Here is a 115,343-nt window from a genome sequence, read left to right on the forward strand (position 1 = left end):
CCAAGATCCATGAAGCCTTCCTGAAGTTCGCCGTTTGCCTCATCTGTTGGAGTGCTCTCAAGCGATCTGTTCAGCCTTTTTGAAACCGTCTCTTAAGGAGTGTGCGCCGCGTCTTCGAGTTCCTCGGCCAGCACCTCACCCAGCCGCCGCACCAGGTTCTCGCGGGCGCGACTGGTGTGGAGGTCGGTGAGTTCCGCGGCGCGTTGCGCGTCGCCTGCGGCAATAGCCTCGGCAATTGCCGCGTGTTCGTCCCAGATGGATTTGCGTTGAGCCGACGATTGCAGCACGGCGCCCATCACCCGGCGCAGATGAACCCAGTGGAGATGCGCTGTTTCGGCAATCAGCGGATTGCCCGATGCAAGGTAGATGGCGGAATGAAAAGCCCAGTCTGTGTCGATCATGGCCTTGATGTCGTCACCTTTGGACGCGCGGCGGCCTTGCGTGATCAGCGCTTTGTCGAGTTTCGCGCCGCGCTGCGCCGCAAGACTCGCGGCGAGGGAATCCAGCGCGCCGCGGATTTCGTAGAGATGCGCGATCCAGGTGGGGTCGAGCGGGGTGACAAGAAGTCCGCGCCCCGGTGCGTCCTGCACGAGTCCGTCCTTCTTGAGCAGACGCAGCGCCTGCAGGACGGGTGACCGGGAGACCGCGAGCTGGTCGGCAATCTCTTCCTGCGTGATGCGGGTTCCCGGTGCAAGCGATCCCTCGCTGATGGCGTCGAGCAGCACTTTATAGACTTCATCGACATAGTCGGTACGTGCCTGAAGCTTCAGAAGTTTGGCGGCCATGATGGCTCTCGGTAAGTTTGGATACTGAGTTCAACAGGTTACAGGCTGGCGCCGGACAGCGTCAAACTGATTGACCGGATAGCGTGAAACGGAGGGTACCAAGCGTTTACCTGTAGAGACAGTGCGGTATTCTGAATCGTATCTTTGTATACAGAGTTCGGAGTTCAGAATCTAGAGATTGAAGACAAGCGAGCTGGACGGCAACCCGGCTTGGCACGATGGATAAACCCAGCAGAGGATCCCGATGAACATCAAGTCAGACAAAGCAGAAGGTCAGAAGAGCGCCGGTGGCGGCGTGGTGCAGAAGAAGCTGGTGCCGTTTGGCGGTTACTACACCAACAAGGTTCCGGGCCACGATCCGGAATTGACCGAGACCGGCCCCGGTACGCCCATGGGTGAATACATGCGGGCGTTCTGGCATCCCGTCTGCATGTCGATCGAACTTACCGATACCCCGCGTTTCCTGAAGATCCTGTGCGAAGAACTGGTCGCGTTTCGCGACGGCAGCGGCCGCGTGGGTGTGCTGCATGCGCATTGCGTGCATCGGGGGGCATCGCTGGAATATGGTGCGATCCAGGAGCACGGTATCAAGTGCTGCTATCACGGCATGGTCTTCGACGTGGACGGCACCTGCCTTCACGTGCCGTTTCCGAAGGGCGAAGAAAAGGAAGCCGAGAAATACGCGTGCTCGATCCAGCAGGGCGCGTACAAGGCCATCGAACGCAACGGCCTGGTGTTTGCGTACATGGGGCCGCCCGACAAGGAACCGCCGTTCCCGCAATGGGAGGGCGACTTTACCGTTGCGCCCGGCGATGAACTCGTGGCCTATAGCAACTTCCAGCATTGCAACTGGCTGCAAGTGCAGGACAACGCCGCGGACAACTACCATCCAACCGCGCTTCACGCTGGCAAGAACGTCGTGAACGGCAAGTATCAGGGCACGACGTTCGACGAAGTGGGCGCCAAGTCCATGGAGGTCGCACCCGACATGCATTTCGTGCCGGTGCAGCAGGGCCGCAGCCTGGCTTGCGCGGGAGCACGTCGGGTCGATAAAGACAGGCTGTTCGTGCGCGTCCAGCATCAGGTCCTGCCCAACCTCAGCTTGCATGCGTACACATCCGAAGACGGGTCGCAGAAGAAGTTGTTCAGCCGCTTCCACATCATCCGCTGGACGGTTCCTGTCGACGATGAAAACAGCAAGATGATCGGCTGGCGCGTGATGGGGCCGGGTATTGATACGCGTGGCATCTGCGATAAATCGCTGGTCGGCTACGAGACGATCGACTTCCTTGAAGGGCAGGTGGCCATGCGCCGTCCCGAGCGCTTCGGCAAATACAAGCTGGAGGACTTGCCGCCCATCCCGCCGAACCACCGTGAGCGGGAGAACTACAAGGACGCTCAATACGCGCCCGGCGATTACGAAGCCATCATCAGCCAGCGGCCGATCGCCGTGCACGCGATCGAGAATCCGACGAAGTTCGACGCGGGCCTGTTCATGTTCCGCAAGATGTTGCGGGATGCGGTGCGGGGGACGAACCCGGCGGCGTCGGCGGATAACTTCGCGGAATGGTTCCGGGCTAATGCGGGCGCACCGAATAGCTATTGCTCGGGCAATGTGTTCGATATCCCGGAAGGCGAGACTGTCGAACAGGAGGTGGCGAATCGCCGCAACGTGACGAAGCGCATTGTCGCGATCCTGACGGAAAGCGAGACGCTGAAGGGCGAAGAGCGCGCCGCATTCGTGCGTGAAAAATTCGATGCGCTCGAGGCTTCGGTCAAGCAGGGTTGAGCGGACATTTGAAGGGAAGGTAACGCGCGAGTCGCGCGTTACCCGGTTCGACTATGCAAGGAAATGCAATGGCAAGTTCAGACAATGCGGCGGACGATCGCACGCTCGAGTTGATGGTGCGCCAGATCCGCTTCGAAGGCAGGGGCATCCATTCCTACGAGCTCGTCGACCCGTCAGGTGATTTGTTGCCTGCGTTCACTGCAGGCGCACACATCGATGTCCATTTGAACGACGGTTTGATCCGTCAGTACTCGCTCAGCAATTCGCCGAATGAACGGCATCGCTATGTGATCGCGGTACTGCGTGACGAAACGGGCAGGGGCGGCTCGAAAGCGCTGCACGACAGATTGCGCGTGCAGGACAAGGTGCGCATCAGCCGTCCACGCAATAACTTCGAACTCGTGGCCGATGCCGGCAAAGTCATTCTGTTGGCCGGCGGTATTGGCGTGACGCCGTTGAAATCGATGGCCCACCAGCTTGAAGAAACAGGCGTCGACTATGAGATGCACTACTGCGCCAAGGATGAAAGCTGCACGGCCTTCGCGGCGGAGCTTGCGCCAATGCACGCCAGCGGCAGGCTGCAATTTCACTTCGACAACGGCGATCCTTCGAAGGGGCTGGATTTAAAGCGCTTGTTAAGCGAGACCACGCCGGGTGTGCATGTCTATTACTGCGGTCCCGGCGGATTCATGAAAGCGTGCGCTGCGGCGACCGGGCACTGGAGCGCCGGCACGGTTCACTTTGAACATTTCAAGGCGCCGGAGCGGGCAGTGAGCGAAACAGTCGCGGCGGCCGTGGGCGAGTTCATCGTGAAGATTGCCAGCACCGGGCAGCAGATACCGGTGTCATGCGACCAGAGCATCGCCGACGCGTTGGAGGAGGCCGGCGTGGCGATTGAAACCTCGTGCCGGGCTGGATTGTGCGGCACTTGCAAGGTGCGGTATTTATCGGGCGAAGTCGAACACAACGACTGCATTCTCGGCGACGACGAGAAGCAGGAGTACCTGACCGCTTGTGTGTCGCGTGCGTCAAGCCGGGAACTGGTGCTGGATCTTTAGAGCGGAGGCAGTGATGCTTCAGCAGTGGTCTTATGCAAAGGGGCTGTTAAAGCGGCTTCACGTCCTCGCTGCTGAAGCGCCTCAACCTCATGTACTCGGCGATTCGGGCTGGTCGTCAAGGGAGACATTGCCTCATAAGCGCCTCGCGTGTGGGCAAACGGACGGGCCGCCACTTGGCCGCGCGCTCATGCGCGACCCGCACACGGCATAGAATAAAAATCCAAGGTATCGGCTATTTCTTTGATTTCGTTCTACCGGTTCGCGAAATAAGTGAAATATTTGGGAAATTATTTCCATGTCGTCACCTTAAAATTAGCGCTCCACCAACATTTAAATAACGATGAGCGCTGACCTGCATTACTTCGATTACGCGGCCACCACTCCTGCGGATCCGCGTGTCATCACTTCAATGGTCAACTGCCTGGGAATAGACGGGGTGTTCGGCAATCCGGCATCCAACTCGCACGCGGCAGGTATCCGGGCACGAGGTCTGGTAGAAAAAGCGCGTGAGCAAGTTGCAATGCTGATCGGCGCGCGCGCGGACGAGATCATATGGACTTCCGGGGCAACGGAGTCGAACAACCTCGCGTTGAAGGGATTCGCTGAAGCAAGCGGGGCGTTGCCGCATATTGTCACTAGCCGGATCGAACACAAGGCCATCCTGGACACGGCCGCCAGCCTCGAACGGCGTGGATTGTCTGTGACTTATGTCGAGCCCGATCAAAACGGTGTCATCACTGCCGCTGCGGTTAGCGCGGCACTAAGGCCAGGCACGGGCATGGTCTCGCTCATGCTGGTCAACAACGAAATCGGAACGGTCACCGACATCGCGGCGATCGCGCCCGTCGTTCATGCCGCGGGTGCGTTGTTGCATGTGGACGCGGCTCAAGCGCTCGGCAAGACGCCGATCGACGTCAAGGCTTTGGGTATCGATTTCATGTCGATGTCTGCCCACAAGGTCTACGGGCCGAAGGGCATCGGAGCGCTGTACGTCGCTCGTGAAGCAGCTAAGCGGCTTGCACCGCAGATGCACGGGGGAGGGCATGAGGGTGGTTTGCGGTCAGGGACCCTTGCTACCCATCAGATCGTGGGCATGGGTACGGCTTGCGCAATCGCCATGGCTGAAATGGAGGCCGACACCGCGAGAATTACCGCGCTCAGCAAACGGCTGCTCGATGGTGTCCTGTCGATCGACGGCGCCGAGAAAAATGTGCATGACGGCTTGCACATTCCGCATACGCTTAGCTTGCGAATTGACCGCGCGGGTTTTTTCCCCTTCATGCTCGCCGCGGATCTTGCCATCTCTTCCACGTCTGCTTGCAGTTCGGCCTCCAGCGCGGTGTCGCATGTATTGAGTGCAATTGGACTTGATGAGCATGCCGCGGCCCGGACGATACGTGTAAGCCTCGGACGCTTTACCACCGAGCAGGACGTGGATCGAGCCATTGCCTGCATTCGGCAGGTAGTGGATCAATGTCTCGTGGTGCAGTAAGGCCCGTATTGTCGAAGCGTAAAGGCGTCAGTGTATTTGCGGCCGGCCAAGTGCCCTTTTGACTTGTGCGCGAGTTGGCACGGACGCCTTTTCGGTGCTTTTTTAAAGGCTCCGCTCCAATCAATTACGGGTGAGGTGCGAGAAGCGCTTTTAGCTTTGTCACGGCACTGTCCGGTGTTGTGAGGACCGGTCGGCCGGAGCTGGTTTGCGCAGCAGGCGCCGCACTGGTCATCGAAAATTGCGCGAAGCAAATAACGTCGCAATCCGCTGCTTTGGCAGATGCCTCGGCAATCAGTCTATCGTGTGTTTCTGCGTCGCCCCGTTGCAATGCTGTCCAGGCTTCCGGCACACAAAAACTGTGCAGCTCTATGGCCTTTGAAGCCTGTCGAGCTGACTCTTCGAATTCTGCGGTGATCGGAGCGATTGAAGGAGCGAAGGTCGCAATCAACGCGATCTTCGAACCGACGGTGAGCGCTTGGGAAATCATCGCCTCGTTCGGCTTAAGGACCGGCACGGACACCTCGGCACGTGCCGCTTCAATGGCCGGCCCAAACGCCGAACACGTAAACAGGACACCGTCCGCACCAGAATCGACCGCGTAGCGAGTCAGCGCCGAGAATCGCGCCGTCAGCGCAGCGATGTAGCCGTTGGCGGCCCGGAGATCTGCCGTGAGGGAATCTTCCAGGATGTTGAAAACAGTCGCGTGAGGCCAGAGTCGCTTAAAGCTTTCGGCAACCGGCGCGATGGCGAGCGGTGTCGCGTGAATCAACGAAATCCGTGACGGTTTTGTCATAGGGAAAGCTCCTCATAATCTGTATTTCATGGAACTATAGTACATTAAGGATGTTCCTGGTCTCCGGGCAGCTACACGATGTAGACCAAACCCACAAAATGCTGAGACTCGCACCTGATCCCGATCTTGTGGTAATTAACAGTGAACATTGAATTGTTCTGCCATGAAAAACGAGACAACTAGCGCGCTGGCTGACCAGGTGGCCGCAAAAATCATTGATATCGCGCGGACTCGCGCGCTGCCCGCGGGAGAGCATCTGCGCGAAGAAGCACTTGCGGCCGAACTTGGGCTATCCCGGACGCCTGTCCGGCGAGGGCTCGCGCTGCTTGAACAACATGGCATCGTAGTAAAAGAGCCGAATCGCGGGATTTTCCTTGCGATCGACGCGCATGGGATCGACATCAGCAAACTGCCTTTCGGTGTCGATCCTTTGGAGGACTTTTATTTGCGCGTCTCGGACGACTGTCTGAATGGCGACATCCCGGAAGAGTTTTCTGAAGCCGCGCTGCTACGCAAGTACGACATGCCGCGCGGCCAATTGCTCAAGGTTCTCTCTCGCCTCTCCAATGAGGGGATGATTGCGCGAAAGCCGGGTCAGGGATGGCGCATCAATCCCTTTCTGCATAACACGGAAGCGCATATACAAAGCTACCGCTTCCGGATGGCTATCGAACCTGCCGCGCTTATGGAGCCTGGCTTCCGGATCGATAAAGCGGCGTTCGCCAAGGCGCGCAAGATTCAGCAGGAAATGTTGGAAGGTGACATTTTCAAATTGTCCCGATCCATGCTTTTTAAAAACGGCTCGGAATTCCATGAGACCTTGGTACGTTGCTCGGGGAACCGATTTTTTATTGAGGCGATCGAGCGACAAAATCAGCTGCGCCGGTTCATGGAGTACAAGGCAGCGACTGACCGGCCGCGGCTGATCCGGCAGTGTCAGGAACACCTGGAGCTTCTTGACATGATCGAGAGCGGAGCACGGGAACATGCGGCCGCGTTTTTGCGGCGGCATCTCGACATTGTCAGCAAGATCAAAAGTCGTGCGGAAGCGAAAGAGGAACAAGAGGCGAGCCTCCGCCTCCAGCCTGAAGCGCACCTGTAAGCCAGGTCGCCAAACCAGCGTGCACGCGGCAGCGTCTCCATTGTGGTCAAGCATTCCGCGTTGCTACGGGTCCGCTTCGCCGATCAATATCTTCGAATTTTCGCACCCCGGCGCCACGCTCAAGCGACGGTCGCCGTGCACTACGGGACCGCTTTACTTCACTCATCGTTGCGGGTTAACGAGACTGACATTCTGTAAATTTGTCGCTTACATTGTACTTTGTTTCATATAAATACATTTTGTCGATAAACTTGATCAACGCATACTGAAAACATTTCAGTACGTATGCGGCCATTGACCCGTCGCGAGTTTTTCTAAAACCCGTATCCAAGATTGTACTTATGTGCAACAACATACAAAAGAGACGAGCGTACGACCAGGCTACAAGAAAAGCGGTAACGACACGGACAGGAGACGCGACGATGAAGAGGTTAATGGTTACGGTAGTTGCAGGGATGGGGTGCGGGATCGCCCCGAGCGTATTCGCGCAAAGCAGTGTGACGCTATACGGGATTGTGGATGTTGGTGTCAGCTATGCGAGCAATGTCGGCGGCCACGCTCAAGCTCAGGAGCAGAGCGGGATCTTCAACGGCAATCGTTTTGGCTTCAAAGGACAAGAGGATCTCGGCGGTGGTTTAAGTGCAGTGTTCCAACTCGAAGATGGTTTCAGCGCGAACAACGGCACGTTCGGGCAGGGGACAACCGGATCCACCGGATCCACTGCTGCAGCGGCCGTCACAAGGCTCTTTGGGCGTCAGGCCTGGGTAGGTATCAAGTCTGCGTGGGCAACCGTGACGTTGGGCCGGCAGTACGATTTCATGTATGACCTGGCGCCGATCGCCGCATCGAACTATGCGACGTCGTACATGCATCGTCCCGGGACCGCCAACGCTCTCCTCGGCAACGACGGCAGCACAACCGACCTCGACCGGATTGGCGGTGCGCGCGTGGATAACTCGGTCAAGGTCAGCAGCGCGCCGCTCGGTGGTTTCTCGTTGGGTGGGATCTACGGTTTCGGCGGGCAAGCGGGCGCCTTTTCAAACGGAGGCACTCAGGGCGCCGGCGCCAAATACGCACAGGGCAACCTGCAGGTTGCTGCCGCCTGGACCAACCTCAAGGAAGCCGATGCGTCGAGCAGCTATCGGGTCTACGGTGGCGGAGCACGTTATCAGCTTGGCCCGGTTCGATTGTCAGGGCTGTACACGAACGCCGAATGGACGGCGACCGGAGACCGCGTTGATACGGTCGAGTTCGGTGCGCAATACCTCATTACCCCGGCTTTTTCACTCGCTGCTTCGTACTACTACTCGAAGCCCAACAACGAGGCAAAGAACGTCATTTTGAAAGGCACCCGGAATCAGGTTGGCGTGGTTGCGGACTATGCCTTTTCCAAAGCGACCGATGTCTACCTGGCTTGCGACTATCAACGCGCAAAGCACGGGTACGCGGCTCAGATCTACAGCCTTTCGCCAACAGATGCGACAACCAATCACCAAAGTGTGATTGCCCTCGGCGTACAGCACTTTTTCTAAGCTGCTTGCCCCTCGGGCAACCTGATCAAGCCAAGAGAAATGCAAGGAGACGACATGAAATCGGAGATTCACCAAAGGACAATGAGGAAGGTATCTCGCCGCCTCATTCCGTTCATGATATTGATGTTTCTGATCAATTTTCTGGATCGGGTGAACATCAGCTTTGCGGCTCTGGAGATGAACAAGGACCTGGGTCTGAGCCCGAGCGTGTACGGGTTTGCGGCGGGGATTCTTTTTGTTGGCTACGTTGCATTCGAGATTCCGAGCAACCTGATTCTTCAGAAGGTGGGTGCACGCGTCTGGCTCGCGCGGATCATGATCACGTGGGGCATCCTGGCAACCCTGATGGCCTTCGTGTTCAATTCATGGGCGCTCTTTTCGCTGCGAGCGTTGATCGGAGTGGCTGAAGCTGGTTTCTTTCCCGGATTGTTGTTTTATATGATGCGCTGGTTTCCTGCCGAGGAACGCGGGAAAGCGATTACGGTATTCATGCTCGGGAATCCGATCTCCGTCGTTTTAGGCGGCCCGCTTTCGGTCACGATCCTGCACTTTGCCCATCATCTTGGTGGTTTCGCCGGGTGGCAGTGGCTGTTCATCATCGAAGGGATTCCGGCGATCATTATCGGTATTGTCACGTTGTTCTGGTTGACCGAACAACCTCAGGACGCAAAGTGGCTCAAGGCAGATGAGCGAGACTGGCTGATCGAAAAGATCGGCGAGGAAACGCGGGCGAAAGAGGGTAAGAAAGGCAGCCCGGTTCGCGTCGCGGACGTGTTCACTCACGGTCCCACGCTTGCGTTCGCGTTCTCCAAGTTCTGCGTCCTGCTTGCGTTCTTCGGCATCACGTTGTGGCTGCCGCAGATCGTTAAAAGCCTGGGATCATTGAGCACGGTCGAAGCCGGTGCCGCGTCTGCCGTTCCTTATATTTTCTCCGCGCTGGCAAGCATTGCTATCGGTCGACACTCCGACAAAACCGGGGAGCGAAAGTGGCACATTGCGTTGCCCGCCTTCCTGGGTGCCGCGGGATTCGTGGTTGCCGCAGTCGCGGGCAACCCGTGGCTTGCCATGGCCGGGCTTTGCGTTACCGCGACAGGCCTTTGGGTATCCAACACCGTGTTCTGGACATTGCCTGCCGCGATGCTCTCAGGTTCAACGGCTGCAGCGGGTCTTGCTTTCATCAATACGATCGGAAATCTTGGCGGGTTCGTCGGTCCTTATATGACCGGCTGGATTCGCGAGGCGACTCATTCATATGTCTGGGCGCTGGCCGCGCTTGGGGGTTGGCTTGCATTGAGCGGCGTGGTCATCCTTATCGTTGGACGTCAAAAGCCAGGTAGCGGATTGCAGAACAGACGAACAGGCGGGACACCGGCACTTGCAAAGAGTCCGAGCGTGTCGAAGCGCCTGGTCCTGCTCAGCTCGTAAGCACGGGTATAGAGGTGACCGCTTCGCTTCCGCGCGTCAAACGCGCAGTCTGCACAGTATTTCGGAATGTTTCCGATGTAACGCCAAATTTTTCTGGAGACTCAAATGCGTATATTGGTTTTGCCGTGTGACGGCATAGGTCCGGAGATCACCGCGGCCTCAATGGCAGCGCTGCAGGCGGCCGACAAGAAGTTCAGCCTCGGTCTGAGTTTCGATTACGACGAAGTGGGGTTTGTCAGTCTCGAGAAGTACGGCACTACGCTTCGCGAAGAGGTGCTGGAGAAAGCAAAGACCTACGACGGCATCATTCTTGGTACGCAATCTCACGCCGATTACCCCGTTCCCGAAAAGGGTGGCCGTAATGTCTCGGCCGGCTTTCGCATTGGCCTGGATCTTTATGCGAATGTCCGGCCGGCTCGAACCCGTCCGTTCCTGACGTCGAGCATGCGCGAAGGCAAGACAATGGACCTGGTCATCATGCGCGAGGCAACCGAAGGGTTCTATCCGGATCGAAACATGACCAAAGGCTGGGGAGAAATGATGCCCAGCCCGGACATGGCGCTCTCGGTGCGCAAGATCACACGTCACTGCAGTGAGCGCATTGCGCGCCGCGCGTTCGAGCTGGCGATGAAACGCAACAAGAAAGTCACGGCGATACATAAAGTGAACAGCTTTCACATGACGGACGGATTGTTCCTCGAATGTGTTCGCGCGGTGGCAAAAGACTTCCCGGAAGTACAGCTCGATGACCTCCTGGTCGACGCATCGACCGCTCATCTGGTACGTACTCCAGAGCGGTTTGACGTGCTGGTTGCGACCAACTTCTACGGCGACATTATCAGCGACCTGGCAAGCGAACTCTCGGGCAGCCTTGGCCTGGCCGGCTCCATGATGGCAAGCGACACGCACTGCTGTGCTCAAGCTCAACACGGCTCGGCCCCCGACATTGCAGGCACCGGCAACGCGAATCCAGTGTCCATGATCCTGTCAGTCGCGATGCTGATTCAGTGGATGGGCGAGCATCACGGCAAGCCGGCGTTTGTGGAGGCTGGCAAAGCTATGGATTTCGCGGTCGACAAGGTTCTCGAGAATCCCGAAACGCGCACCCCTGATCTTGGCGGCAAGTTTGGTTGCAAGGCGTTTGGCGACGAAGTGGCGAAGGTTATCGCCGGCTGAAAATAAAGTGCGGGCGCCGTCCTCATGTGCGCCCGCAAGAACAATCAAAAATAGGGCTGCCCCTTCGGGGAAGCAGGCTCAGGAGACGTGTCATGGTCAATCGACGGCAATTGCTGGTCGCTTCCGGTGCGGCACTCGGCGCAACATCGCTAATGGGTTTCCAGAAAGTCATGGGCAAAGAACTGGGGTACATGTCCCCCATTGGTTTCAAGGTGCCGGCGAATGTCGTCGATTCCCATTGCCACATCTTCGATCCAGTGGCGTTTCCCTATTCATCCAGGCGACGATACACCCCGCCGTCGGCTACGGTTGAGGACCTGAGACGTTTCCATGCAGCGATTCATGTGCGGTGCACCGTCTGTGTACAACCAAGTGTCTATGGCACTGACAATGCGTGCCTTCTCGACGCGCTCAAGCAGTTGGGTCCTGACGCGCGTGGCGTGGCCGTTATCGATAAACGGTTTTCCGGCCAGCAGATTGACGACCTGATGGGCGGCGGCGTGGTCGGCGTCCGGATCAATCTCGAAGTAGGTAAGGACCGCAACTTCGACAGCGCCATTACGCGGCTTGAAGAGACCGTGCGGACCCTGGGTGGCCGCAACCTCATCATCCAGATCTACGCCGCTTTGCCGATCATTGACGAACTCGCACCGCGCATTCAGGTGCAGCCTCACCCTGTCATCATCGACCACTTCGGATTGGCGAAGGGCGCGGATGGACCTGAACAGGATGGCATGTCTTCGCTCCTTGGCTTGATGCAATCTCGGAAGGTCTTCGTGAAATTGTCGGGTCCGTATCAGATCTCGCTACTCGGGCCTGGCTACGCTGATACTGTCGTTATTGGCCGGACCCTGGTGGACAGCGCACCCGATCAGGTCATCTGGGGCAGCGACTGGCCGCATACCGGTGGTAGCGAAAGGCCCGCGAACGCGAAACCGACGGACATCGAGGCGTTCAGAGCCGAAGACGAAGGGCGTAACTTCACGCTGGTTAAAGAGTGGGCACCGGATAGCGGACTTCGTGACAAGCTTCTTGCCGATAACGGGACGAAGCTCTTTGGTTTCGCTGCGGGATAACATTGGTGCCGATGCCGCGCGCGGTTTCCATTGTACGAGGCCGGTCGGCAAACGAAAGCCATGCGGTCCGTACCCGAACGACAAGCTGCTCATATGCAGCCGCTCGTCCTCGGGCTGCGAGTGGGGCAAGTCTCGCTGGAGGGTTACGTCGAAGGCAATGTCAGCGAGATTGACTTCCTCGAGCCGATTGCTCAAGGCCTAAGCGGTCATGCCACTTGCGTAGAGCCCTCCAACCAACAGCGCCCATGGTTGAGCCGCTATGCAGTCGAGAGGAATGCGATGCTGTTCAAGCACTTTTAACCGCATTCCAGTGGGAGTAGCCGGCGCCAATCGCGCCGAACTGTGCCCTTTGCGCTGAGAAGTGTCAAGTTTTGTGACGGCGTGAATTCAACTGATCGGGCTGGCGAGTCCGCATTGCCGCATGCGGTGCGGGGCCACAGGATTCCGTTCGTGTCGCCGTGCACCGCGTGACTCGGTTTTCACGACAATACTCGACATTTCATCACCTATCTGTACACCGGGGTTGCGGGCCAATCAGTAGCATCTGGTCACCTCAACGTCACAGGCATGCTTGTGACATGCCGCCCTTGAATGGCGCGGCACTCACCGCTTACAACCCAGATGAAACCTCTAAGAATCCTGCATAGTGAGTCGTCTACCGGGTGGGGAGGGCAGGAACATCGCACTCTCAAGGAGATGGTCGAGTTGCGCTCTCGCGGTCATATTGTTGAACTCGTCTGCCCCGGCAACGCTCGCCTGGGCGCACGCGCCACTGATGAGGGGTTAGCCGTGCATCACGCGCGCATGCGAGGCGGTTTCGACGTGCGTTCGATGGTCAAGATCAAAGCGCTGTTGCAAAAGCGAAAATTCGATGTACTGAATACACACAGCGGTCATGACAGCATCGTGGCCGGCACTGCGGCGCGTCTCGCCCGTGTGCCCCTGGTTGTTCGTACACGCCACCTTGCGTTGCCGGTCAGCTCGCTCGCCACCTACACAATGATCCCTCACCGGGTGATAGCGGTAAGCCAGTACGTGCGGCGGTATCTGATTTCGATGGGCGTAGCTGAAGGACGAATCGAGACCATCTACGATGGCGTGCCCAGGCCCGAGTGTCACCACCCGTCTAACCTGCGCGCCGAATTGGGAATCGACTCGCGGGCGATCGTCGTCGCGATGGTCGCTATCGTCCGCGACAAGAAGGGGCACGAAGACCTGATCGAAGCTGTCAGGCCGATGCTGGCGGCGCGTTCCAACCTGCATGTAGTCATGGCCGGCGACGGACCGTGGTTTCAGAAAATCCACGACCTGGTCGCGAGTTATGAGCTTGCCGATCGAATCCACTTGCTGGGCTTTCGGACCGATATCACGAACGTGCTGCGCGGCTGCGATTTTTTCGTGCTGCCTACTCACCAGGAGGCCCTGGGACAATCGTTTATCGAGGCGATGGCTTGCGGACTACCGGTCATCGGTACTGACGTTGATGGCGTGCCGGAACTGATAACGCACGACGTGAACGGGCTCTTGGTTCCGGCTCACGATCCCTGCTCGTTGCGAAACGCCATAAGGCGTCTGACGGACGACGCCGGGTTACGCGCGCGACTTGGCCGCGCCGGGCGTCATCTGACAGATTTTCGCTTCACTATCGACCAGATGGCCGACCAGACCGTGGCGTTTTATCGTCGCGGCATCGAGGAACGGCGGTCGCACGCCTGAATCAACAAGCCATTTAAAGCACTCGAAGTGCATGAGCGGCCTGGAGTGTCGAGAGCGTTTGGCGGCGCAAGAAATCCGCTCGCTGCGAGTAAGTGCATGATCTTCAGAGCCCAAGCTATGAGCAAGCCCCAAAGTCCGTTTTCCATGCAGTTGCGCTTAACCGGGTCAGAGTTGCTGCACGCGCTAGAACTATCAGCACCCGACGCCTTCAAAGTCTCGCATGAATAAAACTGGGAATCTATTCGCCGGGACCGCAGGCAGTTAACTGCTCTTGCGAGCGTTGGAACCAAGGAAAACTGCAGCGCTGACCGAAGTCCGCCAGCGATCTCCATAGCCACGAAGTTGGAAGCTTAGAGGTCAAGATGCCAGGATGGATCAAAAAATGAAATTTAGAAAACGAAACAGTCTGGTCGATGCAATCCAGTGGTTCAAGCCAGGTGACCATCCCGCGGTCGAACTGCACGACGGACAGTGGCGTGTTTCGACACCGGAAGGATGGCGGACAGTTGTACCGGGTGACTGGATCGTGACAAACGACGACGAAAAGCCGTTCCCCATGAACAATTGGATTTTCACCAATCTCTACGAACCCGTCAACGAAGCGGACTGATCGCTCACGTCGTTCGACTACTCCGGCTACGTAGTTTTTCCGCGACCTCAATCGCGATTCGCACAAAGTTGGCCGCGGCTACCGTAGGTTCACGTGACACTGCTACTGCAACGGTACATGGCGGCATGTCTCTGATAACGGGGAAAGCTACGCCAGGCCGAGCATAGAATTGAGCGGTGGAATACGCCGTGATGCTAATGCCCCGGCCCGAAGCGACTGTCTGCAACTCGCTTTCCACGGTCGCTGCTTCATGGACAACAGGGGCGGCGCGTCCCCCGCGATACTCATCTCCTGTCCAATAATTGCGCCATACGCCGCTGCCAGGCGCAGCAACAATAGGGTCGTCCAGCAAATCATAAATGCTGACGGATTCAGCGCTTGCGAGCCTGTGACTGGCCGGGAGGCAAGCCACGCAGGCCTCTTCGATCAGCGTTTCGCAAACAAGCCCTTCCACGCCGACCGGTGGCCGCAGGACAGACACCTCCATGCTGCTAATGATGCCGGCCTCGGGTGCGGAAAAATCGAACTCCTTTACGATCACGTTGACATCCGGGTATCGCTGACCGAACGCCCGCAGAATTTGCGGCATCAGGTCGACGCCTGCACCAATAAGGAATCCTACTTTTAGCGTTCCCCTGATCCCCCGAGCATAATCACGCGCGTGTTCGGCGAGATGCGACACGCGCTCCAGGATCTCCCGCGCGTCCTTCAGGAGTTCCTGGCCGGCCTCAGTCAGTGCCACGGACCTGGTCGTTCGATCAAACAATTGAACGCCCAGCGTGCTTTCAAACTGCCGGATAGTTTGCGAAAGCGCGGGTTGCGATATGAAAAGCCGTTGGGATGACCGGACGAAATTCAGTTCTTCAGCGATTACAACAAACGCCTGAAGCTGCCGGACGTCAATGCCCCGAGTGTTCACGCATCTCCCCCGAACTGGATCAAAGTGGTCGGACTGTTGCACCGATAGTGACACGATATATAAGCACGATCAATATATCGGTTTTTATTTCGTCTTTATATCTTCCCGTTGTCACCGCCTAGGATTGAAGCACTCGAGCTCGACCGAGTCTTGACACTTATAGGAGACAACATGAACCACTTGAATTCGTTGGCCGATCTGGAAGTGCCGGCAGCGCCCGTAGCCCAGCAACCCGCGGCAGAAAAAATCACGCTGGTCAAAGCGCGAGGCTCGCTCGTCTGGGACGACGCCGGCCGCGAATATATCGACTGCACAGCGCAGGCCTGGTCGAACAATCTGGGTGCAAACGATCCGCGTGTTGTCGAAGCGGCAGTCGCGCAACTACGCGAGATGACGCATATTCGCCCTAATTTCGAGTCGATCCCGCACAAGAATCTCGTCGCCAAATTGCGCGAGATTTCGGTGGGCTCGCTCAATCGGACGGGCTTCGCGCTGCACGGAAGCCTGGCTGGCGAAATGGCGATGAAACTGGCGTTCAAGAACCGCCCGCACGCGCAGAACCTCGTCGTGCTTCAGGATGGTTATCACGGGCGTTCGCTGGCCACACTAGGAGCGAGCTGGCCGCATCCAAACAATCCGTTCCTCGCGATTCAGCCGCGCTTCACCCGCGTGCCGCACCCGTATCCGTACCGGGCGCGCATGGGCATGGACCCTGAGGCCGAGTCGCAACTGTGTCTGGGTTTGCTCGAAGACACGATCGTCAAGGGCGTGGATGGCCCGGTCGCAGCCGTCATGATGGAGCCGATCCAGGGCAATGGCGGTCACATCGAATTCCCGCGCTCTTACTATAAAGGCGTGCGTGAAATCTGTGATCGCCACGGCGTGCTGTTGATTTTCGACGAAGTCCAGACTGGATTCGGCCGCATGGGCACGATGTGGGCGGCGCAATACTATGACGTGACGCCGGACATTATCGTATTCGGCAAAGGCGTTGGTGGCGGCTTTCCGCTCGCCGGGATCCTTGCCGATGATCGCCTGAAATGGTTCGACGAAGGCGAGGAAGCATTGACCTTTGGCCACTTCCCGGTTTCCCTCGCAGCGGCATGTGCGACTATCGATGCGATCCGCGACGACAAGCTCTGCGAAAAGGCGAAGGACTCCGGCGAGTACGTAACCGAGCGGCTGCTCGAGATGCAGACGCGCAGAAAGCTGATCGGCGATGTCCGATGCCCGGGCTTGATGGCCTCTATTGAACTCGTGACAGATCGGGTCACCAAGGCCCCCGCACGGCACGCGTCCCAGGAAGTCTATCGACGAGGCGTGGAGCTTGGCGTCCTGTTCGGCGAAAGTCGCTATGCGGGCCTTGGCAACCTCATCAAGGTCAAGCCGCCGCTTGATATTGAACGGCCGCTGCTCGCTCGTGCGCTGGACGTCCTGGACGAAGTGCTGGGCGCTATCGAGGAGGAAGGAAAATGAACTCGACCGTCAAGTCGATAGGGGCGGCGGTGGAGCCATCGCTAGCCGATTCCGAGAATAGCCGTGACGACGCAGATCTGGCGGCACTCGGATATAAGCAGAAGCTGCATCGCACGATGGGTCCGTTTACCTCATTCGCACTCGCTTTCTCGATGGTCTCGATCAACACGGGTGTGGTGACGCTGTTTTCCGATCCGTTCACACGGGTCGGTGGTGTTGGCATCTTGTTGTGGCTGCTGGTGATCCCTCTCGTTTTCTGCATCGTGCTGGTGTATTCGCATCTCGCGGGCCGGATTCCATTGACGGGCTATGCGTATCAGTGGTCCAGCAGGCTTGCCGGGAATCACTTCGGCTGGTTCACCGGCTGGGTCGCGTTCGTGTCTTTCCTCGCGGGGACAGCGGCGACCGCCGCGGCGATCGGCAGCGTGTTTGCGCCGGAGATCTGGGCGCATCCAACCCAGGGGCAGATCCAGGGCTTGAGCATTGCGGCGACGCTCGTGGTCGGCTTGCTGAACATCTTCGGTATCAAGCTGGCAACCCGGATCAACGACATTGGCGCAAGCATCGAACTTGTCGGCACCGTCGTCCTGGCTATAGTCCTTTTCGCGGGGGTATTCTTTTTCTTCGGGCATACGCAGGGATTGCACATTCTCGTATCGGCAGACCCCACCAGCAAGCAGCCGATTCACTTCGCCACCGTGGCGCTCGCCACCTTGCTGCCCGTATCCGTGCTGCTGGGCTGGGAGGGCGCGGCGGACCTGGCTGAGGAGACGAAGGATCCCCGCAGAACCGCACCCCGCGCAATGATTCGTGCCGTGGTTGTATCGAGTGTGCTCGGGTTCGTTGTCTTCGCGTTGCTGGGGATTGCGATTCCCGGTTCGGTGCCAGACCTGCTTGCTCAGCCTGAAAATCCGGTCATTCAGATCGTACGGCTGCAACTCGGGCGCGTCGCGGGCAGCCTGATGGTCGCCGTTGCGTTCGCCTCCATTCTTGCGTGCCTGATTGCGAACATGGCGGTGGCAACGCGCATGACGTTTGCTTTGTCCCGTGACCGGATGCTCCCTGCGTCATCCTTCCTGTCGTCGATCAACCCGCGCTTTGGGACGCCAGTCGGCGCCATCGTTTTGATCACGGTCATTTCGGTTGCGTTGAATCTGGCCAGTGGCGGCTTTGTGACCGCCATCTATTCAATGGTCGGCCTGACTTACTACCTGACCTATCTGCTCACGCTTGTCGCCGCGTATTACGCTTACAAGAATGGGCGCATGCCGTCCGCACCCATGGGTGTGTTCGATTTAGGACGATGGCTTGTCCCGATGATCGTGATCGGCGCGATCTGGGCCGTGTTTGTCATCGTCACGCTGACGCTGCCCGATGAGAATCACAGCGCCGCTGTTACAACGGTCATCACGATCGCGGTCGGTGTGATCTGGTGGCTGGTTTCGCTGCGTGGGAGGCTTAACGCGGGCAAGGCCGGACCGAGCCACAGTCTTTAAAACGCCGTGCGCGGGTTTATCCCGCGGCGCATCCGGCCGTGTGCTTGAGGAGCATAGATCCGATGCGGTACTGTCAACATATGGATTGTTGGACGACCGCGCCATGGACGTTCGTCTACGAGATCCCGAACGCCATTAAAGGGGGGAGCGACATGGCAAAATTTGAAGAGCTCGGATGGTTGAACCAGCCCGAAACTTTTGAAATTCGTGGCAACGAGTTGTATGTTCGAACCGATGGCCAGACTGACTTCTGGCGCGAGACGTTCTATTCGTTCTGGCGCGACAGCGGGCATTTTGCTTATCAAACAGTGGAGGGCGATTTCACCGCGGAGGTCACGGTCCATGGCTGCTATGAGACCCTGTACGACCAGGCCGGCCTGATGGCGCGCCTTGGCGAGACACACTGGGTCAAGGCGGGTATCGAATACTCAGACGGACAGAGTTACTTCTCGGTGGTTGTCACCAATGACACGTCGGACTGGTCCTTGTCGAGAATCCCCGCTTTCCCTTCGGGACTGCGTCTGCGTCTGACGCGTCATGGTGAAGCAATCCGTGTTCAATATTTCGATGTCGAAAGTCAGTTGTGGCAGATAGTACGTCTCGCGTATTTACCTCGTTCGGCGGCCATCGATGTTGGAGTAATGTGCTGTTCGCCGGAGCGGGAAGGGTTCGAGGTGGTTTTTAGCGATTTCACAGTTGGACCCGCGATCGAGCGGCAACTGCATGATTGACAGGATCACTTAGCTTCTGAAGCTATCGTGTAGAAACATTGCCCACGAATTTTGCGCGGGGGCGTAAGAGGAACGCCTGTGTGCGCTGCTCCAGAATATGCGCCACCCAGCCGGCGGTTCGACTGAGAATCCAGATGGCGGTCGCGGAACCGTCCGGCATGCCGAGTGCACGCGACAGTGTCACCATGGCAATAGCTATGCCTGGATGGGCCTTCAGTCCCGCGCGCGCATTCTGCAGGAATTCGAGTGTGTTGCGTGTCCCCGCTCCCAGTTTGGGCAATGTGGCGACGAGCTCCAGGATCACGTCCGCGCGCGGATCGCCATCGGGATACATGGGATGGTTGAAGCCGAACAGACTGGCGCCGTATTCCTGCACGAGCGGAATACGCTGCGCAAGATCCTTCGCGGTGGTGGATTGCAGCAGCGCGGTCTCCACTTTCTGCGTAGCGGTCCCGGTCGAAAAACCGACGTGGGAGCCGATCGCTGCCGCCACGCAGTTGAACAGATCCGCATTCGTCGAAGCGGCGATACGCGCGGCGAAGGTGGCGGGGGCAAGCTCGTTGTCGGCGAGCACGATCATTGCACCGTTCAGCGCGCGCAGCGCTTCCGGTGACGGCTCCACCCGGCTGGCCCGCAAGATGAACGCGGCGAGCCCTTCCAGCGGACGCCGCACGGCGAACCGTCCCTTCGTTTGCAAACACCCGAGGCATCCGGCCATGGTCTGGATCAGCAGTCGCGCTGCTGTGACTGTCGTGCCGTCCGATATCTCGGCCGCGCCGCGTTCGCGCATGCCGAGCGCCAGGGCAACCATGCCGAGCAGGTTGCCAATGTCATTGCTTCGCAGTCCGTCAGGATACGACTGCAACAGGCGTTGCACATCTTGCGGAGTGTCGATACCGGACCACGAGGCGAAGTTGTCCTGCCACGTGCCCGTGAACAGCAATTGCGCGACCGATTCGAACGCCACGCCGGCACGCGCCATGTCTACCGCCGAACGATTTCGATAGATGGGGCCACCCGCGGTGATTTGCGTGATGGCCGAGGTGACGACCGGCGCGCCCCAGTGCATGGTGGATTCAGCCGTGGCCGACTGTGGCGGACGGCCGCGCTTGCGACTGCGCACCCGCTCCACGTCCGCGCGAAAATAGAGACTCCTGCGGCCATCCGGGTGAGGCGATGTCTTGATGAAGCCGCGGCTCACATAGGCGTACAGCGTGCCCTGCTTGATGTTGAGAATTTCAAGCACTTCGCTGCGTGTCATCAGGTCTTTCTGCATGGGCACTTGCCGTTGTCATCCAAAAATCAATAAATGATTGTACCGCCAGCATGCGGTGTTTCCTTACGTCCAGATGCTCACCCAAGCCCCAAAAAATTATCATATTGATTTGAATTATCAATCTTGAGAAATAGCTAACGCTACTTTACTGTTCGAGTGCGGGCTGACTCAGGCGGATGCGCAAGACGAAGGCCCAATCCAATCAAGGCGCAGGGAGACAAATATGCAGGATCTGAGGCGTGAATTCGAGCGGCGGGACGCGATCTTCGTGGACCGGACAGGTACCCAGGCTCGCGAGAACCGGTACTGGGAGCCGGTGGTCGTCACGCGTGAGGAGATTGATGCGGAGGTGGCGCGGCTTGCTGCATTGCCTGCGCCGGGCGACGGCCGCCGTCAGTCACTGATCGTTCATCCGGCAGCGCGTGACGGTTCACCGGGCCTCGCGCCCGGCATTCAGGTCATGCTGCAGGTACTGTTGCCCGGAGAGTCCACGGCGCCCATGCGTCACAACGCCACTGAGGTCAACTTCTGCATTCGTGGCAGCGGCAAGACGGTGGTGGCGGGGAGGACGGTTCAGTTCAAACAGTATGACGTATGGAATCATCCTTCGTACGTGATCTATTCGCACCACAACGACAGCAACGAAATTCAGGTGCGCCTGACCTATTCGAACATCGTGTTGCTGCAGCACATGGAGATCTATGTGCCGGACTACGAACCACTGCTCGTCGTCGACCGGGGCGAACCTGCACCGCAGCATGTGACCGATCCGAAGCGCACGAACCCGTATGGAATGTTCCCGATCGGCGATGACGGTGGCTTGCTGATGCCGTACGAAACGCTGATCAATCCGACAGCCGTGCAGTCGAACCCGCTTCATTTCCCGTGGGCGCAAGTCAAAGCCGAGCTCGACAAACTGGAAGCGCTTGGCAGCGACTATGTCGGCCGGCGCCTGTACATGATGTACAACCCGGTCACCGGCCGCACCAACGGCATCACGCCGAACTTCTTCGCGACCATGACGATCCGCCCGCCGAAGATCATCGACCGTCCGCATCGTCATGTGTCGGCCGCGATCAACTACTACTTCTCCGGGAGTGGCTACAGCATGGTGGCGGGTAACCGTTACGAATGGAAAGCGGGTGACCTGATGCTGTCGGCGCCGGGCTGGGCCGTGCATAACCATGCTTCGTACGACGACTATGTATACGAACTCACTATCCAGGACCAGCCGCTGAACATCTACATGGAATCGTTGCTGTGGCAGGAGAGCCTGAAGGAACCGGCGGCGCTGCTGGGAACGGAAAGCGGTTTCAGGACCAATCGTGAAAAGGCTATGGTGTAAAGGTAATGAACGATATGACACAAGCTCTCAAGGGTTCCATTACGCCGGTCATTACGCCGTTCAAGAACGGCGACGTCGACTATGAGACCTACGCACGATTGGTGGAATGGCAGATCGGCAACGGTGGCCACGGCGTGCTGGTGAACGGCACGACGGCAGAGCCAAGCACACTCTCGGTGAAGGAACGTAACCGTCTTGTCGACGTGGCGATCGAGGTGACGAACGGGCGTGTGCCGGTAGTGGCCGCGACGGGATCGCAGTCGCATGCCGAGACCATCGAGCTTACCGTGCACGCGGACAAGGCGGGTGCCGACGCGCTGCTGATCGTCACGCCGTACTACATCCGGCCGCCCCAGCGGGGTCTGGTCGAGTACTACGCCGATCTGGGAAGCCGCACCCGGAGACCGTTGATGATCTATCACATTCCCGGACGCGCCGGAGTCAACGCGGATCTTGCTACGGTCAAGGCGATCCGGGAGCGCGTGCCGCATCTGGTCGGCATGAAGCATGCTGTGAACGACATTGGGTTTGTCACACAGATGATCGATGCCTTCGGTGCGGACTGGCGCGTGTTCGTCGGACTCGAGGAACTGAGTTTCCCGATGCTCGCGGTCGGCGCCTGCGGTTTGATGAATGCGGTTGGCAATCTTGCACCGCGCAAAGTGGCGGACCTCTATGAGGCGGCGCAAAAGGGCGACATGGCGCAGGCGCGCAAGCTGCATTTCGAGTTATTCGAACTCAACCAGTCAGTGTTCTTCGACACTAATCCGATCCCGATCAAATACATGATGAAACGCATGGGGCTGATTGCGAACAACGAGCATCGTTTGCCGATGGTGCCGGCTACGCCCGAACTGGAGCAGCGGCTGGATTGGGTACTCGCGCGTGCCGGGCTGGTCGAGCGATAGAGCGGGCTTTCATTAATCGCGAGTACGCAATGACATCGGCAATTCAGGCGGTGCCGCACTGGACGGAATAACGGAGATGGGAGACCTGACAATCATGAACCACGCCATACCGCGCCTGGAGATGGACGAGCTTCGCGAGGACCTCGCGCGGTATCTCGGGCCGCGCGTCAAACGCCTCGGGTATCTGGGCGAGTTGTTCAAGTGTGCGGGCAATGCTCCCGACGTGATTCTCACCTTCATGCATTTCACCGACGCGCTAAAGGAGGCGTTACCCGACCGCCTGACGGAACTCGGTGCGCTGACTGTGGCCAGCTACATGGAGAACCGGTATGAGCGACATCAGCATGAACGGCTTAGCGAAAAGCTGGGGTTCCCGCGCGAATGGATCGCCGATGTGATCCGCCTCGAGCCGGAGTCGGCTACCACGCTCAGTGACCTTGAGAAAGCGGCGCAGACATACGCGCTCAAGGCGTTGCGAACGCGCGGACTGGATGTGGCGAAAGAATTCGCCGGGCTTGCCGAAGAGCTGCCGGCATCGGAAGCCATGGCCTTCGTGATGTTGATCGGCCGGTACGTCACACATGCGATGGTCGTCAACACGCTAGGGTTGAAACCACCCGTACCGTCAATCTTCGAATGAGTCGATCATGGCCGAACCCATCTGGATTTCCGAAAAGAACGTTGTCGAACTGATGAACCTGCCCGAGGCGATCGAGGCCCTTGAAAAGGGTCTGGCGCTCGAGGCGAACGGCGAAACCCAAAACATGGTGAAGACGCATGTTGCGTGGGACCACAACAACCTGCATGCAATCGGCGCCGCGTACCCCGGCGAGGGTTTCGTCGGAACAAAGACATGGGCGCATACCTCGGGCGGTGCTTGCCCGTTGCTGATCCTGTTCGACGCGCAGACCGGGCAGCTGGTTGCCATCATCGAGGCATTCGCGCTCGGACAGATGCGCACGGGTGGCATATCGGGCGTGGCGACGAAATGGCTGGCGCCGGAGAAAGCCGACGTACTCGCACTGATCGGCACCGGCAAGCAGGCGCTCGCGCAGCTTGCTGCCGTGCATGCAGTACGTCCGCTAAGGCAGGTCAGGGTATTCAGTCCGCGCGCGGAGAGCCGTCGCGCATTCATTGAGAAGGCGGGCGAACGCTTCGATATCGATCTGGTGGAATCAACGTCGGTTGAGCATGCGCTTGAGGGCGTACCAATGATCACCACGGTGACGCGTGCGACACAGGCATTTGTTCATGCGGCGGACGTGGCGCCGGGTGCTCATATCAACGCGGTGGGCGCTATCACGGGTGAGCGCGAGGAACTGGCGCAAGATGTGTTCGCGCGTTGCTCGCGTGCCGTTGTCGACGATCCTGCTGCGGCGCAACGTCTTTCGTCGGAGTTTATCCAGGCGTTCGGGACAGGCAATCGTAGTGGCCATGACTGGTCCAGGGTCTCGTCGCTAAGCAAGGTGATCGCGAGCGGGCGAAGAAGGGAGGCAGGCGATGACATCACTGTGTTCAAGGCGATGGGGATGGGTGTGTCGGATCTCGCGCTAGGCATTGAGCTGTATCGCCGGGCCACCGCGCGAGGCATGGGCCAGATGATCCCGCAACCGCAACGCAGCATGCCGCGCCTGACACGCTAACCTGCGGCCAGGTCATTTAGGTCATTCGAGTCATTTGATTCAGCGGGCCGCGAAAGAGCCTGCATTCAACTCAGCACGGCAATCGACAAGACCGTGCACGACCATCGGTTTCTGCCAGAGGAAAAAATGAAACCAGGAGACAAGGTCATCAACGTATCTCAACTCGTCGATGACACGCGATTCACCCGCCTGCAGTTTCTTGTAGTTGCGCTGTGCGCGCTCGTTGGTTTGCTTGACGGCGCAGACACGCAATCCATTGGCGTGGCGGCGCCGTTCATTGCCGGTTCGCTGGCGTTGAAAATCAGCAGTTTCGGACCGGTCTTCGCGGCGTCGCAACTTGGCGCCGCGATCGGCGCGCTGACCTTCGGCCCGCTTGCCGACCGCGTGGGCCGCAAGCTCGTGCTGGTCCTCGCCGTGGTGGTATTCGCGGTATTCACGCTCGCGACGATCTCGGTCAGTTCGCTTCCCGCGCTTATTGCCGTGCGGTTTTTCGCGGGCCTTGGACTGGGCGGAGCCACGCCCTGTTTCCTGACGCTGACTTCCGACTATTCGCCGCGCAAGCAGCGCGGCACGATCGCGACGATCATCTGGTCGGCGTACCCGTTGGGTGCCGCACTGGGCAGCTTCATGAACGCGTACATCCTGTCGCATCTCGGCTGGCGGGCGATTTTCTATATTGGCGGCGGACTGCCGTTGGCCGTCGCGGCGGTGTTGCTGGTGTTCCTGCCCGAATCGGTGCAATACCTTGCCGCTCGCGGCACGCATCCCGATCGGGTGAGGGTGATCTTGCGGCGCATGGGTCACGACATAGCGGACACAGGCGTGCAGTTCATCGTGGAGGGCAAGAAGCTGACGGGCGTGCCGATCAGGCACCTGTTCAGCGAGCGGCGCGGTGTAGCGACTGTGTTGTTGTGGATGGTCTTCCTGCTCGCCTTCGCCACGACCAACGTGATGGTGATGTGGACACCGACACTGCTGCATCGCAACGGTCTTGAACCGGCAGCCACTGCGATCGTGCTGGCATTCTTCAATCTCGGCGCATTCATTGGCATGGCGAGCGCGGGGCGGCTGGTCGATCGATTCGGTGCACCGCGGATGCTGTTCCCGGCGTTTATCGGCGCGGCGTTGTCGATCGCGGCGCTCGGCTCGGCTGGCACGCTGCCTCTCGCGATTGTGATCGGCACGCTGCTCGGGCTGACGATCGGCGTTGGCGGTGCGGGAGCGATCGCGGTGGCGTCCCTGCTCTATCCGCCGGCTATTCGCTCGACCGGCATCGGCTGGGGCATGGGTAACGCGCGCTTCGGCCAGTTCCTGTCGCCGCTGATTATCGGCGCGCTGTTGTCGGCCGGGTTCGCGACCGGGCAGATCCTGATTGCCGCCGCGTTGTTCCCCGGCTTCGCCGCCGTGTTCGTCGCGTTGCTGTGGCTCGAAGGCCTGCGTCGCGGGAAAACGCCCGCAACACCGCCCGAAACACCACCCGCCACTCGCCCGCATGGCAGCCACTAGACGAGTGCAAAATCCAACGAGGATTCCCGGTGAGGACAGCATGACGACGAGCCTGAGCGAAACAATCAAGCAACTGGTGACCGCCAATCACATCGTCGCCGACCAGGGCGTAGTGGACGGATTCGGTCATGTCAGTGTCCGGCACCCCGAACGCTCCGATCGTTTTCTTCTGTCCCGATCGATGGCACCCTCGAGAGTCGGGCCCGAAGACATCATCGAACACGATGAAAACGGCGCGCCGCTCGACGCCGGCGGCCGCGCGGTATACGTCGAGCGATTCATCCATGCCGAAACCTACCGCAGCCGTCCCGACGTCATGGCGGTGGTGCACAGCCACTCGCCATCGGTGATTCCGTTTTCCATTTCATCGGTGAAGCTGAGGCCGTGTTATCACATGGCCTCGTTCCTGAATGACACCGCGCGCTTCGAGATTCGCGAGCGTTTTGGCCGCGACACGGATCTGCTCATCAGTGATCCGGACAAGGGCCGCTACCTGGCTCGAGCGCTCGGCAATGCGAGCGTGGTATTGCTGCGCGGGCACGGCTCGGTGACGGTCGGGCGCGATCTGCCGGAGGCGGTCTTTCGCGCGGTCTATCTCGAACTCAATGCAAGAATTCAAACCAATGCGGTGGCGCTGGGTGGCAAGATCGAGTTCCTGACCGACGAGGAGGCGCACGCCGGAACCGAGGCCAACGCGGCCCAGACCGCTCGTCCGTGGGCCCTATGGTCCGAGCAGGCGCAGGCACGCCGGGCGATGCGCTGAGTCGGTACGAACTCGAAGCGGGGCGTCGCGGCCCCTCATCGCGCTCGGACGGCTGGACGGTGCTGCGCCAGGCTCCGCGCTCACTTCTATTAACTAATTAACTAATTAACTAACCCCTACGCCTGATCGATGCACACACGTCCACCGGCGGGTGAGCGAAGCTGCGTCCGTCAGGGCGCTGCGCTCATGTCGGTTTTTGACCTCTGTTGCCATCCAACCTCATTTGCCATTGCCCAATTGTTAAATCTCGCAACGTTCCCCCGTTTCATGCAGAGTTTCGGTAGACAAATTAAAAGGCTTATGCCAAAGTTTTATTAAGAACTTACCGGAACTTACCTTACATTACTCTGCGTAACGAAAAATGCACGTTGACGCAAACGTTTGCCGGTCATCAGTTCACATAGTGCGAAAAACGCTGTTGATGAAATAAACATGACGCTTGTAGTGCAGCACATGTGCGTATGCCATGTCGCGCTGGGCGCACGATCGAAGCACTCCATCGGGGAGCCGGTAATTATGAGTATTCCGGGCAGAACAGTGAAAAGTAGACGTTTGACAAACAAACGATCGCATTCAGATAGGCAATTGGCGCGCTTTCACGCCATTGTCATTAATACACCGTGGTCTTTCGGACCTTCATAAGGTAAACGCCCTCTGCGGTCTGCGCGGCCAGGATGCCAGAAAACAGGCACGCTCTGGCCGCTCTTCATTGACACCTTCTTCATGTGAATTTTCCAGGCATGAGGACGGCGCACGCCTGTAATTAGTATCTCTAAGTATTAATGCAGAACGAAAAAGAATGAAGTTCCCACACCACACCACACCACACCACACCACACCACACCACACCACACCACACCACACCACACCACACCACACCACACCACACCACACCAAAGCAACGCAACGCAACGCAACGCAACGCAACGCCAACACTTTCTTTGTGATTTTTATATGTAGTAATCCTTACAAAAAGTAAAGGCGAGCGTTCGCAATATCGAACAGGAAAAATATGAACAAGGTATATCGGTCGATCTGGAACAAGGCGCTTGGCGCCTTTGTAGCCGCCTCTGAACTGGACAGCTCGTGCGGGAAGGGCAGGTCGGGGGCGGGGGCCACCGTATGCGACGGGCGAAGCGATCAGCGTGATGGGCTCGGCGCTTCTACGCTGCACGGTCCTGATTCGCGCGTCCTGACCGTACTGTTGTTGATGGGCCTGGGCGGATGGGGCGCGCAAGCGCAGGCGCAGGTGAGCTGCTCTGCGGCACCCTACAACTTCTATAGCGGCAGCACCACGTGCGTGGGCTTTCAGTCCACAGCCTCTGGAGGCGGGGCCACTGCGCTAGGTTATGCCGCCAGCAGTACGGGACTTAATGCCTTGTCCATCGGCTTTCAAGCCATTGCGAGTGTTACCAACGCCATTTACGTGGGCGCGCGCACTGCCCCGGGTACCGGCGCGACCGCGGAGTCGGCGATTGGCATCGGTACGGATGTCACCGCTAGCGGCTCGGGCGCCATCGGTGTTGGCGTTGACGTTGTCTCGAGCGGCAACCTTTCGACCGCCGTCGGCCCCTCGGCTAAAGCAACTGGCGACAACGGCGTTGCACTGGGTGCGAGCGCCAGCGCCGCCGCGTCGGGAGCGGTCGCACTGGGCGGCGGGGCCACCGGTTCGCAAACCAACGGTATAGCCGTTGGCTCGGGAGCCAATGCCACCGGTGCCAACGCCGTTTATCTGGGAGCGCGCACTGCGGCGGGCACCGGTTCGACGGGGACGGCGTCCATTGCCATTGGCACTGACGTTACCTCTAACGCGGACTATGCCACCGCGATTGGCTTCGAGGCGGTGGGCAGCGGGCCTGCGGCGGTCGCAATGGGGTATACCGCCACTGCGTCCGGGACGCATGGTGTCGCTGTCGGCTTTCAGTCCATCGCCAGCGGCCTCAACGCGGTTTATCTTGGGCCGCGTACCGTCGCAGGCACGGGCGCAACGGCGGCGGGGGCGATTGGCATTGGCACGGATGTCACTGCTTCCGGTCCATCCTCGCTGGCTGCCGGCACAGTGTCCAAAGCCTCGGCACAGAATGCGGTGGCATTGGGGGCGGGCGCCGCCGCATCGGGGCTCAACGCGCTCGGCATGATGAACGGCTCCAGCGCCAGCGGTGCAAATGCGATAGCGTTGGGCGGAGCGGATTCCATCGCGGAAGGCGGCGCATCCGCCCCCGCGACGGTGGCGGGCGCCGCGGCGTCGGGCATTCGCGCCATTGCGATTGGTTCTGGTGCGAGCTCGGCTGGCTCCTCGTCCATTGCGATAGGCGATTCGGCTCAGGCGGGAACCAACACCAATGCCGTCGCCATGGGTACCTCCGCGACGGCTAACGCTACCAATGCTGCTGCCATAGGCAATGGCGCGCATGCGCTCGCCGCCTCCACGGTCGCCCTCGGCGACGGCAGCACCGTCGCCGCGGCGGCAGGCGCGGGTTCGTTCGCCGGCGGTCAGAATTCCCAGGTGCTTAGCGGGACGGGCGCGGTGGCGCTCGGTCAGGCGCAGACCGTCAGCGGCAACGGCGCCGTCGCGATTGGCGATCCTAATACAGCGACCGGCAATGGCGCGGTCGCCGTGGGAGCGAACAATACGGCCACGGGCAATGGTGCTGTGGCGCAAGGCAACGGCAATACCGCCAACGGGCAGGGCGCGGTCGCACTGGGCAACGCGAGCAACGCGACCGGTGCGAGCGCGCTTGCATTCGGCGATACAGCAGTAGCGAACCAGGCCGATGCGGTTGCACTGGGTGCGGGCGCGTCGGCCGGCAATGCGAAGGCGGTTGCGCTGGGCTCGGGCAGCACCACTGCTGCGGCGGTGGATACCGGCAGCGTCACGGTGGGCGGCGTGACGAGTACGGTGGCGGGCACTACGCCCGGCAGCACCGTGAGCGTGGGTTCGGCAGGCCAGGAACGCACGATTACCAACGTCGCGGCTGGCCGTGTGAGCGCAACCAGCACGGACGCGGTGAACGGCAGCGAACTGTATGCGACGAACCAGGCGGTCAACAACCTGACCACCGGCGCCGCAGGCCCGTTTGTATCCAACAGCTCGGTGACCTCGACACAGCCGGTATCGTCGGGGGCGAACGCGGCTGCCGGCGGCTTCGGCGCCGTTGCAACGGGTGCGGCCTCGTTGGTGGTCGGCAATCAGGCAACCGACAATGGGGTCGCTGACTCCACCGTGCTGGGCCAGGGTGCGAGTATCACCAGCGGCGTGACCGGCTCGAACGTGGCGCTGGGCCAGGGCGCGTCGGTGACCTCTGCCGCGGTGCCGACAGCCAGCGGCACGATCGACGGCACCACGTTTAGCTACGCGGGCGGCACGCCCGCCGGCGTGGTCAGCGTCGGCACGTCGGCGGCGCCGCGTCAGATAACCAATGTGGCGGCAGGCCGCGTGACCGCGGCGAGCACGGATGCGGTGAACGGCTCGCAGTTATTCGCTGCCGATACGGCGATCACGACGGTGGGCACACAGGTAACGAACCTGGGCGACAGCATGGCGTCGAGCCTCGGGGGCAGCAGCACCTACGACAGCACGACGGGTGCGCTGACCACCGGCCTGAACTACGGCGGCAACACCTATACGTCGGTGCAGAATCTTGTCAACGCGATCACCGGCGGCGGCACGACGCCGGGCATCAAGTACTTCCATGCGAACTCGACGGCGCCGGACAGCCAGGCGCTTGGCGCCAACAGCGTCGCGATCGGCCCGAACGCGGTTGCCAATAACGCAGGCGATATAGCGTTGGGCTCGGGCTCGCAGACCGCTGCGGCAGTGCCCACCTCGAGCGCGACGATCAACGGTACGGTCTACAACTTCGCCGGCGCCACTCCGGCCAGCGTGGTGAGCGTAGGCGCGGCAGGCGCCGAGCGTCAGATCACGAACGTGGCGGCAGGGCAACTCGACAGTGCGAGCACGGACGCGGTGAACGGATCACAACTGTTCGCCACCGACCAGGCAGTCAATACCCTGTCCGCCACGGTGACGGCCAACAAGACGCACTACTACAGCGTCAACGACGGCGGTATCCAGGGTACCAACTACGCTGACGACGGCGCCACCGGCACCGGTTCCCTGGCTGCGGGTGTAGGCGCCCTGGCTTCGGGGGTGAGCAGTACGGCAACGGGCAATGGTGCACAGGCGCAGGCGGACAACGCGCTTGCACTCGGAGCGCAAGCGACTGCCTCGGTGGCTGGCGGCGTGGCTATCGGATCGGGATCGGTCTCGAGTCGCGCGGTTCTGCCCGGCACAGGGTCCATCGCCAATGGCTCGCACTCGATTCCGTTCAATACGTCCGATCAGACTTTGTTGGGTGCGGTGTCCTTTGGCAGCGGCACGTCCTATCGCCAGTTGACCAACGTGGCCGACGGCACGCAGGCGCAGGATGCGGTCACCATCAGGCAGCTTGCCGGCGCACTCTCGTCGTTCGCCGTAACGGGGCAGTTGTACTTCCACGCGAATTCGACTGCGGCCGATTCGCTGGCGATCGGAGCCCAGTCAATTGCGGTGGGGCCGACGACCGTCGTCAACGGCGACAACGGGGTCGGTGTCGGCAACGGGGCCGTGGTCGATGCGACGGCGCCCGGCGGGATCGCAATCGGTCAGCAAACGCAATCGGCCGCGGCAGACGCAATTGCACTCGGCAGCGGCGCGGTCGCGAGCGGTGCACAGTCACTCGCGCAAGGCGCGAACGCGAATGCCGCCAACCAGGGCGGTATTGCCTTGGGTTCAGGCGCGCAAAGCAGCGCCACGGACGCGGTGGCGCTTGGCGCAGGCGCGAACTCGACCTTCGCCAATAGCGTGGCGCTGGGCAGCGCTTCAACAACGGCCGCAGCGGTGGCGACTACAGGCGACACGATCAACGGCACGGCATACACCTATGCCGGGACTGCACCCACGAGCACGGTGAGCGTGGGCAGCGCAGGCAACGAGCGCACGGTGACCAACGTGGCGGCCGGCCGGGTGAGTGCCACCAGCACCGATGCAGTGAACGGCTCGCAGTTGTATGCGACCGATCAGGCAGTCGACAGTCTGTCCACGACGGTAGCCGCCAACAAGACGCACTACTACAGCGTCAACGATGGCGGTACTCAGGGCGCAAACTATAACGACGACGGTGCGACTGGTGTGAACGCCCTTGCGGCAGGCGCGGCCGCCAGTGCGACAGGCACGAACAGCACGGCCTTGGGCCAGGGCGCAGTGGCAAATAACGTCAATGCTGTTGCGCTTGGCAGCGGTTCGACGACAGCGGCGGCGGTTGCGACCACCGGCGACACCATCAACGGCACGGCATACACGTACGCCGGTACCACGCCGACGAGCACGGTGAGCGTGGGCAGCGCAGGCAACGAGCGCACGGTGACCAACGTGGCAGCGGGCCGGGTGAGTGCCGCCAGCACCGACGCGGTGAACGGCTCGCAGTTATACGCGAGTGACCAGGCGATCAACAGCCTTGCGACCACGGTGGCAGCCAGCACGACGCATTACTACAGCACTAACGATGGAGGTACACAAGGCGGCAACTACAACAACAACGGGGCCACCGGCATCAACGCGCTGGCGGCCGGCGTGAATGCCGCGGCGAGCGGGGCAGGCAGCTTTGCCGGCGGCAACGGCGCGCAGGCACAGGCGGATAATTCACTGGCGCTGGGCCAGCAGGCGAGCGTTTCCGTGGCCGGAGGGGTCGCTATCGGCTCGGGGTCGGTATCCGATCGCGCCGTCCTGTCGGGCATTGGTTCAATTGCGAATGGCACTCACGCGATTCCCTTCAATACTTCCGATCAAACTCTGCTCGGGGCGGTATCGGTCGGCAGTGCTACAGGAAATACGTATCGCCAGTTGACCAACGTTGCCGACGGCACGCAGGCGCAGGATGCGGCCACGATCAGGCAGCTTGCCGGCGCGCTCTCGTCGTTCGCCGTGACCCCGACACTGTACTTCCACGCGAACTCGACAGCGGCTGACTCGCTGGCCGTGGGCGCGCAGTCGATCGCAGTCGGCCCGACAACCGTTGTCAACGGTGATAACGGCGTAGGTATCGGCAACGGCGCTGTGGTGGACTCAACCGCTCCCGGTGGAGTCGCAATCGGCGAGCAAGCGAATTCTGCCCAGGCGGACGCAATCGCAATCGGCAGCGGTGCAGTCGCGAGCGGCGCGCAGTCGCTTGCACAAGGAGCCAACGCAAAAGCTGCGAACGCGGGTGGAGTCGCCTTGGGTTCAGGTGCGCAAAGCAGTGCTATCGATGCGGTCGCCATTGGCGCAGGCGCAAGTGCAACCTTTGCAAACAGCGTGGCCCTGGGTGCGGGTTCTGTCACGACCGTCGGTGCGTTGAGCAATTACATCGCGTACGGGCTCAGCACTCCGCAGTCTTCGGCGGGAGAAATCAACGTCGGCAATCGGCAGATTACAGGCGTTGCCGCAGGGAAGGCGGGTACCGATGCGGTGAACGTAAGCCAGCTTGATGCGGTTGCCACGCAATTGACCTCGCTGATAAATAATCAAAGCGGGGGCAGCGGCGGCTTTCCGTCGACACCGGGTTTTTCTGGGTCAGGCTCTTCCACGCCACCCGCGTCCACCGGATCAAATTCGTCCGCAGGCGGGCAGGGCGCGGCCGCCTCCGGCCCTAACAGCACGGCGGTAGGCAACTCCTCCACAGCGTCGGCGAATGGATCCACTGCCGTGGGGCAGGGAGCGACATCGACCGGCAGCAACTCTGTTGCGATCGGTGCAGGCAGTGACGACGGAGGACGCGCAAACGTGGTATCGGTGGGTTCAGCCGACACGCCGAGACAAGTTGCCAATGTTGCCGCCGGCACGGCACCTACGGACGCCGTCAATGTCCAGCAGTTGAATTCGGGCGTCTCCAGCGCCGTTGCGCAGGCAAACAGTTATACAGACAGTCAAATTCAAGGGCTGCGACGTGACGCGGACGCCGGAGCCGCAACGGCAATGGCCGTCGCCGGATTGCCGCAACCGTCCGGTCCCGGAAAGAGCATGGTGGCGATTGCCGGCAGCATTTATAGAAGTCAATCGGGGCAGGCGATTGGAATTTCTACCATCTCGGAAAACAACCACTGGATCTACAAGGCGGCGGTGTCGACGAACACGCGCAACAACTATGGTGCGGTCATTGGCGCAGGTTACCAATGGTGATCACAAGAACGCGGCTTCCAATAGGCATCGCTACCCGTAACTGCTGCCGGCGTATAGCGGATGTCCTGCCAACAAATATTCGATACGAGGCACAGAAATGAAAAATCAACGGGTTCTTGCGATGTTCTCCAGTTTTGTCGCAGCGGTGATGCTTGGCGGCTGTGCGACTGCCGAATCTCCTCCGACGTTTCCGGATCCTCAATCAACGACGCTGACAGGCGGTACATTCGTCAATGTGGACAATCTGCGAAACGTCGGCCCCGGGCTGACCAAGGACCAGATGTATGACCTGCTTGGGCCGCCGCATTTCCATGAGTGGTTCGTTGGCGCTCACGTGTGGAACTACCTGTTTGATTTCCGCCGGGGAAATGAGGTCGTAACCTGTCAGTATCAGGTTCAGTTCGATAGCCATATGAAAGTGAGCGGTACCTATTGGCGTGACCCGTCCTGCGCCGGTTTTATCGAACCCACAACGCTGACAACGTCCGCACCCGTTGAGTCGGGGACTGCGCCCGTCGAGCAATTTACGCTGCAGAGCGACACGCTATTTTCATTCGATAAATCTAGTCTGGACTCCATGCTGCCCGAGGGAAAGGCAACACTCGACAAAGCAATCGAGCGAATCAAGACCCGCGAAGGCGTGAACGAAATCACGGTGGTCGGCTACACCGACAGGATAGGTTCCGCGGCTGTCAATGAGCGACTATCGCTTGCACGAGCGAATACCGTACGTGCCTATCTCATCGCCCACGGATTGGACGGCAGCGTTATCCGCACGGAAGGTGTGGGCTCCAGTCAGCCGATATCGCATTGTCCCGATGGGACTTCGCGTGCAGTCATCGCGTGCCTGCAGTCGGATCGGCGAGTGTCGATCGTGGTGGTGAAAGGGTAATGAATGACGCTTGTGGACACGATGCGGATTTGCGGTGATTTCGGAGTACCGATGACTTTCGCATAACTCATGGAGCCAATCACTATAGCTTGCGGATTGGGCGGGCGTTGGTGATTTACCGGGCAGCAGCTATTTTGTAGAGGTGCGGCCGGGCAAGAAGGAGTCGGGTCTGTCGCGTGCTTTCGCAGAATGGATTGTCGTTCAGGCGGGTATGTAGCCGTTTATGGGGACGCGGCGCAAACCTGCCCCTGCCTAGGCGGGATGTCCATCCCGGCTATGAACGAGTCGCGGAAATCCCCTTCCATAGTCGGCTAAGCGGCCGTGGGCACTTTGCATGATCGATGCGGCGTTGGTCGCCGGCAGTGCCAAGGGCTTTAGCTATAAGCGCTTGAGTGCCCACTGAACAGCGAGAGATACCGAGCCGTCGAACTCCTGGAAATCCCCGTTCGACCAGCGGCGGGACACACGCTCCAGTGTTTGATAACCGCGGCGGGCACTTCGCAGTCAACTGGCGCTCCTTGAGCGACCCGGCACGCGCGACTGCCTGTCGACGTGTCCCGAGCGCGATTCGGCTTGCCTGGTCTGGCCCGCAGGCTTCTGCTTGTGGAAGACGAGTTCCTCGACCGTTTGCCAGTAGGCATCGGCCGTGGCGGGATCTGATGCGGAAACATTTGCGGTCGCCTGCATTTCCGGGCCGAAGCCAGAAAGGGTCGACGTCAGGCTGATTAACAGATAGTGGAAAATGATGGGCTCGCCTGGTGGCAACGCACCTTCATCTTGTGCGGCGCGAATCTGTGGCAGCAGCCAGTTGATCAGTGGCTTGAGCACCGTGTCCGCGAGCCACTGCAGCCTCGGGCTATATCCGAGGGACTCCTGGTGCATGAAGCGATGAAACTCAGGATAGTCGACTGTGAATCTGAAAAGCGCCTTGTATACCGCTCGCACACGCTCCGCGGCGCTTCCGGTTAGCGTATCTGCCAGATGGATGTCCCATTCGTGACGGATACGTTCGAAAACATGTTCAGCTACCGCACGCCATAGAATATCTTTGGAGCGGTAATGATAGGTGATGAGCGGGTGCTGTAATCCGACTCGGTCGGCGATGCTCCGGATGCTTGCAGCCTCAAAACCCTTTGCGGCGAATTCCGTGAGCGCCGCGTTCAGGATCGCGGCCCGCGTTTCCTGCGCACGCTGCTGTTCGGCGCGCTGGAGTTCAACTGGACGGCCGTTGCTACCGGAGTTCTTGCTAACCTTACGTTGCGCCATTCTGGTCCCTCGAACAGGAAATTTTGTTGCTGCAGCACGCTCGCCCTGAGGCTCGGCAAGATGGCGTTTGGTACTGTCTTCCATAAACTGCCTTAGATGCCTGCATTGCGAGCACGGCAGTAAAACTATACAAAAGTATAATACAAGGGGCTATGCGTCCTGCTCTTCTGAGAGCCGGCCCCGGTCCTCCGTGGGTGAACTTCGCGGCCTTGTTAGAAAGAAGCATTTGTGAACAGCAAATGTCGTGGACGTGCAACCATCCCCAGCGATACGTATTCTTGCGCGCTAGCGTTCGCCTGGCGCCTTCCCGCCAGCACAATCATCGGATGAAATCCGCGCAAGCGTCTAACGAGTCTCGATCTCTGCAGGAGCATTTTCGGACAAGTAAGCAAGGAAACCAGCACACTTGTTAAATTTAACGGAAGTAAAATATAATAATCTCTTCGATACGAGGAAAACCTCAACGTAGTGCCCGGGGCCGGCGGTTGGTTGATTGACCACTAAATTCGAGGCGCCAGCCGCAGGGCGACCATAGGTGCATAGACGCACTCGAACGCAGCTGAATTCCTTGAATGCAGGATTCGCCAAATGCAGAGCAACATTACCTTAACCTCTCATGACGATCTCGCTGTCATCACCATGGGAAACGAAGCTCGGGCAAACTCGATCGATCTTGAGTTCTGCGATGCCATGTTGAGGGCTCTCAGCGAGATTGAGGCGCAGGATAAACATCGTGCAGTCGTTTTGCGTGCCACTGGGCGAATATTCTCGAGCGGAGGAAACCTGGTTCAGATCCTGGGCGGACTGCACAGATCCGATAGCTTTCTCGAAACGCTGATCAGTGCGCTTAACTCAGTCATTCTGGCGCTACGGCGTTTGCCAGTTCCTGTGATCGCGAGTGTGCAGGGCGCTGCCGCAGGTGCGGGTTTCTCGTTAGCGATGGCGTGTGACCTGGTCGTAGCTTCACGTTCGGCTCGCTTTGTCGTCGGATACGGCAAGCTTGGTACCTCGACCGACGGAGGACTTTCTTTCCATTTGGCGCGCCGCCTTGGGGTGGCACGTGCCCTGCAACTTCTGCTGGTGACGAATTCGCTGAGTGCGGAGGAAGCGACTTCATTGGGTCTTGTGCAATGTCTTGCTCACCCGCCAGCGCTGGAAGAGGCCACCCTCACTATGGCACGAGATGTTATGGACTTGCCGCCATCGGCGGTCAGAGAGATGAAATCGCTCGTGAGCCAGGCATCGGAGCACGGACTTGCACAACATCTCGAGGACGAGAAGCGCGCATTTCTGAGGTGTGCCTCGAGCGAAACGTTCCATCAACGAGTTGCCGAGTTCGTTGAGCGATCGCATTCGCCAGGGAACTTGCCCGGCTGAAGGCGGAGGGTCAATCCGCGGAAGGCTTATCGCTCGGGTCTTACGCGGTGTGGTGCACTGCTTCAGGCGATTTCGGCGCCGCCCCGTCTGGCGGGCGTACGGAATTGAAAATGGTCAATCGCAAAAATTGAGTGCACGCCTTGCTAATTTTGTAGTACGAATCATATTCTTGAAAACCGGATATGACCGTGAGGTAAGTTTCGCCCGAGAATCCGGTGGCATGTTTTCCCGCCGGAGAGGCAGCGGCCGACGATGCAATTCTACTGAAGGCCGGTCTGGAATCGGCGATCTGGCGGAAGATGCCGGCGAGCTTTTGCTTCATGGCAGAAAGGCACTGCGCTAGCTGGGCCTTCCCGACAAAAATGGCGGCATTGACAATTTCGTATCTCACTTACGCCCGGGCGCTGTTCGTCTTGCAAACTGTACGACTGTGAAGTATAGTGATTTTGACAACGTGCATCGTCACAGGGCGGCGGACGCGAAGTTCGGCATTCGAAAGCAAGAACGGCTTTCGGATGCGGCAGCGACCGCACGCTAAAGCCGAACGTACCAACAAATCTGGAGGGGACATGATTGAAGAACGCGACGTCATCGTCACGATGCGGGATGGAACTCGTCTCGCAGTCGACGTCTATCGGCCGGATGGGAAGGGGAAGTATCCGGTTCTTTATGCTTCGGCTCTGCACAATAAGGATATTCAAGGACCGGACATCGCCGACGTGCTGCCTCCGCAACCCGCACATGCGCCGTTGTGGTTCGGGCCAATAGAAGCCGGTGACACTCGCCGCTTCATTGCGAACGGCTACGTGCACGTCATTGCGCAGCCGCGAGGCTCGGCCAAGTCGGAAGGTCACTATGGTGAAGAGAACACCGATCATTACGACATGATCGAGTGGATCACTCAACAACCGTGGTCAGACGGCAAAGTCGGGATGGTGGGCATTTCGGGTTTTGCGGGGGAGCAATGGCGCGCGGCCGCGCAGGGACATCCAGCGCTCAAGGCGATCTTCCCTTATGACGCCTGTAGCGCATACGGAGGCATGTTCGGGTTTCGGGATTTCAATCCGGGCGGTGTCATTCATACCTTCCCGTACTTGCTCGATGTTTTCAGCACCGTGCATGAGTCGCGTGGTGTGCCTGGGCCACTACCTGATGAGCAGGAGGAGCTCTGGCGCATAGCCATGCGTAATCCCGACTACAAGATGTACATCAACCTCTTCAACATTCTGACGCAGAAGGGTCAGCGCACGTGGGTGATGTACCACATCATGACGAACCCCTGGGAGCCGGACGGGACAGTCGAGCGAGCCGAAGAAGTCTTCAAGTCCATCAAGGTGCCGTTCTATACAGGGTCCGGTGCCTATGCTTACACATATAAATTGCATTGGCTAGGTGCTCAGCACTACTTCGGAAACGTCAAGCAACCGCGCAAGCTTGTTTTTACCGGGCCTGCACATCTGGAGCGACCTTTCCACCAGTATCACGACGAGGTCATTCGCTGGTACGACTACTGGCTCAAAGGTGTTGATACCGGCATCATGGATGAGCCGCCGGTTCGTTACTGGGTCATGGGCGCCAACGAATGGCGCACGGGCGGCGACTGGCCTTTGCCCGAAACTCAATGGGTGAAGTATTACCTGGGTGGCTGGGAGCAGCTTTCCACAGACGCACCCCGACCCTCGTCCGAGGTCGGCAATGCGCATCGGGAACCCGATGTCTTTACGCAAATGCCGCTTAAGAAAACCACCAAGGTTGAGCGGTTACGCTATATGACGGAGCCGCTTCCCCACGACGTGCTGGTGGCGGGTCCGATCGCACTCACGCTCTACGCAGAGATCGATCAGCCGGATACTAACTGGTTCGTCATCCTCAAGGATGTGGGTCCGGATGTCTCGGTCGTTACGGCGCGCGTTGGTGAACGAACCATTCCCGAGACGTTGCCGGAACGCGAATTGACACGTGGTTGGCTGAAAGCCTCATACAGGGCAACGGATCCTGATCGATCCACGCCTGCAGAACCCTTCTACAAGTTGACGAAGGATTCGATCGAGCCGGTGACACCCGGCGAGATTGTCAAGTATGAGATCCAGGTGCTGGCGACGGCCAACCAGTTCAAGGCCGGTCATCGAATCTGTATCGAGATATGCAGTCTTGACGTACCTACCGGAACGGGTGCAATGACCGATGTCGAGTACATCCCATATCACGTATGCAGTAGCAATACAGTCACTCACAAGATTTACCGCGACGCGGACCGCCCTTCACATCTGCTGCTTCCCGTCATTCCAATGAATGGGCCTCGGCCTTGAGTAGCCGATTCTTGAAGGGCATCGCTGGTGCCCGGTGTATTTGACCGACAACATGAGGTTCTCCAATGAAAAGCATACGTTTTGAGCGCGAAGGGAAGGTCGGAAATATCGTACTGGCGAATCCGCCATACAACCGGCTTGATCTGCGCTTTGCCCAGTGCCTGCGGGAGGCGGTTCACGAGGCGAGTGAAAGCGATATTCGCGTGCTCGTCGTTCGCGCAGAGGGGCCGCATTTCAGTCTCGGCGGTGAGGTTCGCGAATGGCCGGGCAAGGACCTGAACTGGTTCCGTACGTTCGTGGCGGAAGTGAACACGTCGTATCGCGCGATCGAGGCCCTGCGGGTTCCGACGGTGGCCGTGGTGCAGGGCCTGGCATTTGGTGGCGGCCTCGAGCTCGCGTTGAGTTGCGACTTCATCGTGGCGTCGACCGATACCGTCTTCCGCTGCGTCGAAGTTACGACCGCGATGTTGCCCATCGCGGGGGCATTGCAGCGTCTGGCTGAGCGCGTGGGGCGTAGTCGCGCGTCGCGCTTCGCCATGCTGGGCGAGCCGATTCCGGGCGGTTTGGCCGGGGAGATCGGGCTTGCCACCCACGTGGCAGAACCCGATGAGCTCGAACGTGTCGCCAGGGAACTGGTGACGCGACTTTCGGATGGTCCCACGCTTTCGTATGCGGCGACGCGCACACTGCTCAAGACGTGGTCAAGCGGCGGTGTGGCGGGTGCCGATATTGCACTGCTGGATGTTTGCATGGGCCTGTACCACACGGAAGACGTCACACGGGGCTTTGCCCACACAGCGGAAGCGTTCGACCGCGACCAGGAGCCTGCTGACCTGGTGTTTTACGGCAAGTAACCGGAAGCTTCCGGTAGGGATCAGCACGGCACTACAAACCGATGAGCGTGTCACGGCCTGTCGAAATGAGGTGGCCCGCTCTTCTGGGCACAGCAGCGTTGGAGAATGGTTTTATGCAAACCTTACCCGGTTCCTTTGCGTCTATCGCACCTGTCGACGGCATGGCGTACGTCCGCGGTGCGACGGATGTCCCATTGAGCGAAGCCACAATTGGCGAGTTTCTAAGCAATACAGCGCAGCGTTTCGCGGAGCGGCAAGCTGTGGTGTTCCGCGAACAGGGTGTGCGCTGGACATGGAAGGAATTTGACGAACGGGTCGACCGGCTCGCCGCGGGTCTCTTGTCCTTGGGCATAGCAAAGAACGATCGCGTCGGTATCTGGTCGCCCAACCGATTCGAGTGGTTGCTCACGCAATTCGCGACGGCACGCATCGGTGCGGTTTTAGTCAACATCAACCCCGCCTACCGGGTTTCGGAGCTCGAGTATGCCTTGCGCAAGGTGCGGTGCAAGGCACTCGTGACGGCAGAGCAATTCAAAACGTCGAAGTATATTTCGATGCTGCTCGACATTGCCCCAGAGCTGGCGTCGCAGCAAGCCGGTGATCTGCATTGCGCGCGCCTGCCCGAACTCCGGATTGTCATATCCACTGGTGACCCCGGCTTATCGGGCGTGACGCCATTCTCCACAGTAATGGAGAAGGGCGAGGCAATCCTGCGCGACGAAGAACAAACGACCTTCGAATTGTCGGCCCACGACCCGATCAATATTCAGTTCACGAGCGGTACCACCGGCAGCCCGAAGGGCGCAACGCTGACGCATCGGAACATTGTCAATAACGGGCGTTTTGTTGCAATGGCAATGAAGCTGTCCGAAGCCGACTCGCTCTGCATTCCGGTTCCGCTCTACCACTGTTTTGGAATGGTCCTCGCCGTCATGGCGTGCGTCTCGGTCGGAGCACAGATGGTCTTCCCAGGCGAAGGATTCGACGCCGGTGCGACCCTCTCGTCAATTGCGGAAGAGCGCTGCACGGCACTTCACGGGGTGCCGACGATGTTTATTGCAGAGCTCGAGCATCCGGAATTTGCGTCGTTTGATCTGGGCAGTCTTCGCACCGGCATCATGGCGGGTTCGCCATGCCCCGTCGAGACGATGAAGCAGGTGGCGTCCAGAATGAATATGCAGGAGATCACTATTGCGTATGGTATGACGGAGACCAGCCCGATATCTTTTCAGAGTGCAACCAGTGACCCGCTCGATAAGCGCACGACCACGGTTGGGCGGATTCAGCCGCACCTCGAAGTGAGGATCGTCGATTCCCTTGGAAACACAGTGCCGGTTGGCGCAACCGGAGAGCTCTGCACAAAAGGATACTCGGTGATGCTGGGCTATTGGGAAGATGAGGAGAAGACACGCGAAAGCATCGTGGACGGATGGATGCACACGGGCGACCTTGCAACAATTGACGCCGATGGTTATTGCAATATTGTCGGCAGACTCAAGGACATGGTCATCCGCGGTGGAGAGAACATCTATCCTCGCGAGATAGAGGAATATTTGTTTAAACACCCACACATTCAGAATGTCCAGGTGTTCGGCGTACCGGATGAAAGAACTGGCGAGGAGTTGTGTACGTGGATTGTGCTTCGACAAGGCGAGTATGTTAGCGAAGAAGACATCCGCGAATTTTGCCGGGGACAAATCGCCCATTACAAAGTGCCCAGGTATATTCACTTTGTCGATGAAATGCCGTTGACCGTGACGGGGAAGGTACAGAAGTTTGTGATGCGCGAGGAGATGATTCGAATTCTAAATCTGGGCAATGTAAAGTCAACAGGATAGCTAAGTGATGGATGGATCGGTCACTAACGAGATAGTTCTGTATTTAAAACCACTACGGTACTGCGGCACGATCGGCGGTAACGCCTGCTGGAAAGCTCTGAGCCAACCGCCCGGGTCGCACCCGGTAACCTGGCCTCAATCGGGGCCGATCTGTTGAATTTCGCGGGAGTCGAGTGATGGACCATGTACGCATCGTCGAAGTCGGTCCGCGCGACGGGCTTCAGAACGAAAAGCAGAACGTCTCCACCGCGATCAAGCTGGAACTGATCGAACGCCTGGCTTCCGTGGGCCTGCGCGATATCGAGGTTACGTCGTTCGTCTCGCCCCAGTGGGTCCCGCAGATGGCGGATCAGGCCGAGGTAATGCAGGGATTGCGACGTCGACCGAACGTGAACTACTCGGTGTTAACACCGAATCTGAGGGGCTTCGAGGCCGCAGTGGCTGCAGGCGCTAGCGAGGTGGCCGTCTTTGCGGCCGCGTCGGAGGGCTTTTCGCGGAAGAACATCAACTGCTCGATCGATGAGTCGATCGATCGATTCGTTCCGGTGCTGGACGCTGCCAGACGTCAGGGTGTCAAGGTCCGGGGTTACGTGTCCTGTGTAGTGGCCTGCCCGTACGACGGTGCGATCGCGCCGGAGAAGGTCGCGCACGTGGCCGCACGCCTGTACGAGCTGGGCTGCTACGAGGTGTCGCTTGGCGACACGATCGGCACCGGCACGCCAGGTTCGGTGCGGCGCATGCTCAATGCGGTAGCGGCGAGGGTACCCGTGAACTGTCTGGCGGGGCACTACCACGATACCTACGGCATGGCGGTAGCCAACGTCCATGCATCGTACGAGTTCGGACTGCGCGTGTTCGACAGCTCGGTCGCCGGGTTGGGCGGCTGTCCTTACGCCAGAGGCGCGACTGGTAACGTCGCGACCGAGGACGTCGTGTATCTGTTGAACGGACTGGGCGCAGTCACCGGTGTTGATCTGGACGCGCTGGTGGATTGCGGTGCGTGGATCTCAGCCCAACTTGGCCGCGAAAACGGATCTCGAGTGGGACGGGCGGTTCTCTCCACGCGTTCGTGATTCGGGGTGGGAATCGATCGTATGCGCAGAAAGATAATCGGGTGCATGAGTCGAACGAGCTCAATACTTGAGACCCCGGGGGGGTATATGAAAATGACGTACAAAACAACGCTGTTGGCGTTAGCGGCATGGCTGTCAACAGGTGCTCTTGCTCAGGAGCCGGCGTCCGGTGCGAGCACGAGCGCAGCGGTAGCCAGTGAAGCGTCCCAATCTGGCATTTCGATGAAAGCGGAGCGCGCTGCGAACCGCTTGTTTGCGAGGAACGTGCACCGTGCGTTGAACAAAGTGAAGGACCTCGAAGGTGCGGATATCGCGGTTTTTGCAAATTCTAGAACGGGTGAGGTGATTCTAGGCGGCTTTATCGATAGCCAGGACCAGGAGCACATTGCAACGGAAGCCGCCGGCAAGGTAGCGGGCGTCAAGTCAGTCACCAGCAAAATCGTGTTACGACCTCAGCTCTGACTGCTTCCAGAGTAACTGACGCGGATACTCTGAAGGTGCACAAATCCGTGCATGCAGATTTGTGCGGGCAAAAGGAGCCAAAAAAAAGCCGAAAATGGCAGTCACTGGCCCTGTCATGGATATTTCGAAGCAGGCGACCGCTCCCTCTATCTTCAGGTTGAAGGCGAGTTCAGTCGAGCAAGATCATCAAGCCGGCCAGCGTTGCCGCATAACTTGAGCAGCATGGCGCGAAGTGCCCGAATATCGCTCGCCATTGAATAAATAAGGATTACGTATAAATATTGAATCGCAACGGAGACGATGCGAAACGCCAGTTCGGCCCCCTTGTTTGCCAGGGCAACTTTGATTGACCTTCCATCCTTCGCGGATGCATTGCCATTCTCCCTCGGGCACGGGTCAACAGGAAGGGGATCTCCAGTTCAGGTTCTTGTGGTCGCTTGGGTGTCTTCATCGGCATCACCAGGCAGAGGGTTTACGCGAGTGCCAATGTTTGAAAATTCAACTATACTTCAATGAAAATATAGTTGAAAAATCACGCAAATACCAACCGGGCGACCTCGGATGGTCCACCTCTCCCTGACTTAAGCAAGGCGTTTTATCCTGAACCGGAGCTGATTAATGAAAGACAAGATAGCGCTCGAAGAGCACTTCGCGATAGATCTCACTATCGGGCAGTCGAAAGGTTATGCACCTCCCCACCTATGGGAGATCCTGAAGTCGAACCTGATGGACATCGAGCGGCAGCGACTCGAGCGAATGGAGCAGGGCGGAACCGCGTATTCAATCCTGTCGCTTAACTCGCCCGGCATTCAGGGGATTCCGGACATCAAGGAAGCGATCGATGTCGCGAGGCGTGCCAACGATGTCCTCGCTGAACACGTTTCCCGCCACCCGACTCGCCTGGGTGGATTCGCTGCGTTGCCTATGCAGGATCCCGAGGCTGCGGCACGCGAACTCGAACGCAGCGTAAAGGAACTCGGATTTCACGGCTTCATGGTGAATGGTTTTTCTCAGGTGAATGACGCGGAAAATGTCGTGTACTACGATGCCCCGCAGTACACCGATTTCTGGTCGAACGCGGCGGCGCTCGGCAAGCCTTTCTACATGCATCCCCGGGATCCGTTGCCGTCCCGCGAGCCGATCTACGACGGTTTTCCGTGGCTGACCGCCGCGACCTGGGCGTTCGCAGTTGAGACGAGCATTCACGCACTCAGACTGATAACGTCAGGTCTCTTCGACCGCAATCCCGATTTGCAGATGATTCTCGGCCACCTGGGCGAGGGCATTCCATTCAACATCTGGCGTGTCGACCACATCCTCGAAAAGGCGCCACGAGGACTGCCGTGCAAGCGCACCGTGGGCGAATATCTGAGGGAGAACGTCTACGTCACGACAAGCGGCAATTTCAGAACCCAGACGCTGCTGTCCACCATGTTGGAAGTGGGGAGTGACCGGATCATGTATTCGGTCGACTATCCGTTCGAAACGCATGATGAGGCCTCCACATGGTTCGATACGTGCTCAATCAGCGAGACCGATCGCGTCAAGATCGGAAGGGAAAACGCACGGCGTCTGTTCGGTCTTCAATGATTCGGGAAACAGGAGAAACAAGATGTCAGTGACAGAACTGGCGCCGGCAGACGTGTGGCGCGACAAGATCTACAGTGGCGGCTGGAAAACCGGAGGCGCGGGTACGATGCCGGTGACCGAGAAGGCGACCGGCGCGGAACTGGGATCGATCGGCTGTGCGTCTGCCGCCGACGTGTCCGCTGCCGCCGCTATCGCCAAAGAGGCGCAAGCTGCCTGGGCGGAAAAAACCGGCCCTCAGCGTGGCGACATCCTGCGCGAGGTCGTTCGTTTGCTGCAGGTTCATCGTGACGAGATCGCGCTTCAAATTGTCCGTGAGACCGGGTCGATACGGCAGAAGGGGCAGATGGAAGTGCAGATGGCGATTCGGGAAATCCTCGAAGCTGCCGCGTTGGGCAGCCAGCCATCAGGCATGATCACGGCCAGCGACGTGAAGGGGCGGCATAGCGTTGCGCGCAGGATTCCCCTGGGCGTGGTCGGCGTCATCACGCCGTGGAACTCCCCGTTCATCCTGGCGGCACGCGCTATCGCACCGGCGCTTGCGACCGGCAACGCGGTGCTGCTCAAGCCCGATCCTCAATCGTCGGTCAGTGGCGGCGTTCTGTATGCGCGGCTGTTCGAAGCCGCGGGGCTGCCCGAGGGGCTGATGCATGTCCTTCCGGGGGGCGCAGAAACGGGTGACGCCCTGGTCCGGGACCCGTTTGTCAACATGATCAGTTTCACGGGATCCACGCGGGTTGGGCAGGCGATCGGCGCCGTGGCGGGCGGACTGCTCAAGCGGGCGAACCTCGAACTCGGCGGCAAGAACCCCTACATCGTGCTGGATGATGCCGACGTCGAAGCTGCAGCGAGCGCCGGGGCATGGGGATCGTATTTGCATCAGGGCCAGGTCTGTATGGCCGTGGGCCGGCATCTCGTTCATGAGCGGATTGCTGAGGCCTATGTTGAAAGCCTCGTGCGGAAAACCGAAGCGCTATCAGTCGGCGATCCCTTCAAGGGCAATTTCCACCTGGGTCCCATCGTCAATGAACGACAGGCTGCAAACGTCGATCGCATCGTCGAGGACTCGGTCAGCAAGGGTGCGAAGATCCTGGCCGGAGGGTCGCGCGACGGGTTGTTCTTCAAGCCGACCGTCATGGTAGACGTCGCGCCGGGAATGCCCGTGTTCGAGGAAGAGATCTTCGGTCCCGTCGCCGCAGTGACCGTGTTCAGAAACGACGATGAAGCGGTAACGCTCGCCAATCAGACTCGCTATGGCCTGGTCGCGGCAGTGGTGTCTGCCGATTTGCGTCGCGCCCAGCGGATTGCGGACCGGTTGCATGCCGGTATCGTTCACATCAACGACCAGACGATCATGCACGAAGTGTTTGGGCCGATGGGCGGTCTGGGTCTGTCGGGTAACGGGCAGAACTACAGCACGCTGACCAACGCGGACCAGTTCACGGAATGGCAGTGGGTAACGAGTCGCGAAAGCCTGCCTGCTTATCCGTTCTAGACAGGTTCAGATCAAGCGAGGTGCAAAATTGACTCCCTCTACGGTGCAGCGAGTAGAAGAGACGCATGCTCCGATCGTTGACATTGGCGCGTTGATCGACAGCCAGCCACTTGGCACTTTCCAGAAATGGATCATGGTGATGATCGGTTGCTCGGTGGTCATGGATGGGTTCGACGTCCAGACAATGGGGTTTGTTGCACCCGCGATTGTCCGTGCGTGGGGCATTGGCCCGGCCGAGCTCGGTCCCATTTTTGGGGCCGGCCTGCTGGGGATGCTCGCGGGTTCCATCATTTTCGGCGCTTTGGCCGATCGGGTGGGGCGGCGGCCGGTGCTGGTCGGCGCGACCATTTTCTATGGGCTATGCATGCTCGGTACTACTCAGGTTCAAAGTGTGCCGGAATTTCTCGCCCTTCGTTTCCTGACCGGTTTCGGCATCGGCGGTGTGATGGGTAACGCTGTTGCACTGGTCAGCGAGTACAGTCCGCGAAAACATCGGGCAGCCCTAATGACATGGGTCTCGTGTGGCTTCACGGGTGGGGCAATTGCCGGAGGGCTTCTCTGTGCAACCCTGCTCCCCTCGATGGGCTGGAGGTCGGTGTTCCTCGTCGGGGGTATATTGCCGCTCGTCATTGCCGTCGTGATGGCCAGGTATCTGCCGGAATCGCTCCAGCTTCTGGTGGCCAAAGGGCGCAGCCCGGAAAGGATCGCCCAGTGGCTTGGCCGAATCGCGCCGAACGTCCGGCTCGGGCCAGGGACCCGCTTTGTGGTTCGTGGGCAGCCGCAGGCGAAGGCCTCGGTTGCCGAGCTGTTTCGCCATGGCCGCAGCAAGACTACGCTGTTGCTATGGGGTATCAACTTCGCGAACCTGCTCGATCTGTTTTTCCTGTCCAACTGGCTTCCGATGCTTTCCTTGCGGGTCGGTCACGCGGTGTCGACCGCGGTACTCATCGGTACCTCATTGCAAGTCGGTGGTACTGCGGGTGCGCTATTACTGGGTCCGTTGATGGACCGCTTCGGTTTCCATCGTGTGCTGGCGCTCAGCTTTCTGGTGGCGACATTCTCGGTATCGTCCGTGGGTCTTCCTGATCTATCGACGGGATTGCGCTATGCCGTCGTGCTGATCAGCGGAATCTGCATTGTGGGTGGACAACCAGCCATCAATGCGTTGACCGCGACGCACTATCCCACCTCGCTGCGGGCGACCGGGGTAGGCTGGAGTCTGGGGATCGGCCGGGCGGGTTCAATCATTGGTCCAGTCCTGGCCGGACAACTGATCAGGCTGCAATGGTCGAATACCGCGTTGTTTGTTGCGGCCGCTGTGCCCGCGCTGGCATCGTGTCTGATGCTTGTTTTCCTCGGCCGTGCTTCGGGGAGAAGCGGGATCGATTGCGTCGAGTGTTAGCGGACCATGACAGATTCAGACAGACGCATTCGATCCTTGAATATATCGCCACCGACGGCGAATGTATGGAGTCAAACGAGGTCGTCAAGCGCGCCGGCGTTCTCGTATAACTTGAGCAACATGGCGCGAAGCACCTGAACGTCGCTCGCTGTGAAGTCGGTAAGGATCACCGACTCATGCTGTTTCGCGACCGGGACTATGCGCAGCGCCAGTTCGTCCCCCTTGCTTGTCAGGGCAATCCTGATTGACCGTCCATCCGTCGTGCTTTTCTCGCGCTTGACCAATTCCTGGCTCTCAAGACGATCAATGATCCGGGACAACGCGGATATATCCGACGTCGCGTGCACCGACAATTCAGACAAGGTCTGGTGCGGAACATACAGCAGCGAGGCGCAGACTCGCCACTCACTGAGGTTCAGGCCAAACTGTTTCAGTGCCTTCGCGAATGCGTTTCCCATTCGGCCTCCGGCCCGAGTCAACAGAAAGGGAATCGCCTGTTCGAGTTCTTCCGGTCGTTTGCGTGTCTTCATGATGATCGGTGCATTGAGGGTTAACAGGGGTAGGTATGCTTGAAAAATCAATTATACTTCATCAGGAGTGTACTTGAAGAATCAAACAAATTCCATCCGGGCGACTTCGGATCGCTGGCTCTTTCCTGAGCGAAGCAAAGCCTCATACGCTGAACGGGGCGAATTCCAGGATCGTGTCTGATACTTGTTTTACTTGACCAAGCGTTCGGGATGAATCGGATCGATCGAGCCTGAGGTTAGCGGGATGTGAAAGATTATATTTCGTACTTCGATTTAATTTATTTGTATTGCTAAATAAAAATCATGACCTTGGTGACGGCTTCCGAACCGGGTTCATCCGAAAACTACCGCGCGATTTTTCAAGCCGGAGTGCGACGGGCGTCGTGAAGAAACGAGTGTCGGCGAAATGAATTTGACACAGCCCCAAAGATGCGTCTGAAGACAGGTGATAGAAAGCGGAGGTCAGATTTGGAAACTCAAGTCATCATTGTCGGAGCTGGACCGGTAGGACTGACACTTGCGATCGACCTTGGCAGGCGCGGCATCGCGTGCGTGCTCGTCGAGCAAAAAGCGGAACCCCAGTTCCTGCCGAAAATGGAGCGTTGCAATGCGCGGACCATGGAGATCTTCCGGCGGCTTGGACTCGCAGAGCGTATCCGGGCCGCCGGTATGCCCGAGGACGTCCCCATGGATGTCCAGGTCATCCGTTCAATGGCGGAGCCACCGATCCTGCGCTTGCCTTACCCCTCGGTAGCGGAAGCTCGCGTGCTCACGCGCGAGAGCCACGACGCTCGCCTGCCGCTCGAACCTTATCAGCTCATCTCGCAGTACACACTGGAGCCGCTTCTTCTGGAGGTGACCGAGGAATTGCCGACGGTCACGGTGATGCGCAGCACGACGTTTCTGGAGTTCACCGAGCGGGATGGTGGTGTTCTTGTATCGGTCGATGATGACGGCGGCGTGAGAAGGACACTGAGGTGTGCTTATCTCGTAGGCTGTGACGGTGGAGTGAGTCCTGTACGCAAGCAACTGGGCATCCATCTGGAGGGCGAGGGCGACATTGCGCGGCTGAGGCAGGGGCTGTTCTATTGCGAACAACTATACGACCGACTGCCTGTCGGCAGTGGACCGGGCAGGGGACGGCACTACCTGGTAGCGGGCGGCCCGCCTACGTTCATGATCATGCAGGACTCTACGCGGCACTGGACGGTCCATTCCGCTGTCGAGAGCGATGACGAGATGCGACGGATGTTCGAGCGGATCATCGGCATTGATCTGCCCTACGAGATGTTGTATTGCGCGGAATGGCGGCAGAACCTGCTGCTCGCCGAGCGCTACGGAGAGGGAAGGGTGTTTCTCGCAGGAGATGCGGTGCACCTCGTGATTCCAACCGGAGGTCTGGGCATGAACACCGGCGTTGGCGACGCCACTGATCTTGCCTGGAAACTGGCCGCCACGCTTCAAGGATGGGGAGGTCCGGGCTTGCTCGCCTCCTATGAAGCTGAGCGGCGCCAGATTGGAGAGCGGGTGGTCGGCGCATCGCGCTACGCGTCGCTGGGATATCGCGCCTGGTTGGCCGAGGTGCGCGCCGAGATTGGAGACGATACACCCGCAGGGTCGGTTGCTCGTGCCCACCTCGTCGAAGTGGCGAACGTGGAGCAGCGCAAATCGAACGAGATGATCGGCGCGGAACTGGGCTATCGCTATGTGGATTCGCCCATTATCGACAATGTGCCGGGAGGGCCGCAGCACGATCTGCGTGCCTATCTTCCCACTACGTGGCCGGGTGCACGGCTTCCCCATATGTGGCTCAAGGATGCAACCGCCATCCAGGACCGGCTGCGGCCGGAGCGTTACACGTTGATCGACGTCGTGGGCGGGCACGACGAGGGCCCGCTTCTGGCCGCATTCGAAACGCTCGGTGCGCCGCTCGATGTGCTCGTGGTTGCAGATCCGGCGCTTCGCGCCGTCTATGAGCGCGACCTCGTCCTCGTGCGGCCCGACATGCATGTCGCGTGGCGCGGCAACCGGCTCCCTCAGGCCGTTGACGAGCTCGCCGCGAAGGTGACAGGACACAGCAACACCAACCGTGCATCGGACTCGGTCAGCAGCCGTTGACCGAGCCAGCTGAATCGAATCGATATTCGGTCAGCCCACGCTGCAGATTCGACGCGCGACGGCGCAAGTGTGTCGTCGCCTTGAGATTTCGACAACATTGGAGACGAACAAAATGACTGCACGGTTGAATCGGGCCAGAGGTGCCAATTCATGGCGCCGGGGATTTCGGTGGACGCTCTCGGCGCTTGCGGCATGTGCGTCGGGCGTATCGCATGCGCAGAGCTCGGTCACTCTGTATGGAGTCGTCGACACGGGCGTTGAATATGTGACGAATATCGGTCCTCAGAAATCCAGCTCGGTGCACATGCCGTCTCTCACGGCCTCTCTGCCATCCCTGTGGGGCCTGCGTGGCAAAGAAGATCTCGGTGGGGGTCTGAATGCGGTCTTTGTACTGGAGTCGGGTTTTGCTCCCGGAACGGGTTCGCTGAATCAGGGAGGGCGTCTGTTTGGCAGGCAGGCCTATGTCGGGCTCTCGGGGCGGTGGGGAACGGTGACTTTCGGGCGGCAATATTCGCAGATCTTCTGGGCAGCATTGACGGGCGACACGCTGGCTCCGAATATCTATGCGGCCGCCGATCTGGACCCCTACCTGACCCAGCCGCGCGTCGATAATTCGATCACCTATACATTCAGGTCATCGGGACTGACCGCGGCCGCGACGTATTCGTTCGGACGCGACGCAGTGGATAGTGCACCGGCCGGAGGGTGCGCCGGCCAATCGCCGACTGACTGGCACGCCTGCAAGTCCATGTCTGCGATGCTGAAGTATGACGCGGGCACATGGGGTGCGGCAGCGGCCTTCGATCGCAACTACGGTGGGGGCGGAACGGGCTCGGCTTTGCCACTTAGCTCGGAAACCGATACACGCGCCCTTATCGATGGCTACGTGAAGTTTGGCAACGCGACTCTCGGCGCGGGATTCCAGCACCGCATCAATCACGGAGAGCAGACGCCAACGGTTTTCGATGCGACCAGCAACTACTGGTGGATCGGTGGATCCTATTTGCCTGTTCCTGATATTGCTCTTGACGCACAGTTCGGCCGTATCACCGTGAGCGGTCAAGGCCTGGGAGGGTCGGTGATCGCGGCGCGCGCCATGTACTTCTTTTCCAAGCAGACCTCGGTGTACGTCACAGCAGGACATGTGTTCAACCAGCGCAACGCGAGTTTCTCGATTGACGGAGGCGTCCCCCCGCCCACTTCGACGCCATTGCCAGGCGTGAATCAAACCGGTGCGATGGTGGGTATTCGCCACCTGTTCTAAATGGCCCGCGGCCGCTCGATGTGGCTGCACAGCAGAAAGGGGTCGTTAGTAAAACTGACGGCCCCGGGTATTGATCTCTTTCCCCAGGTAGCAGGAGGCACCAGCAGAATGAGACCCTCACTCCGTCAACCGATATTGGCCGCCGTGGCTGTCACGTGGCTCCTGCCGGGCATTGCGCATGCGCAGGTCGATACGTCGAAAAGCACGGTGACCGCCACCTCGAAGCAGATGAACGTGCCCGTCGACGGGACGTTCAAGAAGTTCACTGCGCAGATCATCTTCGATCAGGCCAGGCCGGAGGTGGGCAGCGCGCAACTGACTATCGACACAGCCAGCTACGACCTCGGCGACGAAAGCTACAACCAGCAGGTGCGCGGCAAGGACTGGTTCGACACGGCGCAGTTTCCCACCGCCACATTCGTCTCAAGCGCCATTGCACCGGCTGGCGGCAACCAGTTCAGGGTCAGCGGCAAGCTGACCATCAAGGGCAAGTCGGAAAACGTCATGGTGCCGGTCACCGTCACGCAGCAGGGCGCGACACAAACCTTTGACGGCACCTTGCCGATCAAGCGTAGCCAGTTCGACATCGGCTCAGGCGAATGGAAAGACACGTCGGTCGTCGCCGACGAGGTGTCGATCAAGTTTCACCTTGTTGAAGCCAAAAAATAATCAGCAAAAGTCACTCGGACGATCCAGGAGAATCACAATGAAGAAGCAACTTTTGACAGCGGCGATCACCGCTCTGGCAGCGGGCATGCCGTTAGGTGCGATGGCAGCGGAAACCGGGTATCAACTGGATCCCACGCACACATACCCCAGCTTTGAAGCTGACCACTTCGGCGGCGTCTCGATCTGGCGCGGCAAGTTCAACAAAAGTAGCGGCATGGTGACAATCGATCGTGAAGCCCGGACCGGTACGCTCGAAGCGGTGATCGACATGACGTCGGTGGATAGCGGCAACGCTGCACTGGACAGGGAGTTGAAAGGTCCGAAATTCTTCGATGCAAGTCAATTTCCGACCGCTGTCTATAAGGGCACGTCGATGAAGTTCAACGGCGATATGCCGGTCGAAGTGATCGGCGAGTTGACCATGCACGGCGTGACGAAGCCGCTGAACCTGACGATCGAGTCGTTCAAGTGCTTTCAGAACCCGCTGCTCAAGCGCGAAGTTTGCGGCACGGAGTCGACGGTGACTTTTGACCGCTCGGACTTCGGGGTGGACACAGGCAAGACATACGGCTTCAGGATGCAGACGGTGCTGCACATCCAGGCTGAAGGTATCAGGCAATGAAGCGCGGGATCTCAAGCGGATTCTCCGGTGGCCAGTCCGTCGGAGTCCCGTAACCGCAGCGTAAAAGCCCCATGAAACCCCGCGACGACCAGACCATTACCGAAAAATAACCGAATCATCACGCTTCGCGGCGGCGCCAGGTTTAGTCTGGCCGGCATCTTCCCTCGTTGAGCAGTTGCGACGATCTGGTGTCCCGACGGAGCCCGGCATGAACGATGTCGTTGCATACGAAAGCCTTTCGAAATCAGACGGGACGCCGCGAAGCGTAGTGATCCCCCGCCTTTCGTCCAGGACGGGCGCGCTGCGCGCAATCTCTCCCCCGCATCTCCCGCTGGACGGCCTCGCCGCGGGGGCTCTGCAAATTGCATGGAGCAGCGGCCCCCGGATTGACTTCGGCTTTGCGGAACTCAGGCTCGATATCGAACGGGCGTGGCAGACGGTCACGCACCTCGATTGCAGGGACGCGCTCGCCATCACAGAGCTGATCGAACATCTTGCGAGCCGGCTGCCTGCGACCGCGACGAAAGCGCTTCGCTGCGAGATCGCGGCGTTGCGGGCGGTGGCGCTCGTGTTGCAGGACGATGAGGCGGCTGCGTTGGCGGCCGCATTGTCGGCGCGCGGCCCTGACGCAAGTGCGCGGACTGCGCACGTTGCGTCGACCGTTTGCCGCAGCGTCTATTGGCGGCTCGGCGATCTGGAGAGTTTCCACGCGATGGAGCGCGTCAAGCTTGACGACCGGCCGGGCCGGATGCAGGCGGTGTCAGCGCTGTTCGACCTGGCATTGGACGCCGCCGTCGCGCTCGATCAGATGCGCTTCAGCACGGCGCGTTTGCTGGCCGGACACGCGCTTGAGGTCGGGCGCCGCTTTGTCGGCACGCATGTCCTGGCCGATGCATTTCCCGCCTGCATCATTGCGCAAGTGCTCTACGAACAGGGCCAGGTGGATGAAGCCGAGGCGCTGCTCGTCGCCCGGATCGCCAATATCCGCCAATGTTGTACGGTCGAAAGCGCGCTGCGTGCGCATGTGTTGCTGGCGAACATCGCCGCAAGCCGGGGGCAGCATGGCCGCGCGCTGGTGATTCTCAGCGAGGCCGAGGCGCTCGGCGAGCGGCGCGGCTGGCCGAGACTGCGGGCCGCGAGCCTCGCGTACCAGGTTGAGATCGAGGCAGGTTGCGGGCGCGTCGAGCAGGCTGCGAGCTGTCTGCAGCGGCTCGCCGAACTCGCGGCCGAAGAGGGCGCTGTGAGCAGCAACGTGCGCTTTGAGATCGCGCGTTTTTACACGATCGCACAGGCGCACGTCGCGCTAACCCGCTCGCCTTGTGCCGTCGATATGATTTCCTTGCGGCAGGTTCATCGTGACACGCTATGGCGCGGTGGTCTCTATGCAGCGGTGCCGGTTGTCCTGTTGCTGGTCGAAGCCTTGCTCGTGACGGGGCAACGCGGCGAGGCGGTCGAGGTGCTCGTCGGTCTGCTCAGGCTTGCGCCCTCCGTGGGTCTGCATCAAACCCTGGTTGATTGCAGTGTGCGCGTCACTGAGCTCATTGAAGCCATCGTGCAACAGCGAATCGTTCCGGACAGCGATATCCGCGAACTGCTGCCGTATGCGAGCATGCTGCTGGTGCACCGGCAACGCGACGCGAACGAGGCCAATGAGCCGTTCGCAGCGCGGCGCCCGAACGCCAGCGCGGGACTTAGCGAGCGCGAGCGCCTGATCGTCGCGCTGATGGGGCGAGGGCTGTCCAACAAGCAGATCGGGGCAGAGCTTGGCATCGCACCTGAAACGGTGAAATCGCACGCCAAGCATCTCTACACCAAGCTGTCGGTCAGAAACCGGACGGAGGCTGTCACGCTCGCGACCCGTCTCGGTTTGCTCTAGACACACCGAGGAGACTCGCAGGATGCCGGCATCGGCCGGCGTCTCCCGGACGTGGACGGGGGCTAGCTGTCTGCCTCCAGCGTGGCGCGCAGCGTGTGCCCAGCGGGCAAGCTTGCTGCGAGCGCCGCTTTTTTACTCGCTGCGAGTTCGGCGTGACGAGCAGCCGCTACCACGTCGCCAGTCAGGCTATACGCTTCGCTCGCAGTGCGATGAATGCGCCAGTCGGCGAGCGGGGTCTGGAAATGCTGCGTGGCCGCGATCGCCTTGTCCAGGCAACGCACGGCATCCGTTACTGTGCCAAGCTGCAGCGCCACACGCGCCTGTAGCTCCCACGACAAACCCTGCCAGGTACGTTCTTCCGTGGCGGTCGCAAGCTTGACCAGACGCGCGGCATGCGTCATGGCTTCGTCGAGTTTGCCCTCCGTGAGCGCAAGGTCCCCAAGTCCCCATTCGAGCGACAGCCGCCAGTACCAGTCGAAAATCACTGGTTCGTTATCCATGCGCTGCATGACGTCGAGCAAATGAACGCGCGCGGTGCGGGTGTCGCCGAGGCCAAGATGCGCCAGTCCCTTCAGGAGAATGGCGAGCCGCTGCTCCGCAGGCAGGGTCGACCGACGCACGGCGGTCCCGGCCAGTGTTTCCGCGAGAACCTGCGTGCAGGACTCGAGCATGGCATCGAAGCCCAGCGCATGGAATTGCACCCAGCAGCGATACAGCGTCAGCGTATCTGCACCGTACTGATTGCCGTTCGCGGTATACATTGCAATCGCCCGGTCGAACTCGTGCTGGGCGCGCCCAAGATCGCCCAGATACAGGAGCGCCCAGGGCACGCCGAGATTCACCATCCATGTGGCACGCGCCATGTTGAACTCAGGGCGGTTCTCGTCATTGTCGACGAGGAACTGGTAGCTCGCGAGAATGGTGTCCCGGGCCTGCTGATAGCGCGTGGAGACCATCAGTACCATGGCGTATTCGCACTGCGACCAGGCAGTCGTGAACGGATCGGCGCCGTTACGCAAGGTCTCGAGCGCAACTTCGCATTGACGGATGTCGTCGGCGCGCCAGCCACGTACCCACATTCTCCAGACATACCCACTGATGCGGGTGCGCGCCTGTTGCTGCGGATCGGTCTGCTGTTCGCTGAGGGCCAGCGCTTCGTCGATGATCCGGCTGCAGCGCAATTGATCGCGCCAGCTATAGGCGTAAGCGAGGCTCAGCAACGCGCGGCTCTGGATGTCGATCAGACCGAGTTGCGCGGCACGCGTTGCCAGTTGCTCGCAAGTCTCGAGTGCGCGCCGGTCATGCGATGCGGTGAAGATTGACGCGCGCCCCTCGAGGAATTCAGCTTCCGCCGCGGCCCGTGCATCCTCAGGCAGATTGGCGGCCAGCATCATGGCGCGATCGAGAACGGCGAGCGCGTCGTTGTACGCGAGGCGCTTTTTCGCCGTCTGGATGGCGATGCGCAGATAGCCAAGCGCGCGCGACCATTGCCTCGCGGCCGCGAAATGCTGGGCCAGTTCGGCCGCGATGCCGCCGCGCGCTTCCGGAGCGCAGCGTGCTTCGAGTTCCTCGGCAATCCGAAGGTGAGAATGGGCGGTTCGCAGGGCGCCCTGACGCTCATAGAAAGTCTGCCGGTACATCGTATGGCGGAACGCGAACGTGCGTGCGGCGACCATGTGATCGAGCGGCGCAGGCGCCTCGCGGCGGATGAAGCTTTCCTGCCGGCACAGCGCCTCGCACATCTCCTCGAAACATTCCTGGCTCAACTGGGCTACCGGCGCCACGACAGTTGCGTCGAAGTTGAGTCCCGCCACACTGGCGGCCTCCAGAACGCGTTGTTGATCGTCCGTCAGCCGCCGAATACGGTGCTCAATGACCTGGCTCAGCGTCAGCGGCACTTCGAGCCGAACTTCCGACGGCGACACATGCAGCTTCCATCCATCCGGCGTGGACTGGGCGATTCCCTGGGCGACAAGATGGTCGAGCGTCGCCACCATGAAGAGCGGATTACCGCCGGAGCGCTCGCACACGAGTCGCGCGAGACCGTTTTCGTGAGCTTGCTGCGCTTTGCCTTGAAGGTACTCGGCAATGGCCCCTTGGGTCAGCGGCCCGAGCACAATGTCATGGCAGAGTTTTTGCAAGCCGAGGTCGCGGTTCAGCCGGCCCAGCGGATGACGAGCGATTTCCACGTCCTCGGGGCGATAAGTGGCGACCACCATCAACCGTGCATGGCTGCGATGTCGGGCGATCGCGGAGAGCATGTCGACCGTCGAGTAATCCGACCAGTGAAGGTCTTCGAAGACGAGGGCGAGCGGCCGTTGCACCGACAGCGCGGCGAAAAACTCGCAGATTTCACGCAGCATGCGGCCACTCACGGCGCCAACCAACTGGTGTTGGAGCGCAGCGTGATACCGCTCCGGCACCGAACCGGGAAGCTGCGCGGCCCATGTCGGGGCGATCGAAATCAGGCTGCGCATGATGGCCGCGCCAGCTTCGCCGCGCACCAGTTGAGCGAGAGCTTCGAGGACAGGGTAATACGGCTCGGTGCCGCCGTAACCCTCCACGCAGCGCCCGAGCGAAGTCAGCACGTCGGCACGGCCGTCGAGGGATTCGAGGAACTGGTCGACGAGCGTCGTTTTGCCGATTCCCGGTTCTCCCGCGATAAACACGACCCGGGACTCGCCTGCGCAGGCCTCGTCGAACAGCGTCTTGAGCTTCTCCAGCTGCGGCGTGCGTCCGACGAAGGTGCCGTGAGCCGGTCTCTCTGCATCGGCGGCAGTGGCCCTGGCAGCGGTATTGGCGGGCATCCGGGTTCGCACAGGTGCGATGAAACGATAGCCGCGGCCGCGAAGCGTCTCGATGAATGTGGGGTTGGCTGGATCGTCGCCAAGCGCGGCGCGGATCGACAGCATGTGCCCCTTCAGAACCTGCGGTTCGACGAGAACCTTTTGCCAGAGCGCGTCGAGAAATTCATCGTGCGTCACGAGACGGCCGGCGTTGTCGACCAGATACTGAAGCATGTCGTAGGCACGTGGCCTGAGATTGAGCCGGCGTTCCTCTCCGTCTGGCGTCGATTGCCAGACGCATTGATTGGCTCGATCAAGCCGAAAAGGCGGAAATTCGCTCAAGTTTGTCTCCGGCCGTGCGGCTCATGCATTCGTGTCATCCAGTTTTTAAACTTCCTGCCGATTCTATACCGCGAAAACTTCGAATGTACGGACATGGACAACCGCAGTTTGCAAGGTCTTCAACCGGCAACGCTGTCCCCCGTTCGGGGGATTGGACGCACTAATACCCTCGACAATAATGGTTCATGGCGATGGGTCGAAGGAGCAGTGCACACCGCCGGCCTATGCCTTCGGACGGCCTGCGTCAGGTGATGCGCTGCGGTTTCCAAAGACGCCTGCACCCCATGAACGGCGACTTCCGGTCGCTCAAATCGAGGACGAAACGAAATGCCTGAAGCGTTTTCAGTTCCCCTTACCCCGCAAGGGAAGTCCGCACTGGCGACACTGCCGCCCTGGCATTATTCCAGCGACTGTCTCGCCATTGAATACTGGGCCGACCAGAAAGCAATCGCGGCGCTCCTCCCGCCCGGCGTCACGGTGGACGAGAAATCCGGCGGCCGTGCCTTCTTCTGGTTTCTGGATTGGCAGTTCACGGGTTCCAATGACGAATTGACGGACCCCGCCCGGTATCAATACCGCGAAGCCTTCGTTCTGGTCGAGGCCGTCTTCGAAGGTACGCCGGTCAACTATTGCCCGTTCATCTTCGTCGATAACGATGCCGCCATCGCCCGCGGATGGGCGCAGGGATTTCCAAAGAAACTCGCCAGCGTTTATCAGACGCGCAGTTTCTCCGCGCCCAGCCTCGCCGCTGCGCCGCTTGCCAAAGGCAGCCGCTTCGGTGCCAGCGTGTCCGCACACGGAGAAAGGCTGGCGACCGCCCGTATCCAGCTCGAGGAAGCTGTCGCTGACCCTGCGACCGTTTTCAATCGGCCTACGACAATGCGCCGCTACTTTCCGCAACTCGCATCCGGCTTTCAGGAGAAGCCGCCGGTCGACGAACTCACCATGTCGCTGACGGACAATCTCGCGATCGTGGACGTCTGGGCCGGCTCGGCGGAATTGAAGATTCCGGAAGTCGCCGGCGAGGATATGCATCTGATTGCGCCAGTGCGCGTCGGCCGGGGCTATCGGCTTGGCATGGCGTACTCCGTGACGGATCTGCGCATTCTGAAGAACTACGCGGCGTGAGTGCTGTGATGGCCCCCTGACTTGGCAGGGAGCACGGGTGTTCCCTGGCGCCAAGTTGAATGCTCGCAACACGTCCGAACAGGAGTTGTGCCCATGCCGCTCTACACCTTGACCACACAGGATGGACTACTGAACAGTGAGGCCAAGTCCAGGCTCGCGGTCGAACTGACTGACCTGCATTCTGAATATTCCGGTGTGCCAAAGAATTGGGTACACGTGGTGTTTCAGGAATATCCGCCTGGGAACGGGTTCACCGCCGGAGAAGCCGCGGCCACCGCCGCGCTCACGCTTCTGATCCGAACCGGCCGCACGCCTGAATATAAGCGCGGCTTGCTACAGCGTCTCTGGACATTGTTCCAGGCCGCGACAGGCGCGCCCGATGATCAGATTGTCATCGGCATTCAGGAGGTGCCCCCCAGTCAGGCGATGGAAATGGGACAGATCATGCCGGACGTTGCGAGCGAATAGGGCGCCGCGTGATCATTCAAGCCAGGGTAACGCCCGTGGGGAAACAGAAAAATTTGAACTTACGGTGGATGGTTGGCCCGGCGTCTACGTCGCTTAGACTCGCGGGTCAAAGCGGGTCATTGGTGTCATCGTCTCGCAATCCATGCTGGTGAAATTTCTTCTCTGATTCTGTATTCGATTTTGCGCTGCGTATCGCTGCATCAAAGCTCTCTGCTGTAGCTACATGTTTGTGATCGACGGAGACGAGCCATTGCGCACCGGATAGACACCATCGAATGCGGCGGTCCTCGAGCAAAACGGAAAACCAACGCCAGATCGCAGCGTCCTCCTGGTTGGCCGATGCTGCTGCTGCGCGTCGTACTGCCGAAAAATCTGCCCTATTGCTCTCCATACGGTTCTCCGCGCGGGCAATCACCAACCGCCCGCCTTGACTTATCGCCAGTATCTGGTGAGATACGGAAGTTTCCCCGCCCAACTGATGATTTGTCACATTGAGGCTCGGCTTGCGAATTGCACGCTAAACGAGTCGGGCAGTGCTTACGCTCGATCGGCGCGACAGTGCGTGAGGCGGCAGTCAAGATTATTTCCGGTGGGCATCCATCACAGACATGGACGGCAGCGCGATATTGTCTGGCATAGACAGGAGTCCGACTGACCGAAGCATCGAAGTGCGAATGTCGTAGAGTCGCCCGGATCGAGACTATGGATCGTCGGCGACGTCTAGTGTTTTGGAGCGAAGCATAGGTGCGCAGCGTCTACTGGTGACAGACCTGCATGAAAGAAACTCTGCAGACATTTCAAATTTTCGGTGCTCGGTTGATAGGGCGGAGTAATGAATCCACAAGACGGCCCCTGCGGTAAGTTGCTGTCCGCGGTGAAGAATTTCCTGGAGCTGCGAGTACCCGATCGACTGGAAAGCCGGATCAGATGCCGATACCGGCAATGCTCAGCTCCAAACTTCCATGCCGCGTCAGGCAAGGGCGGATCCCGGCACTTCTGCCGCGGTCTGGTCGTGTTCGGTAAAACTCTTCTTTTCAGTCACTGACGATCCTGCTTGCTCGAAAAAGCGTTGCGCGTCCAGAGCGGCCATGCAACCAGTCCCTGCGGAAGTGATAGCCTGCCGGTAGATAGAATCCTGGACGTCGCCTGCGGCGAACACTCCTGGGATGCTGGTCATCGTCGCCATCCCGCTTGCACCGCCTCTGGTGACCACGTAACCGTCTTTCATTTCGAGCTGCCCCTTGAAAAGGTCGGTATTCGGTTGGTGGCCAATTGCAATGAAGCAGCCCTTTAGTTCTATCTCTGTGGTCCCGCCGTCTCTTAGGTTATTCAGGCGTACGCCGACTACTCCGGAGTCGTCACCGAGAACCTCCGTGAGCGTGTGCCAGGTGTGCAACTGCATTCGCCCTGCAGCGACTTTTTCCATTACCTTGTCTATGAGGATGGGCTCGGCGCGGAACTGATCACGCCGATGGACAAGATGTACCTTGCGGGCGATATTTGACAGGTAAAGCGCCTCTTCAACAGCGGTGTTTCCGCCGCCCACGACACAGACGTTCTGGTCGCGATAGAAGAATCCATCACACGTCGCGCAACCACTCACGCCGCGGCCGAGAAAAGCCTCCTCGGACGGCAGGCCCAGGTACTTCGCTGACGCGCCGGTAGCGACGATCAGTGCGTCGCAGGTGTACGTGCCGGCGTCGCCGGTCAGCACAAACGGTCGTTGCTTCAGATCGACTTCGTTAATGTGATCGAACACTATGTGTGCATTGAAGCGCTCTGCGTGCTGCTGAAAGCGCTGCATCAGGTCAGGACCGGTCACTCCATTGACATCGGCGGGCCAGTTATCCACTTCGGTCGTGGTGACCAACTGTCCTCCCTGCGCCAGGCCAGTCACCAGCATGGGCTCAAGGTTTGCACGGGCAGCGTAGATGGCGGCTGTGTATCCGGCTGGGCCGGATCCGAGGATCAAAACGCGCGCGTGGCGCCTGTTGTCGCTTTGCATGGAAATGTCTTCATAAAGGTTTAGATTGGTATCTCAAAGACCCGTAAGTAACTTACGCGCGGACGATGCCATCGCGGATGAGGTTGTTGATCTGTTCCTCGCCGAAGCCCAGCAGGCGCTGAAGTACACCCCTGGTCTCACCTCCCAGACGCGGAGGCGCACTGCGATACTCCACCGGTGAAGCTGAAAGGCGCAGCGGGCTTGCTATTACTGAAACACCCGAAGTGTCGCCATCTGGAAAGTCGACCCTCATGCCTCGATATTGCACGTGCGGGTCGGCGAAAACTGCCGCAAGGTCATTGATGGGACCGCAAGGTACCGAGCGTGTCTCCAGGGTATCCAGCCACTCGGATGTTGTACGCGTAGCGATGACACGCTGTATGAGGGAAATCAGTTCATGACGATGTGCAAGACGCGCGCTATTGGTGGCAAAGCGATCGTCCGTCGACCACTCTGGCCGGCCGAGTCCCTCACAGAACCGGGCGAATTGGGCTTCGTTGCCGATAGTGATGATGATATGACCGTCACTTGTCCGGAAGTCCTGATACGGCACGATGTTCGGATGGGCGTTTCCCAGCCGCGGCGGTTGTTGCCCACTGGCGAGGTAGTTCATTGCCTGATTGGCTAGGCACGCCACCTGGACATCAAGGAGCGACGCGTCAATCTGCTGGCCTTCGCCCGTCTTGTCGCGATGAGCAAGCGCGGCCATGATACCTACGGTGGCATACAAACCTGTCAGGATGTCGGTCAGGGCGACGCCGACCTTCAATGGGCCGTCACCAGGTTCCCCGTCAGGGTGACCGGTTACGCTCATCAATCCGCCCATGCCCTGGATCAGGAAGTCGTAGCCGGGACGATGTGCGTAGGGGCCTGTCTGACCGAATCCCGTAATCGAGCAATAGATGATGGCGGGATTGGTCACCTTTAACGACTCGTAATCGAGCCCATACTGACTGAGGCCACCAACCTTGAAGTTTTCGATAACAACATCGCAACCCGATGCCAGTGCTTTCACGATCTCCTGGCCCTGCGGATGCGCGATATCAACCGCGACGGACTGCTTGTTACGGTTGGCGCCAGCAAAATAGGCTGACTGACGTTCATCGGTCCACCGGTCCGTGCTGGCCCAGGGTGGACCCCAGGCGCGTGTATCATCGCCACGGTCAGGATGTTCGACCTTGATAACTTCGGCACCCAGGTCCGCGAGTATCTGGCTGGCCCAAGGGCCGGCCAGTACACGGGAAAGATCGAGTATGCGCAGATGCGACAGTGCGCCCATTGAGAGTCTCCCGTCATAATGCCGTGATGCCGGTGATCGCGCGGCCGAGAATCAATGCATGAATGTCGTGCGTACCTTCGTAGGCGTTGACGACTTCAAGATTGACGAGGTGGCGAGCCACGCCGAATTCGTCACTGATCCCATTCCCGCCGAGCATGTAGCGCGCGAGTCGCACAATATCCGGAGCTTTTCCGCAGGAATTGCGCTTCAGTAGAGAGGTGACTTCCACCGAGGCGATTCCTTCGTCTTTCATGTGACCCAGCCGAAGGCACGCCTGCAGTCCCAATGCAATCTCAGTCTGCATGTCCGTGAGCGTCTTCTGGATCAACTGATTGGCGGCCGGGGGCTTGCGGAACTGCTTCCGGTCAATGAAACGGTGTAGTCATCGTTCAAACGGCCTGTTGGGCGGAAAGCCAGGTAAGCAACTGCGTACGCGACGCTGTACCGGTACGTGACGCGTGCAATTGGCCATCCTTGAAAAGCAGCAGCGTGGGCACGCCGCGCACGCCGAAACGGTGTGCGATCTCCGGGTACGTTGCAACGTCGATTTTCTCGATAGCCAACTGACCTTGTGTACTGTTTACAAGCTCGTCCAGCACAGGGCTTAGCGAGGCGCATGGACCGCATCCGGGTGTGAAGCAGTCGATGAGCACCGGAATATCGCTGTGAGCGACAAGCGCCTCCAGATCAGGCGGGGAGAACCTGTTTTCTGATGTAGTGCTGATCATTGCAGTTCGACCTTGGTGGTGAGCGGCGGTTGTGTACCGAGCCAGACTTGCTGGGCCTGTTGCCGGATCTGTTGGACACGCTGGGCGACTTCCTCCTGGGTGATCGAGCTGACCGGATGCATGATGACGACCGGCTCGAGCGCCTTCATGCCGACAGCCTGACGCGTCAGTTCGGTCTCGCGCGCGAACTCGGTCGTGATGATCGCAGCGCTCGGCACGCCAAGCTTCTCCAGCGCAATCGAGTCGCGGATACAGGCCGAGCAGCACGAGCCGCAGTCACCGATCGCGGTCAGCACCACGTCGTTCTCTGCAGCGATCTTTTCGATCAGCTCGGGCGTGGCGTCCTTCGAGAAGCTGTGCTTGACGTAGTAGTTCACCGCGGCGAACTCGACGTCCTCGGCGAGCGCGGCAGCCGCGCCGCGCAGCAGCTTGTTGGCGTTCCACTTCGAATTGTCCAGAATGCCCAGGCGAAGCCCGGCCAGCTTTTGCTTGCGCGGCGCGGCCGCTACGTTCTCAAAGCGGATGCTCCCCCGCGGGTCATACACAGTCACAGTATTGGTTTTCGTCAACATGTCTTTCTCCTGGAATGCAGCTGGGCTGCCGTCATCGTTACAGTGCGCAGGTGCCGCCCACGCATTCAGCGCCGTTATCCCCTGCGCCGCTGCCTTCGACTGCACGCAGTACGGGCGTGCTCATGTGACCCCAGCCGGGGATCAGCGCCGAGAAACGGCCGGCCTCGCCACCCATCACGAACAGGTGGATGTTCTCCGGACTGTGAATGATCGGGATGCGCGTGTTGTCCTCGCGCTTGTAGTACTTGGGCAGATTGCGGTTGTAGACCTTGCCGTAGCGGTGGCCGTACGCCAGATCGATGAAGCGGTTGCCATGATTCTGGAACAGGTAGTTGCGTACATCGGCGCGTGACCAGCCGTGCTTGCCGATCGTCTGCGCATGTTCCAGGCCGAGCACCACGGCGATATGGCCGCCGAGCACTGCGCTGTTTGAAGCGATCGTGCTCATTGCCGAGCACATCGTGTCGAGGATGCCCTCGGGATCGTTGGAGATGTGGTTGGTGACGCTGTGCGGTGCCTCGGCGGCCATCACAAACACCGTCGAGTCTTCAGGCTTGTAGCCGTGCTCGACGTGGTATGGAGCAAGCGGGCTCTGGGCTTCGTTCTCGGTCACGCAGTACGTGTATTTGCCCGGGTGGCCCAGCGTGCTCTTGTCCAGATCGCCAGGCCAGCCGCCTCCCACGTTGAGCATGATCAGACGCAGCGCGCGGCCAATGGTGGCGTTCGCGCGGTTGCCCGAACCGAATGCGTTCACGCCGCCGTTCATCCCGATCTCGCGGGCGATCGGGCCGTTGACGATCAGCAGCGGTGAGGCTACGTGGGTCGTAGCCTGCACGCCATTCAGGTTGAATGCCTGATCGGTGAGGGCCTTGACCGCAGCCAGCACCACCGGCGTGTATTCCGGTTTGCAGCCCGCCATGACCATGTTGATCGCGAGAACCTCACGGGTCAGGTCACCCCAGCGCGGCGCAATGCGCGCTTCCACGAACGACGCATCGCCGCCCAGGCGGGCCACGATCTCATCGACCTTTTCCTGCGTTGGCGGAACTACCGGCAGCCCGTCGCTGAAACCCCGCTCGTAATAGTATTCAACCAGATCCACATCGGCCGGAACCGTGGCCGTCGCAGACTCCCTCGTCTTGCTCGATTGCAGCACCGCATCCATCTCTCACTCCTTGTCAAGTTTATGGAGAGAGCTTAGGCGGATGTCGATATTTATTACAAGATCAATCTATTGCGCCAGATAATTCCGAATGAGGCATGAATACTTTATGGTCGAGAGAAAACACGGAGCACTTGCCTGAAGAGAACATGTTGTAGCGGCGGGCGCGTCACCTCGATATGCCTTTGCTCACATTCTCCTCACGCATGCTGCGCATCGAGTTGCTGCGTCGTGGCCAGGTTTGCGATTCCCCCGCCAGGTCATACCGTACGCGCTGGCGCATCAGTTCCGGTGAATGCGGCCTGAGGCCAAACGTGCAATGTGCGAGCGCACCCGTCTCTGGCACCTTCGCCCCGAGCAGCGCAAATACGTTATCCTGATCATCATTGGCGGGAACTGTCGCGGTGAGATGCTCATTTCGTTGGACAGACGCTCACGATCTCTTCGCTGCGCGCGACGTACGGCTTCGCAGTTCATGGCAAGAGAAGACTCTTTCCTTAGTATAACGAATCATTACCATCGCGTCGACGCACCGCTGCTCAAGTGATCGGCCTGCTTGCCGGTTCAGGTGCCGGTGACGCTTCGCTCAGCCTGAAGCGCATCCGTGTATACGGTTCGGTCGGGAAGCTGCGATGGAAACCCTGCGCACGGGCCACCAAAGTTGCCGATATATATGTGTTTATCGCAACTATAACCAGAAACAAATTGCGATTGGCATTGGTGCTGGCGAGCGCTAGTCTGGGCAATAGCCTATCAAGGCGAACGTTGCGCTGGCGCGCAGGGAGAAACGTATGACCCTGTGCGATACGGTTGCGCGGACATATAACGCCAACTCCGGTGGGTTCGCGGACCGGGGCATAACAGCAGCGCCTGGACAATATGATGGAGACAATGATGTGGACGAGACAGCAGAAGAATGTTGCCATAGCGAGCTACTTGGGGTGGACTCTGGACGCTTTCGATTTTTTTGTAATGGTGTTTGTTTTGAAGGACATTGCCGCGACATTCCATTCAGACATTAAAAGCGTTGCATTTGCGCTGACTTGCACGCTTGCCGTGCGCCCGCTTGGAGCATTGATTTTCGGTAGACTGGCAGACAGATTCGGCCGTAGGCCGATATTAATGTTAAATGTCGTGTGCTTTTCTTTGTTCGGCTTGCTAACAGCATTTTCACCAAACCTGACGTCGTTTTTCATTATCCGTGCCTTGTTTGGTATCGCCATGGGTGGAGAATGGGGGGTTGGCTCCGCTCTGACAATGGAGTCTATTCCGGCGCGTTCGCGTGGGTTCATGTCAGGAGTGCTCCAGTCCGGATATCCCACTGGCTATCTTTTCGCTGCGCTCGTTTACGGGCTGGCCTACGAAGTACTCGGTTGGCGAGGCATGTTTGCTGTCACTGCGATTCCTGCGATCCTTGTCTTCTTTATCCGTAGAAACGTACCCGAATCTCCGACGTGGGAGAGGAATGCAACGGTGAAGAGGGAAAGCCTGTGGGGTTGGTTATTGCAGAACTGGAAGCTGACGTTGTACTTCGTCATATTGATGACAGCTTTCAACTTCTTTGCGCACGGTACCCAGGATCTCTATCCAACGTTCTTGCAAACGGAGAAGCATTTCAGTCATAAAACTGTGAGTGTGATCGCGATTGTTTATAACGTGGGAGCAATCATAGGTGGGCTTCTCTTCGGCACAATTTCAGAGCGGCTTGGGCGCCGCAAGGCGATTGTCGTCGCATCGTTGATTGCGCTTCCGGTTATTCCGCTTTGGGCGTTCGGTTCGACTGCTGTCGTGCTCGCGATCGGTGCGTTCTTGATGCAGATTTCTGTCCAGGGTGCCTGGGGAGTGATGCCTGCCCATCTGAACGAGATATCACCGGCTCATGTCCGCGCAACGTTTCCGGGCCTGGTTTATCAATTGGGGAATTTGCTGGCTGCAAGCAATGCGACACTGCAATTATCCCTGGCACAACGCAGCGATTGGAGCTTGGCGACGAGCATGGCCTGCGTTGTGGGAGTAGTGGCGGTGGTGATACCTATCATGATCGCGTTTACACACGAACGGCGAGGGAAGCCTATTGCAATAGAGCCTCTGGACACGAACCCGGACGATCCGGAGCTCAGTCCGAATGCGCATCGTTTGGTTTAAACACGCGCGGGCCTGCTGTGCCGCGCTACGACCGGCAGGTTCCCGATTGTTGGCTCGTGCGCAATACGACATTGCGCTGGGTGCCTCAACGGCTAGCACTCAGTTGCCCGGGCGGAACACGAAGGCCCGGGCAGCGAGCGTCAAATTTCGCTCTCCAGTCCAGACCGGACCTTCACGTTGTAATCGATCGCTCCCTTGGCCGGCACCAGGATTTTCATAGGTAGCGCTCTAGTGAATGCAGGGGGGCTGCGTTTCGGTCCCACGGATAGTCGAGTTGTATTCATTTAATGTCAGGATTGGTTTATTTTAGGACTTAGTTGCGGAATGCGCATAAAATAGACATGCACGCCTTCCAGGGATATCACATGAACAGAAGTGCCATTCCCGATCTGAGTTCGCGCGAGTTGCTTGCCGTATGTACTATCGCTGAACACGGCAGTTTCATGGCTGCCTCCCTGACGCTCAACATTTCTCAGCCCGCGCTTACGCGCACCGTTCAACGCGTCGAACAGGCAATCGGACTTGAAGTTTTTCGACGGACTACGCGGCGGCTTGAAATCACGCCGGCGGGGCAGGAGTTTATTGCGCTCGCGAACCGCATCCTCGCGGATCTACGCATTTCATTCGAGAGCATGCGCGAAATATCCGACGAACAACGGGGGCAGGTCATCGTGGCCGCAGTGATGTCCGTCGCGTATACGCAGTTACCCAGGATTGTTGCCCGATATCGTGAATCGCGTACCCGCATCGAAATTCAAATACGCGAGGGTGTGCATGGCACTGTACTTGATGATGTACGTAGTGGTGTCGCCGACCTTGGTGTGACGTACATCGATGAGGTTCCGGTTGAGTTTTCCGCTATCACGCTTGCAACTGAAGCGTTCCATGTCGTGATGCCCAAAGGTCATCCACTTTCGAGCAAGGCCGGTATTACGCTTGACGAGGTATCGAGGTATGCCATGGTTTCATTGCCGAAAGAGGCACAGACAAGGCGTTTTCTGGACGGGCTTGCTTCGGCAGCAGGCCTGATTCTTCAGCATGCGGTTACGGTCAACCAGTTCGCAACTGTGATGCAGTGCGTTCATGCGCGCGTTGGCCTTGCGATTGTGCCTGGGGGGGCGGTGCCATCCGCTCTGAGCGCAGGACTTATTTCCCGGCCGTTGACCAAGCCGGTTGTCAATCGGACCGTGGGGGTTGTTTTGCTCAGAGACAGGGGACTTACGCCAAGTGCACGCGGTTTCCTTGGTCAGCTTCAGGACGACTGGTCGCTTTCCGGCGCGGACGAGTCCGTTCGGCAGGAAAATAGTGTCTGATTTATATTTCAATTGGAATAACCATGACGCCAGTCCGGCGTCGAGATCGTGACAGTCGTGATGGTGCTGTCAGCCGGCCTCTCCACTTGCACAGGACGAACGCCAGCGAAGTTGCTCCATCGTTTGGCCGGTTGCGGCAGCGGTGGGGTGATTGCGGCAGGCATTCTTCCGTCCAGTCGTTATTTCCGCTGCCAATGATTTCGCAGTATGAATCGGTATCCTATCCGGCCGACATATTGAGAACAGCAAGCATGGCATTGGCTATGTTAGGAGCTAGTTTAATCAAAACCGAATCGGGGCTAGACGGATTGTTCGGGACCGTGAAGCGTCGCGACTCGTCATATGAAGTTCGCGGGCACGGGCTGCGAATTTGGTTGCAGCGGCTATATATGCGCATATTGAAGTCGACTAGGTTAACAGTAACTTCTTGAATCCTCTTCGGATGCGGAGTTAGAATTTTCAGATATTTATCTGGGCAGTCTAGCTGTCGTGGTCGTGGTTACTCTCAAGCGTTGCCAAAAGCATGGAAGACTCCAGCAAACAGCGCGCTTTCACCATCGCTGCGCGCTTAGTCATATTCATGACGATGCGGCCCGCTCGCTGTGTCTACGCCGCAGTACGGTGCTTCTCTAGCGGTGAATCGGGACCGTTGTTCTCTTTCGCTCCGGGCTAGGTTTCAGCTGCATGATTGATGAAACCGATCGATGCTGCTTACCCAATCCCCATTTTTCCTTTTGTACGGAGGCCTCGTTTCAGACTGGCCAAGTAAGCTTCAGGTCGCGGGTATACCGAACTCGGTGAGCGGTGCGTCAACTGGTGTGAAATTTATTATCAAGCTTGACATGGGGCGTCGCGTTTTCCTTTAACTTCTGGAGAGATTGCTTGAAAACCATAGGTATTGTCGGCGGTGTCGCGTGGCCGAGCACGATCGTGTATTACCGTGCAATTAATGAACTCGTCGCGCAACATCTGGGCGGAGCCGGGCTGCATTGCGCGAAAATCGTGCTCGCCCAAACCGACTTCGAGGAGATCGAGCGTCGACAGCGTGAAGGGCGATGGGATCTCGTTGGGGACCTTCTCGCCGCTGAAGGCAATAAGGTAAAGGCTGCGGGCGCCGATTTTTTCCTGCTGGCGTGCAATACAGTTCATACGGCAGATGAGCGGGTGGAAAGCTCAGTCAATTTGCCCTTCATTCATATCGTCGACCCGACGGCAAGAGAGGTGCTTGCACGCGGCTTCAGAACGGTTGGCCTGTTGGGAAGTCGGTACACCATGACAGGGACGTACTTTGTGGGGCGCCTGAAAAAGCGATATGGGCTGGACGTATTGGTGGCGCAGGGAGAGCACCAGAATAATGTGCACAATGCGCTCTATGACGAACTCGCGAAGGGCATCTTCCTGCCTTCCACTCGCGAAAAATTCCGTGCAGCGATTCTGGATCTCGTGGCGCGGGGGGCGGAGGTCATAATTCTTGGTTGTACTGAGTTTGGTATGCTCGTGAAGCCCGAAGACAGTCCGGTGCTGATCATCGACACGACCATTGCCCATGCTCAGGCAGCTGTAGAAATGGCTTTGGCCGCCGAGTAGCTGATGGCTGTCGCACGTGGGCAGACAAAATTAGGGGGAGCCGGGGGCGATTCACGACACCAGAAGAAATCCTGGCTCCGATCTGCTTGCTCAGGCGGGGGCGAAAAGGGGCGCCACGCTTGACCAGCAGTGAGTATGAGTTCTCTACACAACAGCGTGAGCGTTGAGATCGAAGCGTTTATACATGCTCTTTCCCCGCGCATGCACTGATCTCACATCCTCCGGTCGTGGCTGCAGGATGCTATTGATCACCGTGCACTCGTCGATCGCTTTGAAACTGGTTGATCAATGGTCAAGGAGATGTGAAATGCCTGAAAGCGCCAGATTGCTCACGTTTGGTTTCGTCTGCCTCGGAATGGCGCTCACGCCCGGGCCAAACATGGTGTATTTGATCTCGCGCTCGATCTGTCAGGGTCGCACTGCCGGTCTGATCTCACTTAGTGGGGTTGCGCTCGGCTTCGCGTTCTATATGTTATGCGCCGCGCTCGGCGTCACCGCCCTGCTGCTGGCCGTGCCATACGCGTATGACGCCTTGCGCTTTGGCGGTGCACTTTATTTGCTCTGGCTCGCCTGGCAGGCAGTCAAGCCAGGGGGGCGCTCGCCGTTCCAGGTGCGCCAGTTGCCTACCGACAGTCCACGCAAACTGTTCGCAATGGGTTTCGTCACGAATCTGTTGAACCCAAAGAGCGCGGTGCTCTATCTTTCGCTGCTGCCGCAGTTCATCGAATCGCGATACGGCCGTGTGTTTGGCCAATTGCTGATACTGGGGGTCGTGCAGGTCACCTTGAGTGTTACGGTCAACTCGATTGTCGCGATGACGGCTGGCTCGATCGCGGCATTTCTCGGGCAGCGGCCGTTTTGGCTTGTCGTTCAGCGTTGGCTAATGGGAACGGTGCTCGCCGGCCTTGCGGTTCGCATGGCCACTGAAGCACGCCGCTAGGCGCGTGTCAGGTATTTTGAAGTATTGGTCGTGGTAACTAGCGTGAGCATCGTGAAGACGGCAAGGTGAAGGCCGGTATTGGTTTCGTCTAGCAGTTCAAAACTGGAGGGCATATGCCGATAGCCGGGGCGAACTTACTGCCGCCCTCACGGGCATCGACGTGTAATGGAACGTCGTTGCCTTGGAAACGTGGCTTGAAATGAAGCTGGGTGTCGAGTTCCGACACCGGCCGGTCAGAAATACGAGTACCTACCCACAACTGCCGGGAGAATCTTGAGCCTGGGTTTGAACCGTTCTCGCAAGTTCGGAAAATGCTTCTTCCTGAGGCGATAACTTTCCAGCGCGCAGAACCAGCCATATCGTGGAACGAGCACCGCTTTCGCGCAGCGGGCGGTACGTCACGCCCGCGACGTTCAGGCTTCCCAACGATGCAGGCACGAATGCTACGCCGAGACCGGCGGCAACAAGACCGAGAATTGTTGGGGTTTCACGCGCCTCTTGAGCAATTCTCGGTGAGAATCCCGCATGGTGACACAAGGCGATGATCTGGTCATAGACACCGGTACCACTGTTTTGCCGGTACATAACAAATTCCTCGTCGCGCAGTACCTCGGCTGACAGCGGGAGGGAAGGGGTAGCAAATCTATGCCGCGGCGGCAGGGCAACCACGAGAGAATCTTCGAATACATAAGTTGCCGTGAGCGTTGCGGGAAGATCTGGATAGTTTGAACTGCGTACGAATGCGACCTCAAGCCGGCGCTCAAGCATGGCCGTTATCTGCTCTTTGGTCGTCAGTTCTTCGAGGTGCAAGTGAACATTTCGGAAGCGCTGCCTGTGCGCAAAAATCAACTGCGGAATCACTGAACTGAGCGCGGCAGAACTGGTGAAACCCACGCGTAGTTCGCACAGTTCACCGCGTTGGGCGCGTGCAGTGACAGCGCCTGCCCGCTCAGCCTGTGCAAGTAATGCGCGGGCCTCTGGCAACAGCGCCTTTCCCGCAGGTGTGAGTTCTACGCGACGATTGTTTCGCTCAAACAACTGGGCGCCAAGTTCACCTTCCAGTGCACGAATCTGTTGGCTGAGGGGGGGCTGAGCAATGTTTAGTCGTAGCGCGGCCCGCCCGAAGTGGAGCGTTTCGGCGAGTACGACAAAGTACCGGATACGGCGCAGATCCATGATATGGATTTTGTATCAAATGGCGATAAAACGATATTGGACGCGGTCCCGCTTCTGGCCGACTATTCCCAGGAATCTTTAGTATTTATCCGAGGCATTCGTATCATGTCCGAGCATAGCAGTGAAACATCGAGCGCAGCAGTTCGCTTCGTTGAGTCCGCAGAACTCGCCACCGAGGTGCTGATTGGAAAAATCGAGCACGGCACACCTGCTTTCATTCGCACCAACAGTGCGCTTTTCTCAGCCGGATTTGCCACCTTTGCGTTGCTGTACTGCGTGCAGCCGCTGATGCCGGTCTTTTCCCAAAACTTCAAGGTAAGCGCAGCGGGCGCAAGTCTCTCACTGTCGCTGACCACGGGGCTGCTGGCCGTGTCTATGCTGGTCGCGGGCGTCCTGTCGGAGGCTTGGGGACGCAAACCGATTATGGTGGCGTCGTTGTTCCTGTCTGCCATGTTCGCGATAATCAGTGCGGTGCTGCCTAAATGGACGGAGTTCCTGGTGACCCGGGCGGCGATGGGAATTGCACTGAGCGGGCTACCCGCGGTCGCGATGGCGTATGTTGGGGAGGAGATGCACCCGCGGTCACTCGGTCTTGCGATGGGTTTGTACGTCGGTGGAACCGCACTTGGTGGGATGGCGGGCCGATTGTTGACAGGCGTAGTAACGGATCTCCTGGGGTGGCGCGCAGCCGTCATGACCATGGGGATTCTGGGATTGCTGTGCGTGGGCATCTTGTGGCGCTGCTTGCCCGCGTCCCGACATTTCGTCGCACAGCCACTTCGGTTCGCTACCTTGAGTCGAGCATATGCGACGCATGTGCGTGACGGTGTGCTGCCCTTGCTCTTCGTGGAAGGTTTTCTTCTGATGGGTGGATTCGTTACGGTCTACAACTACGTGGGCTATCGCCTGGTCGCGCCGCCGTTTTCGCTGAGCCAGACCGCAATGGGCTTCATATTCTCGGTCTATTTGTTTGGTGTTGCCAGTTCAGCATCGGCTGGCAGTCTGTCGGAGTGGTTGGGGCGGCGCAACATGCTGCCTGCCACGTTGTTAGTCATGCTCGTCGGAACCGTTCTCACAACTGCTGACTCGCTTTGGATTGTCGTTGCAGGGATCGCGGTGTTGACGGTCGGCTTTTTCGGCACGCACTCTGTTGCTAGCGCGTGGGTTGGGGCGTGCGCGCAATCAGACAAGGCACAGGCATCATCGCTTTATCTTTTTGCCTACTACCTCGGATCCAGTGTTGTGGGCTCGCTGGGTGGGGTGTTTTGGAATCGCGGAGGATGGAATGGGGTTGTGGGGATGACGGGCGCGTTGTTCATTGTCGCGATCGTCACGGCTCTCTGGCTGAGAATCCAGCAGGCGCGATAGGTCAGGCCGGGCAGTTCAAAGTTCTCCACGTGCGTACACTGAGCAGAACCAGCGGGCTCCCCGCCATGGGCACGACGTGTCGATTCGGTACGGCCAGCCGAGCGACTAGCGTTGCTACCATGCTGATGGCACATAATTTGCATAACTAAGGTATTTTGGGCTAGAACCGCTTTGCGTCGACCCGAATCGAACCTCTACGGAAGGAGAATCAGATTATGACGATGAACAGACGTAGTTTCTCGGCTGCACTGATAGCCGGGGCCGCCGCTACACTCGTTTCCACTCGCGGTATGGCGGCAACTCCCGCGCCGGCGAAAGCGCGGAACATCGTCCTTGTGCACGGGTTGTTCGCCGATGGGTCGTCCTGGTCAGAAGTGATCGCGCGACTGCAAGCAGCGGGACTCAATACCACGTCTGTCCAGAATCCTCTGACGACGTTGCCCGACGCGGTTGCTTCGGCCCAACGCGTGCTGGCGCGCCAGGACGGCCCGACCGTATTGGTCGGGCATTCCTTCTCTGGGATGATCGTAACGGAGGCCGGTGTGCACCCGAATGTTTCTGCACTTGTTTATGTGGCAGCTCGGGCGCCTGACGCGGGCGAGGATTACTCGGAGCTGGCCAAGAAATTTCCTGCGCCGCCGGCGTCTGCGGGGATTGTTTTTGACGGCGATGAAGGTCGCCTGAGCGAGGCCGCGTTCCTTCGCGATTTTGCGGGCGATCTGCCGGAAGCGAAGGCGAAGGTCCTCTATGCAGTGCAAGAGCCGTTTCACAAGGCGCTGCTAACCGGCAAGACCACACAGGCTGCCTGGCGGTCAAAGCCGAGTTTCTACGCTGTTTCGACAGAAGACAGGACAATTGATCCGGACCTTGAACGTTTCATGGCGAAACGCATGGGTGCCACGACCATCGAGTTGAAGGCAAGCCATCTCTCGTTGATCTCTCATCCCGACGAGATCACCCAGCTAATCCTGAACGCGGCGGGGCAGCGTAGCTAAAGAAACCAGAGCGTTCTGGCGCCCGGGTGTTTCACCTGGCACCGGTATGAATGGCGAGCCCTTGAACCGACCTGTTGGATATTTTGACTACTGCAAACAAAAAAACGGGGAGCGATTGTCGCGGCAACCTTGCTTCGCTTCAAACTAAGCCAAGCGATAACACACCGGCAACGAATAAGGAAAAGTCTAGGAACGCTAGCGGAGTCGGTATAGCCATACCATTCGATCTCCGACCCGATGAGGCTCGCAGTGGCAGCGGGCCGTTGCATCGTATGAGCGTGTCGAAAGTTGGGCGCACGATCGCGCGCGTTGTCTTCTGAAGGGTTCGCCATGTCTGTCTCCGTTTGCTGATTTTGTGGAGCCATTGTCCAAAGCGCGACGTTCGGCGACAATGCGGAGTTCGCGAAGGTGTCCTTCGGGGTTCCCGTAGGCTTGATCGTTCGTGGAAGCAACGGAAACGAAGACGGAGACACTTCATGCGCTTCGACATAGCGGATTTGCGGCTTTTCGTGGCCGTGGTGGAAGCGGGCAGCATCACGCACGGAGCAACGCGTGTGAACCTGGCGCTAGGCTCGGCGAGCGGACGGGTCAAGCAAATGGAGGAGGCTGTGGGCGTGCCGTTGCTCGCGCGCCAGCGGCTCGGCGTTCAGCCTACGGAAGCGGGTCATACATTGTTGCGCCATGCACGCGCAACGCTCGCCTCCATGCAGCGATTGACCGACGATCTTGGCCAGTTCGCCCATGGACTGAAAGGCACAGTGCGGTTGCTCGCAAACACGAACGCGCTGACGGAGTTTGTGCCTACGCCTGTCAGTCATTTTCTCGCGGCTCACCCCAATGTGAACATTGAAGTCGAGGAGCGCCTTAGTCATGAAATCGTCGAGGCGCTGATCGATGGTGTGGCGGACATCGGCATTGTGGCTGCTGCGGCTGACATGGGCGCGTTGCAAGCTTTTCCTTTTGTCACCGATCGCCTGTGCGCAGTCGTGCCTGTGTCTGCACCCGGTTTCGAAGGCATGCGCGGCATCGCGTTCGAGCAATTACTCGAACACGATTTCGTCGGCTATGCGAGCGGTGCATCGATTCAAATTTATCTGGAGGGTCATGCACGCAGATTGCATCGGCGGATTCGCCAGCGCATACAGCTACGCAGTTTCGACGCTATCTGCCGTCTGGTCGAGAATGGCGTGGGCGTATCAGTCGTGCCCGAGTCGGCGGCGCGCCGCTGCAAGCGCACCATGGGCATTCGTGTTCTACGTCTGCACGATAGCTGGGCGCTGCGTGAAATGTGCGTGTGCGTGAGCGAGCGAGACGCGCTCCCAACCTACGCTCGTCTGCTGTTCGACCATCTGATCGCAAGCGGCTCCAAGCAGTCACGCAGCAAACCCTAAAAATCCAGGCTTCAAAATTTCCGAAGGCTAGCACCATAATTGCCGCATTGTCAGTGGCGCGCTGCATCACGAGAATGAACAGGTCAAAACATTCTTCAGGTGCCAAGCGTCATGTCCGATCATTCCGTTTATGCCACTCGTAGTTGGCTCTTCACACCCGCCACCCGTCCTGACCGCTTGCTGAGCGCGGCCCGGAGCGGCGTGGATGTTTCCATCGCCGATCTCGAAGATTCCGTGTCCTCCGCTGAGAAGCCGGATGCACGAAAGAACCTGCTTGCGTGGCTCAACACGCCTCTCGACGAAACCATGCCGCAGCTTGCGGTGCGCATCAATTCGGTTTCTACGCGCTTTGGTCTGGACGATCTTGCCGCATTGCTGGACGTCTCGCGCATGCCCGATTTCCTCCTGCTGCCGAAAATTGAATCGCCGGACCAGGTGGCATTGGTAGCAAGCCTGTTCGATCAAGCCGGCAAGACGAGCGTGCTTGTTCCCCTGATCGAGTCAGCGCGTGGCATGTTTGCGATTGAATCGATCGCAGGTGCCAGTTCGCATGTCGGGGCGCTCATGTTTGGCGCGGCTGACTATGCCTCCGATGTGCGTGCCCAACCCGATTCGCTCGCGCTGCAACTCGCGCGTTGTGGTGTTGCCGCGGCATGTGCGTCGGCGGGCATCGAGGCGATCGACGCGCCGTGTTTCGCCATTCACGACGCCGACCTTTTGCAAGGCGATCTGGCTTTCGCGCTCGCCAATGGCTTCCACGGTAAAGCCACTATTCATCCTTCACATATTGAATCAATCAACCGTGCGTTTACGCCGTCCGCCGATCGCGTTGCACGGGCGAAACGTGTGCTCGAAGCAAATGAACAGGGCGTGGGTATCGTGGACGGGCGCATGGTCGACGAGGCCATCGCCCGAGAAGCGCGCAGCGTGCTGGCCGCAATCTGAACTTATCTATTTAGGATACCATCATGACATCTTCTATTTCCGCGTATCGCCAGATTGGAGAAAACCGTTTCCGTGAAACGTCTGGCCTGTACTTCGAGGACTTTGTTCCCGGAACCATTTACGAACATAGGCCAGGCAGGACGATCACCGACGTCGACAATATCTGGAACACGCTCCTCACCATGAACACGCAACAAGTGCATTTTGATGCGGCCTATGCCGAGAAGACCGAGTGGAAAAAGCTGCTGGTTGACAGCACGTTCACGCTCGCTGTGATCACCGGAATGAGCGTACGCACCGTAAGCGCGAAAGTGGTGGCCAATCTGGGCTGGGACAAGGTCAAGGCCGTGCATCCGGTATTTGCGGGCGACACGCTTTATGCGGAATCCACCGTGCTTTCCAAGCGCGAGTCGAAGAGCCGCCCAACGCAGGGGATCGTGACCGTGGAAACAAAAGGACTCAACCAGGACGGCGAGATTGTCATGACGTTCGAACGCACGATGCTCATTTACAAGCGCGGTCATTCACCCGAAGCCGACGCCAACTATTAAACCGGAGTGGTACTCATGAACACCAGATTTCAAGTCGAAGAGTTGTACAAGAGCAAGCTCACTTCCCCGGCGCTAGCAGTCTCGACATTACGCAGCGACTCGTCTATCGCGCTCGGGATGGCGATGTCGCAGCCACCCTCGTTGCTAGAGGCGTTAGGGGCGCGCGCCGAAGCAGGGGACATTGATGCGCTGAAGGTCTACTACTTTCACTCTGAAGCGTTTTTGCGGGAGAGTCTGCTGCGCTATTCGCTCATGGGCCGGATCCTGCCGCATTGCATGTTCATGGGCGCTCCCGAGCGGGAGCTCGTCAAGCTGGGCGTTGAAGACGAAAACCGCAAGGTCGTGTTCTACGTGCCCAACTCGTTTAGCCAGTCTCCTCGGCTATTCGCTGACCATATCCCCGTCGACACCATGCTGGTGATGGTGTCGCCCATGGATGCGAATGGTTACTTCACGTTCGGCACAAACAACGACTACACGACGGGCGTGGCGCGTGCCGCACGCAGGTTGATTGTGGAAGTCAATCCGAACATGCCACGTGTCTTCGGCGATTCGTTGCTGCACGTGTCGGAAGTGGATGCGATCGTGGAATCGAATCACGCGATACCCGAGCTCAAGCCTAAGGCGGCGACTGCGGACGACAAGACGATCAGCTCGCTGATTGCCGAGCTTGTCACCGACGGCGCTTGCTTGCAGATGGGTATCGGTGCATTACCCAACGCGGTATCTGCCGCGCTTGCCGGTCATAGTCATCTCGGGATTCATACGGAGTTGCTGACACCGGGACTAGTCGACCTGATTCGGCGCGGGGTAGTGGACAACTCCCGCAAGACGCTAAATCGCGGGAAGACCGTCTTCACTTTCGCGATGGGCGACCGCGAGATGTACGGGTACCTGGACAACAACCCATCGATCGAGAGCTATCCGGTGAGCTACGTGAACGATCCGCATACGATCTCGCGCAACGATAACGTCGTATCGGTTAACTCGACCATAGAAATGGACCTGACCGGTGCATGCAATTCCGAGCATGTGAAAGGGCATCAGTACAGCGCAACTGGCGGGCAACTCGACTTTGTTCGCGGGGCATACGCATCGCGCGGAGGTAAATCGATCATAGCGTTTCACTCAACCGCAGGCGGCGGGAAGGTATCGAAGATTGTTGCCCGACTCAGTGGGCCGGTCACCACGCCGCGTACTGAAACTCATCTTGTGGTCACAGAATACGGAGTGGCGAACTTGAAGGGTCTGTCGTCGACCGAACGCGCGAACGCAATCATTCGTCTTGCACATCCCGAGTTCCGCGAGGCGCTGTCGGCGCAGGCGCGCGAACTTCATTTACTTTAATCAGGAGTCGATTATGGGCAGAACGATCGCCGATCATTTGGCGCAGGGCTTGGCCGCAGCCAATCGAAAACCCGCGCGCCGCGTTGATGCATCCGGAGAGAGACTCGTCCTCGTGGAGCATGACAGCGTAAGCGCTGATTCCTGCCCTAGGGTCATCGGGGCCGAGTCCTGAAGCCGAGTTCAAAACTGACGCACTTGTGCGTCACTATGCGTCGGTAAGTGCGGAGATGCGAAATTGATCGAGCGAATTTGATCCGGAATACTTATTAGAATATGCCGGAATCCATCCGCGACCGGCTGACTCAAGTTCTGGTTCTATTGAACGTCTTTCCTAGATGGCCGTACCCCGTTCGTCGCGATAAAAATCATGTCGGGGACCGTCTCTTCATAATCATCCAAATACAACATGAATAAGCTTCGGTCATCGAGCGCAACTTATGTGATCGTAGGTGGGGGAACTTCAGGCTGCGTCGTCGCGTCTCGCCTCTCTGAAGACCCGTCCGTGACGGTCATCCTTCTTGAGGAAGGCCCGAGGGATTCAAGCCCCTACATTCGGTTTCCCGGCACCTATTACAAGACTGCGCAAGGCGGCCTTCTTAAGCGATATCGTTGGGAACCTGAAATTGGCTACGAGCGTGACGAGAACGACACCATGGCTCAAGCGAGCGTCCTCGGCGGCGGCAGCTCTGTCAATGGCATGGTCTATGTGCGAGGGAACCCGCAGGACTACGACAGTTGGGAAGCCGCCGGTGCCCATGGATGGGCATTCCGGGACGTGCTGCCCTATTTTCTGCGCGCGGAAAGCAATGCCGATTTCGCAAACGAATACCACGGCACGCGCGGTTCCGTCGGCATCAGCTTCCCTGCGAGTGTTCATCCGCTAACGCGAAAATGGCTGCAAGCTTGCCAGCAGTCCGGCCTTCAGTATGTTCCCGACTTCAACGGTGGCGCGCAAGACGGCTGTGGGCTATATCAGGTAGCCGTCAAGGATGGGCTGCGCTCGAGTTCCGCAAGTGCCTATCTGCGACCGGCGGAGAAGCGCGGAAACCTCACGGTGCTGGTCGGGGCGAAAGTGCTTCGAATCCTGGTAGAGAAGGAGCGTGCCGTGGGCGTTGAATACACCGTTGATGGTGAGAAAAAACAGGTCTTTGCAGACAGTGAAGTCGTCGTGTCGTCGGGGACTATCAATTCGCCCAAACTCCTGATGCTCTCAGGTATTGGTCATGCCGCTCTGTTGGAACAACATGGCATCGACGTGCATTCCGACCTTCCCGGCGTGGGCCAGAATCTTCAGGACCACCTTGAGATGTCGTTGGTCTATCAAATGAGAGCGGGCGCGGACAGCTACGACAAGTTCAAAAAGCTGCACTGGAAAGCGTGGGCTGCACTGCAGTATGCCGTCGCACGCAGTGGTCCCATCGCGTCCAACCTCATCGAAGGAGGGGCGTTCTGTCGAGGGACGCAAACGGACCTGCCGCCTGACCTGCAGTATTTCTTTATTGTGGGCGCCGGCGTTGAGGAAGGCACGCAAAGTGTGCCGGGCGGAACTGGATGCACGCTGAACTTCGAGCATGTACAACCGCGTTCGCGAGGGGAAGTGTCGTTGCGCAGTGCGAACCCGGATGACGCACCCCGGATTGTGCCCAATTACATGGTGGAGCAATACGATGTTGAGCGGCTGGCTGAAGGGTTTCTCATTGGTCAGGAAATCATGAGCCAACCTGCAATACAACCGTACATCGACCGCGAGCACTATCCTGGCCGGCAGTTCGCGAGCCGCACGGAACTGGGCGAATACCTTCGAAAGAACGCGCGAGCGGCGCTTCACCCTGTCGGGACATGTCGAATGGGCAGCGACCCGCTCTGTGTAGTTGACCCGGAGCTACGGGTTCGAGGGATTGCGAACCTTAGAGTCGCTGATGCGTCGGTGATGCCCCGTATTCCGTCGGGCAATACAAACGCCGCTTGCACGATGATTGGCGAGAAGGCGTCTGACCTCATCCGCGGTAAGCGGCACTCCAGCCCAAAGTCGTTGCTGACCGAGAGCCAAGGCTAGTCGACGTGGCTTGAATTGGTGTGCTTCCTCAAGCCACCGTATCTACTGGAGTCAAAGGTGTTTCTTGATAAGAACCGAATCACGTTCAATACCACTGTCGCGAAACATTCGACATTGGTGATGGAGCTCGATATCGCACGAAGCGCCGGTTACACGGCGGTAGAAATAACGCAGGACAAGGTACGAAAATATCTCGATGCGGGTTATTCGGTTGATGACCTGCGCCGCGAGCTCGACGGCTTTATGGTCCACGGAGTTGGTGCCCTTGTCGACGTCGAACGGCAGGGCAACGCTGAGAAGGAACTCTATCAAGAGGCGGATAGGCTCTTCATGTTGGCTCACGCGATCGGGGCTAAAGGCGTCCAGATAGTCTCGGGGCCGTTGGACGTTCAGGCGGTCATTGATTTCAACAAGAACAGGTATTCGAAGCGTTACACGGGTCTCCTTCAGCATTCTCACGATGACCAGGTGAAGCTGACCGTGAAGAACATTGCCGCAATCGCCGACCGCGCTCGTGACTATGGTTTGACCGTGTATCTTGAGGCGCTTTCATGGGCTCCGCTCAGTTCTCTGGAGCAGCAAATAGATATCGTACGGCGAGTCGGTTGCGACAACTTGAAGCTCGTTATTGACTTCTGGCATTGCTACACGTCGGGAGCAACGCCGGAACAGCTGTCGAAGGTTGACCGGGATTACATCTATGGCGTGCATGTGTGCGACTCCTTGCCCTATCTGGGCGGCGTACCGTTGGAGCCAATCCTACGGGATGTGCAAACAGGAAGCGGGGCGTTGAACCTGCGAGACTGGACAGACGCTGTGAAGGCGACGGGCTTCGACGGCTGGTGGTGCAGCGAGACATTCTGCAAGAAGCAGCAGCAAGGCAACAGCTATGCAGTCGCAAAGGAATTGAAGCGCCAACTTGAAACGCTGGTTTTCAGTTGACGCATCGGAAGAAGCAGCGGAAGGAGCCCGTGGCGGCGTCACACAGGCTTCATTCATTTACCCTATGCACTTGGTCACGACAAATCTTTAAACGATATCGCACCACGCGCGTATATCAAGCCGGATTGAACTGGGCAATGGTCGTATCGAAGGCGTGCCTGGCGCGTACGTCGACGGGTGCTTTGCGAAGGAAGTCTGAGAGAATCTCCACCCCCCAATACTTTTGGTGGAATCCGGCCGTTCCCACGGCATCAATGAAGGATGGGCAGTTGAATGCGCCCTCACCACATGCCTTGCGGTGATACACCGAGTCGTGCATCAACGTGCCGATTGCGCTTGCGTTAGCGTCGTTAAGCTCAACTCCCTTGATAAGGTTGGCAGGGACTGCGGCAACATCTTCATAGGTAGTGCCGCTACGGACTACGTGCCAGATATCGATGATAAGGCCACCATTTTCCCGGTTACCGCCTTGTACGATAGGGAGTGCGTCCGCAAGACTTGCCACCTTGCAAAACGGCATGAATTCAAGTCCAACCGTTGCGTCAATCGTGCCGAAGTCGTCGCAGAGCTTCCCGAACTCGTCGGCCATCTGACTGTGGTTCGTGGGAGAGAGGTCAAGGTGGCTGACTCCGACCTTTAGATTGCACATTCCCAATTCACCACCGAACTCCAGAAATTCCCGACGTGCGCGGTCAGATGCTTTGCGACGGTCGTCGGTCGTGTACCAGTCCATCAGGATTTCGAGTTCGAAGAATTCAAGGCCGTTGTCTTTCAGGATGCGTCGAACTCCGGGCGCACCGTATTTCTGTACGCTGTAGCGGCAATCGTCGAGGCTTAATCCAATGCCCTTCCAGCCAGCCTTGGAAGCGGCTTCAGCGCGCACAGCGAGGCTGTCCGGGCTAATCCATTCCGCATCCTCGGGGTTCGTGTCGCCCGCAATTGTCCAGAATGCTGCGAGCAATTTTGTGTCTTTGCCGGTCATTTCGTTCAAACCTTGAAGGTAGTTTCATTCTATCAACCGCCCGTGCACCCGGCTCTCCAGGCCGGTTCCGTTATGTCACGGGAGCGGGCAAAGAGCTTCCGCTTAAGCGGGGCTATGGCGAGGTCCATGCACTTGCCTGGATGTGGTTTTGACGTTCGCCCCTTGCTTCCCCCAAAGTATTTGGCTTCAAAACTTCTGCCGCAACTTCGCAAGGCGGTCGGGCAGTGACGCAAACTGGCGCAGACAGCGGGTTCGCTGGGTGACCTGTCAGTGACCGGGCAATCCCGGGAGGAGCCGCGCCAATCCGCGCAAGTCTGCGAGGGATTGCGAAGTTGATTGGAGAATTTCAGCGGCGGAGACTATTTCTCACCTTGCTGTAGTCCTCTGCCTAGGAGAAGAGATATGGATCCCTTGCCTCTTGCCGGTAACCTGTCGCTCTATGCGTTGTTCCGGCAGGCTATTCCGGAGACGGTACTTGGCGCGTTCGCCGCGACTGTTGTTATCGGGCTGTTTCTTTCGCTGGTGGCTGTTTGGCTCTGGTTCTGGCGGCCAGACGAGTATCCGGCGAGTGCGCTGGAAGAACTTGGTGATACTACGGATTTTATGCTTGCCGAATCCAGCAGCTCCGTGGTTGACGCACGATTAACCGAAAAAACGAGCAATCTGGCCGACCGGTGAGAACTCAGCCCTCGCCGCCCCATAGGATTGTGGAACTGTCACCCGCCATGTATTCCCGGACTTCCAATGGGAGCGACGAATCACTAGGCAAAAGAACCGTCGCGTTTTGCAGATGCTTCTTCTTGATCTTGCCTTTATCGCAGAAACCAAACGCGAGTCTCGTCGAAAACGGCTGCCGGTAGGAGGATGAGGCAACGCCAGAAACCAGGCCATACAAGTAGCGGATGGGCCGACGGTGCTGGGGCGTCAATATCGAGAAGGTAAGCTCGTTTTGTTGCTGACCTTCGAAGTCGACCATGAAAATTCGATCCCCAATCAGGAAGCAGAAACCGTAGTAGGTGAACGAATAGCCCGTTTTGCCGCTCCCGTCCAGCAGCGGGAATCGTTCTACAGTGACGTGCTGGATTGTCGACTCGGCCTCGTAGATGCACGTGACTGACCGAAGAATGCGCCCTTTGTAGATGGACGAGTTGTGGTAACGATAGTAAACGCCTAGATAATCACGCAGAGGCTCAACTGAAGCTTTCGCAAATGGCAGAAAGCTGGCGAACTGTGACGACGAGCGAAGTCCCATCGGCAATTCGCTCTCGAAACCTTCATAGAACTGTTTGAAGTCGGCCGGTTGACGGTAAAGATCCGGGACCTCCATCATGAAGTGCCGCGATATCTTCTGAAGCACCTTGTGCGAGGGTGCATGCTGACCGGCAAGGTATTTGTTGAACTGTTGCCGGTTGATGTCGAGGCTACGGCATAGACCGGCAACTGAGCTGCATGACTCGACGAGTAGCACAAGGTTCTTTTGGAGATTGGTGCGGTCTTGCGGTCGGTCCATAAGCTTGGCGGCAATCTAGAGTGGAGGGAGACGCCATCAAGGCGGCGTGCGGCTTTCACACCCCAACATATCCAATCATGGAGTGCGCCGCAAGGTGTTCATCAAAACGGGGCCGCAACAATGGGCGATGGGGTGAAATCTGACCGTCCTTCTAGCGAATAGTAACTTTCGAACCACCGCCTGCATGGCTGCGAAGCGCTGCCTCCACGAAGCGCATGCCTTCAACGCCATCGTTGACGTCCGTAAGCAAAGCGCTTGTAGCCGGAATAGGGTTGTTTTCAAGCTTGGCTGCAATTTGAAGGGCCGCGTCTCGGTAAAGCTGGGCAAACGCCTCGAAAAATCCTTCGGGATGACCAGCGGGGAAGCGGGCCGCATGGTCCGCGGCGGGGCTATGGGCGCGCCCCTTTGTCAGCCGGACGGTATTTCCATTGAGCGGCGTGTGCCAGAGGAAGTCGGGATGTTCCTGGTCGAAAGCGATGGAGCCCTTCGTCCCATAAACGCGCAGGCGCAAAGCGTTTCCCTCGCCGGCGGCAATTTGGCTGGCAATCAGGTTGCCGCGCGCACCGGATTCATAGAAGAGCGTGGCTTGCACATGGTCGTCAACCCGGCGACCGGGGACCATGGAGACGACGTCGGCTGACAGCTTGTCAGGAAGCATGCCGGCCACGAAGCTTGCCAAATGATACGCATGGGTTCCAATATCGCCGAGACAACCCCCTGCACCCGTACGGGTCGGGTCCGTACGCCATTCGGCTTGTCGGTTGCCTCGCAGCTCTACCGGCTCGGTAAGCCAGTCTTGAACATACTCCACGGCGATGAAGCGGACATCGCCCAGTTCTCCCGCCGCTACGAGTTCCTTCGCGTGACGCGTCATCGGATATCCCGAGTAGGTGTATGTCACGGCGAGAAGCTTGTCTTGACGTTGAGCCAGGTCGCGCATTTCGATTGCTTCGGCCAACGACAGCGCGAGTGGCTTATCACAAATCACGTGGATTCCGGCCTCGAGGAACGCCTTCGCGACTGGAGCGTGCAGATGATTCGGGGTAACAATAGCAACCGCGTCGATACCGTCAGGACGCTGAGCTTCCGCTGCTGCCATTTCACGGTAATCCGTATAAATGCGCGACGGGTCGAGGAAGAGGGCGCGACCGCTCTCTTGGGCTTTTTTCTCATCGGATGACAAAGCGCCGGCGACGAACTCGTAACAATCATCGAGCCGGGCTGCGAGCCGATGCACCCAACCAATGTAGCCGCCTTGGCCACCGCCCACCATCCCAAGTCGTAGTCGACGATTCATTTCATCCCTCAACAATAAGAATTCAAGGAGCTGGCAAGGCAACGGCACGAACTGCGTGGGACAGATGTCCGCTTCAGACGTTAGTTGGCCCATCTTGCCAGAACGACATGCACGCGATGAACTGTCGGCTGCGCCGGCGCCATCGATATAGCTTCCAATTTGAAACTGGCAGGCAAGGACGGAAACGACACGATTTACCGCATGAAAGAACGGTGAGGTGAGGCACCCGCAAGCGACCCGGGATTCTCAAGTCGCTCGCGGACAACCATCTACAACAAGAGCAGGAGGCTTCAGCTCCTCGAATCGGACCTGCGCGTCCATGGGTGAGAGGTGCGCAACGGCATGATCCATTCCGCACCCTCTCTCATAGGCGGCCTGACGAGCTATCAGAAGCCGCGGCCTTCGACGTACTTGTCGCGGAGTTCGCCGAGGTAGGCTGGAACGGTGATGTCCCACCAACCGGTCGGATGCATGTTGCTATAAGGCCGCTCAATCGCACAAATCGCTTCGACCACATACGGCTTGCCCGACTGAATCGCGCGCTGCAGGGCGGCACCGATTTGACGCGGATCTTCCACACGTTCGCCTTCGGCGCCGAGTGATTTCGCAAAATTCGTGATGTGGGCCGACCACGGTGCACCGTCCGGCGTCTTGAAGCCGGTGATGATTTCACGGTCTTCGCCGAACATGTTGAGCTGCAGGTTACGGATAGCGCCCCAGCCGCCATTGTTGATGATGAGGAACACCGCCGGGATGCCCATCATGACGGCCGTCGCCAGTTCTTGACCCGTTTGCAGGAAGGCACCGTCGCCGCAAACCGCGACTACTGGCTGGTTCGGCGCGCCCAGCTTTGCACCAATCGCTGCAGGCAGCGCGAAGCCGATGCCCGAGAAGCCACCCGGCGTGATGTGCTGCTTCGCACCGTAAACCGGGAACTCGTTGAACACCTGGTTTTGCGGGTTGCTTGAATCCGTAACGACGATCGTGTTGCGCGGCAGCACTTTGCGGGCTTCAAACAGAACCTGCGAGACAGTCATTGGCGAGTGGTTACATTCGCGCAAGGGACGCAGGTACTCCAGCCATTCAGCCTTGAGTCCCTGAAGGCGTTTGAATTGCGGCGCATTCTGGTAGTCGCGCGGCTTGGCGAGGTCGCGCATTTCATCGAGCAGCGCGGACAGGATAGCCTTTGCGTCACCGACGATACCGACTTCGGCCGGATAGTTTTTGCCAATTTCGAAGCCGTCGATATCAACCTGGATAAGCTTCGTCTTCGGAATGTCGAAGGTAACGCCTGGGCGGTACGACGACGTGATGCGGTCACTAAAGCGGCAGCCAATGGACAGGATGACGTCGGCCTCACGTGTCATCGCGTTGCCCGGAATGGAGCCAAGGTCGCCGCAGGGCCAAGCGTACAGCGGATGGTCTTCCGAGATGGAGCCCTTGCCCATGAACGAGGTCGTGACCGCGGCGCCAACGTGTTCAGCGATAGCAACGAGAAGCTCGCTCGCTTCGGCCGCAATCACACCGCCGCCTGCGAGGATGACGGGACGCTCGGCGGACAGCAGCAGCTTCGCGGCCTTGCTGATGTCATCCGGGTCGCCATGCAGGCGGCCGTGCGAGCGGTGGGTCTGCGGCGCTGGTAATTCAACGAGAGCCGATTCAGCCTGCAGGTCTTGCGGCAGATTGATGAGTGCGGGACCACGACGGCCTTCGAGCATGACGTTGAACGCTTGCGTCATCACGCCGGGAATTTGCGCGACATGGCTCGGCTGCCACCAGCGTTTGACGACCGGTTCAGCCATGCGCGGGAAGTTGTCGCCGTGCGGACGGTCGATTTCCTGCAGCACGCCTTTGCCGGTCATGTAGGTGTGAACGCCGCCGGTAATCAGTAACTGCGGAAACGAGTCAGCGAACGCGGTTGCAACACCCGTGAGCGTGTTCGTGGCGCCGGGTCCGATCGACGAACACACTGCCGCGATTTGGCCGGTCGCACGATAGTAGCCATCGGCCATGTGCGAGGCGCCTTGCTCGTGCATGGCCGGGACAAGGGTGACTTCCTTCTGACGGTCCACAAACGCATCGAGCAGGGCTGTATTGCCGTGACCCGGGATGCCGAACGTGTAAGGCACCTTTTCACGGATGAGATACTCGACGACGATTTGACCGCCGGTCATTTCTTTCTTTTCAGCCATTTAATCGCTCCTTTGCATGGCAACTTGATACAGATGCGCGCGTTTGCGCGACACGGTTTACGTTTTCTTTTTTTCAGCTATTCCAGGCGTGGCTAGCCTGAGTGCACGACGCCCCTCTTGAGGCGTGTCGTGCGGCGTGTCATGAGGTCGTTCGAAAGTCTTCCCTGAGCATGTGGTCGGCTGCGCGCAGACCCTGCGCTACGATGGTCAGCGCAGGATTCACCGCGGCAGAAGACGGCATGAATGAAGCGTCAATGACGAAAAGGTTTTCGTGTTGATGGCTGCGGCAGTATGTGTCGATGGCGCTGGTAGCGGGGTCGACGCCAAATTTGACGGTGCCGCACTGGTGCGATGTCGAGTGACGAATCAGCGGCTTTACCAGAACAATGGGATACCCCGCTTTCTTCAAAAGCGACGTCAGTTTCTCAACGAGGCGATGGTGGGGCTTCAGGTTGTTTCGCTTGATCGCGAGCTGGACCTTTCCGTCACGAAGAACGATACGATTCTCCGGGTCGGGCAGATCCTCCGAGAAAGCAATCCAGTCCATGCTGTGCCGGGCCATTGTCGACCCAACCGCTTTAGGCAGGAATGGCACGTTTGCGGATAGCATGCCGCCCTGAAGTTTGCCGAGCATCTGGGCGTGCCCGAGAGGGAAGCGGTATTCACCGTCACCAAAGTAAAACTGATTGAGTGCAAGAGTCTTCTGGAAGACGGTATCGTTCGTCTCAAATGACAAACCCATCAATGCAGTCTGGTTGTGCGCCATGTAGTTGCGGCCAACAACACCGGAGCCGTTTGCGACGCCCTCGGGCGCGGTATCGCAGGCGGAGCGCAGCAGCAGTGCTGTGCTGTTGATTGCCCCGCACGATACGACGACAACACCTGCGCGCAGAACCTCAACGTGCCCATTGCGCATTACCTCCACGGCCTCGACACGTTTGCCATCGGCACCGAGCAGAAGCCGTTGGACATAACAATTCGTGAGGATGTCCACGCGACCCGTCGCGAGAGCGGGTTGAATCAGGGCCGTTTCCGCGTCGTACTTGGCACCCAGCTTGCACGGAAATCCATCGCACGTCTTGCAACGGATACATTGACCCTTCGGGCCATAGTCGATGGCTTCCGGAAGTGCAGAGGTGCTCGCTCCATGACGGCGCATCGTGTCGGCCATCCGCTGAACGAGCGGCTCGGATGTGAGCTTGGGCGAAGGATAGGGTTTGCTGCGCCACGGTGCGCTGGGGTCGCCGTTGTCGTCCCCATGAACGTCAAAAAGGGATTCGGCTTCGCAGTAGTACGGTTCCATGTCGGCGTAGCGGATCGGCCACGCCGGTGAAATGCCTTCCTCGTGTTCGAGCAAGCCAAAGTCTTGTTCGCGGAAGCGAATCATGCTGCCGCCGTAGAATTTGGTGCAGCCGCCAACGTTGTAGTAAATGTTGGGGCGGAACTCATTGCCTTGCCCGTCCAGCCAGCTGTCGTGGGCGGTGTATTTCTTCTCGTGGAATACGGACGCGACGCTCCAATTCTCTGCTTCGCGGGGAACCCAGTCGCCCCGCTCTAGCACCAAAACGTTCACCCCGTTTTCGGCGAGGCGGCGTGCAACAGTGCCGCCGCCGACTCCGCTACCGATTACGATGACGTCGTGATTTTTTTGCATGATAACTTCGCGTATGTAGGGTTTAGCAGTTTGAACTGCTTCACTCCGTCGCGGATTGAGCAGATGTCGCCAGTATTTGCGTCCATTAAGTTCCGCTCAATTTCGCAACCACATTGAAACTGACGCAATCTGACGCAGTAGGATGTAATGGTTTCGCCTTGGAGCGCGTTTTGCCCGCAGAAGTGCGTCGTGACCCTCAAGCTCGTGCGTCAGTGTGCTAGTGCTTGGGGACTATGTTGGAGGCGAGGCAAACCAGTACAAGCAGTACTGCCAGAAGTCCGAACGCCGCGGGCAAACCGACTCCGTGAGCGATAAAGCCGATGGCTGCAGGTCCAGTCAGCGTGCCAGCGTATCCGAGCGTCGCGGTTGCCGCGATCGCATGTTGCGACGGCATGGATTTGTTGGCGCCTGCAGCTGAGTAGAGAATCGGGACGATATTGGCGCAGCCAACGCCCATAAGCGCGAAGCCGGCAATGGCGAGGGTCGCATCAGGCGCGAAAACCGCCAACGCAACGCCCGCGGCGGCGAGGGCGCTTCCTATGCGTACCACGCGTCGTGCTCCCAGCGTCGCAGCGGTCCAGTCACCCGTCAGTCTCATCGCTGTCATGGTGCCAGCGAAGACCGCGTATCCAATTCCGGCCTGCACTGCCGGCATTGCCTTGGAGCCGGACAGTAGAAGGGCACTCCAGTCGAGCATCGCGCCTTCGACCAAAAGCAGCATGAGGCACATGCTTCCGAGCATGAGCACACTCCCACGCGGCAGCACAAGCGACGAGCCCTGTGCCTGGGTCTTGTCGCTCAGGAAATGGCGCCCGAACAGGGCGAGTGCAATGACGAGTGCAGATGCGGCAGCCATCGCCGTAGCGGCCGGCGTAACGCCTGTTGACAGAGAGGCCGCAGCACCCCCGGAGCCTGCAAGGCCACCAATACTGTAGAGCGCGTGAAAGCCGGACATCATGCGCCGTCCTGAACGCTGTTCGACAGCGATGGCGTGAACGTTCATGGCAACGTCCATCGTTCCAATTGCGGCGCCAAATGCTGCCAGCACCATCCCGGTGAGGTATGGACCATTCACAGAGCCCAGCAAACTGAGCGTTGCCGCGGCTACCACCATTGATGAATTGATGACGCGCCGACAGCCGAACCGGGAGACGAGGTTTCCACAGCTGAGCATCGCGAGGATCGAGCCGACACCAAGGCAAAGAAGAAGGCAGCCTAACGTTGCCTCGTTGATTGCAAGCCGATTCTTGACGAACGGTACCAGTGGTGCCCACGCCGCGACTGCGAACCCTGCCGCGAAGAATGCGCCCCGGGTCGCATGTTGCTGCCAAACTGTTACGGATGTACCTGAATTGGCGAAACTGCAGGATGTCATCGGCTCGCGTTCCTGTGTAGAGTGATTCGTGAGATTGGATTGACGGCCGGTAAATTAACCACGCAACCGATAAGACAACGCACCCACGTCAAGTTGGGCGAAAATTATTCGACGCGTTGGTGGCAGAAATCCACGAATGCTTCTCGAAGACAACGTTAATCGCTATAAACTATGTACTGCTACTAAGTGCAAATTAAAACGCCACACGCGAGGACATCGAATATGGCGGTAAAAGCGCGTTAGAAGCGATGGCGAATGCCAGCGACAGTCAGAACCTGGTAGCTCGCGCCAGAATTGACGTCATAAGATCCAATGACTGCCTGTGCCGCACCCAGTCCGTTCTGCCCGCTGGCATGCTGGTACGCGGCAATAGCGAACAAATCTGTGCGTTTGCTCAGCAGATAGTCGACCCCGAGATTGACCTGCTGATATTTCGCGGATGAGTCGCCAGTCGACTTGGTGTAGTTATAGCCAACAATCGTCTGAAAGTCCGGCGTCACTTGCCAGCTAGCGAAGATTGAACCGTTTTGGTATTTTTCCGACCGGGTAAAGGCCGATGCGCCATCGGGAGCGTAGTCCGAATAACTATAAGCAGCGCCGAACGTCACTGGCGCGATGACATACTGCGCGGCGACACGTGCAATGCTGACCGAGTTCGCCGATGCGTACGCAGAGTTGATCGCGCTGTTAAAGAGGGAGTCCGAGGCCGACGTGCCGCGAGTAGAAAGCGTCGGGTTACCGTTGTTTATATGGAGATAGCCCGCCGCAAGTGAGAGAGGACCCCGCACGTAAGATGCAGCGCCGGAATACACCTGACCAGAGCCGGTTGCACCGGCGACGCCGCCAAAAGAATACATCGCTTCGAGCGTGACGCCGCCCCACACAGGACTCGCCCATTTGACGGCATTGTCAAACCGGGCGCTGCTGTCGTAGTTGTCGACGTCTCCGGGCGTTGCCCAAATTCCGCTAAAGAAGTCGCCGGTGATGGGTTGAACGAGGTCGGAGGTTGGGTCGTACTGTCGGCCCAAAGTGACAGCGCCCCATGTCGGCGCTGATAGACCCACCCACGCTTGCCGGCCGAACAGTTTTCCTCCTTCGTTAATCTTTCCGGAGGCAAGGTCGAATCCGTTTTCGATATCGAAGTTTGCACTCATTCCGCCACCAAGGTCCTCCGTACCTCTTAGTCCCCATTCATTCTCGGAGACGTTGCCGGTGGACATTTTCCATTGGGAACTCTGGCCTCCACTGTTATGAATGTAGCCGACCGCGACGTCAAGAATCCCGTAAAGCGTGATGCTGCTCTGCGCGTGAGCGTTGAGGCTGGATGCCAGGCCGAGTGCGGCTGCCAGCGCGGTAAGTTTCCTCATGTCTGCTTCCTGTCGTATGCAAGTTGTAGTTAGGTACGCTTCTGTATGGGGTGTTGCGACGGGGTGTTGTGAAGCGCTACGCTGTCGGCGCGGGGTGCCCGTTGCGTGACAAGCAGTGTTGGCAGCCAAAAATCCAGGCTCAATTTCGCAGGACCAAAAATTGGACTCGCATACTGACGCAGCAAGTGCGTCAGGAAGAAGCTTTGGATCGCGAAGCTATGCGAAAGACCGCGGAATGGAAATAGAAGATGTTTGCAAGCAACATTGTCGAGGTTGCGAATCGCCCCGGTGTCGCACGACATGAACGAACCCGCCCGCAGGGTCGGGAACTCGTGAAGTTCGATGCCAAAGAACAGGGGGGCCGGCGAAGAGCGGACCCGTGCGCTCTGATCGCAGGTCTCGCAGATGCAATGAGGAGACGTGATGCAGGCAGGAAAAGTCGAGGAGAAGGGAGCAAGACGCTCTGTTGGTAGCTACGACTACATTATCGTTGGCGCTGGAACGGCAGGATGTGTCGTGGCGAGCCGCCTCTCTGAAGACGCTGACGTTTCAGTCTTGCTTCTCGAGGCCGGTGGTGCTGACGACTACCATTGGATACACGTGCCGGTTGGCTATCTCTATTGCATCGGGAATCCGCGCACGGATTGGTGCATGAAGACAGAAGCGGAGGCCGGACTGAATGGCCGCGCGCTTTCTTATCCGCGTGGCCGTGTCCTCGGTGGCTGCTCATCTATCAATGGCATGATTTACATGAGAGGGCAGCGCGAGGACTACGACGATTGGGCCAACCGCACTGGAGATTCATCCTGGAATTGGGAATCGGTCCTGCCGGTCTTTCGCGATAGCGAGGACTATCACGGCGGTCCCAGTGACGCGCATGGCAGAGGTGGCCCGTGGCGTGTCGAGAAGCAGCGTCTAAAATGGAAAATTCTCGAAGAATTTTCACGTGCGGCGCAAGAAACCGGCATCCCATTTACCGACGACTTCAACCGCGGGAACAACGCAGGCGTCGGCTATTTTGACGTGAATCAAAAGAGCGGTGTCCGCTGGAACGCATCCAAGGCGTTTCTGCGCCCCGCGTTGAAGCGCCCCAACTTGAAGGTCATGACGGGCGCCATGACGCAGCGCCTGACTTTCGATGGCAACCGGTGCAGCGGCGTCCATTTCGAGGTGAACGGGGAGAATCTGAGCGCTGCGGCGAATCATGAAGTCATTGTTAGCGCGGGTGCGGTCAATTCGCCCAAGTTGCTGGAGTTATCCGGTATAGGCGATGGGGCGCGACTGAGGCAGTTCGGCATTGATGTCGTGAGCAATCTTGTGGGCGTTGGAGAGAACCTTCAGGATCACTTGCAACTACGCATGGCTTACCGCGTTTCCGGGGCGAAGACGCTCAATACGCTTAGCGCGCATTGGTGGGGAAAGCTTGCAATTGGCATGGAATACGTTTTTAAGCGCAGCGGCCCAATGGCAATGGCGCCGTCGCAGCTTGGCGTGTTCGCAAATTCCGGGACGGACCGCCCGACTGCACGTCCAGATATTCAATATCACGTCCAGCCGCTTTCCCTTGAAAAATTTGGCGAACCCTTGCACGCGTTCGACGCCTTCACCGCGTCGGTTTGCCAGTTGCGACCTTCGTCGCGAGGCACGATTCACATCAAGTCTCCCGACGCGTTGGCCGCGCCCATCATCGCGCCGAATTATCTGTCGACCGAGTACGATAAGAAAGTCGCGGTGAACGCACTCAAGTACACGCGTCGTATCGTTGCTGCGAGTGCCCTCCAAAAGTACGAGCCCAAGGAGATACTGCCTGGAGAGCAATACCAGACCGACGATGAACTGATTCGCGCTGCGGGGAATGTTGGCACGACAATTTTTCACCCGGTGGGGACTTGCCAGATGGGACGCAAGGGCGAGGCCGGTGCGGTTGTCGACTCGCGCCTGCGGGTATTTGGAGTCGCCGGACTGCGTGTAGTTGACGCCTCGATCATGCCGACGATCACGTCAGGAAATACCAACTCGCCAACGGTGATGATTGCCGAGAAGGGCAGCCGAATGCTTAAGGAAGACAGAAAGGCTGCCAATCCAATCAACGTTTTCAAAATGCCCGTTACCAGTACCGCTGCCTGATTGTTGCCGCCAGGCGACTCATTAACGCGACCCTCTTTTTACCACGCGTGAGGCTCCGACGAGCCCCTTGGCGCAGGACCTCGGTCCTGCTTTTTTTTGCCTTCTCGAACCGCGGGAGGCTGCCGGGGCCGCCGCTTTGTGGGGTCGTCAAGCCAGATTCAATGACAAAGCCACACCGCTTGAATCCAGAGCCTTGCACCCGGCGCTCGCATTCTTATCCGGATTTGTCTGCGGGCTCTGACAAAGCCCGTCGCCAGACGGTCTGAAGACGTCGTGTACGGGTAAGTCCCATTCGCACTTCAATATTAGAGCTTTGCGCGGTGTTGAGCGGTGCCCGAAAGCGGCGACCCGTCAAACACGGGCTCGTTCAGCGGAAATGTAAGCGAGTGCGGGCGGTGCAGCAGCAGTTGCCGAAACTCATTGCGTCAGTTCGCGTCAGGTTTGGACCGGTTGCGAAATTGAGACAGACATTTTGGATGCAGAAACTGCGTTCACATTGAACCGTTTCCCGGCCCGGTGTGTAGACCTCCCAGCGAGTTCCTCATTCCAAGGGTCCACGGGGCGACGTTCGCATCACTCCACTCTCTTAAGCGGGACCAGCGCAATGGCATCGATAAAATTCGAGCACGTCTATAAGACCTTCGGTGAAACCAACGTCGTATCGGACCTCAACCTGGATGTCGAGGACGGCGAGTTTCTCGTTTTCGTTGGACCGTCGGGCTGTGGAAAATCGACCACCCTGCGCATGCTGGCCGGACTTGAAAGCCCGACTGACGGCCGGATTTCGATTGGGAACAAGGATGTGACGGCGCTCCCTCCTGGACGACGCGACATTGCAATGGTTTTTCAAAGCTACGCGCTTTACCCGCACATGTCGATTTACAAGAACCTCGCGTTCGGGATGGAGGTGCGCAAGTCGAGTCCCAAGGAAATCGAGAAGCGTATCCGCGAGGTGGCCGCCATGTTGAAACTCGACAGCCTGCTTTCGCGAAGCCCCGCCGAACTTTCCGGAGGCCAGCGCCAACGTGTAGCGCTCGGACGCGCGATGATTCGCGAGCCGCGACTCTTCCTGCTTGATGAGCCGCTTTCGAATCTCGATGCGGCGTTGCGCAGTCACATGCGCAGTGAGATCTCCGACTTGCAGCGCCGTCTCGGAACCACGATGGTGTACGTCACCCACGACCAGGTCGAAGCAATGTCGATGGGGCACCGCATCGCCGTTTTCTCCGGAGGCAAGCTCCTCCAGATTGATACGCCCGAGCGCCTCTACCGGCGCCCTGTGGACCGATACGTTGCAACCTTTATCGGCTCACCGCGTATGAACATTGCCTCCAGCAAAATCAGTCTCGCATCCTCCGATGCCGACTGCCTCGCGCTCGGTGCGAGGTTTCGCCTGCCGCCGGCTCAGCGTGTTGAATTCAACGGGTCATTGCCTTCGAACATTGAGGTGGGCATCCGGCCGGATGACCTCCATTGGGTCAAGGATGCGCCCGCACGATGTGAGGTTCGGACATCGGGTGTTGTCGAGGCCATCGAGACGACGGGTTCAGAGAACTTCGTACGTGTTGCAATTAACGGATCCACGGTTGATGCGCGATTCCCCGGCTTTTCACCGGTAGCACTCGGCGAACGTGTGGACCTCGTGTTCGACCCGGCAGATCTTCACTATTTCGATGCGAATACAGGCAAGAGTCTCCGTCACTAAATGCGGGGTGAAAGCGTAGGTTGATTTTCAACAATAGACGATAGGAGTCCAGCAATGCGTTGTTTTGTTCGCAGCAAGAAGTTGGCAGCAGTGGCGGCGGCGATGTTTGCCTCCGGTTCGCTTCTCTGCAATATCGCCCATGCGGATACCGTTCTCAAACTGGCCTATGGGTCCGAGTATGTGATGGTTACGCCGGAAATCACGACGAAGTTTTGGGGTGATATCAAGACTGATTTCGAAAAGTCCCACCCTGGTGTTACGGTTCAACTCGTTCCGATTCCGGGAGGTTTTGACGACATCGTGACCAAGGTCAGCATGTCCTATGGCAACTCAGGTGCTGCTCCGGATGTCGCCCAATTGCCGGCCCAGGAGATGGCGCAATGGGCGGCGAGTGGCTACCTCTTGCCGCTCAACCAATACGTTGCAACAGCACCTTGGTGGAAGGACGTGCCGGATGCTGTAAAGCAGGAGGGTACGACTGGCAAGGACGTGATTGGTATTAGCCAAGGGGTCAACACGTCGGGGCTGCTCTATGACCGTCAGATTTTCCAGAAGGCGGGGCTCCCCGCTGACTGGAAACCGAAGAACTGGCAGGACGTCTTTGACGCCGCGCGAAAGATCAAGAAATCGGATCCGAACGTATGGCCGTTGTGGGCGATAACGGGCCCAGCAGGCGGTACGTCCGCGCTGGTCGAAGGTGCCGCCAATTTGCTTATGGCATCGAGTGACCCGACGATAAAGGACGCGTCAGGGAAGTGGGCCGTCGATACCAAGGGTATTCGGGATGTTTTGAACTTCTACCACCAAGCGTCTGTAGAGGGGCTACTCGCTCCGTCGTCCTTGATTCTTAACGCCAATTCGCCTGCGCTTGCGACACCGGAATTCCCGAAACATCACATCGGTATTGGGCTTGTCGGAAATTATGTACCCGCAGCCTGGAGCAAGTCGATGTGTGCCCCCTGCTGGCCGGAGGCCCAGAAATTCATTGGCTTCGCGCCGCTACCTACCGTCACCGGCGGTGGCGTCGGCTATGCGAGCGCATTCGGCGGCTGGGACCTTTCCATATCCAAGAAATCCGCCCATCCGGACCTGGCTTGGCAGCTCGTTTCGTTGATTGTTGGCAAGAAATATCTTGTGCCAGGCGCGAACGGGACGGGCTTCGTTCCCCCGCAGAGAGCCTACTGGACGGATAAGGAATACACCGAGCTTGCGCCGCCTTATCAAGAGCAATTCGGCAAGCTGCTGGCCGTTGCGAAAAGCGTCCCTGCTGACCCAGAGTATCCGCTTTGGGCCCATGCACTTGAAGCGGCGACTGAAGCGTTGGTGTTGAAGCCGAAGATGAGCGTGGACGATGCTGTTCGCATGATGAAGAGTGAACTGTCGAACCAGCTCGGTGACGACAAGTTGATGGCCGCGCGATAGTCGGTGCGGTTCGCTGGCTGCCTCGTCGGGCGGCCAGCGTATGTTCTGGAGAGTTTTGATAATGAATCAGACTACGTTTCGCCCTGTGAGCCTGGTGCTGCTTGCGCCTGCGGCCATCCTCCTGCTTTCGCTGCTGGCGCTGCCGATTGTCTATGCTATCTACCTCGGATTTACCAATCTCCAGCTCATCGGGCCACACGCGGTTAACTATTGGTTCACCGGGCTTCAGAATGTCAGGCAACTGTTGAGCGACGACGTCTTCACGAGTTCGCTCTGGCAAACCGTGGTGTTTGTCGTCGGTTCAGGTGCGTTTGGTGCAACGGTTCTCGGGCTCGCGCTGGCACTGCTGTTGCAAAAGGCAAGCGGCGTGGTCGGCAAAGCTGTGTCCGGGCTGGCTATTCTCGCGTGGAACTTGCCGCCTATTACGATTGCCGTCATCTGGTATGCGGCAACGACAAGCGGCGGTACATTCCCGCGCCTCCTGGGCGATGCAAATCACGACCTGCTCTATAGCTACCCGATGCTGGTGGTGTCTATTGCCAATGTCTGGTCGCTCGCCGGGCTGTCGATGATCATGTTCTCGGCCGCCTTGCGGAGCATTCCGACCGAGATGGTCGAGGCGGCGATACTCGAGAACGCGAGTGCGACCCAGAGACTGTTTCGCCTGACGCTGCCGATGCTCAAGCCGACCATCTTGATGTCCGCGCTCCTGATGACGCTCTTGACCTTCGCGAATTTCACACTGGTTTATTTGATGACCGGCGGGGGCCCCGACAACCAGACCAATATCCTGCCCATCTACGCGTACCTGCAAGGCTTCAAATTCCATAGACTGGGTTACAGCGCGCTTCTTGGAAACGTGATTGTGCTGCTCTCGTCGGCGCTTGGATTGGCCTTCGTGCTCATCGCTCGCCAATATCGCCCGGGGCAGGTTCGAAAGAACAAGCTGAAGATCATTTCCGCCTAACCTGTTGGAAACAGCATCATGAAGGAACACAGAATGGAACTGTCTGCTCAAAAGATGGCGGGAGACTCCGTGCCTCCTGTAGCGCGCGTCAAGCGACGGGCCGAACCGGTGTCCGGCAGGCTATTAGCCAATGTCATTTTGCTACTTATCGGCGCGTACTTCGTCATCCCTGTCTTGTGGCTTGCGGTGGGCGCCGTCGACAAACACGCGGGTTGGCAAATTCAGCTACCTACGCTGACTTTGGACAACTTCATCGCTGCGCTGGCGCACGGAAACGCGCAAGCACTCTGGAACAGCGTGATTGTTTCAACGATAGCGGCAATCGTTTCGACGGGAGCAGGAACCCTGGCCGCCTACTCGTTTTCGCGGCATCGTATTCCATGGAAAGGCCCAATTCTGCTTGGTATTCTTTTCCTGTCGGGCGTGCCCGTTACGATTCTTATCGTGCCGATCTACAAGATGTTCGCGCGGTACGACATGCTTTCCATTGTCCCGACAGCGGTACTTCTGGGCGTCACGTCGCTGCCGTTCGCCATCTATCTCATCAAGAACACGATCGACGCGATTCCGCGAGACCTTGAAGAAGCAGCATGCATGGAGCAGGCGGGCACCTTCCGCATTCTTCGCTCGGTCATCGTTCCGCTGGCCATGCCGGGCATTGCATCTGCAGCCATCTTCAGCTTCGTCAATGCCTGGGGAAACTTCCTCATTCCGATCGTACTGATCGCTGACCAATCAAGCCAACCCGCGCCTATTGCGATCTACAGCTTTATCGGCTCTGCCACGATTCGGTACGGACAAATTGCCGCTTTCTCCATTATTTACTCGATGCCCGTCATCGCCCTCTACTTCGTGATGTCGCGTTATTTCAAAGGCGGATTCTCGCTAAGCGGTGCGGTACGTGGTTGATTGAAGCGTACTTCCGCGTTAGCCAATGTCGCTGGTGTCGGCCGGGGGGCAGCGTTGGGATTGTAGAGTCCGTCGGGTGCGGGTGATGCGCTCAGTGCGTCGGAGTGCGTCGCGAATCGGTCCGGTGCGAAATTGAATTGAGTTTTTTTAGCGCGAATACTGGTGCGCGAGGGCGTAGTGTGAATGTGTCATGGCCTTTCGTGCGTCAAAATATCGGGAGTGTCGAGTGAAGTTAACAGGCGGCCAGGTCATCGCGAAGGCATTGCGCGCGTACGGGGTGCGATATGTCACTGGTGTGCCCGGCAATGGAAATAGCGGGGTTCTCGAGGGGCTCAATACACCGGGCGCCAGCATTCCCTTTATCCGGGTCGTGAACGAGCAAAGTGCGGTCCACATGGCGGACGGTTACTTCCGTGCGTGTGGTAGTGCGATGGCTGTCGTGCTTCCTGCAAAAACCGGAATTTATACCGCCTCTGCAGCTCTTTCCAATTGCCTGTCTGATTCCTGCGGGGTGCTGCTGTTCACTGGAGACCGGGTTAGCGGTGACACCGCCGCTGGCTCGACCGGCTCCGCGCGGCCTGCCTCAGGATGGGACGCAGATTCAGCATGTGGCGGCCTTAAACGGTCCTGGAAGGTGCGCGCGTTCCCGGAGCTCTCCGAAGCAATGCATCAAGCTTTTGCCAGCGTGCTGGGGCCGAGGCCGGGGCCAGTCCATCTCGAGGTTCCTCTGGAAATTCAGAAGCACACAGACCACGTGCACCCTGAGTCTCTTCAGAACCGGCTCGCGCAGGGAAAGCTGCGAGGGGACGCCGCGCTCTTTGAGCGGGCGGCCAGTCTGCTTGCCAGCGCAGAGCGTCCTGTCATTCTTGCGGGTGGCGGGGTCGTGGCTGCGGACGCTTCGTCCGAGCTCAGGGAATTGGCCGAAGTCCTTTTGGCGCCTGTGCTGGTTGCGGGCAACGGCATTGGAGCAATTCCTGACGACCACGAGTTGAATGCCGGTTCCGTTGGCTCGGTGGGAAGCGCCTGTGGAGCCGCGCTCCTGGGCAAGGCCGATATCATCGTCGCTGTGGGCAGCCGGTTATCGGACCTGTCCAACGTCAATGACGGTGGGGGCCGCCTATCTGAACTGGCCGGGAAAAAGCTTATCCAGATTGATGTCGAGAAAAACGAAATCGGCAAACGCTACCCCGTCGAGATCGGCATTGTTGCCGACGCGAAAAGCGCGCTAGTCGACCTCAAGTCCGCGCTGAACGGAAAATTGAAGCGTGCTGCCGGTGCACGAAGACAAGCATTCATTGAACTCATGCGCGAGCTGCGCGGGCAATGGCGGAATGCGGTCGCTAGCAAGTCTGGAGCGCACGAAACCTTGATACGCGCGCCGCGGCCTTTCCTTGAACTCCGCAAGGTGCTCTATCGCGATGCAATTGCTGTCATTGGATCAGGCGCTCTTGCGCAGATCGCGCGTGAGCATTTCCCCGTGTATGTTCCGCGCACCTTCCTGTCGCCGGGAGCCTCTGTGGCCGGCGGTTGGGCTGTTCCTGCTGCCATAGGCGCAAAGCTCGCCATGCCGGCAAGGCAAGTCGTATGTGTGGTTGAAGATAGCGATTTTCTCCAATCGATGCAGGAAATGGCGGTCAGTGTCATGCATTCCATTCCTGTGGTTTTCATAGTCTTCAATCAAAGTGGGCCTGAATTTGTATCGGGTGCCGTGGGCTCGCTTGGTGTACGGCGTAGCATGGGTGAATTCTCCTTGCCGGACGGGCGTCCTTACTCCCTTGCATTCTCTGAGATCGCAAGAAGCTTTGGACTTGATGCGTGGCGTGTCGAACATGCTTCTCAGTTGGAAGGGGTGTTTCGGCGTGCGCTTGATAGCACTGGACCCGCCTTGGTCGAAGTGATGGTCGCGCGGCATGAAACCAATTCGTCAGCGAGTACTGACGACGTACAACTCAACGGTACACAACAAGCCAGAGTGGCTTGAGCCAGACCCATCTGACGACGCGAAGGGGCGGTGGCGTCCTGGCAACCGAGGTGATGAATTGACGCGAGAATCAACGTCTTCCTGCTTGATAAGCTTGCTTTAGATTCCGCGCATCAATATGCGTCAGTCAGTCACTTCTCACGATAGTCGAATCTGCCAGGTCGTCGACGCGCAAATGACAGTGTGGTCACAGAGACAGGATGCGGATTTTTATCGCGGCCTCGGGTGGTTGGGCTGTTCAACGGAAGATAGCGTCACAGTGCGTCATATTCGAAGTGTCTCGCGAAATTGAGTTGGCGTTTTTCTCGACTGATACTGACTTCGCGCTGCAAAGTGACGCGCTTTCCCACGCAATGCTTTCGGACTCCGAATATAGAGTCTCAGCTAGGTAAGAATTTTCTCGGTGAAGAATCCACCCAATTTCTGAGTTGCATCATAAGGGGCAATTATGTCGTTTTTTCTGAAGTCGGCTACCACGCAACCCACCGGCGAAGCTGACACCAGGCAGGTTCGTCGGGTTGTCGAGGAGATGATTGCCGACATCTCCTCGCGAGGAGATGATGCGCTGCACGAGTACTCCGCCAAGTTCGACAAGTGGAACCCGGCGCAGTTTCGTCTTTCGCAAGAGCAAATCGATGCCTGCATTGCCGAGTTGACCGAGCAGGAAATCGCAGATATCAAATTCGCGCAAGAACAAGTTCGTAACTTCGCGCGCCATCAATTGGCGTCGATGCATGACATCGAAGTCGAGACATTGCCGGGCGTCATTCTTGGCCACAAAAATGTTCCCGTCCAGACCGTCGGTTGCTACATCCCAAGCGGTAAGTACCCACTGGTCGCGTCGGCGCACATGGGCATTGTTACGGCGAAGGTGGCGGGCGTGGACCGTGTTATCGCGACGTCGCCTCCTTTCGAGGGGCGCCCGAGCGCGCCGGTTATCGCTGCAATCCACCTTGCCGGCGCCGATGAGATCTACTGCATCGGAGGCGTACAAGCCGTGACCGCAATGGCGCTCGGGATTAGCGAATTCCCGCAAGTTGACATCATCGTTGGACCGGGTAACGCTTACGTTGCCGAAGCGAAACGTCAGCTGTTTGGTCAGGTTGGTATTGACCTCTTCGCCGGCCCGACGGAAACCATGATTATCGCGGACGACTCGGTCGATGCTGAACTTATTGCTACGGACCTGCTTGGGCAGGCTGAACATGGACCGACCTCTCCGGCAGTGCTCGTCACGACCTCGCGGAAACTCGGCGAAGAGACGCTTGTGGAAGTCGAGCGGCTGCTGAACCAACTCGACACCGCCGAGATAGCTCGCCAGGCGTGGGAAGGCTACGGTGAAATCATCATTTGCGAAAATGATGAAGAAATGATTCGCGAGTCGGACCGCGTCGCATCAGAACACGTGCAAGTCATGACGCGCGACCCGGACTTCTTCCTGAAGCGTCTTCGCAACTACGGTGCGCTTTTCCTTGGCGCCCGCACAAACGTCGCATATGGAGACAAGGTTATCGGAACGAACCACACGCTGCCCACATCCGGTGCTGCACGCTTCACGGGCGGTCTGTGGGTAGGCAAGTTCCTGAAGACCTGTACCTATCAGCGAATCCTCACCGACGAAGCGTCCGTGCTTGTCGGCGAGTACTGCTCGCGCTTGTGCGTTCTTGAAGGGTTTTCGGGTCATGCGGAGCAGGCAAATATCCGCCTCCGGCGGCTTGGCAACATTGACGTCCCCTATGGCAAGGCTGCTCCTGTGCGGGCTGCGACGGCCAAGTAACGACCAGCCGGTGCGTACTTCGCCAAGACCTGGCTTCGAAGCGAACTCATGAACCGTGTACCGGTCGCAATGTGACGCGGTACACGCGTTCGCAGTCAGTCAGCCATTTTTGTCGTTTCTTCCAGCAGGGCGCGATGCAGCGCAGGTGTGGCGGCGGCGATCACGCGGCCATCGCTTGATGGCGTCAACGGATTGCCGTTCCAATCGGTCATAAGGCCCCCGGCGCCATTGACAATTGGCACGACGGGAAGATAGTCGTACGGCTTTAGACCTGCCTCGACGACAGCATCAATTTTGCCGGCCGCGAGCATCGCGTAGTTGTAGCAATCGCCCCCATATCTCCGGAAACGCGCTCGGCGACTAAGTGAATCGAACACTTGGAACTCCGTCGTGCTGAACATGTCCGGTGAAGTAGCGAACATGTTGCAATTTCGAAGGTCATCGCAACGGCTCGTTCGGATTACTTCTCCGTTGCGCTTTGTTTGGCGTCCAGGCGTGGCGACATAACGCTCGCCGAGCGCTGGGACATCCATGACGCCAAAGACAGGTTGTGCGTCCTTCAGTAATGCGATAAGCGTTCCCCAGAGAGGTATGCCACTGATGAAGCTCCTGGTGCCGTCGATAGGGTCAATGACCCAGCAAAGCTCTGCCGACGAATTGACCGGTGCTTGCTCTTCTCCGAGAATGCCGTGTGACGGATAGGTTTGCGCAATCCGGTCCCGGATCATGGCTTCTATTTCGATATCTGCAACCGTGACGGGGCTGGCATCCGCCTTCTGCACAATGTCGATTGGTTGTCGAAAATAGTGCATGCCAATAGGGCCGGTTTCGTCTAGCGTCGTGCTGGCAAACTGACAATAGTCTTCGAATGAATTCATAATTCCTTGAACCTGAGAGCGGGGCGTTGAGAGTCACCTTAAAAATAATCTGTTAAGGCAGCGACGTCTCGATGAGTTGTTTGATTGTAGTCTGCAGTGGTGCGGTAACCGAGTGCGTGGACGATAAATTGCGCACCGGTGTCCGCATCCAGGCATGTCGAATTTCTCCAAGTAATCGATGTCAATGCTGAGGACTGTGATGAGCGAGGAAGGTCAACTCGAGATTCAAGTGCGCCGAAGGGTGCGCAGTGCATTGGCTCAGGCGGTCAACGAGACACGCATCGCCGGCGGCGTGGTTTTGGTTGCGCTGGATGGCGTCGTCATTGCGCAGGAGGCCGGTGGCTTTGCCAATCAAGCGCTTGCCATACCGATGCACGTGGATACGCGCTTCAGACTGGCATCCGTATCAAAGCCCATCGTCAGCCTTGCGGCGATGAAACTCCTGGATCTCGGCGCCCTCGGTTTGCAGGAGCCAGTCTCGCATTGGTTGCCATATTTTCGCCCGTCTCTTGCAGACGGGAGGCGGCCGGAAATCACTCTGCACCATCTGCTGTCGCATTCATCCGGGCTAAGCTATGGTTTTCAAGAGGCCCCTGGCTCGGAATATGAGCGTTTTGGCATATCTGACGGGCTCGACTGTTCCGGCCTGAGCCTTGAAGAGAATCTCCGGCGGCTGGCCGCAGCGAAGCTCAAGTTCGCGCCGGGAACGGCATGGCAATACTCCCTCTCTCTCGATGTCGTCGGTGCAATCATTGAGCGGGCGACGGGACGCACGCTGCCGGATGCTATTGATGCATTGATATCCGGTCCGCTTGGACTGGACTCTCTTGCATTCACTGTTCAATCAAAACCTGAGCTTGCGGTTCCTTATGTCGATAGCCTGCAAACGCTGACCGTGATGCCCGAACCGGCGGAAGTGGTGCCCCCGGACGGTACGAACGCAATCCGTTTCTCCCCCCGTCGCGCCCATACGGTTGGAGAATTTCCGTCTGGTGGCGCGGGGATGGTAGGCGGAGCGTCGGACATCCTGAAGGTCCTGGAGATAGTACGCAAGGAGGGCGCCGGATTCATAGACGCAAAGCTTGCGCGCCTGATGCGCAGCGCTCACGTCGGAGCGGACCTGCGAGCGCAAGGCGATGGATGGGGATTTGGGTACATGGGTGCCGTATTGATGGACCCATCCGTGCTGAACACCCCGCAGCGTGTCGGGACAGTAGGGTGGGGCGGAGTCTACGGACACAGCTGGTTTTTTGACCCCGCAGCCGGGCTGACAGTCGTGTCACTGACCAACACAACCTGGGAGGGCGTGGGAGGTCGATTTCCACAGGATGTTCGAGATGCTGTCTATGCAGCGCTCAGTTGAGGAGACGTCCATAGCGTCGTCAGCGCGCGAAGGTTTGGCTTGAGCGATCAACTGGTAATTTCGACTCGCGTGCCATCCGGGGCGGCTATCACAGCCTCATAGAAACCATCGCCCGTGTGGCGAGGGCCAGACAACAGAATTCCGTTTGCCGCGCAACGCTCAGCCAACGCGTCGACAGCATCGGCATCGCCAAGTGAAACCGCAATATGGTCCCATCCGAGGCACTCATCAGCTGCTTTGTCCGCAACCCAAGGTCCTGTCATCAGTTCAATCTGAAGAGAGTCCGGTGTTAGTCGGACGAAGCACGATATGAAGCCAGGACGCCGGGCGCTATGGTAAAGCGGTCCGACTTCGGCATTAAAATACTTATGCCAGAATTCGGCGGCGGTTGTAATGTCGCGTGTCCACAATGCTACATGTGCCAATCGCATGTTTTCCTCACTGGTTTCTCTCAATGCTTTCAGCGTAAGCGCCTCGACGGTTGCCAACGAGAATGCAGAGGCGTGCGTGTGCTTTGGAAGCGTTATCCTTCATCGTCTTCGTCAACGATTGCCGCAGGCAGGGCGCTCACGATGCGTAGCGAAACCCCGCAGTAGCCATCCAGAGAGATTCTCAGTGTCCCGAACTCGTCAAGGTCACCAACAACCGACTCCGCAAGCATGTCAACGACTGGACCAGACGCAACTCCTGGCAACAATATCATTTCGTCGACCGTGTTTGCGCTGAAATTAAGGGCAGTCACCTGGGTGCCTTTGCCCGCGGGAAGTTCATGAACCATGACGAGCAGGCTGCGCGAGGTGACATCGGGAATGGCTATCTGTTTGCTTGAAGCAATCTTATAGGCTTCGCGCACGGACAAGAGGTGTTTAAGTTGTGAGGCAAAGGATTTTGGATTAGCCAACTGCTCGGGTAGGGGGCCATATAAGGCCATTGCTTTAGGGATGCCTTCTCCGGACGCAGTTGCGTCTGGATTCTCACCAGTCAGGTCGTAGGCGCCGCGATGAATCCACCTGGTATCGCCGTCCGCCATGCGCTCTTCGACCATTGCAATGGGTAACGGCAATACACCCAAAAGGTCCCAACCTGAGATTGCAAAGACGCCGGGTTGAAGAGCGTTATACATCGCAAGCAGCAAGTGAATTTGCTGGACGTTTTCCTTGTCCTGCTCGGTCATGGAGTTTAGTTCACGAATGTTAAGCGCGGCCGTGATAATGCTCACAGTCGTGCAGGAAACTCCATTTGTGACGAATCGCAGGTTGTAAGGGGCGTGTTCACCGCTTAGGCGTTCGTACATCGTTTCGCGGATGTGTTCGCGGAGAATGTTTCCGGGCCATGTCTGGCCTTGAAACGTGAATGTCGTGTGCGCATGCAACGTCCAGAAATGCACGAGTTCGAGCGTCAGTTCATCATGGTTCTGAAGCGCGTGGATAAGGGATGCAGGGTCGATTCCAAACTGATGCACCGTTTTCAGCATGAGTCGGAGGAACTCGGTATCTCCTGTCAACAGTGCATGCTGATAAGCCGGGCGCGTGATGAAATCATAGGAGAGGTCAGCACCACCTTTTGACATCGCTGCGATGTCATCGACCGTGAGATTCAGCTCCTGAAAGCTGAAGCCTCCCGCTTTACGTATTGCGCCTCCAATTAACTGATTACTGGTAATCGAAAGCGGGTGACTCTCGGACCAGGCATTGCCATGTGGCCGGCGCTCAATGCCCAGGAAACCATTTGCGTCCAAACGGATACCGCGCGCCCCGAGAACATCGAGGGAGTGGAGGGCGTCGCCAATGACCAGCTGCTGTGCGGCGAAGGTCGGGTCCAGCCAATTAAGCGAGGGCTGTCCCTCCTTGAAGTAGTGCAGGTAGACCCAGCGTCGGGTAATGCCATCGACCCCGACGACGGGAGGCGTTGCGCTCCAATCGGTTTCCTTGATTCCTGGCTCAAAGAAGATGACACGTTGAAGCTGTCCAACTATGTAGCACTTCTCCTTGAGCGCATCCACAATCTTCGGCGGCAAGTTGACCGCATCTCTTCCCGCGGGAACTTCAGGAAGGATGCTCCAATCATCCGGCTTGATTTCGACCATGTGGTAGAGGCCGGGATAGTCGCCGTAGTTCATCTCGGCTAACCGGAAGTCGGCTCCCTTTCCTGTGTGCGATGGAATGACGTCGTCGATGACAACTGCGTTGTGAGCCGCTGCCATTCTGCTCATCGCGACGAACTCTTCTTCGGTGCCAAAGCGCGCGTCGATTTCGAGACCGATGCGGTCGAAGTTGCCGTCAATTGACGGCGTGAAGGTCTGGTCCGTGAGTCCACCCGCCAGCTTTGTCGGCCCAGGGTGAACCGCTTGGATGCCGATTGAGGACAACGCGCGCCAAAGAGTATCGCTGCCGAGGGTTCGAAGGACGGAGTCGCCCAGTGCCGTGATGACCGCCCCGGGATAAGCCGTGAACCACACTGACGACATTGCACAGGCTATTCGAGGTCTGGGCTCGGCGTACGGGTGCGACCAAAGTCTGGCTTGTCCGGCGTATGTGCGGGCACGCGTACGGAGTTGATGAAGCATCGAATGGCTGACGAGCCATTCAACATATTCAGTGACTGGAGTATTCACGACAGGCCTCTTTGAGAAAATATTGTCTGTGCGTTCACGAAAAATATCGAATTATGGGAAGTGCTCTCCCGCAAAGGCTATACCCAAAGATGGCTTGGAGCGACGCGATTTGGCGGCAAAACGGGGTTCTGCTTCAATGGGCGCAAACCTGCGTCACATCGCCCTGATAGTAGGTATGACAGCACAGACGTTGCGTGTCGGTTTTTGCACAAATCTGCTTCACATCGCGTCGTTTTGCTTCAGCCTTGCTCGCTTGGAGAGACCGCAGTCCTTCACATGATGCATAGCAAACCTAATGATGTGGTTCGATTGAATTCGAACTGGCACGAGTGGTCGGTTGCAAGGAGGGCAGCCTCCACGCATTTTTAATTACCTCCTCTGCACGCTGCAGTCGACTCAGTTGTTTCCAGTGAAGCTATACGGTCTCGGGAGCACGCAGTGCGAAAGCGTTAGAAGCATCATTCTTCGACTAGCCGCGCAGCATTCGGTGACTTACACCGTTCTTATCAATTTTCTCGTCCCGCAGCACTGCGCTTTAAAGGTGCGCTACGGAGGTTTTCCGGAGTGCTTCTGGTGCTCTCTCCTGCTCAAAAGTCCTCTCATGCAGGCTGTCGCGGACGCGGGTCAGCCAGAACTTACTCAATGTAAGTTACGTGTTTTGAGCGAAGTCATCGACTGCGCAAGTTGCATGTCGATGTTGAGAGGCATTGTTGCAGTTCGCGTCGGAGGTCCCTTCGGAGTTTGCGCGAACGAGCAATGGTTGAGGCGCAAATACGTGAGTGGCTTAACCGAGGTTGCGGTCAAAGAAGCGGCAAACAATATTCCAAATTTGACCCTCACGGAACTCTGCTTAAAAGTGGGGTTGTCCAGGCAGGCGCTGTGCAAGCGCTTCCCTCAGATAGGTGCTGACGCGGCCGCTGGCTTTTCGCGGCGACGGTGTTCATCAGCTTGGTGCCGATTACTGAGCTTCGCGAGGAAGTTGCGCGAAGCGCGACTTCATCTGGAGGCTACCGGTCGAGCTTTCAACCGACCCGGCATCTACAAGTACGCTGGCCTATGGATAAGATCAGGATCTTCCGCAGATCGACTTTTTCGCAGAGTCAGGGAGAGGATTGAGAGTAAAGTGGATCGTCATTAACGCGATAGTTGGCCATTTTTCACAGAAAAACGATAAGCGACATTCGGGGTCAACTTTTGCTTAAATGGTCACCCCCGCACGCAGCGAAATCCCGCATACACGTACTGGTAATGTGCTTGAAACCAGTTCCGGAAACTCGGTCTCAGCATGCAAGCGGCCGTACGCGGCGAACCGCCTTTGAGCACGAAATGCTGGTCGTCATAGAAGTTCGCCGAATAGCCGAGATAGAACGGGAACGGCTCGAAACCGGGTAACGGGCCGAAGGTCGTCGACGTCCATTCCCAGCCGTTGCCGAACTGGCCGACCACGCCGGCCGCGCTGCGATTTTCCGGGTGCGCCTGAACGGGCGACGCTTCCCATCGGCGGAAGTCGAAATTGCCTTGTTGAGAATGCGGGGCGGCTTCGGCGGCACGTTGCCACTGCGCTTCAGTCGGCAGCGACTTGCCTGCCCACTTCGCATACGCGCTCGCTTCCGCGTGGCTTACGTACACCGGCCAGTCCGCGGGCAGCGGTATCTCGTCAAACATGGTCCGCAGCTTCCAGCCGGAGCCTGTCGATGCCTCAATGGATTCTTCAGCGGAGTCCTCCCGCACCCAGAATGCGGGCTTCTCGATACCTTCACGTTCCTTCCATGCCCAGTCGTTGTCGCGCCAGTACTCGCGATGGGCATAACCGCCGGCATCGATGAAATCCACCCAGTCCGCATTCGTCACCATGTAGCGGTCCATCTCGAACGCCGGCACGTCAACGCTGTGTTCACCGAACTCGTTGTCCCAGCCGAATGTGCCGCTGTCGCGCGTGAGGCCGAGCGTGGCCACGCCTGCGGGCACATGGACCATCTCCCGTGGCATAGCCCCGTCGAGCGGGCGTTGCGCGGTGTCTTCGGCGACCGCAGGTCGGGTTTTCTGGTGCAGCGGCAATTGATGCAGCATGTACGCGAGCGTTTCCGCGTGCATCAGCCTGTGCTCGATCGCGACCTCCAGCAGCGTCTCGGGCGTGGCCTCCTGCGCGATGGGACTGTCACGCTTATCTTCACGTTTTGTAATTTCGACGCGATCAAAACGTGAGTCGATGTCATCGCGAATCTGCTGACCATAAGCGCGAATCGCGTCGAGCGACGGCCAGTCATGCGGCTGGTCGCTGGGTAGGCCGCCATCGACGGGATCGATGCCGAACGCAAACAGCTGGTCGAACTCAGGGTTGTGGCTGGGCAGGTCGAACAGGCGCTGATCGAAAAGGTTGCGGTCGAAGGCTTCCAGATGCCCGATGTAGAACACGATCCGATGCCGCTCCGAAATCGGGCGCTCATACAGGAATTCGGGTTTGACGATGGAGAACAGCGCGTCAGTGGTCTGGCGGGCGTCGCGCAGGCGGGCGAGCAGCGGATGCAGCGGGGTAGGTTCGCGATTCATTTCGCTTTTGTCTCCGGGCATGGGCCGATGCAAAACGATTAATCGTAGCAGAGGGCATGCCAAGCCTGCTTGGACCGCAAGCGGGCCGGAAACGGGATCACGCGCTAGATCGCGCGCAGGCCGTCGAAGTCGAGGATCCGGATGAGCTTGCCGTTTGTATTGATCAGACCCTTCGCCTGGAAACGTGACAAGGTCCGGCTGACCGTTTCCAGCGTGATGCCGAGGAAACTGCCCATGTCGTCCCGCGTGAGACGCAGGTTGAACTCGTTGCCCGCATAACCGCGGCGCGTCAGCCGGCCGGAGAGATCGAGCAGCAGCGCGGCGACCCGCTCGTCGGCGCGCAACGTGCCGAGCATCAGCGTTTGCGCCGTTTTTCGCACCATTTCGCGACTCATCAATTGCAGCAGCCGGCGCTGGATGGCGCCGGTTTCGCGGCACGAACGCTCAAAATGCACATAAGGAATCAGGCAGACCGAACTGTCTTCGAGCGCGATGGCGTGGCACGCGTGCCGGCCGTTGTCGAAGCCTTCCAGGCCGAGCGCGTCGCCACTGAGGTGAAGGCCCATGACCTGTTCGCGGCCGTTGCCGTTCGAAGTCGATACAACCGTCTTGATCGAGCCGGAGCGGATGGCGTAGAGGGTGTCGAAGGTGTCGCCGACTCGAAACAGCGTTTCGCCCCGCTTGATTGCGCGAGCGTTGACGATCACTTTCTGCAGCCGGACGACGTCCTCGGAGGACAGGCCTTGTGGCAGGCAGTAATGCCGCAACGCACAGGTCGAACAATGAGCGGCGTGGCGCGAGGGGGCGCTGGGCAGAGGAACTGAAGTCTCGTGGATGGTTTGCATGGCGCGCTCGCTTTGGGCTCGTTTTGATCTGGAACAAGGAAATTGTCCCATCGATGCGATCCGCCCCCGGGTGGCAAAACGTCGCGCGATGATGACACTGCCCGCCGTCGCCCGGCCACCCGTCCCTAGGTTTTCATTCCTTTGGTTCAGGCGCTTCGGCCCCGGCGGCGGCTGGAATCAGGAGCACCGGCAGCGTCGCTTGCCGCAGGCACCTTTCCGCGACACTGCCAAGGATCAGCCGCTGGAAACCCCTGCGGCCGTGCGTGCCCATCACGAGCAGGTCCGCGTTGAACGCGGTGGCCGCCGCGAGCACCAGCTCCGCGACGTCAGCCACCGACGAACCTTCGGCGATCACCGCTGCGCCTTGCACGCCGCGCTGTTTCATCGCGGCGTTCGCTTCGTCGGCAAGCGTGGCGCCCTGGTCGGCGAGTTCATCGCGCAAGACGGATGGATCGTAGCCCGGCACGTCGTAATAGACCGGTGCGTTTTCGACCACGTAATACGGCTGCAGCACCGCGCCGTGCGTAACGGCGAGTTCGAGCGCGGATTCGAATGCGTGACGCGAGGTGCGGCTGCCGTCAATAGCCACGACGATTCGTTTGAACATACGGTTCTCCTTCAGCGGTTAAAAACGCAAACGACAAACGCAAACGACGGTTTTTAATCAACGAAAACGGTCGCGTCCGATCAGTGTCCGCTTACCTGGCTTACAAATGTACGACAGTAATAATCCGATTAATGTTCCCTTTTTATCGATGCCAGCACCGATCCTGATCGACCGGATGAAATAATGACGTCATACAATCCGGGGCGTGATGTTTGTATCGACTCCCTCTATTTTCACTCTCCTAGCTTCCAGCCCGTGTCCCAGCCCGCTCCTGAATCCGCTTCCCAATTCACCTCCACGCCCCATCCAGACTCCGCCTCTCCGCTGCCTTTCCGTAACGCTCTGCTCGCGATGCTCGGCATCGGCCTGGTCAACATGCTGGTCGCGCTCGACCAGACCGTGGTCAGTACGGCGCTGCCGTCGATCGTCGCGGAATTGCATGGTTTCGAGTATTACGCGTGGATCGCGAGCGCGTATTTGCTGGCGTCGGTGGTGACTGTGCCCGTATTCGGCAGGCTTGGCGATTATTTCGGCCGCAAGCGCTTCGTGATTGCCGCGGTGATCACGTTCACGGCGGCGTCCGTGCTGTGCGGCGTGGCCAACGACATGCTGTTCCTGGTCATTGCGCGCGGGTTGCAGGGCGTGGGCGGCGGGATGATGGTCGGCACGGCGTTCGCGTCGATTCCCGACCTCTTCCCCGATCCGCGTTTGCGGGTGCGCTGGCAAGTGGTGATGGCGGCGTCATACGGCATCGGGACCGCTGCAGGGCCATCGCTCGGCGGCTGGATGAGCGAGCATTGGGGCTGGCGGTCGACCTTCCTGATCAACCTGCCGGTGGGGATTGCCGCGTTTTATTTCATCTGGGCGCATTTGCCGAATTTTCACAGGCCACGCGAGGGCGCGGTGAAGATCGACTGGCTGGGTGCGGTGCTGGTTGCGCTGGTGCTGGGTGGCCTGCAGGCCTTCATCGAAGCCGTGCCGAAGAGCGGGCTGACCGCGGGGAACGTGGTGCTGGCTGCTTGCGTGGCCGGTGGCGCGGTCGCGTTGCTGATCTGCGAGCGTCGCGCGACGCATCCGATCATTCCGCTCGATCTCTTCAAGGACCCGCAGCTCGTGACGTTGTTCACGTTGTCGATGCTGTCTGGTTTCGTGATGTTTTCGCTGATCTTTTTCGCACCGCTTTTGTTGCAGGGTGGTTTTGGTTTATCGCCGCAGGAGGCTGGATTACTCGCCACTCCGATCGCGGCGTTTATTGCCATTGGCAGTTTTATCAACACGCGCATTGTGATTCATTTACGCAAGCCCACGTTCATCTTGTCGATAGGATTTACGTTGCTGTTATTCGCGTGTATTGGGCTGGCGTTTGCCGATGCTTCCACGCCGCATATCTGGATCGAGATTCCTATGGCGGGCATTGGTGTTGGCCTGGGGTTCGTGCTGAATAACCTGAATGTATTCGGGCAGGAAATTGCCGGACGTGAGCGCTTCGGCATTACTACGGCATTGCTGCAATCCACGCGCATGGTGGGCGGGATGCTTGGGACCAGCGTGGTCTCGGTGATCGTGCAGCATCATTATCGGGACGTTATTACGCGCACGCTGCGAGTGCTCGGCGAACCGGCGAGTACCGCATGGCTGCCAAGGTTTAATGATCCGCGAATCCTGATCGATTCCGCGTTGCGGGCGAAACTGCTGGCGGATCTGGTGCCGGCCGGGCTGGATGGACCGGCGATGATCGAGAGCGCCCGCGAGGTGCTCGTGCAGTCGATCCATATTGGCGTCGCGCTGACCGCGGTGGCGGCGTTGTCAGCCGTGCTGATGGTGCGAAGGGTTTCGCACATTACGTTTCGGAAGGCGTAGGGGGTAGTACCTCCGCGCGCATCACTGACCACGGGCATGCCTACGCTGTATAGACATGTCGAAACCTCCCTTCGAGACGTATATACTCGTATCAACGTCAACGGGAGGGTGCATCATGGCAAAAACAGCGACGCTCACGATCCAGCAGTGGGGAAACAGCCTGGCTGTCCGCATTCCCGCCGCTGTAGCACGCGCTGCACATTTCGAGGTCGGCCAGGAGGTCGAAGTGACGACTGACGAGATTGGTGTGACGGTGAAGCCGGTGGGTCCTCGCAAGCTCACGCTCGCGGAGAAACTGGCGAAGTTCGATCCTGCAAAGCACGGCGGTGAAGCGATGGCGACGGGCCGCATTGGTGTGGAGGAGTTTTAATGGCAGTCGCTTCGTGGGCGCCGGATCGACGTGACATCATCTGGATTGACTGCAACCCTCAGGTCGGTCGGGAGATGAAGGATTTGCACCCTGTGCTGGTCCTGTCACCGAGGCCATTCAACGAGCGGACCGGGATCGTTATCGGACTTCCAATGACGACAGCCGCGTTCAACGATACAAATCCGTTTGCAATAAAGTTCAAAGGACCGAAAAACGTTACGAGTTACGTGCTTGGACACCAGCCCAGGTCTTTTGATTGGCGAGCGCGGGGAGCGAAGGCCCATCCGTGCAAGCATGCGCCCGAAGAGGTGTTCGCAGC

The 115,343-nt window shown here is 58.6% G+C and carries 89 protein-coding genes and 3 pseudogenes (1 of these 92 running past the window's edge); 61 read left to right on the top strand and 31 right to left on the bottom strand.

Going from position 1 to position 115,343, the window contains the following annotated elements; all coding sequences use genetic code 11:
* Nucleotides 1-92: 92 nt before the first annotated feature.
* Entirely contained in the window at nucleotides 93-785 is a 693-nt protein-coding gene (locus tag ABH944_RS20895) for a GntR family transcriptional regulator (protein ID WP_404608770.1), read from the bottom strand.
* A 244-nt stretch (nucleotides 786-1,029) separates the two neighbouring features.
* On the opposite strand from ABH944_RS20895, the gene ABH944_RS20900 reads away from it, so the two are divergent.
* The 3 genes and pseudogenes from ABH944_RS20900 to ABH944_RS20910 all read left to right on the top strand — a co-directional run.
* Nucleotides 1,030-2,574, top strand: a complete 1,545-nt coding sequence (locus ABH944_RS20900) for a Rieske 2Fe-2S domain-containing protein (protein ID WP_404608769.1) — start codon at nucleotides 1,030-1,032, stop codon at nucleotides 2,572-2,574.
* A 68-nt stretch (nucleotides 2,575-2,642) separates the two neighbouring features.
* Nucleotides 2,643-3,632 carry a PDR/VanB family oxidoreductase gene (locus ABH944_RS20905; protein WP_404608767.1) on the top strand — a complete coding sequence of 330 codons (990 nt, stop codon included), beginning with the start codon at nucleotides 2,643-2,645 and terminating at the stop codon, nucleotides 3,630-3,632.
* Between the two features lie 334 nt (nucleotides 3,633-3,966).
* A pseudogene (locus ABH944_RS20910) lies at nucleotides 3,967-5,109 on the top strand (cysteine desulfurase family protein); the annotation flags it as partial.
* A 139-nt stretch (nucleotides 5,110-5,248) separates the two neighbouring features.
* On the opposite strand, the gene ABH944_RS20915 reads toward ABH944_RS20910, so the two are convergent.
* The gene (locus tag ABH944_RS20915; RefSeq protein WP_404608765.1) at nucleotides 5,249-5,893 is read right to left on the bottom strand and encodes an aspartate/glutamate racemase family protein; all 645 of its coding nucleotides are present in this window, start codon (nucleotides 5,891-5,893) and stop codon (nucleotides 5,249-5,251) included.
* Between the two features lie 187 nt (nucleotides 5,894-6,080).
* On the opposite strand from ABH944_RS20915, the gene ABH944_RS20920 reads away from it, so the two are divergent.
* The 5 genes from ABH944_RS20920 to ABH944_RS20940 all read left to right on the top strand — a co-directional run bounded on the left by ABH944_RS20920 (nucleotide 6,081) and on the right by ABH944_RS20940 (nucleotide 12,228).
* Nucleotides 6,081-7,019, top strand: coding sequence for a GntR family transcriptional regulator (locus ABH944_RS20920; RefSeq protein WP_404608763.1), 939 nt, complete (start codon nucleotides 6,081-6,083; stop codon nucleotides 7,017-7,019).
* Nucleotides 7,020-7,441: 422 nt separating this feature from the next.
* Nucleotides 7,442-8,551, top strand: a complete 1,110-nt coding sequence (locus tag ABH944_RS20925) for a porin (RefSeq protein ID WP_404608761.1) — start codon at nucleotides 7,442-7,444, stop codon at nucleotides 8,549-8,551.
* Nucleotides 8,552-8,674: 123 nt separating this feature from the next.
* Nucleotides 8,675-9,976, top strand: a complete 1,302-nt coding sequence (locus ABH944_RS20930) for an MFS transporter (RefSeq protein WP_404608759.1) — start codon at nucleotides 8,675-8,677, stop codon at nucleotides 9,974-9,976.
* 105 nt (nucleotides 9,977-10,081) lie between these two features.
* Nucleotides 10,082-11,152 carry an isocitrate/isopropylmalate dehydrogenase family protein gene (locus ABH944_RS20935; protein WP_404608757.1) on the top strand — a complete coding sequence of 357 codons (1,071 nt, stop codon included), beginning with the start codon at nucleotides 10,082-10,084 and terminating at the stop codon, nucleotides 11,150-11,152.
* A gap of 92 nt (nucleotides 11,153-11,244) precedes the next feature.
* The gene (locus ABH944_RS20940) at nucleotides 11,245-12,228 is read left to right on the top strand and encodes an amidohydrolase family protein (protein ID WP_404608756.1); all 984 of its coding nucleotides are present in this window, start codon (nucleotides 11,245-11,247) and stop codon (nucleotides 12,226-12,228) included.
* A gap of 30 nt (nucleotides 12,229-12,258) precedes the next feature.
* On the opposite strand, the pseudogene ABH944_RS20945 reads toward ABH944_RS20940, so the two are convergent.
* Nucleotides 12,259-12,534, bottom strand: a pseudogene (locus tag ABH944_RS20945) (patatin-like phospholipase family protein); the annotation flags it as partial.
* Nucleotides 12,535-12,849: 315 nt separating this feature from the next.
* On the opposite strand from ABH944_RS20945, the gene ABH944_RS20950 reads away from it, so the two are divergent.
* Both ABH944_RS20950 and ABH944_RS20955 read left to right on the top strand, forming a co-directional pair.
* Entirely contained in the window at nucleotides 12,850-13,944 is a 1,095-nt protein-coding gene (locus tag ABH944_RS20950) for a glycosyltransferase family 4 protein (RefSeq protein ID WP_404608755.1), read from the top strand.
* 382 nt (nucleotides 13,945-14,326) lie between these two features.
* On the top strand, nucleotides 14,327-14,554 hold the full coding sequence (locus ABH944_RS20955; protein ID WP_404608754.1) for a hypothetical protein: 228 nt from the start codon (nucleotides 14,327-14,329) through the stop codon (nucleotides 14,552-14,554).
* A gap of 4 nt (nucleotides 14,555-14,558) precedes the next feature.
* Here ABH944_RS20955 and ABH944_RS20960 read toward each other — a convergent pair whose 3' ends face one another.
* Entirely contained in the window at nucleotides 14,559-15,527 is a 969-nt protein-coding gene (locus tag ABH944_RS20960) for a LysR family transcriptional regulator (RefSeq protein ID WP_404659482.1), read from the bottom strand.
* 117 nt (nucleotides 15,528-15,644) lie between these two features.
* Between ABH944_RS20960 and ABH944_RS20965 the strand changes: the two genes are divergently transcribed.
* From ABH944_RS20965 to ABH944_RS20975, 3 genes are all read left to right on the top strand, one after another.
* A complete protein-coding gene (locus ABH944_RS20965) occupies nucleotides 15,645-16,949 on the top strand; it encodes an aspartate aminotransferase family protein (protein WP_404608750.1) in 1,305 nt (434 codons plus the stop codon).
* Entirely contained in the window at nucleotides 16,946-18,445 is a 1,500-nt protein-coding gene (locus tag ABH944_RS20970) for an APC family permease (RefSeq protein ID WP_404608749.1), read from the top strand. Before ABH944_RS20965 ends, ABH944_RS20970 begins: the two co-directional genes overlap by 4 nt.
* Before the next feature lie 152 nt (nucleotides 18,446-18,597).
* Nucleotides 18,598-19,176 (top strand): DUF1349 domain-containing protein, encoded by a 579-nt coding sequence (locus ABH944_RS20975; protein WP_404608748.1) that lies wholly within the window; start codon nucleotides 18,598-18,600, stop codon nucleotides 19,174-19,176.
* Between the two features lie 22 nt (nucleotides 19,177-19,198).
* On the opposite strand, the gene ABH944_RS20980 is transcribed toward ABH944_RS20975, so the two are convergent.
* On the bottom strand, nucleotides 19,199-20,452 hold the full coding sequence (locus tag ABH944_RS20980) for a citrate synthase family protein (RefSeq protein WP_404608747.1): 1,254 nt from the start codon (nucleotides 20,450-20,452) through the stop codon (nucleotides 19,199-19,201).
* A 223-nt stretch (nucleotides 20,453-20,675) separates the two neighbouring features.
* Here ABH944_RS20980 and ABH944_RS20985 point away from each other — a divergent pair, with 223 nt between their 5' ends.
* The 8 genes from ABH944_RS20985 to ABH944_RS21020 all read left to right on the top strand — a co-directional run bounded on the left by ABH944_RS20985 (nucleotide 20,676) and on the right by ABH944_RS21020 (nucleotide 34,704).
* Nucleotides 20,676-21,797 carry a cupin domain-containing protein gene (locus ABH944_RS20985; RefSeq protein ID WP_404608746.1) on the top strand — a complete coding sequence of 374 codons (1,122 nt, stop codon included), beginning with the start codon at nucleotides 20,676-20,678 and terminating at the stop codon, nucleotides 21,795-21,797.
* A gap of 14 nt (nucleotides 21,798-21,811) precedes the next feature.
* A complete protein-coding gene (gene dapA / locus ABH944_RS20990) occupies nucleotides 21,812-22,705 on the top strand; it encodes a 4-hydroxy-tetrahydrodipicolinate synthase (protein ID WP_404608744.1) in 894 nt (297 codons plus the stop codon).
* Nucleotides 22,706-22,799: 94 nt separating this feature from the next.
* Entirely contained in the window at nucleotides 22,800-23,345 is a 546-nt protein-coding gene (locus ABH944_RS20995) for a hypothetical protein (protein ID WP_404608743.1), read from the top strand.
* A gap of 7 nt (nucleotides 23,346-23,352) precedes the next feature.
* Complete coding sequence (locus ABH944_RS21000; RefSeq protein ID WP_404608741.1) at nucleotides 23,353-24,348, top strand: ornithine cyclodeaminase family protein; 996 nt, start codon at nucleotides 23,353-23,355, stop codon at nucleotides 24,346-24,348.
* Nucleotides 24,349-24,474: 126 nt separating this feature from the next.
* A complete protein-coding gene (locus ABH944_RS21005) occupies nucleotides 24,475-25,854 on the top strand; it encodes an MFS transporter (RefSeq protein WP_404608740.1) in 1,380 nt (459 codons plus the stop codon).
* 40 nt (nucleotides 25,855-25,894) lie between these two features.
* On the top strand, nucleotides 25,895-26,617 hold the full coding sequence (locus ABH944_RS21010; RefSeq protein ID WP_404608738.1) for a class II aldolase/adducin family protein: 723 nt from the start codon (nucleotides 25,895-25,897) through the stop codon (nucleotides 26,615-26,617).
* 1,012 nt (nucleotides 26,618-27,629) lie between these two features.
* Nucleotides 27,630-33,812: an ESPR-type extended signal peptide-containing protein gene (locus ABH944_RS21015; protein WP_404608737.1), complete on the top strand. Its 6,183-nt coding sequence runs from the start codon at nucleotides 27,630-27,632 to the stop codon at nucleotides 33,810-33,812.
* 97 nt (nucleotides 33,813-33,909) lie between these two features.
* On the top strand, nucleotides 33,910-34,704 hold the full coding sequence (locus tag ABH944_RS21020; protein WP_404608736.1) for an OmpA family protein: 795 nt from the start codon (nucleotides 33,910-33,912) through the stop codon (nucleotides 34,702-34,704).
* Between the two features lie 504 nt (nucleotides 34,705-35,208).
* Here the strand turns inward: ABH944_RS21020 and ABH944_RS21025 are convergent.
* On the bottom strand, nucleotides 35,209-36,054 hold the full coding sequence (locus tag ABH944_RS21025) for a TetR/AcrR family transcriptional regulator (protein ID WP_404608734.1): 846 nt from the start codon (nucleotides 36,052-36,054) through the stop codon (nucleotides 35,209-35,211).
* Between the two features lie 504 nt (nucleotides 36,055-36,558).
* On the opposite strand from ABH944_RS21025, the gene ABH944_RS21030 reads away from it, so the two are divergent.
* Nucleotides 36,559-37,347, top strand: coding sequence for an enoyl-CoA hydratase/isomerase family protein (locus tag ABH944_RS21030; protein ID WP_404608732.1), 789 nt, complete (start codon nucleotides 36,559-36,561; stop codon nucleotides 37,345-37,347).
* A gap of 40 nt (nucleotides 37,348-37,387) precedes the next feature.
* Here the strand turns inward: ABH944_RS21030 and ABH944_RS21035 are convergent, their stop codons facing one another.
* Nucleotides 37,388-37,738 carry a hypothetical protein gene (locus tag ABH944_RS21035; RefSeq protein ID WP_404608731.1) on the bottom strand — a complete coding sequence of 117 codons (351 nt, stop codon included), beginning with the start codon at nucleotides 37,736-37,738 and terminating at the stop codon, nucleotides 37,388-37,390.
* Between the two features lie 178 nt (nucleotides 37,739-37,916).
* Between ABH944_RS21035 and ABH944_RS21040 the strand changes: the two genes are divergently transcribed.
* The 8 genes from ABH944_RS21040 to ABH944_RS21075 all read left to right on the top strand — a co-directional run bounded on the left by ABH944_RS21040 (nucleotide 37,917) and on the right by ABH944_RS21075 (nucleotide 48,367).
* Nucleotides 37,917-39,656, top strand: a complete 1,740-nt coding sequence (locus ABH944_RS21040) for a CocE/NonD family hydrolase (protein WP_404608729.1) — start codon at nucleotides 37,917-37,919, stop codon at nucleotides 39,654-39,656.
* A 65-nt stretch (nucleotides 39,657-39,721) separates the two neighbouring features.
* On the top strand, nucleotides 39,722-40,510 hold the full coding sequence (locus ABH944_RS21045; RefSeq protein ID WP_404608728.1) for an enoyl-CoA hydratase/isomerase family protein: 789 nt from the start codon (nucleotides 39,722-39,724) through the stop codon (nucleotides 40,508-40,510).
* Nucleotides 40,511-40,623: 113 nt separating this feature from the next.
* Nucleotides 40,624-42,348: an AMP-binding protein gene (locus ABH944_RS21050; protein ID WP_404608726.1), complete on the top strand. Its 1,725-nt coding sequence runs from the start codon at nucleotides 40,624-40,626 to the stop codon at nucleotides 42,346-42,348.
* Nucleotides 42,349-42,524: 176 nt separating this feature from the next.
* Nucleotides 42,525-43,421: a hydroxymethylglutaryl-CoA lyase gene (locus ABH944_RS21055; protein WP_404608724.1), complete on the top strand. Its 897-nt coding sequence runs from the start codon at nucleotides 42,525-42,527 to the stop codon at nucleotides 43,419-43,421.
* 93 nt (nucleotides 43,422-43,514) lie between these two features.
* Entirely contained in the window at nucleotides 43,515-43,883 is a 369-nt protein-coding gene (locus ABH944_RS21060) for a BON domain-containing protein (protein WP_404659484.1), read from the top strand.
* A gap of 618 nt (nucleotides 43,884-44,501) precedes the next feature.
* Nucleotides 44,502-45,473 (top strand): amidohydrolase family protein, encoded by a 972-nt coding sequence (locus tag ABH944_RS21065; protein ID WP_404608720.1) that lies wholly within the window; start codon nucleotides 44,502-44,504, stop codon nucleotides 45,471-45,473.
* Nucleotides 45,474-45,495: 22 nt separating this feature from the next.
* Entirely contained in the window at nucleotides 45,496-46,965 is a 1,470-nt protein-coding gene (locus ABH944_RS21070; RefSeq protein ID WP_404608718.1) for an aldehyde dehydrogenase family protein, read from the top strand.
* 28 nt (nucleotides 46,966-46,993) lie between these two features.
* Nucleotides 46,994-48,367 (top strand): MFS transporter, encoded by a 1,374-nt coding sequence (locus ABH944_RS21075; RefSeq protein ID WP_404608716.1) that lies wholly within the window; start codon nucleotides 46,994-46,996, stop codon nucleotides 48,365-48,367.
* A gap of 71 nt (nucleotides 48,368-48,438) precedes the next feature.
* Here the strand turns inward: ABH944_RS21075 and ABH944_RS21080 are convergent, their stop codons facing one another.
* Nucleotides 48,439-48,825, bottom strand: a complete 387-nt coding sequence (locus ABH944_RS21080; RefSeq protein ID WP_404608714.1) for a MarR family winged helix-turn-helix transcriptional regulator — start codon at nucleotides 48,823-48,825, stop codon at nucleotides 48,439-48,441.
* A gap of 540 nt (nucleotides 48,826-49,365) precedes the next feature.
* On the opposite strand from ABH944_RS21080, the gene ABH944_RS21085 reads away from it, so the two are divergent.
* From ABH944_RS21085 to ABH944_RS21105, 5 genes are all read left to right on the top strand, one after another.
* Nucleotides 49,366-51,015, top strand: coding sequence for an FAD-dependent monooxygenase (locus ABH944_RS21085; RefSeq protein WP_404608712.1), 1,650 nt, complete (start codon nucleotides 49,366-49,368; stop codon nucleotides 51,013-51,015).
* Between the two features lie 112 nt (nucleotides 51,016-51,127).
* Nucleotides 51,128-52,279: a porin gene (locus ABH944_RS21090; protein ID WP_404608711.1), complete on the top strand. Its 1,152-nt coding sequence runs from the start codon at nucleotides 51,128-51,130 to the stop codon at nucleotides 52,277-52,279.
* A gap of 108 nt (nucleotides 52,280-52,387) precedes the next feature.
* On the top strand, nucleotides 52,388-52,948 hold the full coding sequence (locus ABH944_RS21095; protein ID WP_404608710.1) for a YceI family protein: 561 nt from the start codon (nucleotides 52,388-52,390) through the stop codon (nucleotides 52,946-52,948).
* A 37-nt stretch (nucleotides 52,949-52,985) separates the two neighbouring features.
* Complete coding sequence (locus tag ABH944_RS21100) at nucleotides 52,986-53,570, top strand: YceI family protein (RefSeq protein ID WP_404608708.1); 585 nt, start codon at nucleotides 52,986-52,988, stop codon at nucleotides 53,568-53,570.
* Nucleotides 53,571-53,778: 208 nt separating this feature from the next.
* Entirely contained in the window at nucleotides 53,779-55,446 is a 1,668-nt protein-coding gene (locus tag ABH944_RS21105; protein ID WP_404608707.1) for a helix-turn-helix transcriptional regulator, read from the top strand.
* A 62-nt stretch (nucleotides 55,447-55,508) separates the two neighbouring features.
* Here the strand turns inward: ABH944_RS21105 and ABH944_RS21110 are convergent, their stop codons facing one another.
* A complete protein-coding gene (locus tag ABH944_RS21110) occupies nucleotides 55,509-58,574 on the bottom strand; it encodes an ATP-binding protein (protein WP_404608705.1) in 3,066 nt (1,021 codons plus the stop codon).
* Nucleotides 58,575-58,901: 327 nt separating this feature from the next.
* On the opposite strand from ABH944_RS21110, the gene ABH944_RS21115 reads away from it, so the two are divergent.
* A complete protein-coding gene (locus ABH944_RS21115) occupies nucleotides 58,902-59,702 on the top strand; it encodes an acetoacetate decarboxylase family protein (protein ID WP_404608704.1) in 801 nt (266 codons plus the stop codon).
* A 93-nt stretch (nucleotides 59,703-59,795) separates the two neighbouring features.
* Nucleotides 59,796-60,170 (top strand): tautomerase family protein, encoded by a 375-nt coding sequence (locus tag ABH944_RS21120; protein WP_404608702.1) that lies wholly within the window; start codon nucleotides 59,796-59,798, stop codon nucleotides 60,168-60,170.
* 106 nt (nucleotides 60,171-60,276) lie between these two features.
* Here ABH944_RS21120 and ABH944_RS21125 read toward each other — a convergent pair whose 3' ends face one another.
* The 7 genes and pseudogenes from ABH944_RS21125 to ABH944_RS21155 form a co-directional block, all read right to left on the bottom strand.
* A complete protein-coding gene (locus tag ABH944_RS21125; protein ID WP_404608700.1) occupies nucleotides 60,277-60,561 on the bottom strand; it encodes a hypothetical protein in 285 nt (94 codons plus the stop codon).
* Between the two features lie 579 nt (nucleotides 60,562-61,140).
* Entirely contained in the window at nucleotides 61,141-62,175 is a 1,035-nt protein-coding gene (gene trxB / locus ABH944_RS21130) for a thioredoxin-disulfide reductase (protein ID WP_404608698.1), read from the bottom strand.
* Between the two features lie 52 nt (nucleotides 62,176-62,227).
* Complete coding sequence (locus tag ABH944_RS21135; RefSeq protein WP_404608696.1) at nucleotides 62,228-63,454, bottom strand: CaiB/BaiF CoA transferase family protein; 1,227 nt, start codon at nucleotides 63,452-63,454, stop codon at nucleotides 62,228-62,230.
* A 13-nt stretch (nucleotides 63,455-63,467) separates the two neighbouring features.
* Nucleotides 63,468-63,824 (bottom strand): annotated as a pseudogene (locus ABH944_RS21140) (acyl-CoA dehydrogenase family protein); the annotation flags it as partial.
* A gap of 19 nt (nucleotides 63,825-63,843) precedes the next feature.
* Nucleotides 63,844-64,182: a thioredoxin family protein gene (locus tag ABH944_RS21145; RefSeq protein ID WP_404608694.1), complete on the bottom strand. Its 339-nt coding sequence runs from the start codon at nucleotides 64,180-64,182 to the stop codon at nucleotides 63,844-63,846.
* Complete coding sequence (locus ABH944_RS21150) at nucleotides 64,179-64,754, bottom strand: UGSC family (seleno)protein (protein WP_404608692.1); 576 nt, start codon at nucleotides 64,752-64,754, stop codon at nucleotides 64,179-64,181. Before ABH944_RS21150 ends, ABH944_RS21145 begins: the two co-directional genes overlap by 4 nt.
* Nucleotides 64,755-64,791: 37 nt before the next feature.
* Nucleotides 64,792-65,919, bottom strand: a complete 1,128-nt coding sequence (locus ABH944_RS21155; RefSeq protein ID WP_404608690.1) for a hypothetical protein — start codon at nucleotides 65,917-65,919, stop codon at nucleotides 64,792-64,794.
* A gap of 888 nt (nucleotides 65,920-66,807) precedes the next feature.
* Between ABH944_RS21155 and ABH944_RS21160 the strand changes: the two genes are divergently transcribed.
* Together ABH944_RS21160 and ABH944_RS21165 are read left to right on the top strand one after the other, a co-directional pair.
* Nucleotides 66,808-68,061, top strand: coding sequence for an MFS transporter (locus tag ABH944_RS21160; RefSeq protein WP_404608785.1), 1,254 nt, complete (start codon nucleotides 66,808-66,810; stop codon nucleotides 68,059-68,061).
* Nucleotides 68,062-68,426: 365 nt separating this feature from the next.
* Nucleotides 68,427-69,374 carry a LysR family transcriptional regulator gene (locus tag ABH944_RS21165; protein WP_404608688.1) on the top strand — a complete coding sequence of 316 codons (948 nt, stop codon included), beginning with the start codon at nucleotides 68,427-68,429 and terminating at the stop codon, nucleotides 69,372-69,374.
* 8 nt (nucleotides 69,375-69,382) lie between these two features.
* On the opposite strand, the gene ABH944_RS21170 is transcribed toward ABH944_RS21165, so the two are convergent.
* Complete coding sequence (locus ABH944_RS21170; protein WP_404608687.1) at nucleotides 69,383-69,538, bottom strand: hypothetical protein; 156 nt, start codon at nucleotides 69,536-69,538, stop codon at nucleotides 69,383-69,385.
* Nucleotides 69,539-70,256: 718 nt separating this feature from the next.
* Between ABH944_RS21170 and ABH944_RS21175 the strand changes: the two genes are divergently transcribed.
* Entirely contained in the window at nucleotides 70,257-70,961 is a 705-nt protein-coding gene (locus ABH944_RS21175; protein WP_404608685.1) for an aspartate/glutamate racemase family protein, read from the top strand.
* Between the two features lie 307 nt (nucleotides 70,962-71,268).
* On the top strand, nucleotides 71,269-71,901 hold the full coding sequence (locus tag ABH944_RS21180) for a LysE family translocator (RefSeq protein WP_404608684.1): 633 nt from the start codon (nucleotides 71,269-71,271) through the stop codon (nucleotides 71,899-71,901).
* A 249-nt stretch (nucleotides 71,902-72,150) separates the two neighbouring features.
* Here the strand turns inward: ABH944_RS21180 and ABH944_RS21185 are convergent, their stop codons facing one another.
* The gene (locus ABH944_RS21185; protein WP_404608682.1) at nucleotides 72,151-73,077 is read right to left on the bottom strand and encodes a LysR substrate-binding domain-containing protein; all 927 of its coding nucleotides are present in this window, start codon (nucleotides 73,075-73,077) and stop codon (nucleotides 72,151-72,153) included.
* 3 nt (nucleotides 73,078-73,080) lie between these two features.
* Between ABH944_RS21185 and ABH944_RS21190 the strand changes: the two genes are divergently transcribed.
* From ABH944_RS21190 to ABH944_RS21225, 8 genes are all read left to right on the top strand, one after another.
* Nucleotides 73,081-74,445, top strand: coding sequence for an MFS transporter (locus ABH944_RS21190; protein WP_404608680.1), 1,365 nt, complete (start codon nucleotides 73,081-73,083; stop codon nucleotides 74,443-74,445).
* A gap of 215 nt (nucleotides 74,446-74,660) precedes the next feature.
* The gene (locus tag ABH944_RS21195; protein ID WP_404608679.1) at nucleotides 74,661-75,440 is read left to right on the top strand and encodes an alpha/beta fold hydrolase; all 780 of its coding nucleotides are present in this window, start codon (nucleotides 74,661-74,663) and stop codon (nucleotides 75,438-75,440) included.
* Nucleotides 75,441-75,916: 476 nt separating this feature from the next.
* Complete coding sequence (locus ABH944_RS21200; protein WP_404608678.1) at nucleotides 75,917-76,831, top strand: LysR family transcriptional regulator; 915 nt, start codon at nucleotides 75,917-75,919, stop codon at nucleotides 76,829-76,831.
* A gap of 111 nt (nucleotides 76,832-76,942) precedes the next feature.
* Nucleotides 76,943-77,776 carry an aldolase/citrate lyase family protein gene (locus ABH944_RS21205; protein ID WP_404608676.1) on the top strand — a complete coding sequence of 278 codons (834 nt, stop codon included), beginning with the start codon at nucleotides 76,943-76,945 and terminating at the stop codon, nucleotides 77,774-77,776.
* A gap of 23 nt (nucleotides 77,777-77,799) precedes the next feature.
* Nucleotides 77,800-78,327 (top strand): (R)-specific enoyl-CoA hydratase RipB/Ich, encoded by a 528-nt coding sequence (gene ripB, locus ABH944_RS21210; RefSeq protein WP_404608675.1) that lies wholly within the window; start codon nucleotides 77,800-77,802, stop codon nucleotides 78,325-78,327.
* A gap of 15 nt (nucleotides 78,328-78,342) precedes the next feature.
* Nucleotides 78,343-79,674, top strand: a complete 1,332-nt coding sequence (locus ABH944_RS21215) for an acetyl-CoA hydrolase/transferase family protein (RefSeq protein ID WP_404608673.1) — start codon at nucleotides 78,343-78,345, stop codon at nucleotides 79,672-79,674.
* A 406-nt stretch (nucleotides 79,675-80,080) separates the two neighbouring features.
* Nucleotides 80,081-81,730, top strand: a complete 1,650-nt coding sequence (locus ABH944_RS21220) for a GMC family oxidoreductase (protein ID WP_404608672.1) — start codon at nucleotides 80,081-80,083, stop codon at nucleotides 81,728-81,730.
* A gap of 57 nt (nucleotides 81,731-81,787) precedes the next feature.
* Entirely contained in the window at nucleotides 81,788-82,672 is an 885-nt protein-coding gene (locus ABH944_RS21225; protein ID WP_404608670.1) for a sugar phosphate isomerase/epimerase family protein, read from the top strand.
* 115 nt (nucleotides 82,673-82,787) lie between these two features.
* Here ABH944_RS21225 and ABH944_RS21230 read toward each other — a convergent pair whose 3' ends face one another.
* The gene (locus ABH944_RS21230) at nucleotides 82,788-83,654 is read right to left on the bottom strand and encodes a sugar phosphate isomerase/epimerase family protein (RefSeq protein WP_404608668.1); all 867 of its coding nucleotides are present in this window, start codon (nucleotides 83,652-83,654) and stop codon (nucleotides 82,788-82,790) included.
* Nucleotides 83,655-84,056: 402 nt separating this feature from the next.
* On the opposite strand from ABH944_RS21230, the gene ABH944_RS21235 reads away from it, so the two are divergent.
* The gene (locus tag ABH944_RS21235; protein WP_404608666.1) at nucleotides 84,057-84,332 is read left to right on the top strand and encodes a hypothetical protein; all 276 of its coding nucleotides are present in this window, start codon (nucleotides 84,057-84,059) and stop codon (nucleotides 84,330-84,332) included.
* Between the two features lie 4 nt (nucleotides 84,333-84,336).
* On the opposite strand, the gene ABH944_RS21240 is transcribed toward ABH944_RS21235, so the two are convergent.
* From ABH944_RS21240 to ABH944_RS21265, 6 genes are all read right to left on the bottom strand, one after another.
* The gene (locus tag ABH944_RS21240; protein ID WP_097267857.1) at nucleotides 84,337-85,164 is read right to left on the bottom strand and encodes a transcriptional regulator; all 828 of its coding nucleotides are present in this window, start codon (nucleotides 85,162-85,164) and stop codon (nucleotides 84,337-84,339) included.
* A 151-nt stretch (nucleotides 85,165-85,315) separates the two neighbouring features.
* Entirely contained in the window at nucleotides 85,316-86,437 is a 1,122-nt protein-coding gene (locus tag ABH944_RS21245) for a Gfo/Idh/MocA family protein (RefSeq protein ID WP_404608783.1), read from the bottom strand.
* Between the two features lie 410 nt (nucleotides 86,438-86,847).
* Entirely contained in the window at nucleotides 86,848-88,653 is a 1,806-nt protein-coding gene (locus ABH944_RS21250) for a thiamine pyrophosphate-binding protein (protein ID WP_404608664.1), read from the bottom strand.
* 139 nt (nucleotides 88,654-88,792) lie between these two features.
* Entirely contained in the window at nucleotides 88,793-90,307 is a 1,515-nt protein-coding gene (locus ABH944_RS21255; RefSeq protein WP_404608663.1) for a GMC family oxidoreductase, read from the bottom strand.
* A 217-nt stretch (nucleotides 90,308-90,524) separates the two neighbouring features.
* Complete coding sequence (locus ABH944_RS21260) at nucleotides 90,525-91,310, bottom strand: MFS transporter (protein ID WP_404608661.1); 786 nt, start codon at nucleotides 91,308-91,310, stop codon at nucleotides 90,525-90,527.
* A 611-nt stretch (nucleotides 91,311-91,921) separates the two neighbouring features.
* Nucleotides 91,922-93,049 carry a porin gene (locus ABH944_RS21265; protein WP_404608659.1) on the bottom strand — a complete coding sequence of 376 codons (1,128 nt, stop codon included), beginning with the start codon at nucleotides 93,047-93,049 and terminating at the stop codon, nucleotides 91,922-91,924.
* 423 nt (nucleotides 93,050-93,472) lie between these two features.
* Between ABH944_RS21265 and ABH944_RS21270 the strand changes: the two genes are divergently transcribed.
* From ABH944_RS21270 to hisD, 7 genes are all read left to right on the top strand, one after another.
* Nucleotides 93,473-95,176 (top strand): GMC family oxidoreductase, encoded by a 1,704-nt coding sequence (locus tag ABH944_RS21270; RefSeq protein ID WP_404608781.1) that lies wholly within the window; start codon nucleotides 93,473-93,475, stop codon nucleotides 95,174-95,176.
* A 604-nt stretch (nucleotides 95,177-95,780) separates the two neighbouring features.
* The gene (locus ABH944_RS21275; protein ID WP_404608658.1) at nucleotides 95,781-96,881 is read left to right on the top strand and encodes an ABC transporter ATP-binding protein; all 1,101 of its coding nucleotides are present in this window, start codon (nucleotides 95,781-95,783) and stop codon (nucleotides 96,879-96,881) included.
* 54 nt (nucleotides 96,882-96,935) lie between these two features.
* Nucleotides 96,936-98,303 carry an ABC transporter substrate-binding protein gene (locus tag ABH944_RS21280; RefSeq protein ID WP_097267843.1) on the top strand — a complete coding sequence of 456 codons (1,368 nt, stop codon included), beginning with the start codon at nucleotides 96,936-96,938 and terminating at the stop codon, nucleotides 98,301-98,303.
* Between the two features lie 61 nt (nucleotides 98,304-98,364).
* Entirely contained in the window at nucleotides 98,365-99,270 is a 906-nt protein-coding gene (locus ABH944_RS21285; RefSeq protein ID WP_404608656.1) for a carbohydrate ABC transporter permease, read from the top strand.
* Nucleotides 99,271-99,288: 18 nt separating this feature from the next.
* The gene (locus tag ABH944_RS21290; protein WP_404608655.1) at nucleotides 99,289-100,179 is read left to right on the top strand and encodes a carbohydrate ABC transporter permease; all 891 of its coding nucleotides are present in this window, start codon (nucleotides 99,289-99,291) and stop codon (nucleotides 100,177-100,179) included.
* A gap of 226 nt (nucleotides 100,180-100,405) precedes the next feature.
* Nucleotides 100,406-102,160 carry a thiamine pyrophosphate-binding protein gene (locus ABH944_RS21295; RefSeq protein WP_404608653.1) on the top strand — a complete coding sequence of 585 codons (1,755 nt, stop codon included), beginning with the start codon at nucleotides 100,406-100,408 and terminating at the stop codon, nucleotides 102,158-102,160.
* Between the two features lie 448 nt (nucleotides 102,161-102,608).
* On the top strand, nucleotides 102,609-103,937 hold the full coding sequence (gene hisD / locus ABH944_RS21300) for a histidinol dehydrogenase (RefSeq protein ID WP_404608652.1): 1,329 nt from the start codon (nucleotides 102,609-102,611) through the stop codon (nucleotides 103,935-103,937).
* Nucleotides 103,938-104,032: 95 nt separating this feature from the next.
* On the opposite strand, the gene hisN is transcribed toward hisD, so the two are convergent.
* A complete protein-coding gene (hisN, locus tag ABH944_RS21305; RefSeq protein ID WP_404608651.1) occupies nucleotides 104,033-104,815 on the bottom strand; it encodes a histidinol-phosphatase in 783 nt (260 codons plus the stop codon).
* A 199-nt stretch (nucleotides 104,816-105,014) separates the two neighbouring features.
* Here hisN and ABH944_RS21310 point away from each other — a divergent pair, with 199 nt between their 5' ends.
* Nucleotides 105,015-106,178, top strand: coding sequence for a serine hydrolase domain-containing protein (locus tag ABH944_RS21310; RefSeq protein WP_404608649.1), 1,164 nt, complete (start codon nucleotides 105,015-105,017; stop codon nucleotides 106,176-106,178).
* A gap of 47 nt (nucleotides 106,179-106,225) precedes the next feature.
* Here the strand turns inward: ABH944_RS21310 and ABH944_RS21315 are convergent, their stop codons facing one another.
* The 5 genes from ABH944_RS21315 to ABH944_RS21335 all read right to left on the bottom strand — a co-directional run bounded on the left by ABH944_RS21315 (nucleotide 106,226) and on the right by ABH944_RS21335 (nucleotide 112,794).
* A complete protein-coding gene (locus tag ABH944_RS21315) occupies nucleotides 106,226-106,666 on the bottom strand; it encodes a VOC family protein (protein WP_404608647.1) in 441 nt (146 codons plus the stop codon).
* A 35-nt stretch (nucleotides 106,667-106,701) separates the two neighbouring features.
* Nucleotides 106,702-108,792 (bottom strand): maltose alpha-D-glucosyltransferase, encoded by a 2,091-nt coding sequence (gene treS / locus ABH944_RS21320; RefSeq protein ID WP_404608646.1) that lies wholly within the window; start codon nucleotides 108,790-108,792, stop codon nucleotides 106,702-106,704.
* 1,206 nt (nucleotides 108,793-109,998) lie between these two features.
* Nucleotides 109,999-111,342: an SUMF1/EgtB/PvdO family nonheme iron enzyme gene (locus tag ABH944_RS21325; protein WP_404608644.1), complete on the bottom strand. Its 1,344-nt coding sequence runs from the start codon at nucleotides 111,340-111,342 to the stop codon at nucleotides 109,999-110,001.
* 104 nt (nucleotides 111,343-111,446) lie between these two features.
* Nucleotides 111,447-112,187, bottom strand: coding sequence for a helix-turn-helix domain-containing protein (locus ABH944_RS21330; protein WP_404608642.1), 741 nt, complete (start codon nucleotides 112,185-112,187; stop codon nucleotides 111,447-111,449).
* Nucleotides 112,188-112,320: 133 nt separating this feature from the next.
* Entirely contained in the window at nucleotides 112,321-112,794 is a 474-nt protein-coding gene (locus ABH944_RS21335; RefSeq protein WP_404608640.1) for a universal stress protein, read from the bottom strand.
* 351 nt (nucleotides 112,795-113,145) lie between these two features.
* On the opposite strand from ABH944_RS21335, the gene ABH944_RS21340 reads away from it, so the two are divergent.
* The 3 genes from ABH944_RS21340 to ABH944_RS21350 form a co-directional block, all read left to right on the top strand.
* Nucleotides 113,146-114,654 (top strand): MFS transporter, encoded by a 1,509-nt coding sequence (locus ABH944_RS21340; RefSeq protein ID WP_404608779.1) that lies wholly within the window; start codon nucleotides 113,146-113,148, stop codon nucleotides 114,652-114,654.
* Nucleotides 114,655-114,769: 115 nt separating this feature from the next.
* Nucleotides 114,770-115,024: an AbrB/MazE/SpoVT family DNA-binding domain-containing protein gene (locus ABH944_RS21345; RefSeq protein ID WP_404608638.1), complete on the top strand. Its 255-nt coding sequence runs from the start codon at nucleotides 114,770-114,772 to the stop codon at nucleotides 115,022-115,024.
* On the top strand, nucleotides 115,024-115,343 hold the 5' portion of the coding sequence (locus ABH944_RS21350; RefSeq protein ID WP_404608637.1) for a type II toxin-antitoxin system PemK/MazF family toxin. The gene runs 43 nt beyond the window's last position; only the first 320 of its 363 coding nucleotides appear in the window; it begins with the start codon at nucleotides 115,024-115,026; the stop codon falls past the right edge of the window. Before ABH944_RS21345 ends, ABH944_RS21350 begins: the two co-directional genes overlap by 1 nt.

Origin of the sequence: Caballeronia udeis, assembly GCF_044909315.1 — a bacterium.
GTDB lineage: Bacteria > Pseudomonadota > Gammaproteobacteria > Burkholderiales > Burkholderiaceae > Caballeronia > Caballeronia udeis_A.

What these genes read in the sequence shown, in the direction of transcription:
- ABH944_RS20895 (WP_404608770.1), bottom strand. Translation starts at nt 785, where the DNA reads ATGGCCGCCAAACTTCTGAAGCTTCAGGCACGTACCGACTATGTCGAT.
- ABH944_RS20900 (WP_404608769.1), top strand. Translation starts at nt 1,030, where the DNA reads ATGAACATCAAGTCAGACAAAGCAGAAGGTCAGAAGAGCGCCGGTGGC.
- ABH944_RS20905 (WP_404608767.1), top strand. Translation starts at nt 2,643, where the DNA reads ATGGCAAGTTCAGACAATGCGGCGGACGATCGCACGCTCGAGTTGATG.
- ABH944_RS20920 (WP_404608763.1), top strand. Translation starts at nt 6,081, where the DNA reads ATGAAAAACGAGACAACTAGCGCGCTGGCTGACCAGGTGGCCGCAAAA.
- ABH944_RS20925 (WP_404608761.1), top strand. Translation starts at nt 7,442, where the DNA reads ATGAAGAGGTTAATGGTTACGGTAGTTGCAGGGATGGGGTGCGGGATC.
- ABH944_RS20930 (WP_404608759.1), top strand. Translation starts at nt 8,675, where the DNA reads ATGTTTCTGATCAATTTTCTGGATCGGGTGAACATCAGCTTTGCGGCT.
- ABH944_RS20935 (WP_404608757.1), top strand. Translation starts at nt 10,082, where the DNA reads ATGCGTATATTGGTTTTGCCGTGTGACGGCATAGGTCCGGAGATCACC.
- ABH944_RS20940 (WP_404608756.1), top strand. Translation starts at nt 11,245, where the DNA reads ATGGTCAATCGACGGCAATTGCTGGTCGCTTCCGGTGCGGCACTCGGC.
- ABH944_RS20950 (WP_404608755.1), top strand. Translation starts at nt 12,850, where the DNA reads ATGAAACCTCTAAGAATCCTGCATAGTGAGTCGTCTACCGGGTGGGGA.
- ABH944_RS20955 (WP_404608754.1), top strand. Translation starts at nt 14,327, where the DNA reads ATGAAATTTAGAAAACGAAACAGTCTGGTCGATGCAATCCAGTGGTTC.
- ABH944_RS20965 (WP_404608750.1), top strand. Translation starts at nt 15,645, where the DNA reads ATGAACCACTTGAATTCGTTGGCCGATCTGGAAGTGCCGGCAGCGCCC.
- ABH944_RS20970 (WP_404608749.1), top strand. Translation starts at nt 16,946, where the DNA reads ATGAACTCGACCGTCAAGTCGATAGGGGCGGCGGTGGAGCCATCGCTA.
- ABH944_RS20975 (WP_404608748.1), top strand. Translation starts at nt 18,598, where the DNA reads ATGGCAAAATTTGAAGAGCTCGGATGGTTGAACCAGCCCGAAACTTTT.
- ABH944_RS20980 (WP_404608747.1), bottom strand. Translation starts at nt 20,452, where the DNA reads ATGCAGAAAGACCTGATGACACGCAGCGAAGTGCTTGAAATTCTCAAC.
- ABH944_RS20985 (WP_404608746.1), top strand. Translation starts at nt 20,676, where the DNA reads ATGCAGGATCTGAGGCGTGAATTCGAGCGGCGGGACGCGATCTTCGTG.
- dapA (WP_404608744.1), top strand. Translation starts at nt 21,812, where the DNA reads ATGACACAAGCTCTCAAGGGTTCCATTACGCCGGTCATTACGCCGTTC.
- ABH944_RS20995 (WP_404608743.1), top strand. Translation starts at nt 22,800, where the DNA reads ATGAACCACGCCATACCGCGCCTGGAGATGGACGAGCTTCGCGAGGAC.
- ABH944_RS21000 (WP_404608741.1), top strand. Translation starts at nt 23,353, where the DNA reads ATGGCCGAACCCATCTGGATTTCCGAAAAGAACGTTGTCGAACTGATG.
- ABH944_RS21005 (WP_404608740.1), top strand. Translation starts at nt 24,475, where the DNA reads ATGAAACCAGGAGACAAGGTCATCAACGTATCTCAACTCGTCGATGAC.
- ABH944_RS21010 (WP_404608738.1), top strand. Translation starts at nt 25,895, where the DNA reads ATGACGACGAGCCTGAGCGAAACAATCAAGCAACTGGTGACCGCCAAT.
- ABH944_RS21015 (WP_404608737.1), top strand. Translation starts at nt 27,630, where the DNA reads ATGAACAAGGTATATCGGTCGATCTGGAACAAGGCGCTTGGCGCCTTT.
- ABH944_RS21020 (WP_404608736.1), top strand. Translation starts at nt 33,910, where the DNA reads ATGAAAAATCAACGGGTTCTTGCGATGTTCTCCAGTTTTGTCGCAGCG.
- ABH944_RS21025 (WP_404608734.1), bottom strand. Translation starts at nt 36,054, where the DNA reads ATGGAAGACAGTACCAAACGCCATCTTGCCGAGCCTCAGGGCGAGCGT.
- ABH944_RS21030 (WP_404608732.1), top strand. Translation starts at nt 36,559, where the DNA reads ATGCAGAGCAACATTACCTTAACCTCTCATGACGATCTCGCTGTCATC.
- ABH944_RS21040 (WP_404608729.1), top strand. Translation starts at nt 37,917, where the DNA reads ATGATTGAAGAACGCGACGTCATCGTCACGATGCGGGATGGAACTCGT.
- ABH944_RS21045 (WP_404608728.1), top strand. Translation starts at nt 39,722, where the DNA reads ATGAAAAGCATACGTTTTGAGCGCGAAGGGAAGGTCGGAAATATCGTA.
- ABH944_RS21050 (WP_404608726.1), top strand. Translation starts at nt 40,624, where the DNA reads ATGCAAACCTTACCCGGTTCCTTTGCGTCTATCGCACCTGTCGACGGC.
- ABH944_RS21055 (WP_404608724.1), top strand. Translation starts at nt 42,525, where the DNA reads ATGGACCATGTACGCATCGTCGAAGTCGGTCCGCGCGACGGGCTTCAG.
- ABH944_RS21060 (WP_404659484.1), top strand. Translation starts at nt 43,515, where the DNA reads ATGACGTACAAAACAACGCTGTTGGCGTTAGCGGCATGGCTGTCAACA.
- ABH944_RS21065 (WP_404608720.1), top strand. Translation starts at nt 44,502, where the DNA reads ATGAAAGACAAGATAGCGCTCGAAGAGCACTTCGCGATAGATCTCACT.
- ABH944_RS21070 (WP_404608718.1), top strand. Translation starts at nt 45,496, where the DNA reads ATGTCAGTGACAGAACTGGCGCCGGCAGACGTGTGGCGCGACAAGATC.
- ABH944_RS21080 (WP_404608714.1), bottom strand. Translation starts at nt 48,825, where the DNA reads ATGGGAAACGCATTCGCGAAGGCACTGAAACAGTTTGGCCTGAACCTC.
- ABH944_RS21090 (WP_404608711.1), top strand. Translation starts at nt 51,128, where the DNA reads ATGACTGCACGGTTGAATCGGGCCAGAGGTGCCAATTCATGGCGCCGG.
- ABH944_RS21095 (WP_404608710.1), top strand. Translation starts at nt 52,388, where the DNA reads ATGAGACCCTCACTCCGTCAACCGATATTGGCCGCCGTGGCTGTCACG.
- ABH944_RS21100 (WP_404608708.1), top strand. Translation starts at nt 52,986, where the DNA reads ATGAAGAAGCAACTTTTGACAGCGGCGATCACCGCTCTGGCAGCGGGC.
- ABH944_RS21105 (WP_404608707.1), top strand. Translation starts at nt 53,779, where the DNA reads ATGAACGATGTCGTTGCATACGAAAGCCTTTCGAAATCAGACGGGACG.
- ABH944_RS21115 (WP_404608704.1), top strand. Translation starts at nt 58,902, where the DNA reads ATGCCTGAAGCGTTTTCAGTTCCCCTTACCCCGCAAGGGAAGTCCGCA.
- ABH944_RS21120 (WP_404608702.1), top strand. Translation starts at nt 59,796, where the DNA reads ATGCCGCTCTACACCTTGACCACACAGGATGGACTACTGAACAGTGAG.
- ABH944_RS21125 (WP_404608700.1), bottom strand. Translation starts at nt 60,561, where the DNA reads ATGGAGAGCAATAGGGCAGATTTTTCGGCAGTACGACGCGCAGCAGCA.
- trxB (WP_404608698.1), bottom strand. Translation starts at nt 62,175, where the DNA reads ATGCAAAGCGACAACAGGCGCCACGCGCGCGTTTTGATCCTCGGATCC.
- ABH944_RS21135 (WP_404608696.1), bottom strand. Translation starts at nt 63,454, where the DNA reads ATGGGCGCACTGTCGCATCTGCGCATACTCGATCTTTCCCGTGTACTG.
- ABH944_RS21145 (WP_404608694.1), bottom strand. Translation starts at nt 64,182, where the DNA reads ATGATCAGCACTACATCAGAAAACAGGTTCTCCCCGCCTGATCTGGAG.
- ABH944_RS21150 (WP_404608692.1), bottom strand. Translation starts at nt 64,754, where the DNA reads ATGTTGACGAAAACCAATACTGTGACTGTGTATGACCCGCGGGGGAGC.
- ABH944_RS21155 (WP_404608690.1), bottom strand. Translation starts at nt 65,919, where the DNA reads ATGGATGCGGTGCTGCAATCGAGCAAGACGAGGGAGTCTGCGACGGCC.
- ABH944_RS21160 (WP_404608785.1), top strand. Translation starts at nt 66,808, where the DNA reads ATGATGTGGACGAGACAGCAGAAGAATGTTGCCATAGCGAGCTACTTG.
- ABH944_RS21165 (WP_404608688.1), top strand. Translation starts at nt 68,427, where the DNA reads ATGAACAGAAGTGCCATTCCCGATCTGAGTTCGCGCGAGTTGCTTGCC.
- ABH944_RS21170 (WP_404608687.1), bottom strand. Translation starts at nt 69,538, where the DNA reads ATGCCTGCCGCAATCACCCCACCGCTGCCGCAACCGGCCAAACGATGG.
- ABH944_RS21180 (WP_404608684.1), top strand. Translation starts at nt 71,269, where the DNA reads ATGCCTGAAAGCGCCAGATTGCTCACGTTTGGTTTCGTCTGCCTCGGA.
- ABH944_RS21185 (WP_404608682.1), bottom strand. Translation starts at nt 73,077, where the DNA reads ATGGATCTGCGCCGTATCCGGTACTTTGTCGTACTCGCCGAAACGCTC.
- ABH944_RS21190 (WP_404608680.1), top strand. Translation starts at nt 73,081, where the DNA reads ATGGATTTTGTATCAAATGGCGATAAAACGATATTGGACGCGGTCCCG.
- ABH944_RS21195 (WP_404608679.1), top strand. Translation starts at nt 74,661, where the DNA reads ATGACGATGAACAGACGTAGTTTCTCGGCTGCACTGATAGCCGGGGCC.
- ABH944_RS21200 (WP_404608678.1), top strand. Translation starts at nt 75,917, where the DNA reads ATGCGCTTCGACATAGCGGATTTGCGGCTTTTCGTGGCCGTGGTGGAA.
- ABH944_RS21205 (WP_404608676.1), top strand. Translation starts at nt 76,943, where the DNA reads ATGTCCGATCATTCCGTTTATGCCACTCGTAGTTGGCTCTTCACACCC.
- ripB (WP_404608675.1), top strand. Translation starts at nt 77,800, where the DNA reads ATGACATCTTCTATTTCCGCGTATCGCCAGATTGGAGAAAACCGTTTC.
- ABH944_RS21215 (WP_404608673.1), top strand. Translation starts at nt 78,343, where the DNA reads ATGAACACCAGATTTCAAGTCGAAGAGTTGTACAAGAGCAAGCTCACT.
- ABH944_RS21220 (WP_404608672.1), top strand. Translation starts at nt 80,081, where the DNA reads ATGAATAAGCTTCGGTCATCGAGCGCAACTTATGTGATCGTAGGTGGG.
- ABH944_RS21230 (WP_404608668.1), bottom strand. Translation starts at nt 83,654, where the DNA reads ATGACCGGCAAAGACACAAAATTGCTCGCAGCATTCTGGACAATTGCG.
- ABH944_RS21235 (WP_404608666.1), top strand. Translation starts at nt 84,057, where the DNA reads ATGGATCCCTTGCCTCTTGCCGGTAACCTGTCGCTCTATGCGTTGTTC.
- ABH944_RS21240 (WP_097267857.1), bottom strand. Translation starts at nt 85,164, where the DNA reads ATGGACCGACCGCAAGACCGCACCAATCTCCAAAAGAACCTTGTGCTA.
- ABH944_RS21245 (WP_404608783.1), bottom strand. Translation starts at nt 86,437, where the DNA reads ATGGTGGGCGGTGGCCAAGGCGGCTACATTGGTTGGGTGCATCGGCTC.
- ABH944_RS21250 (WP_404608664.1), bottom strand. Translation starts at nt 88,653, where the DNA reads ATGGCTGAAAAGAAAGAAATGACCGGCGGTCAAATCGTCGTCGAGTAT.
- ABH944_RS21255 (WP_404608663.1), bottom strand. Translation starts at nt 90,307, where the DNA reads ATGCAAAAAAATCACGACGTCATCGTAATCGGTAGCGGAGTCGGCGGC.
- ABH944_RS21260 (WP_404608661.1), bottom strand. Translation starts at nt 91,310, where the DNA reads ATGAACGTTCACGCCATCGCTGTCGAACAGCGTTCAGGACGGCGCATG.
- ABH944_RS21265 (WP_404608659.1), bottom strand. Translation starts at nt 93,049, where the DNA reads ATGAGGAAACTTACCGCGCTGGCAGCCGCACTCGGCCTGGCATCCAGC.
- ABH944_RS21270 (WP_404608781.1), top strand. Translation starts at nt 93,473, where the DNA reads ATGCAGGCAGGAAAAGTCGAGGAGAAGGGAGCAAGACGCTCTGTTGGT.
- ABH944_RS21275 (WP_404608658.1), top strand. Translation starts at nt 95,781, where the DNA reads ATGGCATCGATAAAATTCGAGCACGTCTATAAGACCTTCGGTGAAACC.
- ABH944_RS21280 (WP_097267843.1), top strand. Translation starts at nt 96,936, where the DNA reads ATGCGTTGTTTTGTTCGCAGCAAGAAGTTGGCAGCAGTGGCGGCGGCG.
- ABH944_RS21285 (WP_404608656.1), top strand. Translation starts at nt 98,365, where the DNA reads ATGAATCAGACTACGTTTCGCCCTGTGAGCCTGGTGCTGCTTGCGCCT.
- ABH944_RS21290 (WP_404608655.1), top strand. Translation starts at nt 99,289, where the DNA reads ATGAAGGAACACAGAATGGAACTGTCTGCTCAAAAGATGGCGGGAGAC.
- hisD (WP_404608652.1), top strand. Translation starts at nt 102,609, where the DNA reads ATGTCGTTTTTTCTGAAGTCGGCTACCACGCAACCCACCGGCGAAGCT.
- hisN (WP_404608651.1), bottom strand. Translation starts at nt 104,815, where the DNA reads ATGAATTCATTCGAAGACTATTGTCAGTTTGCCAGCACGACGCTAGAC.
- ABH944_RS21310 (WP_404608649.1), top strand. Translation starts at nt 105,015, where the DNA reads ATGAGCGAGGAAGGTCAACTCGAGATTCAAGTGCGCCGAAGGGTGCGC.
- ABH944_RS21325 (WP_404608644.1), bottom strand. Translation starts at nt 111,342, where the DNA reads ATGAATCGCGAACCTACCCCGCTGCATCCGCTGCTCGCCCGCCTGCGC.
- ABH944_RS21330 (WP_404608642.1), bottom strand. Translation starts at nt 112,187, where the DNA reads ATGCAAACCATCCACGAGACTTCAGTTCCTCTGCCCAGCGCCCCCTCG.
- ABH944_RS21335 (WP_404608640.1), bottom strand. Translation starts at nt 112,794, where the DNA reads ATGTTCAAACGAATCGTCGTGGCTATTGACGGCAGCCGCACCTCGCGT.
- ABH944_RS21340 (WP_404608779.1), top strand. Translation starts at nt 113,146, where the DNA reads ATGCTCGGCATCGGCCTGGTCAACATGCTGGTCGCGCTCGACCAGACC.
- ABH944_RS21345 (WP_404608638.1), top strand. Translation starts at nt 114,770, where the DNA reads ATGGCAAAAACAGCGACGCTCACGATCCAGCAGTGGGGAAACAGCCTG.